A 115,343-nucleotide genomic window follows, 5' to 3' on the forward strand; every position below is an offset into this window, starting at 1 on the left:
TCAGAGCGAAATCAACGATTATCCAGGCAACCGCCGCCAGCAACAAATCGGCACACAGCACGAGCACCGCAAGCGTCAGCCATGCGGGACGTTTGCCGAAGGCGGGGACATGCCGCGTGGCGTCACGAGACAGGACATCACTCAAGGAGAGGGCTTCCGAAGTGATCTGTCCCAATGTGATTGCCTCAGTTCAACAGTTGATCGATCGGTTGAGCATAGATCGATCTTCGCTGTATGCAACCCACCGGGGCTCGGCACGATAGTCCTTCTTCGTTTAGCTCGCATTGACCCTATCGCTGCGAAATGGTCGGCGCGCGCGCGGCGGAAACCGAAGCTTTAAGCACGAAAAATAAGCTGAGGCCGAGTAAAGGAGTGACTGAAACATGGCACAGATCTGGATGACTTATGACGAACTGGCCGGGCTGAGTGGCTGCACGCCTGCCGAGGCCAGAATGCGGGCCATCCATTTGTCACTTGACCGTCGCAAAAGCCGCGATGGCGCAACCCGCGTCAAGCTCGATCTCGCGCTGACGGCTAAATTTTTCGCATCTGTCCGGGACGCCGATTTTGATCTGGACGGCGCCATCGAGGCGCTCCAGGCCACCCATCGCCAGATGGCAGAACTCCTGACGCCGAACCAGTTCCCGGGCCAGCGCCGCTCGGCTTAGCCTCCGCACGCGATCGATCAGGCTCCGGGTATAAGGAGCCGAGATTCTCGCGATAGTTGTTCCGAATCAGGCATAAATCTCTATCCGGAATTTCGCCGCAGAGCCTGCAGGAGGATGCCATGAGGAACGACAGCGATCGAGGCTACGCGACACTGTTGGGAGCGGCGATGCTGGGTGGGCTGATCATCATGACAGCCGCAACGGCAAACGCAGAACTGGTGAAGTTGCAGGCCGATCTCAAAGGCAGCAATGAAGTGCCTCCGAACAACTCTCCTGGAACAGGCAAGGCCGAGGCGACCTACGATACCGAGGCGAAGACCCTCACCTATACGGTCAGCTTTGCCGGCTTGACCGGGCCGGCCATGGGGGCACATTTCCATGGCCCCGTGGAGCCCGGCAAGAACGCCGGCATCGTGCTGCCGTTCAAGACGGTCCAAAGCCCGATTCAGGGGAGTGCGACGCTCACTGAAGCTCAGGCTGCGGATCTGCTGGCCGGGAAGTGGTACGCCAACATTCATACGGCCGCGAACCCGGGCGGTGAACTACGCGGACAGATGACGAAATAGCGACGGCGACTTTCCCGATGCGGACGTGCAGGCCATGCATCTGCTCAGGAGGGCGGTCTCGGTAAGAAGGCCAGGATTGTTTGAGCGAGGAGGACCCCGACGGTCCCGCCTGCCGCTTTTTGCAGCACGTCCAGGAAACCCGGATCACGATCGGGCGTCATTGCTTGCAGGACTTCGAGCCCCATTGCGACCGCCACGACAAGCGAGCATGCGAGGGTGAGCCGACCGGGCAGCAGGAAGGACAAGAGAAATCCCAGCAGCCCGTAGGCGCTGAAGCGCTCGATCACCACGACCCAATAAGCCTCGTGATGACCGATAAGCACGGGTCGCCCCGCCAGTCTCGCAAGCGTGGCATAGACGATGAGCGCGAAGCAGATTCCTGCGGCTGCGATAAGGTGGTTTCGGCGCATTGGACGACCATAGCCGGACCGGAGCCAGGCCGCGTTGAAAGATGAGAGTATCGTTAAGGCTGATTGAGCAGGGCGCCCGGTGCGGAGCGTTTTGCGGTCTCGGGTTAACGGCTCAATCCAGTCAGGCCACCAACACCGCGTCGGTCGGCAATTTTGCGCTCTGCGCCAAGCAGCGTGTCTCGACCAGCTCGCTGAATCGCGGGAAGGGCAGTGGGGCGGAGACCAGATAGCCCTGCCCCTCCTCTACGCCGGATGAAATAAGCGCCCGGACCTGCTCTTCCGTCTCGATGCCTTCCGCAACCACCGTCATTTGGAGGTCCTTCGCAAGGGCTACCAGCATCTCCACGATGGTGGCAGTCGATGCGTCCACGGTGATCGTGTCCACGAAAAATTTGTCGATCTTGATTGTATTGGCGCCCAGGCCCTTGAGCCGAGATAGCCCGCTATGACCGACGCCGACATCATCGATGGCGACGCGAAACCCGTAGTCCCTGAGTTCGCTGACCACGGCTGCGGCGCGTGCGAGATCGTCGAGCTCGTCGCGCTCGGTCACCTCGATGACAATCTGGCGCGCGGAGACTTGCGCCGCCATGACTGTGCGGCGGAGCGTTTCAATGAAGCCCGCGCTCAAGAGATGCTTTGGCACGACGTTGAGGGAGAGCTTAAAATCCTTGTTCGCTTTCAACAACGGCTGCAGATCCGACAGCGCTGATCGCAGGATCTGCCAGGTCATGACCTGGATGCGGCCGCTGGATTCCGCGAGCGGGATGAAGTTCATCGGAGGCACGACCGATCCGTCTTTGAGGAGCCACCGAGCCAACACCTCGCAGCCCTTGATCCGACCAGTCTTGAGGTCGAAGATTGGCTGGTAGTACGGCTTGAATTCGTTCGCGGCCAGCCCGCGATCGAGATCTGCGACGGGCCCTTCCATGCGGCGGCTCCGCGCCAAAAGCCCGCCGAAAAGCGCGCCGATTGCAATCGCTACGGCCAGCGTCGGCCAGTAAGCCTCGCTGTTCCACGTCGAGAGGATGCCGCGTTCGAGGCGGATGGTCGCATGGAGCGGGAATCGAGCGGAATTTTTGTCGAGATCGATCGTCCCCTGCAAGGCTTTGTCGGGATCGAGCAGGAATTCGCCAAGTTTCTCGCCGTTACTCAAGGCGAGGATCACTTCACTGTGGGCGCGCAACTCGGCGGGCATGATGTCGAACAGGCTGGCGTTGACGCCAAGAATGGCGACCAGTGCGGCATTGCCATTGATGTCTTTGAGCACGCCCAGAGCATCGCCGCCGAATTGCTCAACACGGAAGAGCGAAAGGTTCTTGTCGTGCGAGGGAAGCATATCGCGGCGGTCGATCCATCCCTTGTCGAATTCCAGCGTTTCGGAATAGGCCGAACAGATCACCGAGCCATCAGGGTTGACGAGGCGCACATCCTTGATTGCGGAACGTTGGTAGACGTGGAGCCGGATCGCCTGCAGCGTCGCGGGCCCGCAATCAGCAAGGTCGCGCCGCGCAAGTTCGCCCAGGCTCCCGCCGGCAAAGTCGACCGCAAATTCGGCGCGACGCAGAACCACCTCGGTCAATTCGTCGAGCTGATGGGCCTGCTGGTACCGAATGAACGAAGTTGCCGCAAAGTGGCCGGCTACGCCGAACGCAGCCGTGCTCGCGAGCACAAGCGCCGCAAATGCGAAAATCGGTCGCTGCAATCTCATTCGGCCCGGCGGAACAGAGGGAAGCGTCGGCCGATCCTAGTTGAGAGGGGCTAAGATAGGGTTTAATGGCCGGACGAGGCATGTGGAACCGGCCTTTCGGGGGCGGGCGAGAGACCCGTCTGCCCCCGCACCGGGGAGCCTATCGAAAAATGCCTCTTAACCTTCCGCTCCCAAGTTCTGGCGGCCCATTCGATGGCGGAGGGAAGCGGGTGCGGGATTGTAGGACGCGATGGAAGCCTGCCGGGTGCTGCCACCATGCTGTGGCCGGGCGGCTCGCAAGCGCAAGACCACGAAGGCGATATTGATAGCCAACCAGACCAGGATGACGGAAATGGCAAGATGTGCCACGGCCAGACCTCGCGATGAAGTTGAGGTGAACGCGGGCGCGCTGGTTTGGTTCCCTGGCGAGAGAGGGTGAGGACGTTTTATTTGACGCGGTTGGATTCGAGCCTTCCGCCTGCGACCCGATCGAGCGCCCGCGGTCGTCCCATGGCGTCGTTGGCGGAACAGTACCGCACGCTCCCTAGGCCTTTTTGCTCGCCTTCGTTTTCAATGCAAGACCAAGGCGCAAGGCCATGCGCTTGATTGCATCGGGCGAGCGTCCGAGCTGTTTCGCCGCCTCCTCCAATGTAGCTGAAGACTTGGCCAACTCCATCAGCCGGCGGTCTTCCTTGAACGACCAGGGCTTGCGCGCCATAACCGAAATCATCCTCTCGTCGCGACAAAGACAAAGCCGCCAAGCGGACCCATGTCGCTCGACGGCTTTGCTTGGGTGGGGCCGAGCTTGGGGGAGCCCGGTGAGACGATGGATAAGCGATCGGTGAGAGTTCGCAACAAACAACGCGGATTAAGCTAACCGCTCAACCTTACCGCGCGTAATCCGGACTTCGTGCTCCGTATTACCACGGAGGCGTCAATGCTGATCAGCAGCCGTTGCCGCGCTTTGAATGGGTGGAAGCCGAATTGTCGGCGCCGGTTCTGAAGGTTGCATGGACTGCGTGAACCCGGATTAACATCCGGCCGGATCTAACTTCAATCAGTGAGACGTTTTGTCATTTCCAGCCTCCCAGCTATCGGGCAACGACCAAACTTCAATCAGTTCTTGCACAAACTTCATCATCGCCTGACAAAACTTTCAGCGGTGCCGATCTTGATGTCGTCACAACGACAAGATGAAATGCAATGGGAGGAACGCGCCGCAAAAACGGGACGATCAAATGTTGGCAATTGTGGTCTTGGGGTCGATTTTCGCCGGCGGTTTTGCTTGCGGCTATGGCGCGAGGGCGTGGCGCTCGCGCAAGCGATCGGCAAGATATCGTCTCTACGCGCCCTATACTCCCGCGGCAACAGGGGCGGGACGAAGTCGGTCGCAGTCGTGATGGCGGCATTTCGCGCCTGGCCTATTTGCCGAGCGATCTCTGTGGAATGATCGAAATAACCATGTGCGGTTAGGTTAACTTGTCGCAGCTCTTGAGAGCCTAGCCAATGCCACCTAGAACATCTCGATTCACAGCGAAAGTTTAGCCGCTCCGATTTTTCCGGGGCCCCGCGTTAGGGTAGGCGTAAATGACGTATCTGATTGTATTGCTGGGCGCGATAATTTGCATCGTTGTTTTGATGGTTTTCGTTCGCGCCTATGATCGACACCTGAAAGATCTTCCAGGTCCTTGGATCATGGACGAGGCTCATTCGAATGACTGAACGGCATAACGCGCCCCGCAGGTATTTCGTTGATGCGCAAGGGAAGCGGGTGTTGATAGGGCTGTCGCTTCCGGAAACGGCGGAGTTCGAAGCGCTGGACATGACATCGGGAGAGACGGTTCAAATCGGCCCGGGCGATGGAGCCGCCGCGGTGGACGAAGCTCGATGGCTTGAGCTCTATTCCAAACACGAAGGAGCCTGGCGGGCCTGGATCGCACAAAGCCAGGCGGCGCAGCCACAAGATTCAGGCTTTGTTAACTATGTCTGATCGATGTTAGCGGTCCAAATCTCGAACGTGGGATGGCCCAAATGTTTCAGCTGTTCCTGAGAGCGCGCGCACACAACTTTCTCAGCTCCCGCCGTGAGGACAAGGGCTTCAAGGCCCGTACCATCGAGCGCGATGCGGAGACGGATCGTGTTCGAATCGATGCCGTCATGGTCGCGATCGATGCGGCATTGCGCGATGCGGAGAGGGAGCAGGTCGGCCTCGGACGACGCGTTGATGACGCACTTGCGCGTGCATCCGTCACCTTCGGCAACGGCACCGATGAATATCTCGAACGGGAGCCGATCGACAGCCATCATCAAGATCTCTTTGCGGCCGACATCTCCAACGGCCAGCGGCGGCTCAAGGAATTGGCAAGCACCATCGCTCATCTGAGGTTTGTCAGGACCGCGATGCTCACGCGCTTTCCGAACCTGAAGCCGCCGCAGCTCAATAGCTAGGATCGAGGGTTTGGCTCGGCAGCCTGCCGACTGGTAAAAAGCGGCAGGTTTGGGCACGATGGATATCTCGCCCCGAGAAGCATAATATCTCGCAGAGCAGCTTTGCCACGGGACAATTCGGCGCCGCTTTGCCGTTTGGCCCTGCTGCCGGTTTTGATATGGTCCCGTCCAGCATTCTCGGACGGATTGAAGGAGCGAGCCAGGTGATCTCCAGAAAATTGCAAACGTCGATGGGATTGGCATTTGTTTTGGCTATTGGCGCGCCAGTAACGGCTTCGGCCGTCACGGTAGAAGTAGCGCGTGCATGCGACGCAGCTTTGGCCAAGGCCTATCCCCCAAAGCAAGTCGGCAATCCCGCTGCCGGCAGCGCGGGGACAGTCAAGGAGCGGCGCGATTATTTGAGCAAGTGCGTCGCGAACAACGGCAAGGTCGATGATGCGCCGGCGGACGTGCCGAAGGACAACAAAGCCAAAAAATAACCGTAGACGCGAAGAAGATTCGTCCAATCCCGTCGCGCTTTAACGTCGTGGCGGGCAGGGTGAGTAGAATGCGCCGTTCGTTGCATTGATGCGTTCGACGCATTGGTTGGGATCAGTCGGCGTCCCAGCCACGGTGAAGTCATAGCCCATACCTTTGACGACCACGACGTAGCGACCCGGCGAAAGCGTAAAGCCGTCCTGCTCCGGCTGCAGCGATAGCATTCTCGGCTGATCCTCGACCGGACCTACTTTGTAAGGGAAGGACATGCTGCGGATGACCCAGGTGTCGCCGGCGGTGACCATGGCTGCTTTCCCGGTTGCATCGACGCCCATCGCTCGGGAGACTTTTGCAACCACCCGAACCTCGGTCCCGGTTGCATCGACACCACCGTCGGGCCTGAACACAATGAAGCTGACATCTCCGCTTGTAAGGGTCGTCGCGCTGGGCGTGGTGATTGCTGCTGAGATCGCGACACGGCGGTCCGGAATCTTCCCGGGGACCGGCTTGAGCTCCTGGAGCTGGCCCTCGCTCAGGGCGTAGACGCCAAACGCTGTCGGCAACGGCATCGAGGGTTGCGCAGCCGGCGTCGGCTCCTTCGGTTGATCCGGTGTCCGTTCGACGCTCTCACCGCTAGATGGAGTCACAGCCACGCTGGGTTGAGGCTCGGGGCTTGTCGAGCTGCTCTTGGACAGCGTCGCGGACTGCCACAATGCGAGGGATTGTGTTCTCAACCGCGGCCAATAAGTAACGGCGGCGCTGGCGCCGGCAATGACGGCCAGGATGGCGGCTAATCGGATGAGGGAGTTGAGGATGCCGCTTCGCTGAGACCGGTCGGGCGGTCTTGGCGGTGCGACAGAACCGCGTCCTGTTTCCGCAGGCGTCGGGACGGGCGGCGAAGGCGGAACGGGCGCCAGATGCGGAACGGGCTGAGGAGCCGGGGGACTGAGTGATGAGGGACGCGAAGCGACGTCTAGCGCCGACTCTGGCGCTGTGGACAGCGCTTCGCGCTCTTTGCGTTCAAACGAAAGCTCAACCTCCCGGATGGCGCGTTCGAGCAGTTGCTGGAGCTCGCGCGATTCCCGTGCGTCGCCATGGGTGAATTGTTCCAGAAGCTTGATGCGAGCCAGCTCGTAGACGATTTCGCGGATCTGCCGCGGGTCGCCGGAAATATCACGAATCCGCCCGGACAGGAGGCGCACAAACCCGGCCTTGATCGCGTGCGTCTTGGGCGCGCCGGCGGCGGTGTCGCTGGGGTCGGTCATCAAGGCCGATCAAGTAACCCGGAACAGGCTGTTTCGCTAGGCTTTTCCCGCGTCAAATCCCATCGCCGCGAAGCCGCTCTGACGCCAGCCTTTGCAAGAGCCCTCGTCGAACAGCTTCGGGGGCTTGCTTTTGGGCGGAAAGCTGTGACAGTTCGACGAGCTCCTCTTTCCGGTATTTTGATCATGCGCGACGGTTTCATAGCACTCACGTTCGTGGCTCTCCTGGTGCAACCTTGTTTTGCACAAGGGACCAAGGACAAGGCCAATTTGACCAGCACCAGCATCTTGACCACCCCTACGAAGAAAACCCAAACGGCCCAGAGCGCCTCACGGCCCACAGCCACCCGGAACCTGGCGCCGGGCAAGCTGCCGAGCGGGATGGCGGCTCAGGGGGTCTGGAGAGACGGCAAGTTGATCGCCGTGCCTCGGCAATGACGACCCAAGCAACCGTGAAGGAACGGTGATCGCCTCCCGATGTTCTCGATTGGGAGACATCTCATGAAACGATTAGTCCTGACCGCGTTTACGCTTCTTATGACGGCGAGCACGTGGGCCCCTAGCGCTTGGGCCCAGGGTGTCAATGATCCATCGACCCCCAATCGAAATGTAATTATCGTCAATCCCTCGCAGCCCGCGCCGAGCACGGCTACGCGGAATATTCCGAGCCAGATTCAGCCGCCTCTGGTCAGTGGAGGGCGCGCGCGCCCCTATTACGGCAACAGAACGCGGACTAGTGGTTCGAGCAGGCGCTAGTCTGGCTACTGTGCGTTGGGTGTCATTCCGCCACCGGTGGGGAAGTTGCTGGATTTGAGCGCCATTCCACTGACGCGGAAGCGGACATTTCCCGCCAGATACAAATAGTCCGAGGTCGTGCTGCTGACGGTCCGCACCTCGACATAGGTCAGTGTGATCGAACCCACGCTTGGGGTTACCTGGGTGATGTCGACAAACCGAGCTCCCGGGAAAAGCTTCTGGTCGAGGCCATAGAATATCTTTTCCCGCTCTGACCACAGGATGAAGTGACCGCCGGCCTTCTGATCAACGGCTTCGTATTGCGTATGGATCACTTGCGGGTATTCGATCTGGCCTGCCGTCGCAGAGTGAGTGCCTAAAAAGATCACCAGAATTAGGAAAGTAATGTTGCGGACCACTGGTCAATACCCTCGCGAGCTAAAGCACGAAGCTTGCCCGCGATTTGGCTTTCGTGCAATCGGCAAACGTATAGATTGAATGGACTGGACGAGAAGTTTCCGGCCCTTGCTCGTTCTTGTTGCTCTGCCTGGAGTTACAGCGTGCGAACCGCGAGACCCCACACCTCACGAGCTCATGCAAGGCGGCTTGGGCAGCTGTCTGGAGCGGTCCTGACCGTTGCCGGTGCAATCGGCTTCGGTCTCGCGAGTTCGCCCTCGTGTTTGGCCCAGACCGACCCGGAGCCCTCGGTCAGCGACTATCTTCCACCAAGCGAACCGGAAGTCAGCCGTGACGAATGGCGTCAGCGTATCGAAGATGCGCGGCGACGAGCCAAGGAGGTTTCGCGCGAGCGGCGGGACAATCCCGAGCTCTATAAACCGGTCCCGGAGGATCCGGACCTTGTCGCGACCGAACGTCTCCTCAACGATGACAGCCTGCAGCGCGGCGACATCGTGTCGACCAAAAAGGGTATGTTCGTCTACCAGGGGCGACCGGATCAACCGCGGCGCGAGCAGGATTTCGTGCCGATCGCGCCAAAAGCGACGCGTTGAAATTGACGGCGATCCAGCAGGCCAAGTCGCGCTCGAACGTCAGTACCGCCGCAAAATCTGATTGAACTTCGGATCGGTCCCCTGCGTCGCGTCCAGAAGCAGCGACTTGCCTTGCGGAGTGGCCTGCAGGTAGGCCGCGATCAGGAGCTGCTCGTAGCGAGAGCGGTTGACAAGCACCGCGCGAACGTCCGATTGCGCCAGCAGCTTGATCTCTTCGTCGGCTGCCGCCGCGCTCGAGGTGACGGTTTGGAGCCGCGCGAACGCGACGGCGATCGGCACTGCGCCGGCCAGATAAGACATCTTCACTGCGGGCGTCACCAGCTCACCCGATTGCGCCTTCAGCGTGCCGAGCGTGAGCCAAAGCGCGGGCCGGATGGGCGATACTTTCAGGGCCGCAACAACGGCATCCTGGGCCGCCTTGTTCTCGGTGGCCCTGCTGTTCGCATCGGCTGCAGGATGGTGAAGAAAGTCCGCGGCTTTGGCTGCCGCATAATTCGCCAGCAAGTCGCCGTCTAATGAAAGGGGCGCCAGAACGCCCGAAGCGGCTACGTTGACCTTCTCGGGCGGAAACTCGCCCAAGAACAAATCGCTCGCCCTAAAGTTCGACCGCGTGAGATCGCCGTAAAACCCCAATGCTGCGTAAAGCAGCAACATCACTGCGATGCAGGCGCCAATGATGCGAAGCAGGATCATGCGGCTCATGATGAATTTCGATGTCCGCGTGGAAGGGCGCGGGAGTTGGCCAGCAACTCTGCAAAAGTCCTAAATTGCGAGCAGACTATCGCCCTGGATTGTGAGCAAGGTCAAGTTGCCGGTCGCGTAAGCGCCGGTGTCGATATTGATCCGGTTCGAGCGGATATCCGGGACGCTGACCGGGGTATGGCCGTGGACGACATATTTGCCGAAGCGTCTTTCGGACTCGAGGAATTCCTCGCGGATCCAGAGCAGATCCTCCTCCTTCTGGCGTTCCAGAGCTACGCCTGGCTTGACGCCGGCGTGCACAAAGAAGAAGTCGCCACACGCGAAGGACGGGCGGAGTTGCTGAAGAAACGAAAGATGCTCCGGCGGAAGCGCCTGCCTCAACCCTTCGATCAGCTCAATCTGCTGCTCCGGCGTCGGATTCATCGTCGGGTTGATGCCGTAGGAAACAAGGGTCAGCAAACCTCCATAGCGGCGCCATTCCTCCAGGCGTGCCGGGTCCTTGAGGACCTCGAGCAGGAACACCTCGTGATTGCCCTTGAGGCACACTGTCTCATGCGACTTCGAGCGCTCGATGAGGAGATCAATCACAGCGCGCGAGTCCGGGCCCCGGTCGACATAGTCGCCAAGAAAGACCTGAATCGCTCGTTCGGGAGCGGAACGTGCAAGGTCGGCGTCGATGACGGTTAAGAGCGACTGAAGCAGGTCGGCGCGTCCATGCACATCGCCGATGGCGTAGATCCTCACGCCGTCGGGAAGCCGAGGCTTGACGTTCTTACGAAAGCGCTTGGAAAGGCCCATCAGCTGGTCGAATCGGGTCTGGCGTCATGAATGGAGGGCATGATCGCTCATAGCAGAACAAGTTACGCATCGGTATTCTTAATTGTTTCTGACGAAGGCGCGGCGGTTTTGATTAAAGGATTGCTCGGCTTTTGAGCCGGATTTCAAGACGTCTCGCGTAGCGTTTCCCCAACAAGAAATGGGGAGCGCGACATGCGCAAGACTTTAAAGTTCCTGGCGATTGCCGCCGCTCTATTGGCTGGGTCGGCTCAACACAAGGCCGAGGCCGCCTTTGTCGGTGCGCCGTCGGCGTTGCGCGGCGCCATCCAGTACATCAAGTTCGACCAGCCGACCCTGGCGCCGATGGCATTCACGATCTTTTGCCTGAAGTACGAGGGCGAGTGTAAGCCGCGACCGCAGCAAATCGTGTTCAGGGGCGGACGTCTGAAGCTCACGGCCGAGCGCATGGCCCAGCTTCAGGAGGTCAATCGGCGGGTCAACAGCGCGATCCGACCCGAGCCCAATTTGGAGGGGCTGCGCGGCGAGAAGTGGCTGCTGCATCCCACCAGCGGCGACTGCAACGACTATGCCGTGACAAAACGCCACGATCTGATCGCCAAGGGCTTCCCGGCGCGATCGGTGTTGCTCAGCGAGGTCGTGACGACCTGGGGTGAGCATCATCTCGTGGTGGTGGTGCGCACGTTCTCCGGCGATCTCGTGCTGGATAACCTCACCGGGCACATCCTGCCGTGGTCGAAAAAGTCCTATCGGTGGGTCCGCATCCAAATGCCCAAGAACCCGACCTACTGGGCGTCACTCGCTGATCGCGACGTCTAACGACGAACGACTAATGGCCCGTGCCGCGTGCGGACTGGGTGATGCTTTGGGACAATCCGAGTCCCACGATCGTCGACAGACAAAGGATTGCTGCCGGATGCAGCAGTCCTGAACCAGCGAAGCTCTCAACCAGCGCGAAGACAAGGCAGGCCGCGGCCGCCGCAGGGAAGAACGAGTCGCGGCCGCGCTGCAAAGCCCCAAAAAACAAGCGTCCCAAAGCCAACATGCCCGCCAGCAGCGCGGCGGAAAAACCGATCCATCCGGTATCCGCGAAGATGGCAAAAGCCGTCGAGGGCGCCATCAAAGTCGCGCCGGAATCGCTTTGGTAGATCCTGCCAACGGCCGAAAAGGTGCCTGCGCCCGCACCGAACCATCTCGTGTCGGCCAACATTCGTTCAAGCGCGGCTCTGGTTTCGGCCCCCACATCGGGGACAAGCCGCAAAAGAATCGGCCCCGCATTCTTTTCGAACAAGAAGCTCAGGACAATCATCGCTCCGACCAGCGCGGCTAAGGACAGCGCGCCTGCGGCCAACGGCGATAAGTCGATCCTTCGAATGACAAGGATCAGGAAGATCAAGACGAGGCCAAAGGCCGCGGCGATCGCGCTGTTCGTCCCCGACAAGCCAAAAACCGCAACCGCGCTGGCCAGAGCGCCCACAAGGCCGCAAAGGCCGATGGTGACCGAACGAACGAGCGAGTGGCGCGTTTCGGCCCGCTCGGCGGCCAGCTGCATGACGGCTAGATTAAGCATGACGCCAAGACCGGCCATCGTTGTCGCCAGGTCGGAAGGAACGGCGGTTGCAAGGGCGAGCGAGACCGGACGCAAATCCAAGGTCAGAGCCGACACCGCTGTTACTCCGCTCAGCACGAACAGCACCAGTTCGGCACGGCTGCGGTCACGGACCACGAGGATTGTCAGGCTGAGCAAGGAGATCGCTGTAAGGGCCTGAAACAGCGCATTCAGGGTGAGGCCGAGATCCGCCGTCACTGGCCCAAGCGACAGGCCACCCAGAGCATCGTGGCTGCTCGCCCAGATGGGATGCGCCCAACTCAGCCATAGCGGCGCCAGCTGGGCTGCGATGCAAAGGGGGATGCCGATCAGGACCCAACGGCCCCAGACCGTGGCACGCAAATAGTGCTCGTAGTCGGCCTTTCGTGCGCTAAAGACCGCTGCAAATAGCCCCAAGGCCGTAGCCGTCATCCCGAGCTGAACGCCGAATTTGGCGCCGGCAATTTCGAGAGCGGATGCAGAAACAAGGCAAACGATGAGGGCAAAATAAGCGAAGGACAAACGTGCGCCTGGAAGGAATCCTGAAAGGGTCAGGCCACCATACAAGCCGGAGGCGAGTTTTCAAACAGAGCTCTGCAGCCAACGCAGCTCCGAGCCCAACCCCACATCAACGAAGCGTCGCCTGCGGGGATCAGGCGGACTCTTGATGCGCCACAGAGGTCATCGGGCGGTCTTGAGCGGACGGGCAAACACGCGGGCGGCACGACCGGCGGCGAGAGCAAAGCGGGCGGCCGAGCCGAAGAGATAACCGGCCTGGAGCGCGATGGACGCGAGCAAGACGCCCTTCAGGCCGTCAAGGAAGCCCAGATTGGCTATCCAGCCGACCGGGATCGCGGCGAGCAGCATGACGAAGGTCAGCGGCAAGAGCACCAGGACGCGAAAGCGTTGGCCCAGAACTGCGCCTACCAGAAAGCTGAAGATCAAAAACTCGGTCATCCGAAACACTCCGTGCTCCGGACCTTAGGTTCCCCACCCTAAAAAGACCCTTAAGTCGTATGGCTAAATTTTGTCTATTGGCCGCAACTGGCCGCCAGAGAATTATAGGCTTCGCGCAGCCCGTTCAGCGCCACCACGCCTTTGATTTCGCTGTCGCTTTCCTTCACCACCACAGAAAGCGAGGGCGTTGTCTGCCACTTACCGGCGGCAAAGGCGGAGACCTCGTCCGGCAGAAGGACGGCAGCGCCGCCCGCCGCCATGCTGGCCTCCACCGTCACGGCGCCTCCTGTGGCGGAGGCGAGCGTGACCTTGGGGTGGCTTTTGGGCGGGAAGGGGCGGATCAGGGCCACCAGCACGTCGATCTTGCCCTTGGGCGCGCATCGGACGATCAGGCCGGCGAACTCCGGGTCGGACTGCATCGTCTCGGCTGTCTTGGAGATGGAAGCGAAGCTCTCACCCTCTTTGGGGCCTTGGGTGCGGGCGAACTTCCAGACTGAGGACGCACCCGCCACCTGAAGCGGGCAGGCCGTCCGGGGCGGCGTGAGCAACCCGCCCGCGCAATGGCCAGGATGGGAGCCGGGATCCCGCGCCAGAGGGGATGAGAGCAGCGCTAGCAAAGCAACGACCGAAATCGACACGTCGGTATCCATGAAATGGCTCGAGACAATCCTACTAGCAGAGAGGGACCGCGCCAGCTTGGCTTTTGAGCCGCCGCCCTCGCGGGCAGATTGCCTCCTCACCGGGCACACGGATTACAACAAACAGTCACAATGGGTTAACAGGGGCGCTGAATCGTGGCCCCCACGCAACAGTGGCCGACTCATTGGGCCGGTTCCGGCCGGTTGCACCTGGGAACTCTTGTCGCACTGCCCACTAAGCCGTACCAATCGGAGGTAATTGGGGACTCAGGGGCCATTCATGTATTCCTTTGCCAAGACCTATGTATTCAAGCCGGCGCTTCTGGCGGTCGCTTTGGCTCTCGGAGCCTGTGCAACCAATCCCGGTTCGGGACCTTTAACGGATGACGTTAACAACAAGATCCAGACGGACAATGCGCCCGCCTATGAGCTGGTGCCGCTCAATCCGGCTACGGTGAAGATCCTGCACACCCATGAGCCCAAGGGGCTTGCGGGCGTGTTCACCGATCGACGTCCGCCGGCCAGCATCGTGTTCGGCATCGGCGACGTCGTCAGCGTGACGATCTTCGAAGCCGCGGCAGGCGGTCTGTTTATCCCGGCGGAAGCCGGCGTGCGTCCGGGCAACTTCGTCACCATGCCCGACCAGTCCGTCGACAATGACGGGTTCATCACGGTTCCTTATGCTGGCCAGATCAAGGCAGCGGGTCGTACGGCGGTGGAAATCCAGCGCTCGATCATCGAGAAGATCGGTAACCGCGCTATTGAGCCGCAGGCGATCGTTGCAATGTCCTCGCAGCGGACCCAGCTCATCAGCGTTCTTGGCGAGGTCAATGCGCCGGCCCGTTATCCGGCGAGTGCCGCGGGTGCCAAGGACAAGGTGCTTGACGCGATCACCCGCGCTGGCGGCATCAAGGGCCAGGGCTTCGAGACCTGGGTCATGCTGGAGCGTGGCGGACGGCGCGCAACCGTTCCGTTCGAGAATCTGGTGATGTCGCCTGAGAACAATATCTATGTTCGTCCGGACGACAGCGTCTATGTCTATCGCGAGCAGCAGAAGTTCCTGGCGTTCGGTGCCAGCGGCCAGAGCGGCGAGTTCAACTTCGACGCATGGCGCATCAACCTCGGCGAGGCCGTCGGCAAGGCCGGTGGTCTTTTGGATGGCCAAGCGGATCCGGCTGCAGTGTATCTGTATCGCCGCGAGCCGCGTGAGGTTGCTGCCCAGCTTGGCATCGACGTCAGCAAGTACACCTCTGAGACTGTCCCGGTCATCTTCAACGTGAACTTCCGCGATCCGGGTGGCTTCTTCCTGGCCACCAAGGTCATGATGAAGAATGGCGACGTGCTCTATGTCTCGAATTCTCGCAACGTCGAAACTGCCAAGTTCCTGCAGTTCCTGCGAGTGATCATGGCGACCGGCAGCGATGCGGTGAACCTGTCGAACGACGCCCTGATCTTCCGCAACAACATCAAGCTGGCGCCGTAAGGCGGGGCCAACCTGATCCACGAAACGATGGCACCGGGGCTTTGTCCCGGTGCCATTTTCGTTTAGCAATCAAGGCGACGCAGTTCGGGTTATGGATCAAGGCACCACTGAGCAAGGCGTGCCGATCATCGGTCACCCCGCAGTGTTGCGAGGGGCGTCATGCGCTTTCGACGACGAGCATTCTGGTGTTTTCTGACCCTCATCATCGGGGGTCCTGTTTTGCTCGAGCAGGCTGCCGCTGCGGCGGGGGAGTTCGGAGTACGCCACCGGATCGATGTCGTGGTCTCTGCCGAGCCCGACGCGCCGATCTTTCAGCGCCTTCGGGGTGCCAAGGGGGAAGTTTCATTCACAGTGCGCCTGTCGGCGAATTCCAAGGAGAGCCGCTTCTTCGGAATGCTGCACCCCACATTCTCAGACATTGTTGTTCCCGACGGCGCGGGCAAACCTCTCGTCCCACAAACAAAGCTATGGGAGGAGGAGGTCTGCCATCAGCGGCGGGGCTTGCCCAAGGTGACGGTCACTCGACTCGCCGGGCATTTCGGCGAGGAGGGGGGGCGTATCGAGATATCCGGCATTAATCGCCACATAGGCAATCTGGTGCCACCCGACGAATTAACCCCTGGAATAAAGCTCGATCAGGGGAGTGATAACCTTGGGCTGTTCTATGGCTTCCGGGCGCAGACCCGGATCAGCCGCTTGAATGTGGATCTGAAGATCTATCCGATCGATTGCTTCCTCTAGAGCTAGAGCCAAAGGCCGGCTAACCGACGATGCGCTTTCCGCTTCCCCGTATAAGTTGGTCGTGGAGCTGGCCTGCGACCTTCATCCTGTTCTTCGTCGCTGCCGGCGCGCCGTTCCCGTTCGGCTCGACCAACGACCTCTCGATCGCGTTCTGGTGCCTGTGTCTGGGCCTCGCCCTGATAGTGGCGCCGACGCGCGACTTGCGCCGACCCCATTTCTGGATGATCGCGGGCATCGGGCTGATCGTGGCCGGATACGCCTTCGTGCTGCATGAACAGCTGTCCGATCATCCCTGGATCGCGCCGTTCAATCCGATCTGGAAGCAGGCGTCCGACCTCCTGGGTGTGCCGATTGCGCCGTCGGCGTCCATCGTCAAGAACGAGGCGTTCTTCGCATTGGGCGCGCCGCTCGCCAACATTCTGGCGATCCTCCTCGGCATCACCGTCGGTGCCGAGCGTGAGCGCGCCCGACGTCTGCTTTGGGTCATCGCCGTTTCCGGCAGCCTTTACGCGCTTTATGGCGTCGCTTCGTTCCTGATCGAGCCCACCATGATCCTGTGGCGGGACAAGACCGCCTATATGGGCAGCGTCACCGGCACCTTCATCAACCGCAACACGGCCGCGGCCTATTTCGGTTCCTGCGCGGTGATCTGGATGCTCTTGATCCTGGAGGATGTCCGGCGGCGCTTGCCGGAGCGGCACATCGAGTGGAAGCGCGTGTCGCGCGACGTGGCCGAGATCGCGCCGCGCCAGATCCTGCCGCATCTCGGAGCGCTTCTGATTTGCCTGATGGCGATGTTCATGACCGGCTCGCGCGCCGGCGTCAGCCTGTCGCTGCTCGCGATGATCGCCTCGTTCACCGTGTTCCTGCGCAAGGACCTGCCGCCGCGGACCGGAATCTGGATCTCGCTCGGCTCCGGCGTGGTGGTGGCGCTCGGCCTGATGCAGCTACTCGGCGGCCGCGTTTCCAGCCGGTTCGACAGCCAGGGCTTGGTCGACGAAGGCCGCATCGAGGCCTGGAAGTCCACGCTGAAGATCATCGCCGACAATCCCTGGTTCGGGACCGGCATGGGCACCTTCCAATGGGCCTTCCCGCCCTACCGCAGCCCCAACATCTCGATTCGCGGAATCTGGGATATCGCCCATTCCACGCCGCTGGAGCTTGCCTCCGACGTCGGCATCCCCATGGCGCTTTTGGTGGCGGCCGCATGGGCGGTCATGTTCGTCATTCTGGGCCGCGGCGTGTTCGCCCGGCGGCGGGACGCCATCATCCCGCTGGCGGCGGCGGCGACCGCGAGCCTGTCGCTGCTGCATTCCTGCCTGGACTTCACGCTCCAGATCCCCGGCTATTCCATTCCGTTCTTTGCGCTTTTCGGCGCCGGCCTGGCGCAATCGTTCCGCTCGAGCGAGCCGGCGCGGGCGCAAGGCGAGGCGATCGCCGCACCGGACGAGCAGGGCCGCCGGACGGAGCCTGCGCGAGGCCTGCGCCGCGCCCGCGAGCTTCACAAAAGTGTCTAGTTTTGAAGCAGTTGCGCCGTTTACGAAGTCTTTAGAATAAGTGGACAGCAGTTTGCTCTTCCGCTAGGTTCCGGCACTACACAGCCATTTGCCCGGGCCGAGACGTAAAGTGGGCAGCCGTTTTTTGGAGGTTTATTATGAGCGTTATCAAGATTGCGCTTCGCATGGCTGCGGCCGCGGCCCTTGCCGCGACGATTTCGAGCGCCGCAAGCGCCGCCGTCTATCCGCCGGCCCGCCAGCTGCCGGCCACGGTCATTTCCGAGTTCAAGGCCGCCCCCAACAGCCTGTTGCAGCAATATCCGACCGGCGGCCCGCAGCTGATCTCGCGCGTGCGCGATCTCGGCGCTTCCGATCCGACCACGCTCCCGGGCTTGACCGCGCTTCTGAAGGATCCCGCGACCACCAAGGACCAGATGCGCGCGATCGTCGGCGGCCTCGCCCAAGTGGCCCGCATGGCCGCGCAGGCCGACCAAGCCTATGCGAATGAGATCCAGGCCGCGATCGCCAACACCGGTAATGCCGACGTGATCGCCGCCTACCAAGCCGCGACCGGCGACGTCGCGATCGCCGCGACCGGCGGCGGCGCGGGCGGCGGTGGCTCCGGCGCAGGCGGGCCGACCGGTAATCCCGGCAACACCGGTGGAGCGAATAACGGTGCTCCCAGTTTCGGCGGTTTGCACTATGCGACGACTGTCAGCCCGAACGCTACCGCCGGCGTGGGCGGAACCACCAACGCCGCCAATCGCATCAGCACGCGCTGACCGTAATTGCCCGGAGGCTGTAAGCCTCCTGGCTGCCTTATTCGCGATCTAGTTAAAGCGGCGCTTCATCGCGCCGTTTTGCGTTTCACCCGTTAAGCCTTCGTGCAAAATGTCGGGCGAGACCCGCTTGGCGCTGCATCGCGCGCGTTCATTTGCAGGCGGGTTGTGTTAGTGTTGCGAGCAACGCGGGCTTTGGCATCCGGTTTGCTCCGGATGCAACCAGGCTTTGGCCAACATTGATTCCAAGAACACAGATCGATCCATTTTCAGGAATTGCTAGATGTTGCAGGTGAACAAGCCGACCTCGGAAATCAACCGACAGGCCCTCGAGATCGATAGCTCTCCCTTGCAAGGCTTGCCTGCCTACCTCGACATCGTTCGACGGCAGTTTCCAACGATGCTAGCGATTACGTCCGCATGCGTGATCCTTGCGTTGTTGTATCTTTTCACGGCTACTCCGAGATTTACGTCGATGACCTCGATGGTTATCGACACGCGCAAAGTGCAGTTGTTTCAACAACAGTCTGTACTTGGAGACATCGCGATTGACTCTGCGACGGTCCAAACCCAGCTCGAAATACTTAAATCGGAAAACATTGGTCTGGCGGTAATACGTGATCTCCGCTTGGTTGATGATCCTGAGTTCACCGGCGCCGGCTTCTTCGGTCGACTGTTCAATTCGATACCAGGGCTCTCCTCGACAGCGACGCCCGAATCCGAATTTACTCGGACGAGAAAGGCGCTGCTGTACTTCGAGACCAACCTCGACATTAAGCGGCTTGGGCAAACGTACGTGATGCAAATTGCGTTCACTTCCCGTGATCCGGTCAAGGCTGGCCGCATCGCAAACGCTGTTGCAGACGCTTATATCGTTGACCAGCTTGAGGCGAAATATCAGGCGACACGGCGCGCCAGCATCTGGTTGCAAGATCGGATCAAGGAATTGCGCACTCAGGCCTCCACGGCTCAGAAGGCTGTAGTGGATTTCAAGACCGCCAACAACATTGTTGATACCGGAGGTCGGCTGATAAATGAACAGCAGCTCATGGAGGTCAACAGTCAGCTAGTGATGGCTCACGCGGCAACTGCTGAGGCTAGAGCCCGGCTCGATCGCCTCAACGATATTCTCAAACAAGAGATCCCCGACGCTAACGTTGCCGACGCGCTGAAGAACGAAACCATAGTCAAACTGCGTGCGCAGTACGTCGATCTAGCCTCGAAGGAATCGATCTGGTCGACGAAGTATGGTTCGGATCACCTCGCTGCCGTGAACGTCCGCAGGCAGATGGCTGAAATTAAGAAGAACATCACGGACGAGCTGAAGCGCATTCAGGAATCCTACAAGAGCGATCACGATATTGCTGTCACTCGTGAAGAGAGCATCAAAACCAGTCTAAACAATGCCATCTCGGAGTCGCAACTTACGAGCAGGGCGCAGATCGAGCTCCGTGAGCTGGAAAGCAACGCTCAGTCCTATCAGGCGATGTACGATAGTTTCCTGCAGCGCTACATGGAATCGGTGCAGCAACAGTCGTTCCCGATCACCGAGGCGCGGGTGATCAGCGCGGCGACGACCCCTCTCGGCAAAAGCTACCCTAAGAGCCCGATTGTGCTTCTTTTGGCCCTGTTGGGAGGGATGTTCATTAGTGTTGGTGCGGCTGTAGCAAGGGAATTCGCTGACCGAGTGTTCAGGACTACCGCGCAGGTCGAGAACGTGCTTGGAGCAAATTGCATCGCAATACTCCCTATACTGGGTAGCCATGCAGGGGCCGCTAGCTTCCGCAATCCTTTCAGAAATATCATCAGCGCCGAGACTCCGCAGCCTGACATGCTGCGGTATGTTGTTGATCACCCGCTATCAAGGTTTTCCGAGGCGATACGCTCGGTCAAGGTTGCAGTCGACCTGAACTCGATCGTGCGCGAAAATCGCGTGTTAGCAGTAACCTCCACCCTTCCCAACGAAGGTAAGAGCACGGTATCGACGAATCTTGCCAAGCTTATGGCGCACAGCGGAATGCGCGTCATATTGGTCGATGCGGACCTCCGGAATCCGTCGCTTTCGCGAGCCCTTCTACCGGAAAGTAAGATAGGGCTGGTCGATCTCATTGGGCAGAAGGCCCGGCTTGAAGATGCCGTGAGTATCGATTCCGCGACTCAATTGTCGATCCTCCCGGCCGGATCGACATCCAAACTGCTTCACACCAACGAAGTTCTTGCTTCGAAGGCAATGTATGAGCTCATGAGCCTTCTGCGCTCCAAGTTCGACTATGTTGTCGTAGACTTGCCGCCGATGGCGCCCGTCGTTGATGTGCGAGTCACTTCTCCTTTCATTGACTCCTACGTCTTTGTTGTCGAATGGGGTAAAACAAAGATCGACGTGGTCCAGCACAATTTGCGCAATGCCCCAGAGATCCAGGAGAAGCTTCTGGGTGTGGTGTTGAACAAGGCTGACACAAAGTTGCTGGCTCGCTATGAGTCTTACCATGGGCGCTACTACTATCAGAAGTATTACGCTCGCTACGGATACGTAGAGTAGGGGAGGCGTTGCCTTCGCATTGTCATGGGCACGTTTGGACGTCTGTTGCTGGTTTGTTTTGGCGCGTCTGCCGCACTCTGGTCTTGGCTAACCATCCCGACGTTTAGCTCGATTGCGCCGGTCAAGGATATAGCCCCCCTCTTTGCCTCAAATTACCGATTCCGAATCGATACCTTGGCTCGATTGGCATCGCAGCTCGAGGACGCGGCTCATTCAATCGTTCTGCATCCGGACGTCCCTCGTGCAGAGGCCGTTATCGGTCTTCGACTCGCCGAAGAGACGTTGAGGCGCGGCAGCATGGACGACGTTGACGGCACGTTCGCCGCAGTCGAAAATAACGTGAGATCATCGCTGAGTTCCACCCCTGCTGACTCATTTCTCTGGACGGCCCTCTACTCGGTTCGGACGGCACGCTATGGCTTTGATGAACGGGATATCATCTTTCTTCGCCGCTCCTATATTGCTGGGCCGCATGAGGGGTGGATCTCGCTAGGACGAAACCGCTTGGCACTTGCCATCTTTCAAACACTGGATTCTGACATGCAGCGAAACGTCGTGGCGGAGTTCTCTGAGATGGCCGACAGTGGCTTTGTCGAGGAAGCTTTGGACAATCTCAAGGGGATGGGCTGGGCGCATCGCGACCTGCTGTTGGCAAGTCTTGCATCCGTCGATGTTGGGGCGAAGGAGGAGTTTGCGCGACGCCTAGTCAGCGAGGGGCTGGACGCTCAAGTACCTGGCGTTCAGATCGACGAAAGGTCGTGGCGGCGATGAACTGGCTCCTCAGACACCTGGCTACGGCCTATATTCGTATTGGCATTGCTCTCGCCTGTACGCTGCTTCCAGCCGAAATCGCAGCACAAACCACAGGACCTCGTATAACAATGCAAGGTCCGGCGGAGAATTCCGGTTCCGCCGTCATTCGCAATGCAGCGGGTAAGCCGTGTTTGGACATCGAAGCCGCGGCCCGTGCGCACACAATCGACCGCGACGTGCTCGATCACGTGGTCAGTGTGAAGAACAACTGTCCGCGGAGCATCAAGGTGAAGATCTGCTATTTAAATTCAGATTCGTGCAATGCACTGGACGTCCAGGCATACAAGAGAGTCGATACGATCCTGGGGACCATGCGAAAGGTTTCGAATTTTAGGTACACCATCACCCAAAAATAGACACGTTCTCTGGCGGCTTTGTGGTCTGCTGGACCACCGTTGCAGTTACTGGATGAGTACGTGCACCACGATCACGGACTTGCCTCGAACGCGCAGGTTCTCGCCTACGACCTCTAATTTGAATGTATCAGTGCCCGCGCGCACCGGCGCACGATAGCGGAAAGACGGGCCCGATATGGTCAAGCTGCCAGCTCGCGGGGGCTCCGCAACGCTCACCTCGTGTAGTAGCATCGTCCGCGCGCGAAGACCCTGCACACATTCGGCATCTGAGTTCACGACAAAGCTCCAATACACCGTGTCAGAGGCTAGCTGAAAGACATTCTCGGGGTGGTAGACGCAAGTCGCTGCGCAAAGCTGCGCGGTGCCGACGATGGTCGCGAAGGCGATAGCAACAGACCGAATGCTTCGGCAGGTCATTAAGCTTCTCCACTCACACATACTACCGAGCAACAGCGGTAGGCGACCTTCCGCAAGCTTACGCACGAAAAGTCGCTCGCCACCAATGACGTGACAAGTGATTGGAATTACTCAGTTTGGCATCTTGAGATTGTGTCCGGATAGATCAATGATTCCGGCGCTGCCTCGAGGCGTCCACCGCTGGGAAAGCGATTGCCCGCCACCACGCTGTCGACCACCGCGCGATCCAGGACGATAAGAGGGACGTTAGCATTCGTCGGCACATCAACAAGGTTGTCGACCAATACGGCGCACCGCACTGTGCGCCACCGGGAAAAGGATTCGAGCAGGATCACGCGTCCACTTGTGGGGAGAGGCCCCCGGAATCGGTTGCCAACCACCTTATTGCCATCTCCTGCATGGATGCGCACGACAAATGGCTGATGCGCCGCGTCGCTCCAAGTGAAGTCGTTGTCCTTGATGGTGGTCTGCCTCGCACCTTCGGCATGGACGACAATGCCACCACCCAAATTGTCGTCAAAAGTGTTGTGGACGATGCGGTTACCGGAAATATCCGCTGTACCCTTGACGATCTGTATTGCGAAACGGGGACCGGCGCGGAAGGTGTTGCCTTCGATAAGAGTATTCGTGACCCGCTCCCATGATACCGTTTCACCATTGAGCACCTTGATACGATTGGGCTCGAGGTCTAACTCGGCCGATTCATAGACGGCCGGAGCGAATTTTGGATGCTCGTCAGGGCGGGTGCAGCGTCGGTCAGGTCCGGCAGGTGGAGTGCAGACGATGCCCGCCTGATTTCTCTCGAACAGGTTGTGGCGGAGCACGTTTCGGTCACCGTGGGATATCATCATTCCGTTGCGCAGATTTCCGCGCACCACGCTTTTCTCAATGATATTTCCGGCAGCCAGCGGCCGTGACTCCGGCGCGGCGCCGTTCGGCCAACCGAGCTTGCCGTTCCCTATATCCCGAGCGCCGGGATAGACCAGATTGGCCCCAAGGTAGATCCCGTCGCCATCGAAGTCCTCGACTCGCACCTCGCTGACGATCCAGTTTTTGCCTCCGAGGATGGCTATGCCGTGCATCGCACCCGAGAGCGGCATGGGGCCGCCGGCGTTCTGCTCGCGACTATTGCCACGCAGAAACAGATGCGCAATCCGCACGCCTTCAACGGATGCAACTGTGGCCATGTCCTTCGGCACAAACATATGGCCCGGCCGGATCGGCGAGCGCGACTCGGCCCCGGTCTTCGCGAGGGGTTGCGCTCGTAGCAATAGCTGTGAAGTCTCGCCGTCGCCCTCAATATCAACATGAGAGGGGAGCTCGATTGAGCCCACGAGGTAGCGTCCCGCTGGAATCCGGACTGTTCCCGAGACTTCGCTCGCTCTATCCACGGCGGTTTGAATGGCTGCTGTGTCGTCAGTTGTGCCGTCAGCGCGGGCACCGAATGTGCGTACGTTGAAGACTGGTCGATCGGTAGGCGCGTTTGCTTCGGAACGCGCCGGGCCAATCAAACCCAAGTTGACGAATGCAAGGACAACAACGAGTTGTCGTGGTCCAATGTTGAGCAAACAGCTCATGTGCTCCTACTCCGGACACCTGCACTCGCCGGCTGGACGGGAGACCTGACGCGTTGCGGCAAGAACTTGAGAAGCGGTTTTTCGATCCCAAGATGGAAGACTAAGCCTGCTGCGGTCGCCAGAATTGCAACGGCGACGAAGGCAGCTGCATCTTCAAACGTTGAATTCGGGTGCATCCGACAAATGACCTTAGAGGTTAAAACCACGATAGGGTAATGAACCAGATAGATTGAATACGAGGCGTCGCCAAGAATCAGCGCTATCGATGGCGCGCGCAACTCCCGCTGGCGCTCGATCGTCGCCGCTGCTCCGATGATCAATGCCGCGCCTGCGCCATATGTCCAAATTGACACGATGTTTTTGCTGTATTGCCCCAGTGCGAGGGCGATCCATGTCGCGAAGAAGATGAGGAAGCCGATGAGTAGCAGCCAAACGGGGGACACGAAAGCGCCTCGCCGATAGAGGATAGCTGCAACGATGCCGAAACCAAAGAGCAAGTTGTAACCGGAGAAGAGCCGGTCAATCGGCTCCGGAATCGTAAAGATCAACCCTGTCGCAATGGCTGAGAGAAGAGCCACAGCGATAAGCCATGTCGCTTGAGGCGCGGCGAGAGCGCAAGCAAACACGAGATAGAACAAGACCTCATGGCGCAGGGTCCATTCGACGGGAAGAAGCGATGGGCCGTGCCACGGCAAAATAAGAAAATCCTTTAGCGTGGTCCAGGGAAGCTCGGCCATTGGAATACGCTCCTGCGGCAAAATGGCAAACAACAGAAGCTGCGTGATCAGTACGACCCAGAGGGTCGGATAGAGACGCCGAAATCGCTTCCATAGGAACGGAAGTACTACGTCCTGCCGGCCGAAATCATCACCATGAGCCGTGACCATGACGAATCCGCTGAGAGCAAAGAAATAGAAAACGCCTGAGTCGCCCGAACGAAAGATCGGGAAAATCTCGCGGCCAATATACTTATCGAGCCCGAGCGTTACCTCTGTGTGATACAGGACGACCGCGATGGCGGCGAATGCTCGGCCAATCTGTAGTGTCTCGATTGAGGCTCTTGATTTCGAGGTCAGGATCATTTCCTTCCGAGCTTGCAGCTCTCGCTCTGGCACCGCGGCATCGGTCAAAAAGTGCTAGACGGTGCTGTCTCGGATTGACCGAGCCGGCCAGTTTTGGCGATTGTCCGCTTATACAATGCCTCGAGCTCGCTGAGATGGCGATCAGAAGTCGCAGGAGCCGCCCAGTAACGTTGATAAGCGGCCAAGCCGAGCGCTCTCACCAGTGAATCATCCGTCGCGAGGCGCTTAAGTGCATCGGCCAATGCTCCGGCGTTTCCGTTTTCGAACAACAAACCGTCCACGCCGGGCAGGATAGCTGCTGCAGGAGCGGTAACGGTTGCGGCAATGACGGGTACGCCCGCACTGAGGGCCTCGGGTACCACCATGCCTTGGGTTTCGCGCCATAATGATGGGACGATGACGGCCCGACTCGCGCGAATTGCGGCAGCAACCTGCTCTGCCGGAAGCCAGCCCGTGACGATTGCGGTTGGCGCAATACTTACTACGTGGCTACGCAGCTCACCGTCACCAACTAGGGTTAACGGTACGCCTGCAAGTTGGGCAGCCTCTGCTGCGATCAATACGCCCTTCTCACGGGAGAAACGACCGATATAGGTGAAATTTCTCGAGGTCTCTGGCGTTGCCGGCCCGAGATCGAGCACATCGATCGGATTAGGGACCACCACCATCTCAATCCGCGCTGGAAGGAGCGGGCGCATTATGCTTCGGGAGTAATCCGTGACGCAAATAGCGGCAGAAATAGCATCTTCTGCTTTAGCAAAATTCTTCAGCGCAATCTGTCGAGAGACCCGCCAAAGCTTATGTCCATAGGCTCGCGCGTCGCAGTTGCGCGTAATGCAGGAGGCCGACATCGGCACCCGGCGGCAGGCGGAGCCTTCAGGAAAATCATGTAGAGCTGCGTTCGGACAAACAAAGCCATAATCGTGCAGTGTTGCCACGACGGGATGCCCCGAGTGGGCAGAGGCAGCAAAAATGCTGGCCGAAAGCGCCTTTGACCAACTGTGGACGTGAACGACCGTGCGCCCCTTTCGCTTCCCGGCAAGAAGGTGAGCGAGTTCCTTGGCGGCGTGCACGTTCCAAAGGCCTTGCGCCGCCATCTGCAAGCGGCCGCCGCCAGCGAGGTCTTCTTGCCCCAGGATGCGGACATCGACACCTGCCTCAGTGAGCTCCGGCGCCACCGGGCCCATAGCGGCGAAGACGCTAACCCTGTGTCCAAGTTTGGCCAATCCAACGGCCGATTTCAGAGCGACCTTCGATGCGCCACCCCCGGGAAACCCGCGATCGTTAACGACCACAATTTCAAGAGCGTCAGCCCTAACCATCGACTTGTCCCTGCATTACGTCAGCGTACAGTCTGGCGGTGCGTTGCACGCAAGAATCCCAGCTAAACTGGCCAGCTTGACTGCGGCCAGTGAGCCGACGGAGTTGCCACTCTCGCTCGTTGTCCGCAAGCAGTAACATTGCGTCCGCTATATCGCTGGCGCGACAGGGATCGACATAGATTGCCGCGCCGCCACCGACTTCGGTCATCGGCGGGATGTTGGATGTTATGACGGGACATCCAGCCGCCATGGCTTCGAGAATGGGAAGGCCGAATCCCTCATAGAGAGAGGGGTAGAGAAAACCGGCCGCCCTTGCGTAGAGCGATTTCAGCACGTCCTCCGAAACATACCCCAGCTCGACGATACGATCCGCGACCCCGCTTGTCGTGATCACCTTCAGTTCGTCTGCCGAATCCCAGCCGCGAGCGCCGGTTAGGACAAGCTGATGAGGAATGCGCCCAATAATGCTCGCGAACGCAGTGACCACGCGTGCTAGATTCTTGCGCGGGCTAATCGAACCAGTGAATAAAAAAAAGGGACGTTCACTTAATTCTTGCGGTAGGGCAGCGATCGCCTTCGTACTTGGTGCAGCAAAAAACTCCTCTCCAACTCCTTCCTCGATCACATGAACCCGGTTGGCGGCCGGCCGGCCTCCGAGAGAAAGAAACTCATCCGCCGTCGCCTGAGAAACGCAAATAATGGCCGCGGCTCGTCGCACAGCTGCTGCAATCTGCGCTTTAAGGAGCCAAGCGCGGGCTTTACCGAAGTATTCGGGATGAGTGAGTACGCCGAGATCATGGTAAGTTACCACCCACGGCCGTTTTGTCCTTACGGGATAGTCGACGTCCAACGAGTGAACTATGTCGACCTTGCCGAGCCATCGTTCAAGTTGAGGTGCCGGAGAGCCTGACGCCCAAAGTGTGGCAAGGACGCGCCGACTCAATGGCAGGCGGCGAAAGCCGCTTGCGATCAGCCAGTCCGGAGGATCTCCGCCGAAATCGGACACGGAGGAAACCGGGATCGTGCTAACACCTTGGCGCGTGAGACCACCATAAATCTCGTGAGAGTAACGACTGAGCCCGAACCTCGTTCGCCGGGCGAAAGTGTCAGTGAGAAGAGCGACGCGCATTGAGAGGTACTCGCACTATAGGAGATCCAGTCTTCAAGCCCGATGCAGCGTGTGCTGTCAGTGCGGTTGTGAAGCCGGCAAATATCATGATCTGGTTCAGCAGCTCTTCGGCGAGAACGGCGTGGTTGTCCGCAAAGATAATGAAGATAAGGGCGATGCCGCCGCCGGTGGTGATATGTCGAACAGATCGCGGTGCGACAAGTCCTCGGTAAGCGACCCAAATCCAGAAGGCCGTCATGACAAGGAAACCAAAGAGGCCAAAGAAGTAGATGTACAGCAGATACCCGTTTGAGACGAACCCATCGAGAATCTCAGACGAGATTGCAATATTGTAGCGAGCAAGCTTCTGAATCTCGAGGCCAACACCGGTAAACAATAAGGAAGGATCCCATGCGAGCATCTCCCAGAAGCGCTGGGGACCCTCGGCTACGCGGGCGCTAACATTGGCTTCGTCGGTTCCTTGCGAGAGGCGCCCAAGCCGTTCGAGGAGTGCGCTTGCGTCGACGAACAGGAGAACGGTGCCGATCAGGCCGCCTCCCAAAACAAGACTGGGGAGCATCTTTGTTGGCGAGGTCGTCATGGCGTAGCCAAGCCCTATCAAGCCCGCCGCCAAGATAGCCTGGCGAGATCCACTAGCGATGATAATGGCGACTAACGATCCGAACACCATAATATTCAGCAGACTTTTCCGCCGGTCCACGGTCGTAATCAACCAATAGTTCAGCGCTGCCATCAGGGCAACGATGCCGAACGTATTTGGGGAGCCGAACGGACCCGAAACTCGACCTAGAGCGCTCAGGGCTTCGGCGGCGATTACACTGTAGCTGTCGTCACCTCCGACTTCGTCGCCATAGAAAAGGCGAACAAGAACAGCGTTCGACCCAGCGCTCGATTTCTGTAGGATCGCGATGATGGCCAACAGAAATAGGCCGGCCACGATTCCAAGGCGAAGACCGTTGCGTTCGGCGTCAGTCGCACCTCGCATCATGAAGGCGCCAAGTACAATTGTTGTCATGGCAAGACCAGTGTGGCCCAGATTCCAGATCATCTCGGGATACACACCGTACGTGAACATAGGCAGGAGAGTGCCAAAGATGGTCAAGATTGCGAGGAACAGAGGCATCCACGGAGGAGAATTCTGCGGCCAAGCAGGCTCGCCGGGGCGAAGAAGAACAACTGACCATACAAGGCATACGGCAACATCGAACAGATAGATCGGGATCGGTCCGATGAGACCGCGCAAGAGCGGAAGCCCGGTGACGAGGAAACCCCAGCCAAAGAACAACCAAGAAGTCCGGGTCGCCCGCGCCCAAAGAAGGAAGGCCACAACCGCGAGAAATACAGGGAGCGACTTCACTATCGTTCTCCGGGACGGACGGGGGAAACGCTGAGGCTCGTTGAGCTTGTCCGCGCTGGGGCCGACCATCGACGTAAGAGCTGAAGCATTGGTACTTCAAAGCCCCGGTGAACCACCAGCGACACGGCTATGGAAGCTGTGACAGCAAGTGCGAAGTAGGCGCTTGTGATGCCGATGTTAAGCTTTGCCCAAAGGATGCCCACTGCTCGCAAGGTAAATAGATGCGAAAGGTAGAGTGCGTAAGACCCGTCACCGCATACGACGAGGAAACGGCTCCAGGGTCTGTCGGGGAGGTCGTCGCCTAAGACCGTCGCGGCCACGATCATTGCGGCCGGAACACCCCAGTAGAACCAGCGATCTTGAAATGCGTTGAGTGCGGCCTGGTTTCCAACAGCGAGCGCGACGAAGGCCGCCACCATGACGAAGAGTCGAGCAGGGTTCGAAAGTCGAATCTCCGCCAAGAAGAGATGAGCGACGAATATTCCATAAAGAAATTCAAGGGTGATACGGAAGCCCCAAAAGTCTAGTTGGACACCAATCTGCCCAGGCGCAACGGTACGTACGAACATCAATCCCAAGAGTATCAGCACAACGACTGTGAGTCCGATCATGCGACGGAAAAGGAGACCAATTGTAAAGACGGCGTAGAAGAGCATCTCAAAGTTTAAGGTCCAGCCCACGGAAAGCGGCGGGACGAGCTCTCCGCCGGGCGATCGCCAAGGTACAAAGAATAATGAAGCGAGGACATGCGTGACGGAGACCTCATCGTGCCGAACATGTCCCGTAAGCAAAAGGGCCGCGACGACGGCCAAAAGCGTGAAGGTCCAATATAGGGGGACAACCCGGATAATTCGGCGTCGCAAGAATTCGAGCGATGCACCCTGACGGCCGAAGTCGTCGGCAGCAACTAGGAACATGACGAAGCCAGAAATGACGAAGAAGATGTCGACGCCTGCGTGCCAAGGAAGTCCGGTTGGGTCGGGGAGAGGAGTCAGGTCAGCTATCCGCCCCCGGCGCAGGGCATCCTGAAGATGGCCGATCAGAACCATGGCTGCCGCGAGAAACCGGAGCGTCTGGATCCCGCGAAGTGACGGCCGGCTGCTGCCAGTCTTATTTTTTGGGGTCACTGCGAGCCCGCGTTTTGCCATAAGTTTTGGATCCGACCGGCTACCGTAGTGTAGAGGGTATCCCAATTGCGAGTAGCTGCCACGTCACGTCGCATTTCGACCAGGTCGTGACGCGGGTCGAGAATGCGCTGCCGTACCAAATCCAGGAATTCATCCGCGTTCGATGCAAGATCTATCACCGCTCGCATTGTCTCCAGCGATCGCAGAGCAACCGACACCACCGGGCGGCCGGCCGCCAGATACTCGATCACCTTAAGAGGATCAGAACGGTGACGCAGTTCGTTGATCATGTGCGGTTGAATACAGACATCAAAGGCTTTGAGATAGACTGGCACCTGGCTGTGCGGCACTCCACCGATACGCACCAGGCCGGGAATTGCCGCGAAGCGCGCTTGCACCTCTGGCTTGACGGGGCCGACGATCACGATTTGGCCAGGCCAGGTTGCGCCAAGCCGAGTGAGCAGATCGAAGTCCATCCAGGTGGCAATTAGGCCCACGAAACCAATGCGCGGATGGGGGACGGTCGCAAGCGGATCTACCTGTGAGGCTTGATCAAAAAACATGGCGTCCGCGCCGTTCGGAACGCGCGAGATAGGGGCACTCGTGAACGTACCGAGCTTGCTCTTCAATTCGTCAGTGGTGGTAAAGATCTGGCTCGCCCCAGCGGCAAGACGGCGCTCGCGATGGCGCGTGAGCTCGCGCTCTCTTTCAGACGTCGCATAGAAATCGTAGTCATCCGTGACGTCGTAAATGATCGCTCGCGCTCGCAGATGGTCCAATGTGTGGACTGAAACCGGAAGCCGGCACCATGCCAAGGGATCGAGGAATCCAAGTTTTCTTGCCTGCGCTCGTATAGCTGCCGCAAAACGATATCCGTTCACGGCACCAATCAGATGCGAAGTCCGCGATCCCGGCAATTGTAACGGCAGGCTCATCACTGTGATGCCAGGCTCAACTTCGTGGGCTGAAGAACGGCGTTGACCCGCGCTCATTCGCGCGCGGATGGCGATCGGGTTCTCTACGTACAATATGCGTGCCCCGTCGGCAGCAAACCTGCGACAGAAATGATTCTGCCGAGTCCACACCCCCTGCCAAGGTGGAGATTGCAGCCAGATGATCTCAAGTCCAGCGAAACGCGGCGTTGGCTTCGAATTCATGGCGCCCTAACTGAACATTCGAAGAAATAGTGATAGCTGTAATCGGGACAGAACCACTGCCGCTCGATTTGCATGTGGCGTGAGATGATTTCTGCAACCTTGTTCACCGAGTGGCCGCGGGTCCCCAGTTCCCAGTAGTGCTGTCCGTCAAATGTCCAGCTCTTTGGCCGAGTCAGTTTCCGAGCGAAAGCGAACTTCAGCCGGTCCTTGAAAAGGCGGCCGCGGATTTCTACGGGATAACCCCAATGGGGCACTGAAATTACGACGTGATCACGCGCCGCGTTAGCCAGTTCCGCTATCGTCGGTTCGAAGTCTTCGAACGGCAGGTGCTCTAGCACCTGAAAAGCGCAAACGAGATCATGCGTCTTTTGTGGAACCGCTTGCGTCAATCGACGGATATCTCCCACATAGTCGGGCTCGAGGCGCGGATCGAAGTCGAAAGTCTTCACCTCAATCCCTGCCTTACGCAGGGCTGATGTGGTTGTGCCATTTCCTGGCCCGATCTCGAGAACACTGCGTGGCTTATGTCTGAGGACGGCATCAATTTGATACCAGTAAGAGATCCAGCGCCGCAGATGGACGTATTCAGAAAAGCCGTAGAACTCCGCGTCGACTTGGATGGCCGATGTCGAATCGTTTGTTGCGGTCATGGCCTATCGACGTCCTCAGCTGCAATTTTCTTTTCGAGTTCCTCGCGGGGTATGCGATTTTGCTCATCCCAAGCCACGGCCCAGCCATTAAACGTGCCTGAGAAGACGTAGAGAGCAAATATCAACCCAAGTTCTCCGTGTCGCCACGCGCCCCCCCACACCCAAGCCTTCAGCGCTCGCCAAGCCGGAACAAATAGGAGGTGCCACCAGCGAACCCGAACCTTCATCATGACATCGCGTGCTGTCGGATGCGCATAGCCGGCATTTTTCGAGATTCGCTCGACGAAGCTCTCATCATTGAGGTGCCACATCTCGGCGGCCAACTGACCGATATTTGCTTCGCCCCCATCAACGTCGACTCGTTCATGTATCGAGCCCACAAAGCGATGCCGGCCGCGGCGAGCCAACTGGACGTTGTTCCAGGATTCCCAGCCGCCCGCTCGGAACGGCCGGTGCAGAAAGAAATTGAGGCGGCGGTAACGAAAAGCGAGCGCCTTGGTTCTTGGCAAGATCGAGCGGATCTCAGTTGCGAGACCACGTGAAATTCGCTCATCGATGTCCATATGCAGAAGCCAGTCGGCCGTTGCTAGCTCCGATCCAGCATTCCGCTGGGCCGCAAACCCTCCCTCGGGTTCGAGCCGCCGTTCTAGCACCCGAACCTTCGGTTCAGCGCTTCGCAGGACGTCAAGCGTCCCGTCGGTCGAGCCGTCGTCGACAACAACAACTTCATCTGCGACGGTGGATACGTTCGACAGGAAAGAGCGGATATCGCGAATTTCGTTTCGCGAAATAGCGATCACGGCCAGCGTCGGTGATGAAGATTGATTGGTCATTTCGTCTTCTCGAACAAAGACGCGAGGGTGCGAATATGGCAACGCGCATCGTACTTCTCTTCGACCGTTACGCGAGCAGCCGCTGCCATGTTTGTTGCCATGCCCGGGCCCGACAATTTCTTGAGGGCTTCGATGAAGCCGTCTTCGTCGTCAACTGCGGATAGAATGAAGCCGCTCGTCCCATTCGCGATGATTTCGCTCGCGGCGGGTAGAGGTGAGACGATCACCGGTCTGCCTGAGGCCATCGCCTCGACGACAACGTTAGGGAGGCCATCGTTGAAGTCGTCTGATGCGAGTAGGGCAAAGACATGACATGCCCGCATATGGCCAGTGACTTCCTCATGAGAGACCCAGCCTGGAAGGTTCAGGCGTTCTGAAAAATTCAGCTCCAATGCGATTCTACGGATCGCCGCTTCCTCTGGTCCGCGACCAAGAATTGTAAGTTGCACGTCGATACCCCGATGGACCGCAGCGGCGCAGGCGCGCACAAGCCGGTCGAAACCTTTGGTGCCGGTTAGTCGCCCAGCGGACAAGATGCGCAGCGGCGGGTTAGGGGCGGCTGGAGGCTGGACAGCGAAGGCCGCGGTATCGACGCCGTGATAGACAAGATGTGACTTTGCCCGTGCGGTGGGATCTAGCCGCGACAAGAGGTATTCCATCGCCGCGCGGTTGCAGAACGTGGCGAATCGAACGCGCTCGAAACAGGCGGGAAAATGGCCACTGTCGTGCGCTACTTCGTGCGCGTGGATGCTGACCGAATAGGGGAGGCCCGTGACTGAACTTGCAAGATGCGCGCATTGCGTCGCATACGGCCAGTGAGCGTGAAGTTGGGTGACCCCATCTTGGCGCGCACGTTGAGCAACAGCAGCAGCGCGGCCGGCGCGCAATAGGCGGGTGGTTTGAGAGGTGGTGGTTGGCGCAATCCGGCGCTCTTCTCGGAGCATGTTCGGCGCACTGCGCGCAACGATGCCTTGCGCAGCCTCAAATTTTGAGATGTATTGAGTTCGCGACATCAAATGCTGTGCCTGTTTGCCGAGCAGTTTCGCGTCAGCACCTTCAGGCTTGTCGAACGAGTAAATCTCCACGTCGTAGCCAAGCTTTATCACGTCGGCAACTTCGCGGCTGATGAAGGTTTCGGACGGCCAAGGGAAACGGTGAATTACATATCCGATTTTCATTCAGCGGTCTCGCAATAGCTTGAGCAAAGCTGGGTTCGAAAGAAGGGCAGCGGGGCTTTCGGGGGCGAGCGCAAGCTTTAAAGCAAGGCCTTGATATTTAACAATGATTCGCGAATCTCGCACTTGACCGTCCTTGCCTACCGCTTGAACCAGACCGAGTGGAGATGAGTGGTATCTTATCACCGCATTTGCAGTCTTACGGGCCTGCTCCACGTAATCCGACCTGCCACTCACCCCCCCCAGCTTGAGAAGGGCGATTGCCATATCGACGTTGGCATCGAGGTGATCTCGCTCGCCATCGGGCGTCTCTGGGAAAAGTCCATTCGCCCATTGATGGGTTACCCAACGTCGAGCAATAGCGAAAGCCAATTCCAGCGCTCCCTCTTGGACGCCGCCGAGGTAAAGATCACAAAGCAGGTCTATGCTTGAGAATGCCGCCTTCAGAGACACGTCGTGACCGTCTCTTTGCCGACCAAGCCACAGGAATACATCGCCCTCGTTAAGGAATAGAGAGCGAAATCCCCGAAGCCAGTCTGTAATCGCGTGTCGCCAACGCTCCTCGGCCGTAGCCTGCCAGAGCGAAAGTAGCCCCCAAACGAAATTGGTGTTGTCCTTAAACAGCCTCGCTCGTGAGGTGGTGGCGTAGCCTGCGAGACGTGACGCAGCCGATGAATAAGAACAGGGCACTCGATGAAAGATGCCTGTCTCGCGAAAGTCTTCGGTCTCGATCCAGCGCGCAGCAAGCCGGCGTGAAGCTTGCACGAAGCCGGGATCTCCCGTCGCAGCGTAAAGCTCCAGCCAAAGTTCGATATATCCGCCATTGAAGGGACTGGCGGGTCTCAACCAGGTTCGTGCGTCTCGCCATTCGATCGTGCCATCGACGAGGAAGTCGTCGATGAACATTGTCTTAATCAGAGTGAAAGCTCCATCCCGCGCTAACGCAAGCAGCGAGGCATCTCCCGTAAGTTCGTGTAGCTCCAGCAACCCGAGCAGCCAGTCATGATTGTCGAAGAGGCGGATTCGCCCTCGATTGCGAAACAGAGAGTTGGACAGATGCGGACGGGCCGCCTTGATCTGCCGCTCGACGAAATCGCGCCTGCCGAAATGAGCCAGGAATGGGAGTACGTCACCGAAATCGGCGATGAGCGGAGTCGGATCGACTATCGCTCCGTCGCTGCTGAGGGCAGTTATCAGCAGGCCATCAGCCCCAACGTATCGATTGACGCATAACTCAAGAGTGCGCTCGATCCAGTCGTGGTTCTGGCCGCAGAGAGAGGAGATTGGATGGGTCAATAGTGGTACCTGAAGATCTGCAGGCCAAAACGTCTAAGAATGTATTTGTCGACTTTCAGCATAGCGTGACGGACCACATCTTGGACAACAAGGCGCCAGAAAATCGTGATCGCCATGGCGCGAGGAGGCTGCCGTGGCGCAACGCCGATCACGGGGGGAGGCGCAATCGTCGATCCAAGGTGATCGGCGCGCCCTTTGAACATCGTCGTTTCGTGCCCCACGTGTCGCGTACGGATAATCGCAAGCCCGTCGCCAGCGGCCACGACAAGTTCCCCAAAGCCGTCATCATCAAGGTCCGCAATGATTGGTGAGCCGCGCACCATCGCTCCCATCGAGATGCGAGAAAGTTGATGCCCGGTCTCGGCATCCAGCGCAACGAGCTCGCCGTTGTTTGATCCTGCCACGACCTCAACGCGCCCATCACCGTTGATGTCTGCCAAGAGGGGCGTCGTGTAACTGCGACAAACCGCGTGCTCTGTGAAATAGACCCCGCTGTGGGGCCGGCATCGATGATCCGTCCCGTGGACGCAGTTGGAGGTCGGACCAAATTCATGTCGCCAGAGAAGTCGGCCATCAGAAATATCAACCGCCACGACGGCCGGACGAGCTAGGGAGCACGCTATGGCTACTGACGACCGTCCAGGTCGATCCAACAGCATCGGGCTGGAGTCGACGCCGCCGCCAACTTCAGCAGTCCATACACGTTGTCCATTGCGGCCATCGAGCGCGATGATAGCGTTGTCCCCCTCGCCGCCGGTGTGCTCGCCTCCGCCAAGGATCACTAATGGACGCCCGTTCTCGTCGATCGTAAAGGATGGAGTCGAATCCGGGTCATAGGCCAGCTTGGCAAACCACTTGATGCGGCCGTCTCGTGTGTCCACGCAGAAGATTCTGGATGACCGGATGCCAACAACGACTTCCAGTATCCCGTCGCGGTCGACGTCCGCGAGGAGAGGAGATGAGACGACACCTCGTTTCATCGGGCCGGCAAACAAATGGTTGGGTAATCGCCGGCGCCAGCATTCTTGCCCGTTCGGCTTGAGTGCGATCAAGAGCGGGCCGTAGATGGCGACGAAGAGCATTGGCGATCCCGTTTGGCCGACGTCGGCCACGGCGACAGTCGCGCGTATCACGTCGCGAAAGTCGCGACGCCATAGCACGGAGCCGTCCGTCCGAAAGACGAGCAGTTCACCGCCGTGAGTTCCAATAATGATTTCCGGGCGGCCGTCCGCATCGAGGTCGAATATCGTCGGCGAAGCCGTGATCTCCGCCCCAAGGTAATGCCTCCAGATAAGCGAACGATCTCTCCCGTCAATTGCCGTAATCCAACCGGCTCGATCGACCGCAACAATGAGGGTTCTGCCGTCGCAGCGAACTACCGCTGGTGTTGACCACGTCTCACCTCCAAGAGGCACTTCGGCATCCGCCTTGAGCCCCCCCCAACTTTGGCTGATCTCCAGTGCTGTCAAGGTTGCGCTCCTGACATGAGGCACTTCCCCTCAACCCAAGTGGCCAGTGCACGAATCTGTCCTTGTGCTCGAAACGGAGCAGTAGAGCTCGCGAAGCGAAGTAACGCAGCCAAATGCCGGCCGCTAAAAGCGACAACGACAATCAAGTAAACCAAACCGCCGGCGAGGCAGGCCGCGCCAATCAACGGGAATGATGTCATTGTCGCGATCGCCGTCCACCAAATTGCTCCCGTCAAGGCGAGCCCACCGATGATTGGAAATACAGATCTGATGGGCCTCATGCCAACACGGCGACCGACTGCAAGAAATACGAATGCGAAATTTGCAGCCACGCCTATTGTAGCGGCGATTGGATAGGAGGTGAGGCCGAGCGGCTGAGCCAAGAGCGAGACCAGAGCGACTTGAATCGCAAACCCCGCAAGGCCGCCGACTAGCAATGCTCGCGTTTGGCCTAGTGCCTTTGCCGCCTGGGCAGTTGGTACTGCCAGAACTTGAATCGCGGAGACCGCGGTTAAAGAGCGGATGAGCTCACCCACATTAGCCCACTGAGAAGAGAGAACATGTGGCATAAGCACGGGAGCGATTATACCGAGAAACAGAACTGGCGGCAGGAAGACCATGGCACCAGCGGCGATACTCCTCTCCAATAGAGCTCCGACCGCTTGCGGGTCATCTTGAATACGGGAAAAGAGCCGAAATTGTACGCCGGCGAGCATCACGAGCGGCTGAAGCAATAGTGCTTCGAGCATCGTATTGGCCATCGACGCGATGCCAACGGCGGCCGCGCCAAAGAACAGACCGATCACGACCGGGATTACAGAGCGTTGTGCTAGATCTATCAACATCTGCCCTTGGAGCGGAAGGGCGAATCTCATTAATTCCAACGCTCGAGGCAATTCAAAATCGAAACGTGGTCGACTATGCACGAGCAAGTAAGCAACGGTGGCACCGGTAGTGTGGCGGAGCAGCGTTGCGGCGACCAATGCCCATACACCGAGACCGTACGCCGCGCCGCCAATCGCTATGACCAGATAGACGATATACTCGATAATTTCGCAGATCGTTGTCCGATCATGCCGAAGCGCGCGCTGGAGCATAGCGAAGGGAATCGATCGCAAGGATATCGGAAACAACGCCAGGGCCATCGCCTGAATGATCGGCGTAAGGCCAGCAGAATCTTCCCAATGCGTGGCGATTTTTGGCGCCGACGTCAATATCGTGATGATAATGATTGCAGTCGCCGTCTGTTGGAGCGTGAGGGCCACGCGATAGTCGGCAGCCAGGAGCATTTCGCGACGGCGGATCAGTGCCGCCGTAATACCGCCAACCGCTATTGCCTGCAGTACCGTCAATACGAATTGCGAAGCCGCAAATAGACCGAACTCCGCTGGCGCAATCAATCGAGCCAACGCCAGGGTACCGACAAAAGCGAGGAGGCGCACCAGTGCGTGGCGCCCAAGCACGCTCATGGCACCGCGGGCTGCGCGGTGTCTTGCTTCACTGGCAGAAAGTTCCAGTTCTGTTGGTGTCGCCATCAACTGCTAGCCAGGCGCTGCATTAGCGTTTCAATCTCGTTCCAGACTCGTATTCGATCGAATTGCTCCACCACTCGCTTGCGCGCGCGAAGTTCGAAGTCGCGCCGCTCTGCCGGGTTCGTGAGGAGACGAAGTACTGCTTCGGAAGCGCCTACGACATCCCCTTTTTCAACCAATAGGCCGCTCACGCCATCGGCAACCGCCTCTTCGACACCAGGTACACGGAAGCCAACAGAGGCGCGTTCCATGCCCGCGGCCTCGAGCAGTACGTTGCCAAAGCCTTCAAAGAACGATGGAAACAGAAAGACCGTGCATAACGAGTAGAAGTCTTCGGTCTTCTCGACATACCCGACGCGATGCACGAATGGGCTTTCCGCAAAGTATCGTACGGTGTGGGCGGAGGCGGGGTCGCGCTCATCGTCCGGGCCGACCACGACCAAATGAGCATTCGGCTGAGCTGAGCGCACGCGCTCAAAGATCGGCGGGAGGAGATCTACGCCTTTCTCGCCACAGACGCGTCCAATAAACAGAACGACGGGCGCGCCGTCGGGAATGCCCAGATTTTGCCGGAGAGCATCCCCTGCTGCGAGAGCGCCTGGTGTGATCTTGAATCTCTGAGTATCGAGGCCGTTGCTTGAACCAGAACCTAGGAGCACGAGTTTCTCGGGTGCGCAGACTTTTGCTTCGCGCAAGAAGACGTCAAGCTGGCGGGAAATCGGCACGACAGCTATCGAGAACCGTGAGATGAGGCGATCGACGTTAACGTAAATTGTCCGCTTTAGGCCACTCATAAGCTCGTAAACACAGCGACGATAGACGAACATGACGCGACCGTTGAAAGTTGCCGCTGCGGCGATGGAGGCCAGCAGAGAGGCTTTCGGTGTCGAAATGTGGATCACGTCATATCGATTGCGTGTGAAGAAACTAATGAACCTTATCAGGCCCATAGCGTCGGCTGCAGGGGATGGCAGGCGACGCATCGGGATGACGTAGGGCTTCAATACTCCGAAGTGTTCCTCGGGAAAGTCGCTGTATTCGTGGTCACCGACGATCACATCGATCTCCCAGCCCTGACTACGGAGGTATGGAAACAGTCCCTTGTAGAGCGTGGCAAGGGTCAAACTGTGCGTGCAAACGAAGCAGGCGCGACGCGATTTCATAGTTTTATCCTGGGGATCTGCGTGTTTACAATGCATGTTCTGAGCTCGACGGATCTGGCCGAGAGAGCGCGTGTGACCGGGGCATCCCATCAAGCCTCGGGGTTTGGGAGCTAGACCGAGCTGGGAGCTGCCCCCGGCGTGAGGTTCGCGATAAGGTTTATCGCCGCTTTCAAATTAAAGAAGCCCAAGAATTCTCCTTTTTGCCAACTGCGATGTCAGTTACAGCGGCTGCGCCGTACTCGACGGTCCGTCACTGACTCAGTTCCCGGCTGACGCAAATTTCGAGCCAGTGTCGCGCGAATGGAATTGTTCGTCCCTCACTTCGCATCTCAACTCGCTGCCAAGCAAATGTACACGGCTGGCGAACCTCTCCGTCGGCGTGCTTCGCTTAAAGGCGAGGTACAGCTCAGCAGTGCTATGACGGAATGCGACGGTTCAGCGAAATAACCCCTTGCTTTCGGTAGCCCAGCGGTCGAGCGCGGACTCCAGCCCGTTAGGAAAACTTAGTCCCCGCTTGGTGAGCCATGCTGGCGATACATCTGTTGAGTTCACTAACTTGGTGACGCGGTCTGGATGAATGCCGAGATGAAACGCATCAAGCATCCGAAACAGCTCGGCAAGTCCCAATACGATGGATCTTGGAAGCATGAACGTCTTAGCGGACGGGAAGTGCCTCGCCGTGAACGCATTCACGATGTCTTCGAGCGTATAACGTTGCGGGTAGCTCGCGTTGAACAGGACAAATTGCTCGGGTTGCTGGCGCGCAAAATCAATGGCATCGAGAAGGTGCTCAACGTAGATACATGCTTTGATGGTATTCCTTCGGCCCGGATAGACAAAGATTCCTCTTTGTAGAAGCTTCGCAAGTCGAGTGAAATTGCCACCCTCTCCCTTCCCGAACACTACAGCGGGCCTGACTATCGTCAGTTTCCGATCGGACTGAGCTTCGAACCATGCGCGATGCGCGCGTTCAGCGAGCGCCTTCGAGTATCCGTATGCGGAAGTAGGGGCGATTGGCGTGTCTTCGGTCTTGACCGACTCGCTAGGTCCATAGACTGAAATGGAACTGGTGAAGATGATCTCGCGTGCCGCATGTCTTGCCGCGAAGGATGTAACCTCCAGGGCGCCGGCTACGTTCGTCTCATAGTATTCATGGTCGGGATGTCCAGGCGTCGTATGCACGGCGGCAAGATTGTAGATCCGGTCGACGCCCGACTGAACTTCAAAGGTCCGCAGGTCTCGAACGTCAGCAATACGATATTCGACTCCATGAAGCCGTTCTTCCGGCTCCCGAAGGTCGGCCGAGATGATCGTATCGCCCGCTTGTGACGTCAGACGGCGCAGCAGATGAGTGCCGATAAAGCCTGATCCGCCGAATACGACGGTTGACGTGGACATTTTGTGACCCGTTCAGCTAGTACGCGGCAATATGGGTGAAACTAGTCAGAGCGGTTTTGAAGATGATCCGAAGGTCGAGCCAAATACTCCAGTTGTTGATGTACCAGATATCCAGCTCAACGCGCTTCTCCATCAGCTCCAGCGTTCGTGTTTCTCCGCGATATCCATTAACTTGGGCCCAGCCCGTAATACCTGGTTTGACATGGTGACGAAAAGCGTAGTTGCCGATTATCAGCTCGTATTCCGAATTATGGGCGGCGGCGTGGGGACGAGGCCCGACCAACGACATCTCGCCCTTCAGGACATTAAATAGCTGCGGCAACTCATCGATCGAGGTCTTGCGGAGCCATTTACCAATTCTGGTCACGCGAGGATCGTTCTTTCGGGCCTGCACGATGGTAGGTCCATCCTCGAGCACGCACATGGTCCGAAATTTGAAGATCTTGAAGGCGCGCCCGTTGAAGCCATTGCGGGTCTGTCGAAAGAACACCGGTCCCCTCGACGTCGCCTTGATAAGAATCGCGGTGACTAGCATGACGGGGGCGAACACGAGCAGGGCTAAGGTTGCGCCAGAAAGGTCCAGTATACGCTTGAACGCGCGTTCCTTCCAGGAAAGGGGAGCGCGCCGCAGCTCCGCGGTCCAGGTGTTTCCCGTATTTACGAGCGGATAGCGAAGAAACCGCGCCGCATGATTGTCCGGCACTAAGTGAACAGGAACCGGCAAAATCTTGAGTGCGTCCAAGATGCTGTCGATTGCATGCTGCCGGCTCCAACTCATCAACAAGAAAACGTGTTCAACGCGGTTCTCACGCGAATAAGCGATCAACTCGTCAAGGCGCGTCGCGATAGAGGACAACAGCAGAGGCGATGCAAGATCTTTGGAGTGGATTTCCAAAATCCGCGTGAGCCGATAACCATGTTGCGCTAAATTAATCATCGCGTTTGATGACGCGGGAAGTCCAAATTCGGCAATCATCACTGCGCGACTATTAGCGAATGTCCCTTCGCGCAGCGCGTTTGCAATCCAGTACGCAGCGATTCCCTTCCAGACGAGTAGTACGCCGAGGCCAACAAGATAAAACGAAATTGTAGTGGCTCGCGAAAATTGACCGCTGACTTTAATGGCGAAAGCCATCGCGATAAGACCGGCGAAGACGCCAGTCCAGGTTGTCAATGTGACGCGCCATTGCCACCGAACGTTGGCAATATTCTTAAGTTCGTAGCCGTGTTGTACGGTGAATAGCAAACCGAAGTTCAACGCAATGAGGACCCCGGCTGCAGCGTATTCGTCGCCCTTATCGAGAATTGATTGTGACTGCGAATAGAGGTGGTAGCTTACGGTGCAGCCAACGCCTGCAAGCATGACAATCGTTGCATCGATGATGGCGACAAGCCGGGGGGCAACTTCGGGGCGAATCCACCGGAGTGATGCAACTTTTGATGAGCGCTGCTGCGGTGCAAAAGTACGTGTTTCTGCGCCTGAAAGGGAGACGGGAACCGGTCGTGGAGAAGGAACTGTCATCGTACCCGAGCCCGCTGACGAATAACTAGTGTCCGAATGCACCGTGCTATCGGCCAAAATGGCTGTTAGAACAAGGAGAAGGAATAAGTAACCTTACTTAAACAAGCCTATTCTATCGCATCTCGCGCGTTGGCCGATATCCCAAATTTAACAATTCGTTAGGAAATCTAGTGGCTCAAGGCTGGTCTCGACAGCCATCCAAGCGCTGGTTGGGCTCGCTACTCGCGGCTGCCCTCGCAATCATCGCACTCTTGGGTGTAGGGGGACTATTCCTTGGCTCAGAGTCGACGCCGCCAGGGCAGATGTCCACGCTTTCGCAGCTCAATGTCACCCTCTTCTTGGACGGGGGCAATGGCGCGCGCTACGCAGGTGAATTGGCAGCGCTCAGGCAAGGGTATCTTCCTGCTGGTGTCGCAGTGCTCGCCCACCCCCATGACCCCGATTTCGTTGCGACTGTCGCAAGCCAGCGGGCTATTGGCGTGACCAGTGGTCAGAAATTTCTCCTCGCTGCTTGGCGCGGCGTGCCAGTAACGGCATTCGCAGCCAGCTTTCTAGATACGTCTGTAGCAGTTTTTGCTCTCGAAAGTTCCAAATTGAAGCGCCCGTCCGATCTTATCGGCAAACGTCTTGGATACAGCAAGGGAAGCGAAGGAGAGGTCGTCTTTGACGCTATGATGGCTCAACTTGGGTTGCCGAGAAGTCAGATCATCAGGGTAGCTGATCGCAATAGCTTCGAGGCTCTCCGCGCAAGGGACGTTGACGCCATCGTCGCCCCGATTGACGCGCAACCCGATCCCTCGAGTCCCGCCTACGACAAGCTCACCATGATCCAGCCGCAGGATTACGGCATTCATGTCCCTGGATTGGTCTATTTCGCGAGCACCGAACTTGTTCACGATCACCCGTCTCGGATTGCTGACGTGCTACAGGGGGTTATTCGGGGATGGTGGTTCGTTTACGCGGATACCGCGCGGAGCGTGCCGGTCCTGGCGGAGGTCGACCAGCAGAGGTTTAGGCCTGAGCGATTAAAGTTTGAGCTGCAGCGGCAGCGAAGTCTGGTGCTCCCGACGGGCGGGCGCATTGGGGAATATGATGAGAGCCGATGGAGAACGCTTAGGGATATCCTGCTTTTTGCGAAGCTCGGGGAGGAGGGGGTGCCGCTTTCTCAAGCGGTCAGCTATCAGTTCCTTCGCGAAGTCTACCATCGCTCGCCCGGTCTCGCAAATACGGATGGGAACTAGGACATAGATGTCACACCCGTACGCCATATCGCCCCCACGCTTGTGTTAGGGACCTCTGATGGGTTGTGTACATCCCACCGAGACTGGTAATCATATGGCATTATGGGTGTTTGGGGTGATTTGACGGGGCCTCTGTGACCCATGGCAGGGTGAGATGCTGGGACAGAAGCGGCACCTCACGTCGGTTGGATCACGCTCGTTGGGCAAGGGAGCACATAGATGTTCAGGACTTTTTTAGGAGCAGTCATCTTTTCGTTGAGCGTTCTGGTCTCTGCGACAGGCGCTGCAAACGCAGGCATGCCGGTTCCAACAGCGGCGCTGCTGGCCGATCGGGACGAGGCCACGCCAGTTACGTTCTGGGCCCAACCATATCCCTATCGCTACGTACCCCGCCGCGGTTGCCCGCTCGTGCGGGTTGAGACGCCATATGGCTGGTATATGGATAGGGTTTGTTTTGCGCCCGGACCAGTACTGCGCCGCGCGTATTGATGGATAGCGGGAGGGGGCTACCTGCTGAATAGTTTGCGCCAGTGCGCTTGATCTGTCGTCGGTAGCGTAAGCGCTGGATCGACATTCGGCGCGGGTTCGGTTTATTGCCCCCCTTGCCGTGGGCTGCCATGCTGGACTAGTTTAAGCAGGCTCTTACCCGAGCGGGCAGCTTCCAAGACTGGTCAAAGGCTAGATTGGCCGATCGGCTTTCTTCTGTCGGACGGTACTTGCTCGGTGGGCGGCCGATTTGGCTGGCCCGGTGGGCAGCTGAACTGCTTCCAGAGTGATTGCTGGTATTGCACCGTTCGAGATGCGCTTGCGATCCGTGATGGCTTAGGTGGTTGGAGTGACGCTGGTCCTTCGTGCCTTTCAAGAAATGTGAAAACGTCGTTCCGAAGAGGGGCTCTATTTTGACGTTGCCTGCCCGAGTGGTCCCATTTTGGTCCCGGGTGCCGCCGACTTCATCAGCATTCAGCCTCTTGCGGAAGGCCGGGTAGTCATTGGTCGTCCGCTGCTCGATCGACGGTCCACACTCTTACGTCCATTCCGATCTGCAGGGTCTGTTAATGTGCTTGACGCCCGCCGGCACAACGGCCGTCTGCGCGACGTCAACACCAAATACCATTGGCTGTGCGGGATCGCACCGATCATCCCCTTGCCTTCTACGTGCTGCAAAAAAGGTCAACAAAGTGATGGCGCAGTCCTACAGCTATCTGTAGCGGCTGTTCCTCAGAGGCCCGCGCTTCCTTACCACCTACGGCGATGGGAGCGGTCGGGGGCGTGTTCCTGTTTACCAAATGCCATGGCAGAAGGCAGGGCCCAGCTTCAATCATCCATGGTAAAATGCGCCGCGATTTCAGCTATGTCGAGCATGTCACCGGTGTACCATTTAAGCCGTCGACCAGATATCGGCGGCTGACCCGGCCGCCGGAATGCGCTGTCTCGGATTTACAACGTAGGTCGCCATCGGTCAGAAGAGCTGATGCACGTCGTCGAGCTCGTCGAAAAAGAACTGGGCCGGCTGATCAAGAGACGCTGCCGATGCAGCCGGGAGATGTCTCGATACTTTGCCGATGTCGCCGACCCGATGAGCGACACTGGCTGCGCAACCCTCTACCCTGATCTAGGTTGGACTCCGCAGCTATGTCGCCTAGCAAGAGGGATATTTGGGGCTTAAGACCTGCTAGTGTTGGCCTTCAACACACAAAGAAGTGCTGGTTCGTAGGATTTTCTGATGCTAGCCAAGCTTCACCATCGCACTTTGCGGCGGCGTCTCGACTTGAGAGAAATCGGTCTTCGGATATGAACGAGAAAATTGCTCTAATTACCGGTGTCACTGGTCAGGACGGCGCCTACCTGGCGGAGCATCTCCTCTCGCTCGGCTACATCGTGCACGGCATCAAGCGGCGTTCGTCCTCGTTCAACACCGCGCGGGTCGATCATCTCTACCAGGATCCTCATGTCGGCAACGTGCCGTTCCTGATGCACTACGGCGACATGACGGACTCGAGCAATCTGATCCGCCTGGTGCAGCAGATCCGGCCGACCGAGATCTACAATCTCGCCGCCCAGAGCCACGTCGCCGTCAGCTTCGAGAGCCCGGAATACACGGCCAATGCCGACGGCATCGGCGTACTCCGCCTGCTGGAAGCGATCCGCATCCTCGGCATGGAGAAGGAGACGCGGTTCTACCAGGCGTCGACTTCGGAGCTCTACGGCCTCGTCCAGGAGATCCCGCAAAAGGAGACGACGCCGTTCTATCCGCGCTCGCCCTACGGCGTGGCAAAACTCTACGGCTACTGGATCACGGTGAACTACCGCGAAGCCTATGGCATGTTCGCGAGCAACGGCATCCTGTTCAATCACGAGAGCCCGATCCGCGGCGAGACGTTTGTGACCCGCAAGATCACGCGCGCCGTCGCCCGTATCGAGGTCGGGCTGGAGGAGACGCTCTATCTCGGCAATCTCGAAGCCAAGCGCGACTGGGGCCACGCGCGCGACTACGTCGAGGGCATGCACAAGATCCTGCAAGCCGACAAGCCCGACGATTTCGTGCTCGCCACCGGCGAGATGCACTCGGTGCGCGAGATGGTCGAGCTATCGTTCGCCCAGCTCGGCCGCCGCATCGCATGGCGCGGGGCAGGCGTCGAGGAGACCGGCGTCGATATCAAGACGGGCAAGACGGTGGTGAAGATCGATCCGACCTATTTCCGCCCCACCGAGGTCGATCTCCTCGTCGGCGACGCCAGCAAGGCGCGCGAGGTGCTCGGCTGGACGCCAAAGCGGAGCTTTGCAGAGCTCGTCGCGGAGATGATGGCGAGCGATCTGGCGGTAGCAAAACGGGACGCGACGAGTGGCAAACGCTCCGTTTGAGCTGACAGGCAAAAGTGTCTACGTAGCAGGCCATCGCGGCATGGTCGGCAGCGCGCTTGCGCGCCGGCTCGAACGGGAGGACGTCAGGCTCGTCACCGTGGACCGGGGCGAGGTTGATCTGTGCAACCAGGCCGCAGTGTTCGACTGGTTCGCGAGGACGCGACCGCAGGTGATCTTCCTCGCCGCGGCAAAGGTCGGCGGCATCGTCGCCAACAATACGCTGCGCGCCGAGTTCATCTACGACAACATCGCGATCGCGGCCAACGTGATCCAGGCCGCGCATCAGAACGGCGCCGAGAAGCTGATGTTTCTGGGCTCATCCTGCATCTACCCGAAATTGGCGGCGCAGCCGTTGCGAGAAGATTCCGTACTGACTGGCCCGCTGGAGCCGACTAACGAGCCCTATGCAATTGCAAAAATCGCCGGGATCAAGATGGCGGAGGCCTATCGCAGTCAGTACGGATGCGACTTCATCAGCGTGATGCCGACCAATCTCTACGGCCCCGGCGACAATTATCATCCCGAAATGAGCCACGTCGTCGCGGCTCTGATCCGCCGCTTCCACGAAGCCAAGCTTTCGGGCGCGAAGAGTGTCGTCGTGTGGGGCACCGGTACGCCGCGGCGCGAGTTCCTTTACGTCGAGGACATGGCGGATGCCTGCGTGCACCTGATGAAGACCTATTCGAGTGCCGAGTCGGTCAACATCGGCACCGGCGAGGACATCACCATCGCCGAATTCGCGCGTATGGTCGCCGAAATCGTCGGTTACAGAGGCGAGATCAGTTTCGACATCTCTCGCCCGGACGGGACGCCCCGCAAGCTGCTCGACGTCAGTCGTTTGAAAAAACTTGGTTGGAGCGCTCGAACGCCGCTTACGACTGGTCTGAAGCTCGCCTACGAGACCTTTCTGCACAGCCACTAGAAAGGGCGGTCGCATTTTCCTGGTCGTAGCAAGCGTTATGCTCCTCCGGACATCCCGGGGTTAAGGTTTATTCCGAGTTCAATGCTCTGCTCTCAAGTTGGGCGTGCGACCGGATGATGAAATGTTCTAGAGTGCGTTTGTGAACACCTATCGTTTATTGAAAGAGCTAGGTTCTTTATGCGTATCGCGATGATTGGCACGGGCTATGTGGGGCTGGTGTCCGGGGCCTGCTTTGCGGATTTCGGTCACGACGTCATCTGCGTCGACAAGGACGAGAAGAAGATCGCGGCCCTTCATCGCGGCGAGATCCCGATCTACGAGCCCGGGCTCGACGAGCTGGTGGCGACCAACGTCAAGGCCAAGCGGCTGGAGTTCACCACCGATTTGTCCAAGCCGGTTGCGGATGCCGATGCTGTCTTCATCGCGGTCGGCACGCCGTCGCGCCGCGGCGACGGCCATGCTGATCTGTCCTACGTCTATGCCGCTGCGAAAGAGATCGCGCAGTCGCTGTCCGGCTTCACCGTCGTCGTGACCAAGTCGACCGTTCCGGTCGGCACCGGCGACGAGGTCGAGCGCATCATCCGCGAGACCAATCCCCAGGCCGACGTCGTCGTCGCCTCGAACCCCGAATTCCTGCGCGAGGGCGCGGCGATCCGCGACTTCAAATTCCCCGACCGCATCGTCGTCGGCACCTCCGACGAGCGCGGCCGCAAGGTCATGAGCGACATCTATCGGCCGCTGTCGCTGAACCAGGCGCCGCTGATGTTCACGGAACGCCGCACCGCCGAGATGATCAAATACGCCGCCAACGCCTTCCTCGCGACCAAGATCACCTTCATCAACGAGATCGCGGACCTCTCCGAAAAGGTCGGCGCCAACGTGCAGGAGGTCGCGCGCGGCATTGGCCTGGACAACCGCATCGGCACCAAGTTCCTGCATGCCGGACCCGGCTTCGGCGGCTCGTGCTTCCCAAAAGACACCAAGGCGCTGATCAAGATCGCGCAGGACTACGACGTGAGCTTGCGCATCGTCGAATCCGTGCTGGCGGTCAACGAGAACCGCAAGCGGGCGATGGCGCGAAAAGTGAGCCAGGCGCTCGGCGGCTCGCTGCGCGGCAAGACCATCGCCGTGCTCGGCCTCACCTTCAAGCCCGACACCGACGACATGCGCGATGCGCCGTCGATCCCGCTGGTGACGGGCCTGATCGACATGGGCGCGAAGGTGAAGGCCTTCGATCCCGTCGGCATGGAGCAGGCGAAGACTGAGCTGCCCAGCATCACTTATTGTGAGGACGCTTATTCCTGCGCGGAAGGCGCCGATGCGATCGTGATCGTCACCGAATGGGTGCAGTTCCGTGCGCTCGACCTCGACCGGCTGAAGGCGACCATGGCGCAGCCCGTCATTGTCGACCTGCGCAACATCTACCGCCCCGAGGAGATGGCTGCGGCCGGCTTCGTCTACGAGAGCGTTGGGAGGCTTATCGCTCGCCCGAGCCAGTAAGCCAACCAATTCAGCCCGTATTCCAAGGACCTTTCGGACGCAACGCGGCGCCTCTCCCTTGACCTTTGCGCGCCGCACCATCACCGAAGTCGAAAGTGTTTGAACGTCGAAAGTTGTTGATTTCCTTCAGCAGCATTAGGCGTCGAAGCTGTGCTCCATTCAAAAGTGATTCAAACAAAACGAGGATCTCGCGCGCCTGGACGTAGACCTCCATGCTAATGGCATGTTGATCAAAACCGTACGATCGAAGACGGGCTTCGATATCGCTCGCAGCAGAAGCATCTAGTTGCCAATCCAGCGCGTTGTGGATGGTGTGAATTTCCGCTGCATTTTGGAAGTCCGGGGCAATGCCCACCACATCGATGCGGCGAAGCGTCATCTCTATCGCCTTTTGGCGATAGGCACTCAGCAGCCTATGCCGAAGCAAGCGGTAGCGTTGCATCTCCCAGGAGAGTTCTGCGATGTCGATGGCGAGCAGCCATTCCATGGCAGACCGAGGATCAAGATCATGGAAGATGGCAGCCTGAACAGCGTAATACTCGTGGATATTCTCTCCGGGCAGAAGCTGAGGCGGTGGACACAGGGCCTCGAACTCAGAGGGCAAGACGCTCGTCGAGTGAGCCGGAGGGAGGCTGACAGGACCATTCATTGACCTCGCACCTCCGACTCCGTTGCTGCAGGGACGTTTGCTCCGTTCATTAGGTGTACGGGACTGGCATCCCAAAGTTCTTTCGCAATGGGCAATGGTGATATTTGCAGATTGGTCCACCAGGCTCTTTCGTCTCCGTGCCGATGCAGGGATAGGTGATGAGATCGGCACAGCGGCACGGTAAACTCATCACTGACCTTGCGTCCCAGAGTCCGCGGTTGAGCGAATTTCAAGTGATGCGCATCAGCGGGAGTCTTCTGGCAAACCAGACAACCCTGGCCGCGAATGAAGCCGAGGTGATCCTTACTTCGTCTCCGGGGCGGCTCCTTCGGGAAAGCGAGGCCGAACCCTGCTTCGGACGAGACGTTGGCGGGCCCCTCTACGTCGCGTTCTCCGACCGCTACCACAAGCTGTTGGTCTGCTATATCGAGATCGAGAAGGGCGGCTTCCTCGAGCCTCTTCTGGTAGGCGGCCTCAAGAACACGGGCGTCCGCCTCCAGAAGAGTGTTCTTGAGCGGGAGGCTGATCTTGACCCAGGCGAGCAGGTCTTCGCCGTCGCCCCGCACGGCAAGCTCGCCCAGGAGCCGATCCAATAGCTCAGCGGAGCGGTCAGGCGGCAAGACGGGAGCGCGGTTCAGGACGTCTTTGTGCGGCTTGCCTTTCGGTCTTAGCGGAATCTGTGGTTCGAGGGCGGCGGGAGACCCGGTCATGAGGTCCGGGGCGTCCAGATCGTCCTCCCCGGCAATTCCGACCAAGGCAAACAGCGCATAGCGGCGGGCGTAGGTCAGCGCCGCTCCCATTCGGTGCGGCGCCTCGACTTCCTTGGAGGCGCAGACCGGAAGGTCTGAGGAGATCCACTCTCCTGAAGCGTGGGCAAGCAGGGTTGTGAGGTGAATCTGTCCGGTTAGCTGTTCGATCCGGGTGGTCTGGATTGTGGCGATCTCCTGCTGGCTTAGGGTCTTGCGGACGATGTCCAGACCAGAGGCCAACGAGGCGTAGCGGAAAGTCCGGTCATCCTCCCGCGGGAAAGGCGACCTGATGACGGCGGTCAGGGTCTTCTCGGGGTTCATTAGTTCGGCCTGGGCCCGGGCGAGGGCGGCCGCGATGGTCCCGATCCGCTCACTGGATTGGTGCATGGGAGCCCTCCGCCGCCTGAGCCTCGAAGCTGATCGCGCCCGACTTGGAACGCTTGGCTTTGATGCCGTGCCCGGTCGCCTCCTTGGCATCCTCCGGCATCAACTTTTTCAGATCAGTTTTGGCCGTCTCGTGCTCGCCGTGGGCCTCTCGTGTCCGGAGGTAGGTTGCCGCCAGCTCAGCCCATTGGTTGGAGGTCGACATATCGACGACCTTGACCGCCTCAAGTCTAGGGCGGGGTGTTTCGATATTGAAGAGCAGGGGCGGTTCGCCGCTTTGGACGCACCGCCAAAATTTCTTTTCGGCCGTGAGCAGGAGATGCTGATAGAGCGGATCAGCGTGGATCTTGATCTCGACCCATTTGCCGCCACCGGTGATGATCGAGAGAACGGCGCTACGGGAGGCGGTGACCCACATGTTGTGTTGTAACTGGGCCATGTGCTTCTCGGCCGCGGCTTCCTCCGTGAAGGCCCACGGCAGCATGAACTTAGCTTCGAAGACGGCACCGGTCTGCTCGACCGTCCCGTCCAACGTTGCGGCCATCCATTTGTGGATGGGATGACGAACCCGCTTCTGGATGTCCTTCACCGTGTGACCGCTCGTGCGCTGGTACCAGGCCCGGTTCAAAACCTCGGTCACGGTTCCAAGCTGGACGATCAGATTGTCCGAGAGATCCTGCGAGTCGATTTCGCCGCGTTTTTCCCGCCAAAGGCGGATGAGCTTCTCCTGGTCATCCCCCATGATGATGCGGGCATCCGAGCCGCCGATAAAATGCCGCCGGTCGTTCGGGTTGAATCTGATGATCTGATGCTGTGGCCCGTCCGGGCCTTCACTTTGTACGCTACGCACGGGTATCTCCTACTCCAGGAACAGCGGCGCTCTTCGCCGCACTGCCTGAAGCCCCGCATTCGCGAGGTGAGATACCGGTGCTGCCATCTCGCCCGGCCGACTCAGTAACGCTCCAATTGCAGCGGAATGCCAGTCGTTTCTGCAGCAATCATATTGCTCATATTGTCTCCAGATTTGCGTCGCGATCGGTTATCAAGGCCCCTCCAAGCAAAGCGACAAATCGAAGCCAAATGATGGGGCGAAAGTGCAGCGGCGTCGCCTCAGGGTGCGGCGCCCACGTAGGCTTCGAGCCTCCGTCCTGCGCCGCGATGGGCCTCTTCCGCCAGCCCATAACGTTGACCGGTGAGGTTAATTGCAGCGAGGCGCGCCGTACCATCCAATTTTGTGCGAGGCATAATCCACGTCGCTCCCGTAACCAGCCGACGACTTGAACGGGCCCGCTTGAGCTTCAATCAGACCGTTCAACGCTTCATTTCACTTTCGATTGCTCCTTTTTCCCGGATTTTGGATGCGGGTCTTTTTGATTGTGTTAGGCGGCTGGCTGCTGCTGAATTTGGCTTTTGTATTCCGCCGCGCAAATCGTGGGGGACCGAGCCGGTAGTCAGGCTGATCAGCGGCATCAAGAGCCATTTTAGGAAGACAAAGGAATAGCCAATCCTTAGCGTCCGCTTCTCATCTGGTAGCCATGAAGTTCGTCCAGTCGAATAGTGATTATCCTACGCTCGCGCGTGAAGGGATCTCGCCACAGCGCGTTGTGGCGAAAGCTGGCTTGCCTGGTTATCTTCAGCAATGCTTCGCTCAAAAACATGGTTGAACTCCTCGCCGGATGGAGGGAAGACCGGCGTAGAGCGGATATCAGAGAACTCGGCTTCATGACGTCAGAACGAAAGATCGAAACAAACAGGCTGAACGCCAAACGAAGCACCGGGCCGAAGACCAACGCGGGAAAAGCGAAGTCAAGACGCAATGCCCGTCGACACGGGCTCTCGCGCCTGAAGGCGGAGGGCGACGCTAGCTCCAGTCCGCTAGTGCGGGCGATCGCGGCAGGCTTCGGACAGCAACACAACTCGTCAAGCATGGATGATCTCGTCCGCACCAATCTGTGGCTTGGTCGCATCCGGCAGACCCGCCATGACATGCTTGTTACGTTTTTGGAATGCCCGAGCCCGAAGCTAGCGAAGCGTCTTGCTGGACTGGAGCGCTATGAGAGGCCGGTCCGGGCCGCGCAACGGCGTGTCCTGAAACGCTGGCTGGAGCAGGGATGACAAGAGGGAAGGGCGCTGGCCGGAAGCCGGAGGCACTGCACCTAGAGAGCTTGCCTGTTCGGTGCCCCGTCGATCACACGAAGGATCTGACTCTAGCTCGATCGTGCGTCATCCGAGCAAGGAGCGTGGCGGCATCGTGAAGCCGCCCGGCTCCGTGAGCTGCTCGATATCCATTGAGACCTGATTGCCACGGCTACCGCACCCGCCTCTGCGCACGCTTGTGCCGCGCTGGCAATCTTCTTGGCCGCCTTCAGCTTGGCATGGATTCCCCGCAAGACACACCTTGATGGCTGCATCGATGATTTCCGCTTTCATGGGAGGCGGACTCCGTTACAGATTTGAACCATCACATGCACGCTCCGACCGGTTGCAGAAACCCAGCTATTTCGGAGCAATCCTGTGGCTGTCCGACACTTCATTAAAGCACATCGTGAGCTTAGGAGAATTCAGGTGCTAGCCGCGCTTCTCAGCAATTCAAATCAAGGAATCAGCCCATCGATCAGAATGCGGACAAGCCTGTTCCGCCAAGCGAACAGAGGCTACTTGGGGCGCGCCTAGTCGTCGGGCGCGTCCCTAACGCACTGCGCGACTCCGAGAGCGTTAAGCGGCAGATATCACATCGGGAGGACGTTTATGAAACGCCATCGGTTCAAACAGGATAGGACATTAGGCGAGCGACTCCTCGAGGAAGCTAGGGGCAAGGGAAAGGCAGGGCACTTGCCTCCGGGCGCGGAACGTGAAGACCTCTTGACGAAGGCCCACGTCCGATATCGCTGCCCATATTGATGAATGGCTTTCCTTCCTGGATTGCAGGCGCGGAAGTAAGGCGTATGCTTCTAACTGATTTGCAAACTGAGGGAGGTGCACTTGGCAGCCGACCTAGTTTTTAAAGTTGCCATCATAGGGCTAGGTGTATTTTCGACGGTTCTAGTCTCTATGTTGTACTCCAATCTGTAAAGGCAGAGGCTGCGCATCGGTGCGCGACCTCGTTGATTCAGCCCGCAAACGACGTCTGCTGGTAGTCCATGGCGTCTGTTAATGCGGTGCAGCTCTATGTCTGTTCATAGGGCAGCCCGGCAGTTCGCAACCGAGCGCCCGACCGACACCTTTGGCCGCAGCGGACTCCAGTCCATCGAACTGCCCTGAGGCAGTGGACGGGCAACAAAAAATTAAATAATTTAATTGTTTTAAAATTTAATCTGCTTATAATATAGTCCATGATAGGCGGCTTGATCATAGGGACGCTACTGGCCGGATCGCTGGCCCTCGTCAGCTTGCTGGTCATTTATCCGTCGCTTACCTGGTGGGTCGACGAATAGAACTGCGAGATCGGGCCTAGGTTGACGGGAGTGGCGGTCACGGAATGGTTGGTAAACAGCACGCTAAGTTCACCTTGGAGCCACGATCCCGCCGCAACGCACCTGCATCCCCGAGGGCGTCTCAGGAGACTTCATGGAAGAGATCGCAATCACGTGCGTCGCCGTCACCTTTCTCGCCGTTGCCGGCCTCGTGGTCGTCGTCAAACCATCGCTGAGCTTTTGGCAGAACGACGAAAGCTGACGATTTTCTCTCCCGCGACGGAAGCCCGCGTATCGTTGGGGTTTTTTTGCTGCCCTGAAGGCAATGAACTTCACCGGTCCTTGCGCGGTGCGACTTGAGCAGAAGGCTGCTCTTTGGCATTCCCGCTTCTGGCCCGTGGCTGCCCCCCATGCTCTGAACGGCGCGAAGTCTGCTTCCTGATGGTGACGCGAACAGGGACATGCGAGCCGGAAGGAATTTGGTCGGCGCGGGTTGAGAGGCTAAGCCCAACGCCGGAACAACGCGAAGTGTGACGCTAGCCAACTCGCCGTCGGCTTAGACGGCATTGCTAAGAGTACTATTTCGAGTGCTGGTCTGGCCACCCGAACCCGTGGTCTGCTCACTTCCCAGTCGGCCCGGAGGATGCGCAGAAGCGCCCGGCTTGTCTTGATCGGCCACGTATCCCGACTCTCCGGAGTTGCGGGTCTTGATCCCTTTGTCCGCATCTCGCTGCATCTGCTCGTTAGGTTCGCCAGCCTTGGGTCCTTGGTCTACATCACGCTGCATCTCCTCCTTAGTTTGCTCACTGGGGGCGGCCTTGCGGTCGAACTGACTCGGGAAAATCCAGATGTCCTCGTTGCAGTTGGGGTCGTAGCAGCCCGCGCAGCACAGAAGGCGACACAACGCATTCCTATCGTGGCGATGGCGGATGACCTGATTGGCAGCAAGCTTGTGGCCTCGATGCCTCGCCCCGAAGGCAACACTACCGGCGGGGCTATTTTTGCCTTCGCCTTCCAGCTCGACGTCAAGCGATTAAAATTGTTGCATGAGGCACTACCCGGTGCTCGACGAATAGCCGTTCTCGCCGACCACTCCGGTTGGAGGGAAGACTAAGGTAGAGCAGACCAAGTTAGAGCAGACATCAGGGAATGATCGAAACAAACAGGCTGAACGCCGAACGAAGCACAGGGTCGAAGGCGAACACGGGAAAAGCGAAGTCGAGCCGCAATGCCCGTCAGCATGAGCTCTCGCGCCTGGAGGCGGAGGCGATGCCAGCTCCAGCCCGTAGTGCAGGCGATCGCGGCATGCTTCGGACAGCAACACAGCTCGTCAAACGTGGATGATCTCGTCCGCACCAATCTGTGGCTTGGTCGCATCCGGCAGACCCGCCATGAGATGCTTATTGCGTTCCTGGAATGCCCAAGCCCGAAGCTAGCGAAGCGTCTTGCTGGACTGGAGCGCTATGAAAGGCCGGTCCGGGCCGCGCAACGGCGCGTGCTGAAGCGATGGCTGGAGCAAGGATGACAAGAGGAAAGGGGGGGCGGCTGGGGGCATTGCGCTTGGAGAGATTGCCGATTCCGTGCCCTGTCGATCGCGCAAAATGTGAGAATCTTGATGTTGTTCAATCGTGCGCCACACGGCGCAAGGAGCCCGGCAGTACCGTGAAGCCGTCCGGCCTGGCAGTTCAATTGCTCGATATCTATAGAAACCTGAATCGCCTCAGCTGCCCACCTGCTTCTGCGCAGGCCAGCGCCGCCCTGGCGATCTGCTTGGCTGCCTTCAGCCTGAGATGGATTTCCGCAAGACACGATTTGACGGCTGCATCGATAATCTCCGCGTTCATAGGAGATCCGATTTCGCTGAGAGGTTTGAACCCTCGCATGCACGCTTTTCTTGGTGCGGAAGTCCAGCGATATGGCTTGATCCTGTAACTCAATGGGCGCTCAGTGAGACACCGTCGTGAGCTCCTGGAACCGGTGATCGCGCGTTGCTGCTCAACTCATCTCAGTTGTAGTGCAGTTTGGAGGATCTCTGGTGGGCGTCCGGTGCCGCAACGGGCGGAGCTCTGGCGCGGTTTGCGAGGCATTGTTCCAAGCAGACGCGAGCCGCCTTCTGCGTGATGAAGAAACGGCCCCAGCGGGAGACGCTGAGGCCGCAAGCAGTTTAGAAAAGCAAACAGCGGCTATGTCAGGAAGTGGAAGTCCGTGGCATACACAGCGCCATTGATCGTGATGGTCTCGTCGTGTGCGTCCAGACCTGAGTGCACGAGCCACTGATTGCTCAACCCAATCTGCGTCAGGGTCGCGCCGTCGGCGGACAGCCCGAAACCGTGAAATTCCAGCGTATCTCCTTGGGAAGGTCCATTGCCGGTAAAGTCAGTGATGGTGGCGCCAGCAGTTGCTCCCGAGACAAAGACGAAGTTGTCATTGCCTCCGCCGCCGTTCAGATTGTCATTGCCACCACCACCATTGATGGTGTCGTTGCCGCCGTTGCCGTTGAGGAAGTCGGCGCCTGAGGATCCGGTGATGGTGTCGGCAAAGTTGGAGCCGAGCACGTTATTGACGCCGCCGGTGATGGTATCGGTGCCGACCGAACCGTCGCCGGTGGCGATGCCGGTGGACAGATTGACGGTCACCGCGCCGGTTGCGTTGTTGTACTGGACCTGGGTGGCGCCGTTGCCGGTGATGGTGTCGTTGCCGCCATTGCCCTGGAACGAGTTGAAGCCGCTGAAGCCGGAGGCATTGTAGCTGTCGTTGAGATTGCCGCCGACCGCGCTGTTGACCCCGGTGAAGGTGTCGGTGCCGACCGAGCCGTCGCCCGAGGCCGAACCTGCGCCGCCGGCTCCGATCGTGATCGCTACGCCGGAGGTGGCATTGCTGTACTGCACCTGGGTGGCACCGTTGCCGGTGATGGTGTCGTTGCCGCCATTGCCCTGGAACGAGTTGAAGCCGTTGTTGAAGGCCGAGGCATCGTAGCTGTCGGCAAAATTGCTGCCGATCGCCGCATTGACCCCGCCGGTGAAGCTGTCATGGCCGGTCGAGGCGTCGCCCGTGGCCGTGCCGGCACCGTTCACCCCGATCGTGACGCTCACCCCGCCCGTCGCATTGCTGTAGAGCACGCGGGTAGCGCCGTTGCCGGTGATGACGTCATCGCCGCCAAGGCCCTCGAACTGGTTGAAGTTGCCGTTGCTGGTGGAGACGTTCAGCGCACCGCCCAAGCCATAGCCGGCTGCGTCAAACGTGTCGGCATAACCGGTGCCCTGAACACCCTCGATGTTGCGCAGCGTATCGTGGCCGATCGAGGCATCGCCGGTCACGGTGCCGGCGGCCATGGCTACCGCGATGCCGCCCGTCGTCGTGTTCAGGTTGTTGTAGCTCGCCGTGTCGAACCCGCCGCGGCCGTCCATGTAATCATCGCCGCCAAGCGGCGTGAACGTGTTGTTGTAGCTGGAGCCGAGCAGCGTGTCGTTGAAGACCGAAGCCTGAACGGCATTGACGCCGGTGAAGGTGTCGGTCCCCTCGGTCGTGCCGGTCGCACTGCCTGCAACGGTGATGGCCGTGCCGGCCGTGGTCTCCAGATCGACTGTGACGGCCGCCTGCGCGATCGAGTAATTGAGGCGGGTGTTGCCGTTGCCGATGATGCTGTCGTTGCCGCCGGCTCCAGCAATATCGTTGAAGTTGCCGTTGGTGGTAGAGACATTGAGGGCGCCTGGGGCGCCGTAGCCGGTTGTATCAAACACGTCGTCGAAGATCGTGCCGCGCACGGCTTCCACATTGCGGAGGGTGTCGGTGCCGACGGTGGCATCGCCGGTCACCGTGCCTGCGGCAAGGTTGACGGTAATGCCCAAGCCCGTCGCCGGGTCATTATTGTAGGCGACGATGTCGTACCCACCGCGGCCATCGATATAGTCGTTGCCAGCGCGACCTTCGAAGGCCTCATAGGTGAAGTTGGCATTGTCGCTGCCGTAGATCGTGTCGTTGAAGGCCGATCCAAACACGCCCTGCAGCGCGTTGGTGAAGGTGTCGTGGCCGACATTGGCGAGGTCGCCGGCCGCCGTGCCCTGACCGGTGCCGGCCGCAAGATCGACCGTCACCGCAGCCGACGCACCAAGATACTCCACCCGGGTTACGGACTGGCCCAAATCGTTGATCCGGCCAGTGATGACATCGTCGCCGCCGCGACCCTCGAACCCGCTCTGGCCAGCGGCAACACCCGGTTGCGCGCTCGATCCGGTAAATCCGGCGGCATTGAACGTGTCGTTGAATGCCCCGCCGACGGCGCCTTCAATGCTCACGAGCGTATCGCTGCCAACCCCGGCTCCGCTAGCCGTGCCGGCCGCAAGATTGACCGTGATCGATCCGGTCGCCTCGGTATAGACCGCCCGGTCGAAGCCGTTGCCGCCATCCAGCAGGTCATTGCTGCCAAGGCCCTGCAGGCGGTCGTTGCCGTCCAGCCCATAGATGCCGTCGATCTGGCTGGTGCCGACCAGCGTATCGTTGCCAGACGTGCCGATGACGGTATTGTTGAACACGAAGTCGGTGGCAACGAGGCTGCCGACCGCGATGTTGGCCAGCGTGATCATGTTGCCGCCGCCGAAGTCCATGACCGTGTTCGGTCCCTGCTGCGACGCATGAGCCTGGATATCGGCAAGGGTGAAGACCCCCGTCACGCCCGTGACGTCGATGCGGTCGCCCTGGCCGCGGTTGAAGTCGCTGATAAAGTCTGCGCCGCCGCCGTTGGCGTAGACAAAGGTGTCGGCACCGAACCCGCCGTTCAGATTGTCATTGCCACCACCACCATTGATGGTGTCGTTGCCGCCGTTGCCGTTGAGGAAGTCGGCGCCTGAGGATCCGGTGATGGTGTCGGCAAAGTTGGAGCCGAGCACGTTGTTGACGCCGCCGGTGATGGTATCGGTGCCGACCGAACCGTCGCCGGTGGCGATGCCGGTGGACAGATTGACGGTCACCGCGCCGGTTGCGTTGTTGTACTGGACCTGGGTGGCGCCGTTGCCGGTGATGGTGTCGTTGCCGCCATTGCCCTGGAACGAGTTGAAGCCGCTGAAGCCGGAGGCATTGTAGCTGTCGTTGAGATTGCCGCCGACCGCGCTGTTGACCCCGGTGAAGGTGTCGGTGCCGACCGAGCCGTCGCCCGAGGCCGAACCTGCGCCGCCGGCTCCGATCGTGATCGCTACGCCGGAGGTGGCATTGCTGTACTGCACCTGGGTGGCACCGTTGCCGGTGATGGTGTCGTTGCCGCCATTGCCCTGGAACGAGTTGAAGCCGTTGTTGAAGGCCGAGGCATCGTAGCTGTCGGCAAAATTGCTGCCGATCGCCGCATTGACCCCGCCGGTGAAGCTGTCATGGCCGGTCGAGGCGTCGCCCGTGGCCGTGCCGGCACCGTTCACCCCGATCGTGACGCTCACCCCGCCCGTCGCATTGCTGTAGAGCACGCGGGTAGCGCCGTTGCCGGTGATGACGTCATCGCCGCCAAGGCCCTCGAACTGGTTGAAGTTGCCGTTGCTGGTGGAGACGTTCAGCGCACCGCCCAAGCCATAGCCGGCTGCGTCAAACGTGTCGGCATAACCGGTGCCCTGAACACCCTCGATGTTGCGCAGCGTGTCGTGGCCGATCACGTTGTTGACGTTATCGGTCACCGTGCCGGCAGCCATGGCGACAACGATGCCGCTGGTCGCAAGCGTCATGCTGTTGTAGCTGGCCGTGTCGAACCCGCCGCGGCCGTCGATGAAGTCGTCGCCGCCCAGACCCGTGAACGTGTTGTTGAAATTGGAGCCGAGCAGAGTATCGTCAAAAGAAGAACCTTGCGCGGCATTCACGCCAGTTAGCGAATCGGTTCCCTCGGTCGTGCCGGCTGCACTACCTACGACGTTTGTGGCGGTCACCCCTGCTTGATTGAGGTCCGTTTGCAAATTGACCGTGACCCCGGCAAGCGCGCTGGAGTAGTTGACACGAGTATTGCCATTGCCAAGGACGACGTCGTCGCCGCCACCGCCCTGGAAATCGTTGAACGTCCCAAGCGAGCCGATATTGGCGGTGCCCGCCGCGCCAAAGTTCGAAGCGTTGTAATAATCCGCGAAATTGGTGCCGCGCACGGCTTCGACATTGCGCAGGGTATCGGTGCCGACCGTCACATCGCCAGTGACAGTGCCTGCGGCCATGTTGACCGTGATGCCCGTCGTCGTGGTCAGGTCCGTCGCATAAACGACGACGTCATAGCCGCCGCGACCGTCGACGAAGTCATTGCCACGACGTCCTTCGAATGCCTCAAAGGAGCCGGATCCGTTGTCGCTTCCGAGCAGAGTATCGTCGTAGTTCGAGCCCCAGACATTCAGAACGTTGCTGATCGTATCATGGCCGACATTGGCAACGTCGCCCGGAGCCGTTCCGTAAGCTTGTCCTGATTGGATGTCGACAGTCACCCCGGCGGATGCGCCGAGATAGCTCACGCGCGTCAGAGCATGACCCTGAACATTGCTCCCGCCAATGATCGTATCGTCACCTGCGCCGCCTTCAAATTCGACGAAGCCAATTATGGCGCCCGGCAAACCGGTGCTCCCGGTGTAGCCAGTGCCGTCAAGATAGTCGTTGAAATTGCTGCCGATGACGCCATCGATCGAGATCAGAGTATCGGTGCCGACGCTCGCACCGGTCGCAGTCCCCGCTCCAAGGTGAACGGTGATGCCACCGGTCGCTTCGGTGTATATGGCCCGGTCGAAGTCCGCACCGCCATCGAGGGTGTCGTTGCCCGCCCCGCCGGTTAGAGCATCCTTGCCCGCGCCACCCGAAATCATGTCATCGCCGGCTCCGCCTTTGAGTGTGTCGTTGCCGCCGAGACCGGAAATCAAATCATTGCCGTCGCCGCCTGTCAGCGTGTCGGCAACTTCTGTGCCCGTCAGCGTAAGCGGAGCCGCTGCTATCTTCTGCTCGAGCGCAGCGCCCGTATAGTCGTTGTGCACGCTGCTGAAGGTGGTGGTGCCGGCGCCGTTCGCCGCGTCCGAGAGCGCCTGCGTTGTGTCGCCAAAGGCTACTTGTGCTGCCTGCGCAACCTGGCTGAGGTCGGTGGTGTTCGCAAGGCTGCTCGAAATCTGGGCGTTGGATTCCTGGACGACCTGAGCAATCGCATTGAGGTCAGTCGCCGAGAGCTGCTGATTGAGCGGAAGCGTATTGTTGACCGCGGTCGCCAAGGCAGAAACCGTCGAGGGCGCGCCGAGGTCAACATTGCCTGCGGTGACGGTCTGGGCGAGCGCGCCGATGACCGACTCAGCTGAGGCACCCGTCGCCGCCGAGAGCTGAGCCACGGTCGCCTGCACCTGGATTGACGCCGCGAGAACGTCAGCCGCTCCAGGCGCCGCCGAGACGGTCGCGGCGATCGGATCCAGCGTCGTCAGACTGACCGAGTCAGATAGCCCCAGCGCCGCCTTCACGGAAGCTTCAGCTGCCGCGGTGTCGCCGCCGGCACCCGCGACCGCTACGATCAGATTGGTGAGCGGCGTCACGACGGTCGAGCCGCTCGGAGCTTTCAACGTGCCGTTGAACGGCAGTCCGGTCAACACGTCGATGGTGTTATGGCCGCCGCCATGAACGCTCTGAAGGACCAGTTGGCCGCCCGACGTGTCGAGGCTGAACGTGCCATCGCTCGCGGTGTAAGTGAACGATTCCCCTAGGTCGAGAATACCATTGTAAACGCCGTTCCCATCCGCTTTGTCAACAAAGACCAGTGCATCGGCGATGTAGCCATCGGCTGCAACTTTTACCCCCGGATCATTGATCTGGATGTTCAGCACCTCAGTCTTTTGCGCAACGTTCGCGTGGTCGAAAGAGCTCGCCGTGATGCTCAGTGCTATCGTCTGCTTTTCGGCCGTGGCATCAGGCCTGAGCTGGATAGCCAGACCGGCCACGTCGCTCAGGTTGACGATCCAGACTCCGGGGTCGTCTGTGGACTGGGCCCCAGCGGTCAACATATATTTGGGCGGAACGCCGGTAACCTGAACCGTCGACGCCAGCGTGTCGCTGGTATCGGGGTCGCTGATCTGAATGTTCAATGCGATTGGCGCTGTTGTGACGTTTGCCTCGATTCGTTCATGAGCGATCGTCGGTGCCGTCGCGACCGGCGCTATGTTTACGGTCGCCGTTGCGGGGGTACTTGTCAGATGGCCATCAGTGATGGTGTAGGTGAACGTCGCGGCACCGTTGACATCATGGGTTGGTGTAAACGTAACGCTGCCGTCACTGTTAAGGACGGCGCTACCGCCTGTTCCGCTCGTTACCGAGCTGATCGAGAGCTGGGCATTGGAATTGTCGATATCGGTGTCGTTACCGAGCAATTGCGCCCGCGTAAAAGTAATAGCGGAGTCTTCAGTCGCAGCCAGTGCGTCAGCGATCGCGACGGGGGCATCATTCACAGCCACGCCTGTGAATGCCTTTGCACCGGTAACCGACGCCGTTCCATCGCTGACAGTGGCGGCAATCGAGAAATTGCCGTTGAAGTTGGCTGCCGGAATGAATTTAAGACCCGCCAGCAGGGCATTGACGTCAGCCGTCGCACCTGACGCCGTCCAGACTCCCCCTGCGTAGGTCGAGGTCACCGCGCCCGAGGTTGTGGTGCTCAGCGCGCCGGCCGCCGGGTTTGACAGCGTAAGGGTTGCCGTGATCGTGCTGCTGTCAATGTCAGTGATGACGATATCGCTGAGGTTGAGTGCTGTGTCTTCAGTGTAAGTCTCAGGAGCAGACAGGTTCGTTGCGATCGGGGCGTCGTTGACGGCAATTCCGCTGAAGGTCTTGGCGCCTATCACTGGCGGAGCAACTCCATCGCTGACACTGGTCGCGATTGAGAAGCTTCCGTTGAAGTTCGCCGCCGGGTTGAAAGTGACCCCTGCCAGCAAGGCGTTGACGTCGGCGGTTGCGCCGGAAGCCGACCAGACGCCCGTTAGCGCATTGTAGGTTGAAGTTACCCCGCCGGACGCGCCGGTGCTCAGAGTTCCGGCAGCCGGATTCGAAAGCGCCAACTTCACCGTGACAGTGGCGCTGTCGAGGTCAGTGACAATGATGTCAGTGAGATTGAGCGGCGTATCCTCTTTATAGGTCTCACTAGCAGAGAGGTTCGTAGCAGTCGGGGCGTCGTTGACGGCGGCAACATTTACCGTGACGGTCGCCGTCGACGTTGCGCCGGCACTGTCTTTCATCGTGTAAGTAAAGCTAGCAACGCCGGAATAATTGGCGTCGGCGGTGAACACGACATTGCCGCTGCTGTTCAGCGAGACGGTGCCATGCTGCGCTCCCTGCACGGATACGATTGCTTTCGTATCGTTGGCGTCGGGATCGGTGTCGTTGGCAAGCAACGCAGAAGCAATAATCGTAAGGGTCGTGTCTTCGTTAGTGCTCGCCACATCTGCAACCGCGACGGGCGGGTGATTTGCGCTGGGCTCGATGACAATTTGGAGCTTTTCAATATCCGTAACGAGGAGATTGAAGCTGTTGAATAGGTAGGTGGCGCTGCCGTGCGCAAGTTTGGCCTGCAGTGCCGCGATATCTGCAAGAAATCCCGCTGAGCTCGCCATGGACTGGCTGACGATCAGGCGAAGAGTGTCTTGCCCGTTGCCGCCATCGTAGATGTCAATTGCGTTGACGTTTTCGGATGCACCGTAGATGAGGATATCGTTGCCATTGCCGCCGCTAACGACGTCGCTACCAGATCCACCATCGAGCGTATCGTTTCCATTGCCCCCAAAGATCAGGTCGACGCCTGCGCCGCCGTTGACCTTATCGTCGCCATTTCCTGCATCGATGATGTCGTTTCCGGCGGACCCATTGATGGTGTCGTTACCATTGCCGGAGCTGATGAGATCTCCACCGGTGGTGCCGGTGATGGTGTCGGTGCCGTTTGTGCCGGTGATAATCATGGATTCTCATCCTCCTCAAATAAGCGCACGCGTATCCACGCGCAACGCACGGCTGTATCCGCGTGGCGATGTCTAGGCAGATTGCGGTTGTGCTTGAGGAGCCCCCTTGCCCCTTGGAAAGCGTTCCTGCCTCTGAAAAAAGTTTACTGTCCTGGTGACAGCGTAAATTAATTTGTAACCATCTTACCCGCGACCCGCAGCGTTGCTTTACCCATTTGGGTAAAGGCGCGCAAAAACTCACAGGCTACTACAGCTTAACCTAAACAACCCCCGTGCTTACGCTTCGGGCAGAGAGCCGCAGCTACCTGGAAGGTGCCAAGTGCAGCAAGCTCACAAGCTCGGCCTGGCGGCTCGTTCCGGTCTTTGCAAAGATTGCCTTGAGCTGCATGCGAATCGTATTTGGCTTGACTAATAGCGCTTGCGCCGTTGCCTCTACCGAGCTGCCCCTGGCAATCATCGCGGCAACGCGGGCTTCGGCAGGCGAGAGGTCGAACAACGCCTGAAGGATTTCCGGGGGCGGGCCCGGTTGCTGAATGACTGGTGTCACGTAAAGCAGGAATTCGGCGCCCGAAAAGACATCACGTCCCGATCCGCGCATCGGCAGGACATGGACCACAAAGGCCTCGCGCGTGCGCGGCCTCCGAACCGGAATAGACGCCCCATGAGTAGAGGCGGATCTTCCTTCCGACGCGGTGGCAAAAAGAGCATGAACGGCTGAGTTCGCAAATTCGAGTTGGGAGCCAGCACCAATCCGAAGATCGGGCTCATAAGCAAGCAGAGCTTCGTTGGCCGCCAGCACCTTGCCACCATGGCCGAGCACAGCTGCTGCCAAGCCAATCATTTTCAGACTTTCAACTGTTGCTCGTGCTCGCTCGAGGCCAACGCGGCCCGACAGCAAGGCGGCGCGAGCGATATGGGGTCGAAGACGATCGAGCTGTTCGGCGACCTCCCGAGGTACGGGCCCTTTTTCATGAGCCTTTTCGATCGAAACAACAAGGATATCACCCGCCGGGGAGTATATCGAGGTGCCGATGCACCAGCCTAAACCACGGGGCCGCAGAAAATCAGTGTAATAGGGTTCTTGCTCTAGCTCCTCGATAGTGAATGCATCAAGGTCGGTAAGGAAGCGCGGTTCTTTGATCGGGACCAACCGCTCGCCTCGAGGATTTTTCAGGTAGAAGGGACTATCAATCCAAGCTTCTACTCGGGAGCGAATACTGTCTGTTGACAGCCATCGAGCCAGCCCGGGGGCCGCAGCAAATAATAGTGCACCTTCAGCGTCAGCTAAACCTGCCAATCTATCAAGTACAATCTTCCACCGCTCGGGGACTATAGCGGCTTCGTAAATCTCATCGACCAAACGGTCAAAATGCATTTGTAATACCCAGCCTTTCCGCGCTCTACAAAAGAAGGGAGCGCGTCGCAATACTACTTGAGGCCAAGTAAATCAGCTCAACCAGCCCCTGCCGTGCTCCCAACACCGGTTCCCCTTAGGAGCCTCCGTCAAGCTGAACGCCAGTCATCGCTGTTGGCTCACTCAATTATTGGCGAGCCCGAGAGGCTGCCAAGATCGCCTTTGAAGATGATTTGGCCTTCTCCATCATAAACCGCCGAAGCAGCTTCCGTGGATCGGCCCCAAGCGCCTCCGCAATGGCAATGAACTCAACGACATCCAACCGACGTTCGCCGCCCTCGTATTTGGCCACGAAGGATTGCGGCTTGCGTAGCTTCTTGGCGAGGGCGTGCTGACGGATCCCGGCCTTATGTCGCGTTGCGACAAGAAGGGCGATGAGACGGGCATATTCGGCGGATTTGAGGGATTTTTCCATGGCCGCCGGCGCTTGCGATTCGGCGGCGATCAATCTGATCCTAGATCGGGATTATCCCAAAACAGGATAGCATTAACTCTGCTGTGCGAAGCTGGCGGGCAGGGCGCGCGGTTGCGCTGGACTTATGCGGTGAGCGGAGCGCAATGGCGGCGGGGCATCCCAAATCAAGGAGTTTCACAGTGCTGGCCGAACTACATCAGGATCCGCTTACGTCTCACTCCCGCGCCTCGAGCATTCGCGAGCAGGCGCTATTTCATCTGCTTCTCGGAGAGCTCATGGCCGCGCGCTGGCAGCAGGGCCACCACGACATCGAGGTGCTCAAGAGCGAGGTCGATCGGGGCGGCTACGACATCGTATTGGAAGCCAACGGGATCCTTCGGCATATCCAGTTGAAGTCGACCTTTTCGGGCTCCGCGGTCCGGCACGTGACCGTCAGCACCCGGCTGCTCGAAAAGCCCAGCGGCTGCGTGATTTGGCTTGAGGTCAACCAGCAGACATTGACGCTGGAGCGGTACTTCTGGTTCGGGGGCCGGCCGGGAGAAAGGTTGCCGGATTTGGGCTCGAAGGTCAGCCGGCATTCGCGCGGTGACAGCACCGGACAGAAGCTCGAACGACCCATGCATCGCGACCTCGGCAAGGCCTGCTTTGAGCGCATCGATAGCGCAGATGATTTGCTCGCCAGGTTGTTCGGATGAAAGACGACCGGGGCTAGGAAGCGGCAGCTTGCATGATCGGCTATCGGCGATCGTTCTCTCGACCGGTCGCCTCAATCGGGGGTTCAGGGCGGTGGCGGCCTAATCGGCGGGAGGCGCGCGGAGACGAAAAAAAGTCGATAGCCTCGCCAAGGCTCAGGGAAGGCCGTGTAGGAGATTTGGTCCAAGCCGCACCCGGACAGGGCCAGAATCCCATAAATCGTGCCTTGCGCGGGTTTCCGCGTCGCCGCCGTTGGTCAAAAATATCAGCAGAAACATTGTTCTACGCGGAACTCAGCTGGCTCTGATGGCGGGTTGGTGCGCGTGCCGGACGGCACAGTGCGCGGCGGCTCTTCGGCGCCGGCGGCTCGCCGAGTAAGATTGGCATGAGTTGTGCTATAATTGACTGATACATGGTTGGAGGAGCCAATTCGATGCGCAAGCTTCCCGAAACGGAACAGCCGGCCAGTTTCGGCTTCGACAAACCCGCCAAGGAGCGCTTGATCGAGGCCGCCCAGAAGATGTTTCGTCTTCTCGGAATCAGGGTCGCGAACGGCTTGATCGCCCACGAGGCGCATTCGAATATGGAGACGTTGGTCAAATATTTCGGCCATGGCGAGGCGCTGATCAGCTATTTTATCAAGTCCTTGATTGCGGAGTCGGAGACGGTTTGGGAGGTGATAACGGAGGACCATCCAGGCGATCCGGAGGCGCAACTGCGGGAATGGCTTGCGACCGAGCAAGAGAGTGCGGGTCGTCCGATGCAGCCGCAGACGCTGCTCGCGCGCACGGCAGCGGAATTGTACGAGCATCGCAAGAACCCCCAGCTCCGCGAGATCGAAGAGTACTGGCAGGCCGAGCGGCGCCGGGTGGTTGGGCTTTGTCGATCCTCCGGATTGCGCGATCATGTGGAGCTGGCCGACAAGCTCTTGCTGATGGTCCACGGCGCGCGTAACGAGCGCAATGCCTATGGGGCGTTTGCGCCAAGCCGGCTGCTGCAGCAGGCTGGGAATGAATTGCTGGTCGCGCATCGGAGTGCATTAAAGTGAAGGTCGAGCATACAATTGAGACCAAAGCAGATTGAGCATGACCAAATCCAATGATGCCGCCGTGGTCGTCTTCACCTCCGAGACGGGGCAGAATATCCTGGACCAGGCGGGCTCCCGCGGTTGGGTGCTCAGTCCGAAAAGCGTCGAGCGATGCACCTATCTGGTTTGCTGCCGACGGCAGGATTGGAACAACAAGGCCGAAGGCATAGCGTCGCGAACAGCGTTTCTGGTGGGACGTCTTTCATCGCTGACGCCACTTGACGAGAGCGCGAATGCGAGGGGACAGGCACGCTTCCGAATTGGAATCTCGGAGTTCGCCGAGATTGCCGTTGCGGATGTCTGGCGCAAGGAGCTGCGCAACCCGGTTGCCTATGCCAGTCTGAAGGAGCTCGGGATCGAGCAGCGGCGGCTCAAGTTTCAACCGATCCCCGACTCTTCATCCGTGGGACCGGGCAAGGCCGGTGGTTTGACCATTGCCGATGCCAAAAAAGCTTTGGCGGCGACGTTTGGGGTGCGGCCCGAAGATATCGAGATCATCATCAAGGGGTGACGTGGATTAACCACCGCGGGCGTTGGACGCGGCTATTCGCAAAGTATTGTTGAAGTATGCGGTAGATTGAGTATACATAAGGCCTGTCCCCCAGGAGAGGTCCCATGAGTGATTTCCGCGTCGAGCACCTAGGCATTGCCGAGCTGAAGCCGAACCCGGCGAATGCCAGGCGGCATTCGCGCAAGCAGCTGCACCAGATCGCCGCCTCGATTCGCGAGTTCGGGTTCAACAGCATCGTTGTGGCCGATGAGGAGGGGGTGATCCTGGTCGGCCATGGCCGGATCGAGGGCGCCCGCCTTGCGGGATTGGAGCGGGTGCCGGTGCTGCGGGTCGGCCATTTGACACCCGCGCAGAAGACCGCGTTCTCGCTCGCCGACAACAAGGTTGCGCTGAACTCGGATTGGGATACGGACCAGCTGCGCGTGCTCTGGCGCGAGCTGACGGGCGCCGAGGTCAATTTCGATCTGGAAGTGACCGGCTTCGAGACTGCCGAGATTGATCTCTTGGTCGATGGCGAAGCGATGCGCGAGAAGCCGGATCGCAGTGATCTGGTTTCACCGGTCCGGTCAGATGCGGTGTCGCGGATCGGAGATCTCTGGACTCTCGGAGAGCATCGTCTGCTGTGCGGCGATGCATGCGATGCGGCTTCGTTTGCCGATCTGATGGACGGCGACCAGGCCCGTTTGGTCTTCACCGATCCCCCCTACAATGTGCGGATCGATGGTCATGTCAGCGGGCTTGGGGCGGTGAAGCATCGCGAATTCAAGATGGCCTCAGGCGAGATGAGCTCAGCCGAGTTTGCCGGGTTCCTGGCCATGGTGTTCGGCAATATGGCGCAGGTGAGCCTGGACGGCGCGATCCATTTCATCTGCATGGATTGGCGTCATTTGGGCGAGGTGTTGAAGGCGGCCGGAGGGGTCTATTCCGAGCTGAAGAATGTTTGCGTCTGGAATAAGAGCAATGGCGGCATGGGGTCATTCTACCGTTCCAAGCACGAGCTGGTGTTCGTCTACAAGGTGGGCCAGGCGGCGCATTTGAATACGATCGAGCTCGGCAAGCACGGCCGCTATCGCACCAATGTATGGGACTACGCCGGCGCGAACAGCTTTCGGTCGGGCAGAGACGCCGAGCTCGAGATGCACCCGACTGTCAAGCCCACCGCACTCGTGATCGATGCCATCAAGGATTGCTCGCGCCGCGGCGACATCGTGCTCGACCCGTTTTGTGGGTCCGGCACCACGATCATGGCGGCACAGAAGTGCCGGCGGCGGGCCCGCGCGATCGAGCTCGATCCGCTCTATGTCGATGTCGCCATCCGCCGCTGGCAGGCCTATACGGGCCAGCCGGCGACCATGGCATTGACGGGGGAGAGCTTTACGGAGGTCGAGCAGCGTCGTGCCGACCCTCTGCAGTAGCGCTCGTCCCCAGCGCTTGGTTAAAAGAACCTCCCACGGGTGCGAGGCATTTTCTGCGGCAGGCAAACGCTGCGTTCAATGCGCGTCACTAATGTGTACGCAGGACATCGAATTCCTGACCGGGGCGACGCTCGGTCTGCCTCGTGGGACATTGCATGCGTCTTCTCAGCCTTACCGCCTCGACCGCGGGCCTGCTTATCTTGTCTTTGGCTCCTTCAATCGCCGCCGAATCCGTTTTGATGCCGGCGAAAGGCGAAACTTGCAAAAACTTGCCTGCGCAATCGGAGGCCGTGGGATGGCGGTGCCCGGGACCTGCGGGCTTCTCACTTGTCTATTCGGGAGGTGAGGGCGAGAGCGGCATAGGGTTCGGGCGGACCAATCAGGAAAAAGAGCTGACCACCGATTCCTCCTGGAGCGGGACAACGATCGACGCCATCGGCGTGCGAGCTGAATGGAGGATGTCAAACGGTATCCCGTTCGCGGCCATCGTCGCGCGATGGCGGGCAGCCGGGGAGGGCGCCAATAACTCTGGCCACCTCGAATATTTGGTCGTGAAAGTCACAGATCGGGGTAGTTGCGCCATTGCAACGTTCGGTGCGTTGGAAGTGAGTGCCCTTAACAAGGCTCGCAAGCTGGCGGATGATCGGGGTCCGTTATTCCGATGTGGTATCGACAAGCCTTCGTTGGCGGCCGACGACAATGGAAGCAACGTCGGCAGACTGGATGGCCACTTCGCTTCCTCCGAGCTGCTAGACCATAACGGCTCGATTGTGGAGCTGACCCGATCCGAGCGCGGGCTTATTGAGATCCGCTATAAGGAGCCCCGAAGGGGCCTTCCAATACAGCCGAACACTGTTCTCTTTTCGGGGCAGGAGATCGGTGGAGCGCTAAGCGGAACCGCCTACGTCTTCAAGGCAAATTGCGAAGGGGCTGGTTACCCGGTCACGGGTAAGCGACAGAATGGCGTTCTAATTTTGGAAGGCGCCGCTCCTCGTCGGGACAAGTCCTCCTGCCGCGTATCCTCAGCCTCTACAGACTCGAAGCATGCCAGGCTCGAGTTCAACTTTGATCCCCTTTTGAACGGAGGATTTGAGAATGAGATGGCCTCCCCAGCCGTGAGCCGCGCTGAAGCTGCCTCTGTGACGAACACGCGGGCTGATCTCGCCATGAGCGGGGCGCCATCAGCTCGGCCAAGTGATCGAGATGGCCCATTTGTCGACTGGAAGAATGGCAAGCTTGGCCGCTTAAGCTCGTTTGCTGGCACCTACACTTATGATGCTGTTCTGGACGATGCCGAGGTCAAGCGCGCGCTAAAAGAGCTTGCTGGCGAGGAACAAGTGAAGAAGCTCCGGGCCTACATGTCGGGCATGAGCCCTATTGGGCTCATTGGCGCAGACCTCGTCTTGACGGGCGATGCCGAGCATCAAGGCGGTGTGAAAGAAGCAACCGTCTGGATTTCCATTCACGATGGATCTGTTCGTGCAGCGTTGCTCGATGCTGGCACCGTCACTGTATTTGCGCGTGACGCGAAGTATGAGTACCTGCCGGAGGAATTTCGCAACATCGTTCGGCGATTTAGCGCGTCCGCCCACGGGATCGTGGCCATGGAGGACAGGCCTCCCCAAGGAGCCACCTGGGTTCGATGACGAGAAAAGTTCGGTGCAGCATCGCTGCTCTTTGAGGCCCGCTGAGGCCAAGGTCGCGCAGTCACTGCACAGCGCTAATGAAGCGCCTAACTGCCCTGTTTACTTGATTGAGATCGCAGATTTTGGTACAAGTAATTGCCTCGCACGAGAGCTGCGGTTGAGCCCAATGGGCTTTGCGTGATGCACAAACCCGGCATGTAGTGCGTAAATGATGGCGTGACGCCTGATGGGTCCGAATTCCTGCGTGCAGGGATTTGGTCACCCGGAGGGCCACGCCATTTCTCTTTTGTGGGTCCTCCCTGAATCCATTGTTCAAGGAGTACAACATGCCTCGCAACAGCAAGGGACAGTTCGACAAGGGCACGACTGGCAATCCGAAGGGCCGTCCACGGAAGCGGTCGCATCCCATCTCGGATGGTCAGATGCGGCGCGATTTCTTTGATGCGACGGAAATGCTGGTGCCGATCATCGAAGGCAATGAGCGTAAGATGATCCCTGCACACCATGCCATTGACAAGCAGTTGGTCATCAAGGCGGTGTCAGGCGACATGCGGGCCATCTGCGAATACAACAAGAGGCGCGAGCGCTACACGCTGGAGCATGTCCGGGCGCAGCTTAAGAGTCTCGAACTCATCTTCGAGGGCGAAGACCGCATCCGCATGTTTCCCGAGGACGTCACGGATGAGTATAAGCGGGTCTTGACGCTGTTGCGCATGAAGATCGATCCGGACTACTTGCTTTAAACAAACTCGACGTTTCACACTCGCAAATTGGGAGCGCTTCTCGCGCTCCCTTTTTTTGTCTTGCTGCTGGCCATGCACAGGCCCGTCGGGACGCGACTGGTCCGCGACAGATCCGAGCATGTTTGGCACCTGTTAAGTACCTGTTAGCTGCCTGTTTCGGGCCTGTTCGGCCATTCCTTCGCAAGCCCATTGCGCCGCGCAAGTCCTTGTTAATCGCTAGCTTTTCTCGCCAGCCGCCACGGTGGCGATCGAGCGCGATTTTTTGCAGGCGACAGCAGGGAGATTCATCCCGCCCCGTTTGGAGCGCTCCGAATAGATCGGACAGCCTGCGGCCGGTGTGTTAAAGCCGGGGATGAAAAAAATCATTTTGGCGATGCTGCTCATCACGACGCCGGCATTGGCGCAGCCCGAACCGCCAGCTGCGAAGGCCCCATTGACCGATCGCGAACGTGTTCAGGCCGACCGTGCGCAGGCCGCCACGCAGGAGAAGGACGCCCCAACCGCGCGCCCGTGGGACCGGGGCGCGGATGGCAAGCGGCCTTGGGACCGGGGCGCCCAGGCGAAGTAGCAGCGTTCTCGACGGGAACTCGCAGGCTTTGCCGGCAATCGGCAGCCTTCCGTAAGGAGCCTTCCGTGACGGAACTGAGTTTACGCGGCACGGGCTGAGCTGAGCTGCCTCAATTTCTCTATCGAGCCGCCCGGGGCAGCGGGCTCTGGCTCCGCTTCCTCGCCAGTCGGCACGGCCTATCTGACGGTCACTTCCACAGCGATGACCGAGGATCCGCGCTGCCTGCGGTTTTCGCCCGACACGGCAATTCGGAACCGGTCAGTTCCTGGACGTGAGGGGGCTTGGTGGCGAAATGACGGGCCGGCGATCGTCACGCTACCGGCACTGGGCGCCTCTGCCAGTTTAACTTCGTCCAAAAGCTGAGTTCTGCCGCGCAGGCCTTGCAGGCATTCCGTCCCGGCTGGGATTGAAATAACCCAATATACGGTGTCGGAAAGCAGTACAAAGCGTTCGGGCCGCAAGGCACATTCACCCGCGGTCGCAGCATGCGCTTGCAGCCAGTATCCCGCGAAAAAACATAGACTTGCCGCCGCTGTTTTGAGCCTCATGCTGCCGCCCGTGCGGTGATCATGATTGGATGGGCCAGGCATGCTCAAACAAAATCGCCGCCACCGGCTGCCCGGTGTTGCGGCGATTCATGGTTGACACGGCTGGTCGCTAAACGCTTTGCGTTCACCGAGCGTACCAATACCCCCACCAGCGTTGCGACACAGGCCGCGCCTCCGCCTTGAGCGCCGCGACTTCCTCGACAGAGCGAAGGTTGGGGCCATAGATCGCAGGCGGGTAAACATCATCCCAAAACACGTAGCCGGTTCGGACGTAGGCCGACCGATGATGCGCAGGAGCCAGCGCAAGCTCCGCGGCTGAAGCTGTGGTCGTTATCAAAGCAAGGCCAAGAACAGAAAGAGCAATGGATGGAGCAAGGGTGCGGAAGTTCATTGGATCAATCCCTCTCGAAATGGGCGAGAAATAGAAAATGCGACGGCCTGTGAAAGGTTGCAAGCGCATCGTTCCATAGAACGGCTGCGAAATCCAGCTTTTCAGGTGCGCGAATCCAGCCGGAAGGTTCGGGCAGAGCAGACTTGAGGGTGACACCTGTCGTTGGGGCTGGTGAAGACAGCGCTACCGATGAGCCGACAACTCAGATGCTGCTGCTCACGACATGATCAGGCCTGAACAATCTTTTGGCGCCAGGAGAGTCATCGGGAATCATCATGTGGACACACTGCTCACTCTTGATGAGCACCGCACTCTTCAGGACGATTCCTATGGCTTCTGCTTTTGTCTTCGCCTTGATCTTCTGCGCCGGCGTCATGTTGGGCTATGCGCTGCGGACCTTGCGCCCGCAACGCTCGACGACGAACGAGCCCTCCGATACGCCGCGCAGAACGGCCCGATCGACTCCCAGTTCGGCATTCGGACACACCCGACGTGCCTTTTAGGCCTCATCCAGGGTGCGGGCGACACCTCGGTTCTCACGACCATAGGCGACACAGGACATGACCCAGCCGATGAGGGACGCACCGCGACGCTACATCGTGGACGGTACAGGACAGCGTGTGCTTTTCGGTTTGACGATTGCGGAAACCATCGAGTTCGAGACGTTGGACAAGCCCGACGCGCCACTCGGCCCTGGCCTTCGCCTCGATCAGAGCAAGCCGGGACAACGATGGCTGGAGCTATACGCCAAGCATGAGCGGGCCTGGCGCAACTGGATGGCCGACACGCGAGCAGGACGGGAAGTGCCCCTCGTGCTCAACTAGGTGACGCCGTTAGCCCGTGACTGCGAGGCCATCCGTTCGCTTCAGGAACAATCTCCCCGACGGAACGGCAGTCATCCCGGGCTGGTCATACCGCGAGCATCCGGCTGCCTTGTATGCTCATGAGAGTCAGATTGCCCGTCGCGTAGGCGCCCGTATCGATGTTGACCCGGTTTGCCAGGATTTCGGCGGTGCGCACCGGCGTGTGACCATGAACGATATATTTGCTGAACTGCTCCTCGCTCCGAAGGAATTCTTCGCGAATCCAAAGCAGGTCGCTTTCGCTTTGCTCGGCCAAGGGGACACCCGGGCGAACGCCGGCGTGGACAAAGAAGAAGTCTCCACAGGTAAAACTAAGGCGTAGTTCGTCCAGGAACTCCAGATGCTCCCCCGGCATTGCGCGGATCAAGTCGCGCATGATCGACGCCGGGTCGTCGCGCTTCAGGTCTGGCGGCGCGAGTCCATAGGACATGAGCGTCTGGGCGCCTCCGATGCGAATCCAATCTTCAAACAACGATGGGTCTTCGAAAACCCTCACCAGAAATGCCTCGTGGTTTCCCTTGAGAAAAATCGAGTTTCCCCGCCGGCTTCGTTCAACCAGGAGGTCAAGGGTGGCGCGCGTGTCCGGTCCGCGATCGACGTAATCGCCCATGAACACCTCGATCGCATAGCGTGGCCGACTGTGGGCCAAGTCGGCGTCGATGACCCGCAGCATGGGCTGCAGCAAATGCGAGCAGCCATGAATATCCGAGATCGCGTAAATGCGAACGCCGTCGGGCAGTTGCGGCCTGTGAATTGGCGGGTGTGACCGGGCAAGAGATGTCATGGCGCGCACACTCGGTGAGGTGGTGGGGATCATTTCGCCAAGTCAGTCCACGGCCGGACCCCTATTGAAGGGAGCCGCCTCTCAGACGGCCCGATTGCGCCGAAAGAAAGGAGGATATTCGCTTGCTTAGCTTGTCAGCGCGCGCTGAGCAAATCAGGCAATCCCGCCCTGGGGTGCATCGCGACCGGCAGCGGGATGATGCATGCCTCGCTGAAGACGTTTGGGGGGATACAGCTTTAGATCGCACTTCCTCGAATTTCTAGTAATCGAATCATATCGCTTGCGGAGTGACTCAATGCGGGCAACAGGCGCATCAAAGATGAGCTGCTAGCGCTTCATGCAAGCGCCCGACCGAATTCGAAGTGGAACTTGATTCAAAATAGGGCAGCGAGTTTCGATCGTGTGTCAGCACTGTGACGCAAATCTTCCGCGCGCGATGACATCTCAACAAAACGCGATGCATTCATGCATCGCAAAAGTTTCGCGTGCAGCGCCACAATATCGCTGTGTTCACTTCACAGTTTGCGTTCGGGGAAGTGACGGATCTTCAGCATCACGGATCAGCGTCAAGCATTCTCGATAGCAGAGGTTCGAATGGCTGTTGCAACTTATGGTTCTGAAAGCGCTGGTGCACTGTCGTCGGCGCGCGGCACGGCTCTTCAGCGGCCTTTTCAGATCGTCATAATCGCTGCTGATCTGCTGCTCATCCTGCTCAGTTACGCTGCAGGGGCGGCGCTCTACAATGTCGCGCTTGCCTCCATTGGCGACGGCGCATCGATGGGGGCTGGATTGATTGTCGGCGTTGTGTTCGTCGCAGTCGCATATTCCCAGGATGTCTACGCCACGCACCGCTTGCTGAATCTGGTCTGGCAGCTGCGCAAGGCCGTCTTCATCTGGTTGGCGTCGCTGACGATCCTCGCTGTCGCGGCCTTTTTGCTGAAATCGACGGACAATCTGTCTCGCGGCACGGTGATCATTTTTGCTGCAATCGGCGGCGCCGGATTGATCAGCCTGCGCTTTGTCTGGCAGTTCGTACTCGCGACAAACTATGCCAGAAGCCGGCTGGTCGATCGCAAGGTGATCCTGTTGAGCCTGAAGCCGCTCGATTTCACCTCAAGCCGCTTCAAGGATTTGCGCAGGAACGGTTTCGACGTCATGCGTCATTTCGTGCTTGGGATCGACAGCGGCGATGGCCATTGGGAGCGGCAGATTCGCGATGTCATTCGGCAGTCTCGCCAGGCGGACGTCGACGAATATCTTCTAGCGATCGATTGGAACGAATTGCCGATGCTTCGAAAGATCGGGCCCTTCCTGCGCGCGGTGCCCCAACCGGTACGCCTTCTGCCGGACGATTCAATCGCCGACCTCGTGTCGCGCCCATTCCTGCCGGTCAGTGGGACCGTGGCGGTCGAGATTCAGCGGCCGCCGCTCAGCGTTTTCGAGCGTCTCCAAAAGCGCTGTCTAGATGTGGGAGTAGCCCTGTTGGCGCTCGTCATACTTGCACCGCTGTTGCTGACTGTCGCCGTTCTGATCAAGGTCGGATCGCCGGGAGCTGCCATCTTCCGCCAGTCGCGTAGAGGGTTCAACGGCAAGCCGTTCGAGATATGGAAATTTCGGACCATGACGGTCTGCGAGGACGGGCAGACGATTACCCAGGCCACCAAGCGGGATGCTCGGGTCACCAAGATCGGGCGTTTCCTTCGCATGACAAGCATCGACGAGTTGCCGCAGCTTTGGAATGTCTTGCGCGGCGACATGTCCCTGGTCGGGCCGCGCCCGCATGCGCTGGCCCATGACAATTATTACGACGAGCTCATCAGCAAATACGTCTACCGCCACCACATGAAACCGGGCCTGACAGGCTGGGCTCAGGTCAACGGCTTCCGGGGGGAAACCCCGACCATCGACCTGATGGAAAAAAGGGTGGAATATGACGTCTGGTACGTCAGCAATTGGAGTATCTGGCTGGATCTGAAGATCATGGCGCGTACGGCCTCGACGGTGCTGTTCCAGGAGGCCTATTAGTAGGACCCGCCTAGGGGGGGACCAGCGGCACCTATGAGCCGTTAGCTTCCGTTGCCGGGGGTCTTCTTGAAGAGGCGAAGGACGGCGTCCCGCAGCGCAAGCATTGGCGGGACAAGGACGAAGAACGCTCCCATGGCGACTGAGACGACGACGTGGCGCAGCGAAAAAGGCTCGTCATGCTCGAGCTCCCGGCGATTCGGATCGAGCGGGGCAGGCGCGAGAGTGGTCGCCATCGGCCGGGATTCCCGGCGGGCTTTACGCGGGGGAACCACGATCAACACGAAAAGAATATTGAGCAACACCCAGATGCTCAAGACAATAAGAGCAATTACCATCCGAACCTGCCGAAAAAGTACAAAGAGTATGAGCGCAGTTTAGCCTTCCGAACCTCGGAAGGAAAGGTGCTCAAGAATTCGGCAGTCCAGGCTGCGGTCACGATCAATAGCCCTTCGTGCCGGGGGCAAGTTTGTGCAGGCAACACCTCACTATCTACTATCTTTCGTCCGGATCGCCGTCGTCAATCCATGCCTTGGGCTATGGCAGAGACCGCCATTTGTGGATTCCGGATGAATACGGAGATGGGACGCGTATCGGAGCCGACGATAATGTCACTTGGCGGGTTGGTTCCGACGTCTTCGTGATCCCGGAACTCAATAGAGCCCGCTGACGCATCTTCGCCACGCCGGGCGTCCCGCCACGGCTGCGAATTTCGGACGGCCACTTCCGTCCGTTCCTGCAGACGGCGGGACCGAAAAGTGCCCTCTGCAGCCTATCTTGGGAAAACCCCGCGACGGTCGTCAGCAGGTCGGGGCATGCGCGAGGGGCGCGGCCGCAGACTGTGCGGCTTGTGCGCCTCCTTCGCCCTAGGAATGTTCGACGTAGTAGCTGTTGCGGTGCTTACCCTTATACGCCTCGATGCGCCCAAGCATCTTCGGGTTGGCGCGATTGAGGACGGCACCCAGCAGCTTCTTCTGAAGGATCTCCGATCCCGAGATTGATTCCTGAAGCGCAGCTCGCGTGGTTGCTCCCCATTCGATCACATAGACCATTGCATCGATGAGGGGGCTGAACGCCTTGGAGTCCGCCACCGGCATCACCGGGGCAAGGTCGATAATGATATATTCGTAGTGTTCCCGTAGCATCGCGAGCAGGTCGGCCATTGGCCTCGACGCGATGACGTCGGCCGAATTGACCATGCGCGAAGCAACGATGGAGGGCAGGAAATCGAGACCGGTCTCCTTGCTTCGTTGCACGTGATAGCTGAAGCCCGTGGGATCACTGAGGGCCTCGACCAGTCCGCTGTTGGCGTTAGGTGCGAGGTCCCGCGTGAGTGAGCGCGTATGCAAGTCGCCGTCGATGAGGATGGTGCGGTGACCTGTCATGGCGATCAATTGAGCGAAATTGGCCGCGACCGTCGTTTTTCCTTCCTTTGGCAGCGACGATACAATGCCAATGACCTTGATCTCTCGGGTCATACGCGCAACGTCGATCGAAACCTTGATGTTGCGCAACGTCTCCGCAAACCGCGAGAATGGATGATCAACAACGTAGCGGGATAGCCCCGCTTCGTCGGCTTTCGCGGATGCCGAAAGCAACCCACGTGTTGTCGGCGGGCGAATATCTGGCAGGACACCAAGGCACTTCACGCCGAGTTCGTCCTCGACCTCTCCGGGAGTCCGCAAGACGTCGTTGAGTAGCTCGCGCGCAAAGGCGGCGCCGAAGCCGAGACAGAGGCCGCCTACCAGGCCCCCCACCAGGGCCAAAACCGTCCGCGGCGAACTTTTGCGATCAGGCTTGGTCGCGGTGCTGATCAGGCGGGCCTCGCTGATCGGGAAGCTCTGGTTCTGCGTGGCGCTTTGCAGCTTCTCCAGGAAGTTGTTGTAGAGATTGCGATAGGTGTCGGCGGCGCTTTCGAGATCGCGGAGCTTGACTTCCGCCTGGCCGGTGTGACCCGCTTGGGCGACCAGCTCTTTCACGTTCTTGTCGAGAGATGCCTCTCGACTTTTTGCGATCTCGTAGTCACTGCGATAAGCGTCGCCAATCCGATGAAGCTCATCGGCGATATTCTTGCGCAGCTCCTCCATCTTGTTGGCCAAATTGACCGCCGCAAGATGAGTCTTGCCGTAACGCCTTGACCAATCGGCATATTGGGCCTGCAAATCGAGGTACTGGGCGCGCAGGCGCGTAATAACCGAGTTGTTAAGGGCGTCCGTCACGGTCGGCTGGGCGAGATCCTGGTCGGAAATCGCTTCGATCCGATCGAGGCGCGCCTTGGCTTCGGCCGTGGCCGCCCGCGCCTGAACCAGCTGTGTATTCAAGTCCGACAGTTGCTGCTCGGACATGAGGCCGCGGCTGGTTCCGACGATATTGTGCTCCGCCTTGAAGGTTTGCACCGCGCGGTCGCTCGCCGTCGCCTGCTCGCTGAGCTCGACACTCCGCTGCTGGAGCCATTCGGTCGCCCGTTTCGTGGACTGGTATTTTGCTTCCAGTGCACCCACGATGTAGGCATCGGCGATCGCATTTACGATCTTGACTGCCTTGTCCGGGCTGTGTGCGCGATAACTGAGCGACAAGACATATGTGGTCAGGACGCGCTCGACTCTGAGACTCTTTTGAATCGATTCGACCACGGCATGTTCAATCCGCTCCTGGGTGGGCGGTTCGCCGGATCCGAACACCGACATGATCTTGCCGGTGACGACGGCGAGAAGTCCTGGATTGGATCCGTTGAATTCGGGATCCTCGGTGAGCCGCAGGCGGCGAACGATTGAAAGGATAAGGTCGTCAGAATTGATGACTTCGACCTGGCTGTCGACATAGCCGGTGTCGATCAGAGCGCTGTTGGTCCCGCTGTCCTTGTCCAGAACCTGGGTTTGCCGGGTGTCCATCATGATACGGGCGTTTGCCGTATACATCGGCTTTGCCAGAACCAGATAGACGATCACCAGAGCCAGCGAGGCGCCGACTGCCGCAGCGATCAGCGGCCATTGCCGACGAAGGACGTCGGTCACACGGTCAAAACTGAGGACCGCGCCGCCAAACTCGATGCCGAATCGGTGTCCCGATTGGAAGTGTTCTCTAGGCTGATACATCTGAAAATCGCTGCCTTAATGGTCAAGGAATCAATTCGGAAGGGGGACCGGTTTGAACGGGTTGGCCAGTTTGGTCTTCCATTCGCCTTCCAAGAGCGCTCCGCCCCGAGACTGCGTTGGCTTGTTGTCTCTCGGCTGCAACTGGGCGCTGGAGCCATCTTCTCCCTCCGCGGAATAGCCTGCTTGCACGGCGAGGTCGCCGACCCGTTGCGTGAAATCCCTGATCTTACGCGCAGCGTCCGGTTTCGTCGACGTACACAGCGCTTCTGCGAGCCGCAGCGCTGCGCCGATGGTCGAGCGGTCGGGGGAAGCCGATTCGGAGATGAGCGTCTGCACCGACGGCAACACCGATGGATTGGTCGCGATATATGAGGAGAGGCGAGACCTCAGCTTCTCTTTGTCGTTGCGTAGCCGTTCCAGAAGCGAAGACGGCGCCTTCACGAAGGCGTCGAGTTCGGTTTGTGAGGCGCGGTCTGAGAATCCGACGCATTGAGCGCGGGTCGGACCAACGCCCGATGCGATCAGAGCAGATACCATCAAGATGATGGATAGCCATGTCGGCTTCGCACGACGCGTCACTTCGCAGCTCATCCGTGTCCCTTCGTCGTTGCTGCAAAACCAGTACACACGAAGAATGGCAGTCAACTGTGTCAATTTTTGTGCGACGCAAAAGCGGGTTTCATTCGGTCGCGCGTGCCATCGATTGCCAAACAGTGCCTTACCTCTCGTCGGTTGTGCAACTACGATTTGCAATGCTCGCGAGATCGGCACAATGCCGCCTGCGAATTTTGCAGTTTGAAGATTTATGAGGCGATCAAAATAATCTCGTCGCGAAATTGACACACGGAAATTGTTCCAGCGACAGCAGCGCGCGGATGAAGAAACATCTTCCATAAAGGCCAAATCGCAACACCGCCGGATTTCGCGCATACTTTGCTCGCAAAGGCTCGCGACCATTCGCCGTGGGACTCAGTTCGTTCGTCGCGATGCTTCTCGATCAGCAAAAATGGCGCAAAGTTGTCGCGCGCATGTTCGAATGACAGAGAGCGATGAATTTATCGCCGGTCGTCATGCGTGACGCGAATCCTCAATCGTGACGATTGAAAGCACGCAAAGACCTGATACAGACTGCTGCGGTGCAACAGCTACGGAATGTCGATGTGACGGAGTTGGTTCATCGTGAGAAAGCGCATGTCCTGCCGCTCGACAGCATCCGGGGTATCGCCGCGACATCTGTGGTGATCCACCATCTCCTGCTGATGCCGACCTTTCTCGCGGCATTCCCACACAATGCATGGATCAACTGCTCGTTCTTCAGAAGCGCGTGGCTATTGGTCGACTTGTTCTTCGTCCTCAGTGGCATCGTGATGTCGTTGAGCTATGTCGAGGGCGACTTCGGGCGCTTCTCGTTGCGCGAATTCATGGTGCGGCGTCTGGCGCGGGTCTATCCGCTTCACATCGTCATGCTGATCGCAAACCTGCTGTTCCGCCTCCTGCGTATCGGCTTGGTCGCCGCAGGCGTCGTGGTTGCCGCGCCAGCCGCTTTCGAGGTGAACAATGCCTATTCCTTCCTGCTCAACGTCTTTCTCCTGCATTCGATGGGGCTGATTGACTATCTCAGCTGGAACGCTCCGAGCTGGAGCATAAGTGTCGAATTCTACACCTATCTGGTGTTCGGCTTGATCGTCCTGCTGGCCCAGCGCATGCGTTCGCTGTCGTGGTTCTACGCCGTCTCCGGGCTGGTCGCGGTCGCAAGTCTGGTCATCATCATCTTCGTGCTCGACAAGAGGAGCCTGGGACTCCAGACCGATTTCGGCATTCTTCGCTGTTTTGTGAGCTTCTTCCTCGGTGTCTTGACCGTCAGGATCGTTCGTCGCCTGCCAGGCAAGCCGAGCCCTGCCGTGCAGGGAGGGCTGCAGCTGATCGCCATGATTGCCAGTATCGTCCTGGTCAGCGTCGCCGAGACCAATCCGGCGGCCACCTTCCTGGCGCCACTTGTTTTCGCAGCCTTCCTCGGCAGCCTGCTGGCGTTTCCGGATGCATTGCTGGTGCCGAAGATTTTGGTGGCGCGGCCGCTGGTATGGCTGGGGCGCAGATCCTACTCCATCTATATGGTGCATGCGCTCGTGGTGCTTTTCGCGGAGTACTTCGTGCGCGCACTCGGGCCACGGCCGATCGCGGCGCTCGATTCGATCTGGGCCGGGCTGCCGGCAACGCTGAATCTCGTGATCTCCCTGGCAGCTGTGCTGGCGGTTTCGCACTTCAGCTATCTCTACGTTGAGATTCTCGGCGGCAAGCTGCTTCGGAATGTTCTTGGAAGCCGGCCCGATTTTTCGCCATCTCCCGCGCCATCGGCGCGGCTGACGAACTGAGGCGAGCATGACGGCCCTAGCGCTGCAGCGCCCGCAGATCACGCTGGTCAGCCTCAACATCGAGGCGATCGCGCTCGGGGTTTATCTGGTCCGGGATGCCTTCGGCGGCGTGATCCGCTACTACACCAGCATCTTTCATCTGGACACGCTCTGGTACCTGCCCGACGGCGTTGCGCTTCTGTGCCTGGTCCAGTTCTTCGTGCATTGTATTTTGCGTAACCGCAGCACCCTGGCGCTCCTGGTGTTCGCGCAGATCATGCTGTCGCTGGTGCTCGGCTACTTCATGATGGGCACTGCGACCGCCGCGATCTCGGCTTTCAAGATGATGCTGCCGGTGTTCGTCGGATTCTGCTTCTGCGATTCGAGCCTGGGTTCCTACCGAAAGCTGCTGTCGGTCATCGCCGTGACCTTCTATCTCTCCGTCATCGGCGTGTTGTTGACGAAGTTCTACCTCATGCCCTGGGTCGGCTACAAATATGAATCCTTTGGCGCCGTACGTGAGGCGGGCCGGCTGTGGTGGGCCTATGGCGGTGACGATCAGCGCCTGATGGGCTTTGCCGCCGACAATACCATGGCCGCATTCTTCATCCTCGTGTCGTTTGCGATCACGTCGATCCGCAAGAGCACGCTCTGGTGCCTTCTGTACGGCTCCCTGGCGGTTTACGTCATTCGTCTGACCACCAGCAAGACGACCATGATCGTTCTTGTGCTCTACCTGGTGCTGCTGGTGATCGTGCGGATGCTGCCGGAGAAGTCGCGCTTCCCCGCGATCCGCGCGATCGCGTTGTGGTCGTTCGCTGCGATCCTCGTTCCGTTCTTCATGATCGTGGTCGCATCGGGCACCGCAGCAGTGCCGCACTCGACCCTGTTCAGCATTCTCGACCGTATCAATAACAGCTGGCAGCTGCCGTTCGTCTACATGAGCCAGCTGATGCCGATCGGCCTGATAACCGGCTGCGGCGCAGGCTGCTTCAACTATCCCCAGAAGCTGTTCTCGCCGCTGGCGGCGTACTGGGTGCCGGTCGACAACTTCTACATCGGAACATACCTGATGTTCGGGCTCCCGTTCGTCGCATTCATGGTGATGGTGTTCCGGGCAAATTTCGGAGCGACCGACGTCTACAAGTTGACACTGCTCTTTGTGGTCAACCTGTTTACGATCACGGTCCTGAACTACGGCCCCGCATCAGGACTCCTGATCATCGCCTTGAGCTTCAGCGAAGTATTCTCCCGGCGGGCGACGTCCGCGCGGGCAGCCGATACCGTTCCGATAGAATTGCCGCGGCCGATCCGCTCATTGGAGGGTTTCGGCGTCGATATGCCAGGGACGGCAGCGCGTGGGAGCAGGTGAGATAAACGATGCATAGACGGCTTGCATTCATCGATACGCTGCGCGGCCTTGCCGTGTTGTCGGTGCTGTTCCAGCACGTGTTCGAGGTGATCGTCCAGAAGCACCCCACCGGCGCGTATTATTGGGTCTTCCACGATGCGATCGGCTACTACATGAACTTCGGCCGGTTCGGAGTCGTGCTGTTCTTCTTCGTCAGCGGATTCGTCATCCCCTTCAGTTTTCCGGACAGTGCTACGCCCGTGCGCGATTTCACGATCAGCCGCTTCTTTCGGCTCTACCCGGCGTACTGGACGTCGATGCTGATCGGGCTCGTCACGATGCAGGTGCTGGAGTCCAACGCCTATCCCTTGTCGCAGGTCATCGCGAACGTGACGATGCTGCAGACGTTCGTGAACATCCCGAACCTCTGGGTGTTCTACTGGACGTTGGCGATCGAGCTCCTGTTCTATGTCGGATGCACCATTCTTTTCGCGATGGGACTGCTGAACCGCCGGTTTACTGCAGTTGCGATTGTCATTGCTGCGGCGCTGGTCGGGACAGTCGCAGCACTCCTGGTCGAAAGCAGGACGGTGTCGTCGCTCATGGAGGTCGGGCTGAACCTTTCGGCGATGTTCCTGGGCAAGATCATCCGCGACACCGTCATCGGCGGGAAGCTGCGATGGTCGCACGTCGCCGTGTGTACGGTGTTCTATGCGATCTTCGCCATGACGCTGGCGGAGAGGAGGTTCGGCGGCGTCTATCAGGAGAACTTCTTCTACAGCTATTCGATCGGAGCGGCTTACGTCTGCGCTGCGCTCGTCTTCATCGCGTTTGCGGCGTTCGGTGAGAGGTTGGCCTGGCGCCCGATGGCGTTCGTGGGAACCATCAGCTATTCCGTCTATTTGATGTCGCCATTCGTGATCGTCTGGATCCATCGCCTCGTCTGGCTGGGTGATGGGCCACTGGGATGGGCCGCTTTCGCCGCGCTGGTCGCGGCGCTGTCGATCCTGGTCAGCTGGTCGACTTATGCGTTCGTCGAGAAGCCCAGCATCTCGTTCGGCCAAAGGTTCCGGTCGAAGCGCAGGAGGGCGGTCGTTCTCGAGCCGGCGCTCAGCGCGCAAGGGGCAGCTGAGTGATCGAAACAACGCGCCAGCCGAATGCCGGATACGACGGATCTTTCGTTCCCTCCGTCCAGGGACTTCGTGGCATTGCGGCTCTGAGCGTGCTGATGGATCATTTCTACGACATGCCAAAGGGAGGCGTGTACGACATTCCGGATCCCGGTTTCCTGCCGCCGCTCTGGCTCTGGCTGCAATCGGTAATCAATGTCGGCGGCCACGGTGTCGAGCTGTTTTTCATGATCAGCGGCTTCCTGATCCCGGCCAGTCTGGTGCGGCACGGCTCGCTGCCACGGTTCTTCTTCGACCGTATCCTGCGCATCATGCCGGTGTTCGTCGTGCTGCATCTCGCGCTGTTCGTGATTGGCCCGATCGTGGGCTACAAATTCTTCCGCGGGATCGATCTGACCAGCTATCTGGCGATCTTCACGGCCAATCTGTTCTTCGTGCAGGATGCTCTCGGCTTGCCCATCGCTCAGCAGAATGCCTGGACCTTGACTTACGAGTGGGCGTTCTACATCTGGTTCGCGCTGACATTCTCGATGGTGCGCATCGGAGGTAGAATGCTGGCGGCGCCCATGATCTTGCTGGGTGTGGCCTGCCTTCTGCATTGGCCGATCACTGCGTTCTTCTGCATCGGCATGCTTCTCAGCGCCACGGGCTGGCGCATCTCCATTCCGGGACCTCTTGGTTTGATGGCGGGCCTGACTTGCGGGATCGCCATGTACGCGAGTCTCGTGCTGTTTCACCCGTTCGTGGGTCTTATTCCGGGCCTTTTGCTGTTTGCCATGGTGCTGGCTCCGGACTCCGGCTTCGCCAGGGTCCTCAGCACGCCGGCCCTGCAGTATGTCGGCAAGATAAGTTACAGCCTGTATCTCGTGCACCCGTTTGTCCTGTTTCCGTTGCAGGTGATCGGGCTCAAGCTCGTGGCTATCGGTGTCGACCGCTGGCTGCTGTGGGCAGCATTCATCCTGCTGGGCTCGTTGATGTCGCTGATTGCAAGCGCGATCAGCTATGAGCTGATCGAGGTAAGGTTGAGACGCCTGTTGGATGGCGCGGTCCGCGGCTTGTTCTTTCGGTCGTTGAGCAAGATGGAACAATCCGCCTAGAAGATTGCAATATCCGTCACGATCAACTCACGGTACGGCCGGCAAGCTTGCGGTAGGATGGCAACAGGCCATCGGCGATGCGATCCCAGTTCAACGGACCGGCTGCTGTCTGCCGTGCACCATCGGTCAATGCCGCGGCAAGCGACTTCGAGGTCAGGACGCGTTCGAGCGCATCGGCCAAGGCGGCAGCATTGCCGGGCGGAACCAGAAGCCCGTTCACTCCGTCTGTCACGACGTCAGGAATGCCACCGGTGGCGCTGGCGACGACGGGACGGGAATTCCCGTAAGCAGACGCCAGCACGCCGCTCTGCGTCGCATCCTTATAGGGCAGGGCGACCACGGCCGCCGACTGAAACAATTGGCCGGTATCCTCGGGCGAGATATAGGCGTTGATCGTTTTGACCGTCGGCATCGCCTCCATGCGCGCGCCAAGCCGCGTCATCTCGGGACCGCGGCCCGCGACGATCGCTTCGTGGGCCACGCCGCGCCGGTCGAGCAGGTCGATTGCGTCGATGAAGACGTCCAACCCCTTGTAAGCCCACATCCGCCCAAAAAACAGGATTCGTGCAGATTCGGATTCGATGGCGGCGGCGCGCGTCGGGGGCACCATGAGCACGCCATGCATGCTGGAGACGATTTCTCCAGTAAAGTCCGGCGAGGCCTGGCGAAAATCTGCAATGCAGCTCTCGCCGTGCGTCGTGACGACTGATGCTGCCGCGCGCATGCGCGCGCGCCAGCCATCCTCGCGTGGAGAAGTGCCAGAACCGCCTTCCGAATGGGGAATCGCGTCATGAACGGTCAGCACCAGCGGGATTCCAAGCGGACGCAGCAACTGGATCAGCTTGGACGTATAGACTTCCGGAACTTCGTGACAATGAACCACGTCTGGACGAAACGAAATTATGTCCATGAACGAAGCCGGAATGCCGATGGCGCCGGCGCGGCGCAGGCTCAGATCGCGAATCCTCGTGTTGAAGGGTGTCGTCGCCGCGATATCGGCCAGTTCCCATTGCTGGTTCGCATCCTTGCGGTTGAGGACGAGGCGAACATCGCAATGGCGCGCCAACCCCGATGCGAGCCGGTAGGAATATTCTGCAAAATGCGGCGCATAGATCGCCACGCGCAAGCGCCTGGAATCACGTTTGAAGGCAGTGGCGGGCGAATTCATCAAGGCATCCATTTTGCATCACATCGCTGAGCCGGTTGGAGTGTAGTCCACGATTTGAACTCACTTCCACGCTAAATCGGATGATTGATGGCGCTCATCTGATTGCCATAACGTCGTCGCACTGCTGCGCGATTGCTGCCGCCATCGGGACGCAGTGGAAAATGGCGAGGTCACGCGCGGTCATCGATTGCCTACTTGTCTAGCGGGCGATTGTGATTGGATCTGTCGGAATTAGGTCGATTTTTTGATGAACGTCACTCCGGGCAAACAACATCAGGTCGTGGTCGCGTTGTTGTGGTCGCTGGCGCAGAACTGGGGCGGCCGTGCGCTGTCATTTGTCCTGTTCTTGATCTTGGCGCGGCTGCTCAATCCTGCGGATTTCGGTCTTGCCGCGCTGGTTGGCTTCATCCTGCTGCTCCTGAGCTCCATTTCTGAATTCGGGTTCGGTGACGCGTTGATCCAGCGACGCGCGCTCGAGCCTACGGACGTGACGCTGCCATTTTTCTGCTCACTGGCGGCGTCGGCCCTCCTTGCGGTTCTCATCGCCCTGCTGGCGACCGATATCGAACGTTGGCTCGGCGTGAAGGGACTTGCCCCGCTCTTGACGGCCGCGAGCCTCTCGCTTCCGATCGGTACCGCCACGCTGTTCCAGGAGGCGCTCTACAAGCGCCAGATGGATTTTCGCGTGCTTGCGCTCAGGACCATGGTGGCGACCGCGATCTCCGGAGTGGTCGGGATCGCCTGTGCCTATGCCGGGTTCGGCGCCCTCAGCCTCGTGATCCAGGTGGTCGTTCAGAGCGCGGTCAGCGGCCTGTGGCTCTGGAGCCAGCCCAGATGGCTCCCGATGCGCGGCTACGATCTGAAGAGCTTGCGCGAACTCTCCGGCTACAGCATCCACGTCGTGTCGAACAGGCTGCTGGACTTCGCCATCGTGCGTACGATCGACATGATCATCCTGTCGCTCTATGGCGTCGCGGCCTTGGGCATCTACACGGTGGGCGCGCGAGTCTACATCATCCTGATGCAATTGCTGACACAGGCGGTTATGGATGTCGCGCTGAGCGCACTGTCCAGGATCGCGCATGAGCGTCACCGTATTGCAGACGCGTATTTGCGCAGCGTCAGCCTCGGAGCATTGATTGGCTCTCCGGTCTTTGTGCTACTGGCAGCAATCGCGCCGGAGTTCTCCCTGCTGCTGTTCGGCTCGAAATGGGCCGGCAGCGAAGCCGTGATGAGGCCGCTGATGCTCATCGGCGCGATTCAGACGGTGCAGTTCGTGAACAGCGCCTATTTCGGCGCCATGGGCAAGCCCAACTACGTCTTCCTGCTGAACATTCTCAAATTCGCCACGGTGGTGCCGGCAATGTTCCTGCTGCCGTCGCGCGACATTGGTCAGCTGGCCACCATCTTCGCTGTCGCACAGCTCGTGGTTACGCCCGTGACATTCGCGCTGGCGCTCAGGCTGCTGGGCCTGAGCTGGAACCAGTTTCTGCGGCCCGTCGCGGGCTGTCTTTGCGCCATCCTTCTGGCCTATGGCGCAGTTGCGCTATGCCGCGAAGCCACCCCGGACATGAATCCCTATTTGCGGATAGGGCTGCTCTCGTCATGCTTCGGGGCGACCTATCTGATGAGCATCTTGCTGTTCTGGCGGAAGCAGCTGTTCTCCCTGATCGCTTTCGTCGTGAAGCGTGGTGCGACCGCCTGATGAAGACAAGGAAGACGTCGTGAAGCAATTGATTCCGGTACCTGTTCGCAAGCATCTCCGAGGCTGGCTCAACAGCGCGAAGAACACGCCCTTTGCGGTCGATCTGCTCGAACTGCGCAGGTGGCAGATTGCCAGGAAGGCTATCGGTGTCAATGCCGCGCCGCGTAACAACCCGCGCCGGCTCGTCCTGCTCCCGTCCGATCCGTGGAGCATTCATCAGTCGCGCGGCGATGAGGCCATGATCGAGGCGGCCGTCGGCGAGATGAAGCAGGCCCATCCGAACATCGAGGTCTACATTGTCACCGCCACCAAAGCGGCAAGCGCGGAAGTGCGCGCAATGGGCTTCAGGCCGCTCGAACTTTGGAGGCAGCCGTTTTCCTATATGACGATGGCGCAGGAGCTTTCTCTCACCCGGCCGGATTTCGGAATGGTTCTGGGGGCAGATGTGCTGGACGGCTACTATTCCCCCGTGGACGCCGCTCGCATGTTGCTCGTCGCTGATCTCATGGCAGCGTGCGGCGCCAAGGTCAGCGTGCTCGGATTCAGCTTCAATTCCCGTCCGGCCAAGGCATTGCGCGAGGTGTTTCGGCTGCTCGATCCCGGCGTGGTCTTGAATCTGCGCGATGCACTATCGCTTCAGCGCTTCAAGGATTTCGCCCCAAATCGTGCGCATCTCGTCTCCGATTCCGCATTCATGCTGGTGCCGCAGCCGGAGACTGCGGCTGTGACGCAGATTGAGGCCGCGATTGCGGAGCAGCGCAGACAGGGACGCAACGTCTTTGTCTTCAATATCCACCCGATGTTGTTCAGGAAATCCGAGCCGGCCAAATTGCAGCGAATGATCGAACTCGCGGCGAGCGCAATGGGGCGCATGTCTCGAGAGCATAACGCGAGCTGGGTGTTGCTCGCGCACGACTATCGTCCGGGGATCGCTGACGATATTTGCCTTCGACCGCTGGCTGGTCGCCTGCGCGCGGCGCTGGGCGACCATATTCATCATGTCGAGCACATTCTGTCGGCAAGCGAGATCAAGGCGGTCGTCGGTCTGGTGGACGGCGTCGTCACCGGCCGCATGCATCTGGCGATTGCGGCTCTCGGACAGGGAACGCCGGTTGCGGCCATCACATACCAGGATAAGTTCCAGGGTCTGTTCGCTCATTTCGGTGTGAGCGAATCGCTTCTTCTCTCACCGGAGCAACTTCTCGCGGGAGACAATCTCGAGAAGTTTCTGCTGAGGTTCCTTGGCGCCTACGAGACGGCTGGCGCGCAGGTCCGCAATATGTTGCCGACAGTCATGGAGCTGTCGCGCGCCAACATCGCTCCGCTGCGGGGCGATGGTTTGATGTCGGTTGACGCGGCGTCCAACGGTAAGGTCGCCTGAGAGAAGCGGGCGGACGTCAGTTGGCGGCCTGCTCCGTCTCGTCGAAACGCACGGACGTCTTGGTGGCAGGCGCCTTGTTGGTGACAGACGTCTTGGCGGACGATTGCGCTTTGCGAGGCGATCCAAATCCGATGTCGGCCGCACGATTGATCAGGCGCCGCGCCGGGTTCTCGAAATAGGCATAGGTGCGATCGGCGATGATGGTCAGGATCGCGCAGCAGGCCAGGGCGAAGAGGCCAAATTGATCCGGACGCAGCCCAAGCGCGGTCCATAACGGCTTGAACACGGCGATGAGCACGGCGTCGTGCAGCATGTAGATCGAATATGAGGTGTTGCCGAGCCGCCCGAGGAGGCGGCTGCCGGGAATTTGCACGAAGGCGCTCTCCCCGACGGCGGTGAGCAGGATCGCGCAGGAGAACAGAATGATGGCCAGATCCGGCTTGGCGAAGACGTTCAGAACAAGCACGGAGATCCCGAACAGGGCGATGCCGGCGAAGACGACCGGCTTGTGCCGATACGGTTGCGACAACCTGAACAATATGGCGAGCAGGATTCCATTCAGGAAGCTCGGCAGCGCACGGAGCATCCCGTAGTCGTAATTGGCTCCATACATCTGCGATCGTTCTTGCCAGATCGGCAGATGGCCGTGGGCCAGGACCAGATAGAGCGCGGCAACGCTGGCGGCCAGCACCAGCGGATGGACCTTGCGTGCAAGCAGCATAAGCAGGGGAAAGATCAGATAGCAGAAAAATTCCGCGCTGATCGACCAGGACGGAGAGTTGAAGCTCAAATGATCGGTAACGCCCCAGGCTTGAAGCAGCACGAGGTTGTACAGGAAGTCCAGCGGCGTGGACCTCGCCGATCGGTCCAGACCGAACCCGATCAGCAATGCGAACACGAGTAGAGTCAGAAGATGCAGCGGATAGATCCGCGCGATGCGGCGGATCATGAATCGGGAATATGCCTTGAGACCACGGGCGTCAGAGGGATAGGAATAGGAGATCACGAATCCGGACAAGATGAAGAACATGTCCACGAAAAGGCCATAAGATCCGTTCCAGACCGGTGCAACGCCGCTGTCGATGGTCTTCAGATGGAAAATGAAAACGCCGAGAGCGGCAACGAAACGATAGAAGTCGAGAACGACGAACCGTCTGGCTTCATTGGCTTCCATCGTGTGTCGAATTCCTTGCGTGACGCTACCTTCTGCTTAGCGGTGAATTGTGACGCAAGTTCGCTGGGCCGCGTTCGACGGCAGGCGAATAGCCATTATGCGGCTTATGCCTCGCGACAAGGCAGCCGCCTAATTATTGAACGGCGCCGGAACTTGCCTGAGCTGGCCCCGACGCCTGAGATGTTGATGCGATCCTGCAGACAATTCACCGTGGTCAGACGAACAGGAAATCGTGGCTCGTCAGGCTGGCGACGTTGACATTCTTCAGGAGGATCGAGTCGCTGGCCGAAAGCGTGACCAGGGCGTTCGCGCCGGACTGCGTGATTTGCAGATGGCTATAGTCCGCGGCGAGGAGCTTCGAGATCTGGAGCACGTCGTGAGTGGCGGCGTTGCCGGCCTGGAAGTTGACGATCTGGTCTTGGCCGTGATCGTAGGCGATCGTGGTCGAGCTCGGCGCCGCCGAGAACAGGTCATTGCCGGCCCCGCCCTGGATCGTCACGCCGGTGGCAACCGCCGTGACGTTGTGCGTGCCATCGGTTTTGGTGGCGTCGAAGAACTGGAGTGCGTTGGCCGAATTGTAGTTCTCGTGTTGCGTCGTGCCGGCCTGTCCGTTGAAGTTGAACAGGAAGACGTCCTTCGAACCGTCGGCATTGTTGGCGATCTCCTGGGTCTTGGAACCGGAGCCGTCGTAGATGTCGGTCAGCTTGCTGCCGTCGTTGTTGGTGACCTGGGTATAGTCCAGGGTGCCATCGGCGTGGGTCCGGGTAAGCTCGACGATATGCCCGGAGGCATCGAGGTGCTGATGCTGTGTGGTGTAGGACTGCCCCTTGATGTTGTAGCTCCAATTGTCCGACGTGCCATCGGCGTTGGTAATGTACGCGGCGGTTTTGACGCCGTTGGTGTAGGCGGTCGTGGAGCTATAGCCGTCGATCTTCGTCGTCACCTCGCTGGTCAGAACGCCCTTGGCGTCGTACCAGTCCGAGGTTTTGGTCCCATCTGAGCTCTGGACAAGCGTGAAGGCGAGGCTGCTATCGGCGTGGGTGCGCACGATGTTGGTGAGGAAGCCGGTCGAATCGTAGCTGTCGTGCTCGTTCGTGTAGGTCTGCCCCACGATGTTGAACTGGAAGACGTCCTTCGAACCGTTGGCGTGGTAATCGGTCTCCGTCATCTTGACGCCGGAGGCATTGTAGTTGCTCACCACGCTGCCGTCGCTATTGACGACCTGGCTGTAGTCGAGCGACCCGTCGGCGTGCGTGCGGACGACTTCGGTTGTGACACCGGAGGGGTCGAGGTGCTGGTACTGCGTGGTATAGCTCTGACCTGTAATGTTGTAGCTGTAATTGTCGTGGCTCTGGTCCGCATTGGTGATGTAGGCGGCGGTCTTCACGCCGTTGGTGTAGATCGTCGTTGCGCTGTAGCCGCTCGTCTTTTCCAGGACCTCACTGGTGAGAATGCCGCTGGCGTCGTACCAGTCCGAGACTTTGGTGCCGTCGCTGCTCTGCTGCAGCTTGAAGGCCAGGCTGCCATCGGCGTGCGTGCGAACCAGCGAGGTGAGGAAGCCTGCCGCATCGTAGATATCGTGCTCGGTCGTGTAGGTCTGGCCGGTTATGTTGAGAAGCCAGATATCCTTGCTGCCATCGGCGTTGTAGTCGGTTTCCTTCGTCCTCGTTCCCGCTGCGTTGTAGTTGGTGACGACGCTGCTGCCGTCGTTGTTGATGACTTGCGTATAGTCGAGCGTGCCGTCCGCATGCTTGCGGGTCACGGCCGTTACCTTGCCGGATGGATCGACGTGTTGGATCAGTGTGCTGTAGCTCTGGCCGGTGATGCCATAGGCGTAATTGTCCTGGCTGCCGTCGGCATTCTTGACATAGGCGTTGGTCTTGACGCCGTTGCTGTAGAGCGTCGTCGAGCTGAAACCGTCGGCCTTTTGGACGACTTCGCTGGTGAGGCCGCCGGCGGCATTGTACCAATCGGTCGTCTTGGTACCGTCCGTCGTTTGCGTCAGCTTGAACGCCAGGCTGCCATCGGTGTGGAGGCGCGTCAGGGTCGTGAGAAAGCCGGTCGTATCGTAAACGTCGTGCTCGGTCGCATAGTTCTGCCCCTTGATGTTGTAGGTCCAGACGTCCTTGCTGCGATCGGCATGGTAGTCGGTCTCGATCAGCTTGACCCCCGTGGCGCTATAGGTGGTGATCACGCGACTGCTGTCGCTGTTGTAGACCTGTGTCGAATCGAGCGAGCCGTCGGCATGGCTGCGGACCACCGAAGTGACCTTGCCAGTCGAATCGAGGTGCTGGACCTGGCTCGTGTAGCTCTGCCCCTTGATGTTGTAGGTATAGTTGTCCTGGGTGTGGTCGGCGTTCTTGACATAGACCGTGGTCTTCACGCCGTTGGTGTAGATGGTCGTCGAATAATAGCCGTCCGACTTTTGCAAGACTTCGCTGAGAAGCGTGCCGGTCGTGTTGTAGGTGTCGGTGGTCTTGGTTCCGTCGGTAGCGAAATGGACGGAGGTGGTCTTTACGCCACCGGTGTAGCCGATCGCGTCTTTGGACCCGTCGGTGTAGACGATCGTGGTCGAAATAGGCAGTCCGCTTGCGTTCAGGCCGGTGTCCGCTTTCGACAGGAGGTTGCCGCTGGCGTCATACGTTTTTGTGCTGCTCCAGGTCGCGGCCGAGTTCGTGACCGAGAAGGAATGGCCGCCCTGGATCTTGGACAGTGCGCTGCCGTAATGCGCGATCATATAGTCCATCGTCGCTTTCGAAGCGACGGGCAGGACATGCGAGTCGGTTAGCGTGATGGTTTTAAGCGCCGTCGACGTGCTCAGGTCGGACAGTTGCGGCACGATCTCGGCAGCCGTACCGCTGACACTGGTTCGGGTGTCCGGCGGAATCGGGGTGGTCGCAGGCGCGTCGATCTCGATGATCAGCGGGTGATCGCTGACCGGAATCGTAATGGTGCTGACGTCCGTGTAGCTCGCGATCGCGGTGGTTCCGGTCAGCGTGTCGTACACCTTGACCGAGTGATGCATGCCACCCAGATTCACCGTGACCGTCTGGGTTGGATTGGAGATCTCGGCATCGGCCGCATCATTCCAGAGCTTCGGCTCCGCCCAAACGACCAGCTCGTAGGCGCCATTGCTCTTGCCGAGCACCATGCTGTTGCCCGAGGCCGGCATGTTGCTCAGCGTGTAGTTCAATGGATTAGTCGGCTGCAGGCCGCCCTTGCCGTCATCGGCCAGAATGCTCGTCAGGTTGTGAATTGCCGTCGCGGCGAGCTTCGGCGTTCCGTCGGAGTTGAATAAGCCGAAGTTGGCTTCGGGATTGGTGTTGCTGGCGGACGAGTCGCGGTCGAACATCTCGTAGAGATAGGTCGCGCTCACGCCAGCCTTGTAGGCATCGACCAGGGTGTTCAAGATCGACTTGGCCTGCACCGTCTCGTCGACGCCGAGATATTGAGTGTTGGCCTGGGTGGTGTAGCCGGTCTCCGTAATCACGACGGGCTTTCCCGGCGCCGCGGTCGAGACGGCGCTCAACGTGGCGGCAAGTGAGCTGCTGGTCGTCAAGCTGGTGCTGACATAGGCATGCGCATTGGCGAAATCGGCCGAGCCCGACATGTTGCCGAGCTGGCTGTAGCCTTGGGGATCGTTGTAGGCGAGCGACAGATTGAACACGGGAATGCTGGAAAGCGTGCCGTCTGCCTTGACCGCCTGATAGAGCGCGCTTTGGAACTGGGACGCGGCGCCAAGGCTCGAGCTGCCATTGTAGCTGAAGGGCTGGTGATTGGCCTCGTTGAGGCCCTCGATGGCGCTGATGCTGCCCGGATGGCTCGCCACGAACTTCTCGAGCGAAACGATATACTTCTGAAGGCCGGCCGCACCCAGCTGGGGTAGGGCGGATGACACCAGGAAGTCGAACTTGTAGCCGGCAGCCGCCAGCCCTTCAACGACCGGTTGTGCCGCGGGGCTGGTTCCCATCGCGTCGCGCAGGTGGGTGACGCCGAGATACTTCAGGTCATCGACCATCAATGCGAGGTTATTGTAGTCGGTCCACCCGAAGCCGGCATGCGTGTTGACGCCGATGGAGTTGATGAAGCCGCTTGCGGAGAGGATGGTTTGATCTGACGACATTTCACACTCGAATTTCTACGCGAACGAAATTGCTCGCAGGGATTTGCGTTCAACCTTCTCGATCGAGTGTGAATTTCAGATAAAAATCGGAGCTACAAATCGAGAGCGATCAGCAGTTCCTCGCAGGAACAGGTCGACTCTGATTCAAGACAATAACGATGTCGTGCCGACGCAGCATGACCTGAACATGGCGCTTCCAAGAATTCGCAGAGTTTCACTGCTGAATAAATTCGCATGTCGCGCTTCAATGATGCATGTGAGTTCGGGCGTGGATGCGGTGAAACGTCAGGTCGACCCGATGCGCTGGTAGAATTTTGCCGGTACGAGCAAACCATTCAGTATTCTCGTACTGGTTGACAGTCACTTTGCCGCATTTTGGGGCGAAGTAGAGAGTTCCACGGTAGGAACTTCGCGAACACGAGCGGAGTGTCAGTCGCCTCAGCTCCAAAGAGGATTTGTGACGGGAACCGGTCGACAGATCAGCTTGGGCGGGCCATGAGGAGAAAGTTTCCGCGCCAGCCGACCGCAGCCGTGACGATTGCGGCGATGACGATTTTTCCGGCAAGCCACGTCACCGGTTCGCTCGGCGCATGACTTAACGACGCGATCAGGATGGCGGCTGCGAGCGCCTGAAGCACTAGGGGCCAGCGCGGGAACGCCTCGAATCTGAGGGTAGGGCCAAGCCCGGCCGAGATCGCTGCGAGCGTGGCGATCGAGGCGCAGGTGACTGCTGCTTGCGGCGACAGGCCGGCCCAGACCGCAACCAGGGAGAACGCCGCAACCATTGCAAGCTGCCCGGCAGCGACGAGGACGAGCCTTGTCGCGAGCTTTTCCAGGTGGGGAACGACCGCGATCGTCGCCTGCAGGTGGGTATGGAGGAAATAGAAGGCCGCCACTGCCGGCCCTGTCGCCAGGAAGCCCTCGACGCTCTCCCGCGGGACCAGGATGCGGGCCGCGTCCGGAATGAAGGCGACAAGCCCGCCCAGCAGGACCAGGGTCGTGCAGATCATGAACTCGAACATGTGCCGCGCCGATTGTCTCGATGTCGTGGCGCTCCCGTGCTCGAAATCATTGACCACTTCAGGATAGCTCACGGTGTGGATCGCCGCATTGAGGACCCAGAAGGGACGTTGCAGCAGGTCGAGCGCAATGGAAAATCCTGCACCGGCTCCTGTGGCGCCGAGTCGCCCGACGACGATGATACGAAGCAGAACCGGCACGGACAAATGGATCACGGACGCGCCGGCTGCAAGCATGCCGTAACGCGAGAAGTCCTTCCAGTCAGCCAGCATTGTTCGCAGCGACACGCGATCCAGCGGCGTGCGATATGCGATGAGACCGGCAAGGAGCCCAAGCATGTGACCCAATGCGATGCCGAGCAGCGTCGCTTCGGCCGTGCCTGAGATCATTCCGCCCGAGACGGCCCCGCCCAAAAGAGCCGTCGCACGCAAGGCAAGAAGGCAGGCGGCGGTCCCCAGCCGGTTCGACAGACGTACCGATAAGAAATACAAATCGGTCGAGCCCTGAAGTACGGCCACGCTCAGGCCGAGGACGACCAGCCGTGGCGTGAGGCCGCTGATCAAGGAGGCGCAGCTCCCGACGGCAACGAGCGCGCCGGCGCTCATGAGCGCGGCTGCAAAGAGCGACGATCTCAGTCGAGCAGCCTCGCTCTCCTTGGCGGCCGCAAGAAAGCGCAGCCCCGCGAGCTGCAGCCACTCGAACATGAGGACGCAGAGCAATTGGCTCGAGGCCATTGCGAGGGAATAATTGGTGTAGTCGGCGGCAGGCAACAGGTGACTGATCACAAAGATCAGGATGATCGCTGCTGCGCTTTGGTAAACGTAGCCGGCGATCGCGAAGAGACGTGTCATCTCGGAATGAAGCTACTCTTTGGCACTGCATGCGCATGCGGCGCCCCGGCTATTGCCGGGCGCACCGACGACATCCGTTGCTGACGCAGTTGTTCATACAGGTTCTTGTACGACGACAATACGTCGGAAAAGATCCACTTGTTCGTGTCCGCGATAAGCCGCCGGCTGATCTCGTCGATCTTGTGTGGATCCGCCGCGATTTCGCGCATGCTCCTGGCCAGAGATTGTGGATCCGCTTCGGTCAACCACCCCGTCATGCCATGCTCGATCGCCTCCGGCATGCCGCCAAAGTGCGTACCGAGCAGCGGCCTGCCCGCCGCCTTGGCATCCGCGACGACGAGCGGGCCGGGATCGTGCCAGATGGACGGCGCGACCACGACGTCGACTTGCCTGTAGAATTCATCGGGAGATACGAATCCCATGAACTCGACCCGCGCATGCGGCGCCAGTGCTCTCAGGCGCTGTTGCTCCTGATCGCTCAAGCGGCCGGCAATCATCATCCGGATCCGATCAGGCGGCAGCATGGCAAGCGCTCGCATGAGATTGTCGATGCCCTTCTCCTCGGTGATCCGTCCGATGAAGCCGAACGTCACTTCCGTCGTGCAGACAGGCCGCGGGTAGGGTGAGCGCGGCGGCTCGGTCGAGGCATTGCGGATGACGGTGCGGATCGGCGTTTCGGCAAACATGCCCATATCGGTGTGAATGGACAGGACGCGCTCGCTGACGCCGACCACGGCATCGAGCCAATGCGTCGCCCGCTTGCGGTGGTACGTCAGGATTCCACAGCTCGTACAGGTGCGTTCGCAGGAGTGGCCTTTGTCGAAGCGGGAGCAGCGTGGACACGTCAGATAGTAGTCATGAAGCGTGTGCAGGACCGGAACTCCGAGCTTGGCGGCTACCCGCCAGATCGCCGTGGTCAGGCCCGATAAATTATTGGAATGCAGCACGTCCGGCTTGAAGGCGCGGATGCGCTCCGCGATCATCGGGGCCTGGATCTGCCAATCGTCGATCGCATGCCAGATGCTGCGTTTCACGACGTTCTTTTGCTCCGTGAACGGCGCATAGACGTTTTGCACCGGTGCGGAATAGACGTTGATACCGTTGCATAATTCACGCCCCTGCTCGGGTGCGGATGCGGCGCGCACCACCTCGACCTCGTCGCCGCGCTGAGCCAGGCCCTCGGCGAATCTCCGCGCGAAGATCTCTGCTCCGCCGACGATCTTCGGTGCCTGCGGGGTCGGATAAAGTGTGGATGTCAAAAGGATCTTCATCGCGTCAACCTCTTTGTGCCGATCCGATTACCGTGCCGGCCGTATATCCAGTGCGGGAATGGCGTCATTATTGGCGGCGATCAGGACCGGCGTGCTCGAAACCGGCAGCCAGATCCCGGAGGCGGGCCTTGCGGTTGCATCGCAGGGCGCCGCGAAAGTCGCACCCGGCAGATCGCCTCTGATCCGGACCTCGTAGCGTCGATCCGGATCTTCGGACCAGACCGCGACTTTGCCGCCGGTGGTCGAGGATGCTCCGATGGACATCACCCCGGTGGCAAGGCTCCTACGTTCCGCGGTTAGGGTGGAGCGAATGAATGCCCAGGCGCCACGCGCCGCGCAGGCTACGGGTTTGGGCGAATTGTCGAAACCGTAGACGCCAAAATTGTCCTCCAGCTCGGCTGGATTCTGGCCACTGTTCTTGAGCTCATAAATCCACATCCCCTTGAGCCAGCGCGCCGCTGTCGAGGCCCACAGGATGAGCTGTGCCGTGTTGTCGGCCTGGGCCTGCTCGCTGACACCGCATTTGTTCGCAGCCGTGGTCCAGCCAGTTTCGGTCACGTAAATGGGGAAGTCGGGATTGCCGCTCGCTTGGCCGACCAGCCGATGGAACGCAGTGAGCCGGTCGATGATCTCGGTCGAATTGCGCTTCGACGGCGCCATGCAGAAATTGTAAAGATGAATCGAGGCGCCGTCGGCGTATTGAAGAATCCCGGTTTGCAGCATCTTCTCCGTCCACGTCCATCCGGGATCGTCGCCGATCGCGCCGACGACGAAAGGCGCATTCGGCACCGCCTGCTTGACCGCCGGCCGTGCTGCCTTGGCGAGGGCCAGGTAATTCTCGGCTGAGAATGCAGCGTCTTTCTTCGCTGCCAGATTCCACTCGTTCCAGAGTTCGAAGATCGGGCGCTGTGGCGCGATCGATCGCGCTGCCGCTGCCGCATAGTCCGCGAACCGCTGCCGGGCTTCGTCCGTCGTCGGGGGCGACGAGTTCGGCACGAGGTGATGACCGAATGCAAGAATGAGGAGCGGCCGGGCGATGCCGGACTGAACCTGCGCGTCGAGCCTGCCCAATCGCGGCGTGAAGCCCATCCGGCGGCCAGGCAATTCGAAATCAGACCAGGGAAAATCATCGCGGAAGGCGTTGAAGCCCAATTGCTTGATCTGACCGACGTTCACGGAGGGCACGTAGCCTCGCGAACTGACCGGCCCTCCCAGTCCCTGATGGGTGCCGATACCCAGCAGGAATCTGCTCTCAAGCGTTTGAGCCTGTTGAGCGCATACCGGGACCGACAGAGAAGCAGACGCGATGACGCTCGCGATCCAGAGCAGCCCGTTGCGACCCAAGGTGCGGTGGCCTGCCATCGCCTGGATCATACTCGTCATCATGTCTCGCCTGCCGCAACTCACCTCAAAAAGGCTTCGAGAGGTCCGATTGCAGCGCCACGTTCTGCTCGGCTCCGCTCTTGCTGTCGTCGAGGAGTTCGACATAGACCTGATGCAACTGGCGGTGTGTCTTCTGGACGTCATAAAACTGCTTGAAGCGGTCGTAGCCGCGTTGACCCAGGACCTTGAGATCCAGATCGAGCATCCGTCGGAAGCCGTCGATGAGAGGTTGAACGGCAACAGGTTCGCAAAGCACGCCGGTGACGCCGTCAACGACGATTTCAGGGAGCGCTCCGCTGTGGAAGGCCAGGATGGGCTTGGCCGCGCGCATCGCTTCCAGAGCGACGAGGCCGAAGGCCTCCCATCGTGACGGGATGACGACGAGATCGGCCGCCTCCAGCTGAGTCTCGATTTGCTGACGATCCAGCCAGCCTAGCAGCGAGACGTTGGCGGGAACCGCAGCTCCGTCGAACTTGTTGACGACGGAGGCGCCGACAATGCGAACATCCAGGACGTCTTCGAGGGATCGTGCGGCCTCGATCAGGAGATCGAAGCCCTTTTGTCGATCAAGCCGGCCGATGAAAAGGACCTTGGCCTTCTTTGAAGTCCAATCCGTTGCAACGCCGTGCGGCAGCGGGCGGCTCTTGGAGATGCCATTGTGCACCAGGGTCAGACGGTCAGTCGGAATTCCCGCCCGGACCGCTTCATTGAATTCATCGCCGGAAATGCAGATGATACGATCCGACGTGCGGGCCAGAAGAGTCTCTGCAGCTTTTGCCGCCAGATGGCTCAGGCGGCCGGTTTCTCGCGAGAATGCCCAGCCATGCGGGCAATAGACGACGCGAGGACCTTCAGAACGAGCGGCCAACGCGGGCCTGAGAACGAGTCCGGCAAACGACGAATGGAGATGCATCACGTCAGGCTTGAAGGCGTCGAGCGCCTGCATGCTCGCCCGCAGCATCTGAAACAGTCCGGCGATGCTGCGGCCCGATCTGTCGAAGGTTGTGATCTGGCTGTCATCGATTCCAACGAGGTCGTGGCGATGATCCGATGGCACAACATAGTGCACGTTCTCCGCGCCGAAGCTCGCTTGCTGCTGCGGATGCAATTCGTTCAGGTAGCTCGCTATCCCACCCCGGATGGTTTCTGCGACATGCAGCACCTTCACCGCCTGCCTTGCGGAGGATTGAGTTGGGAAGATCGACATGGCGCATCCTTAATTGAGCATCAACGGATGCGATCACATTCCATCCAATCCATAGCGAGATTTAGGCAGCGGTGTGGTGTTGTTGCGCCGCGATGTTGAAGCTCGCTTCCTTCGAAGTCGAACGTGCGCATGGAACTCGCTGGATGCCGAACCGCCGTCGGCGTCGTGCTCGAGCAACTGCGCGCAAAATTTGAGCGCTTCCGCCAAACCGGCGGCGCCTCGCTATGCTCGCGATGCGAGAAAACCCAGCAATGCTCGCGCCGAGTCTTGCCACGAGTATAATGCAAGACGATCCTGTTGCTTTCTGCGCTCCTGATCAGAGATTGCGCCAACTGCCAACCTTTCGAGCATAAGCTGTTGCAGCGCTCGAGCATCGTTGGCGGAAAAATAAGCAGCTGCTTCGCCGCACGTTTCCATCACCGCGTCAGCCGTGGAGGATATGACCGGACAGCCGAAGATCATGGCTTCCAGTGGCGGGACACCAAAGCCCTCGTATAGAGAGGGAAAGACAAACGCCAGGGCGTGTGCATACAGAGCTGCAATCTCCCCGTCCGCCAGGCGTCCTGCCAGAAGCAGGCCCGATTCGCTCTCGCCCAGATTGTCTTGAAATACCTTGCTGTTATCTCCGCCGACAATGACGAGCGGAACGTCTTTTCGTTCGAGTAGCCGCGCGGCCTCAATCGCAACGGCAAGATTCTTGTTCTTGGTTCTGGAGCCGACAAAGAGAAAATATTTTCCCGGCTGAAGCCCTAGTCGGTCGAGAATACCGGGATCAGGCGTTGTGGACGCGAAATGCTCCGCGCTGTTGGGGAATATCGGAATGTCCGTTTTCGACAGGCCAAGCATTGCAGCCAGTTCATTGCGAGAAAAGGCCGATACGGTCGCGATCGTGGCCCGGCGTGCAAGCAGCCGACCCATCGTTCGGTGGACGGCCAGATAGCGCCAATTGAAGAAATCGGGCCGGCGGAAGACCTGTGCGTCGTGGATGACGACGATATGATCGCGATGAAACACAGGTCCGGCATTGGCCAGACTGATCAGGCGACCTCCAGCGGCGGCGCGCGCAAGTTCAATCTGATCCCAGGCATGTCCGCTCAACCGTCCTATCTTGCGAATCTTGATGCGAGTGAGATTGATCGTTTCGCTCGTCTCGCTCGGCACGAGCAATTGCCACTCTGCTCCTCTGAGGGCAGCGGGCAATTGGTCGGACGCAAGCAAGACATCGATCGCTTTGACCAGTTCGGCGGCATAACGCTGAACGCCGGTCAGTTTTTGCGAGAGAAAGCGGCCGTTGATGAAAAGTTTCAATTGTGTGCCGTTCGGGTTGCCGATGCCACAAAGCGTGATCGCGATGTGTGCTTTCGGACCAAATGTGAGCACGGAAAGAAGCAGCCTGAAGGCACGGAATTATGACGACATCGATCGCATGATTGCGCTGTTCGTTGGGCGCTCCTGGGGAACGCTTGTTGAAAGAACTGCCGGGCAGGTGGAGCCCTTTATGGACACGCGCCTGATGCTGCGTCGGCAGGCAAAGGACGCCTCGTCTGGTTAACTTGGGAAGGCTGACATCCGACGCGCCCGGCATTAAGCTTGCCGATGCGAGGGGGCTGTTCTCCAATGCTGAACCCTTGCCTCTACCGGTCCAGTCTGGCAATGCGGTATCTGAGGACGAACAACGGAGTTTATTTTGGCCCCCGTGGTGGTTACCGGCGCTGCCGGCTTCATCGGCATGCATGTCTGTGAGCGCTTGCTCGCGCGCGGGGAACGAGTTGTCGGCATCGACGCAGTGACCCCTTACTATGATCCGGCGCTCAAGCGCGCTCGCCTCGAGACGCTCAAGCATGATGCCTTCACATTCCACGAGATCGATCTTGCCGACTTCGCTGCGGTGACGCGTGTGTTCGACGAGGTCTCGCCCGATCGCGTGGTGCACCTCGCGGCGCAGCCCGGCGTGCGCGCGTCGATCGACGATCCCATCACCAGCATCCGCGCCAATTGTGATGGCTTCGTCACCGTGCTCGAAGCCGGCCGGCGCCACGGTCTGGCGCATCTCGTCTACGCCTCCTCGAGCTCAGTGTACGGCGCCAATCGCACCTTGCCGTACTCGACCGAGCATTCGGTCAATCATCCGGTCAGCCTCTACGCCGCGAGCAAGAAGGCCAACGAGCTGATGGCGCACACGTTCGCACATGTTCACAAGCTGCCGGTGACCGGTCTTCGCTTCTTCACTGTCTATGGTCCATGGGGCCGGCCCGACATGGCCGCCTGGCTCTTCACGCGCGCGATCTTTGCGGGTGAGCCGATCAAGCTTTTCAATCATGGAAATATGTGGCGCGATTTCACCTATGTCGACGACATCGTCGAGGGCGTGATCCGCACCCTCGATCGCCCCGCGACGCCGAATCCCGCGTGGAACGCCGAGCAGCCGGAAAACTCGTCGAGCTATGCGCCGTATCGCGTCTACAACATCGGCAACAATTGCTCGGTCAACTTGATCGAGTTCGTCGAGACACTGGAGAAGATCATCGGCAAGCCTGCGATCCGCACGCTTTTGCCGATGCAGGCTGGCGACGTCCTCGAGACGCGTGCCGACATTTCGGCCCTGCAACGCGACGTCGGCTTCACGCCCTCGACGCCGCTGGCGGATGGCTTGGGCCGCTTTGTCGACTGGTATCGAAATTATCACCGCATATAAACCCCTCTCTTGAGTAGCTCACACGTGTCCCAAAAAATCATCCCCCTGATCATGTGCGGCGGTGCCGGAACGCGGCTGTGGCCGGCTTCGCGCGAGGTGCGCCCCAAGCAATTCCTGCCGCTGTTCGGCACCCGCTCGACCTTCCAGGACACGCTGTTGCGCGTCTCGGAGGCCTCGCTGTTCGATCGCCCGATCGTCATCACCAACGCCTCCTACCGCTTCATGGTGCTGGAGCAACTCGCCGAGATCGGCATCGAGGCCGACGTGATCCTCGAGCCGATGCGGCGCGATTCCGGCCCTGCGATCGCCGCCGGCGCGGTGTTCGCGCAGAACCGCTCGAGTGAAGCGATCGTGCTCGCGCTCGCCGCCGACCACGTGGTGCAGGACAATGCGGCCTTCGTCGCGGCGTGCCGCCAGGGCCTCACCGCCGCGAGCGCCGGGCGCATCGTCACCTTCGGCGTCAAGCCGGAACGGCCGGCGACCGAATACGGCTATATAAGCCCGGGCGAGGTCATCTCCGGCGAGGTGCACGCGGTCGCGCGCTTCGTCGAGAAGCCGGATGCGGTGAAGGCCGCCGACTACGTCAATTCCGGCTATCTCTGGAACAGCGGCAACTTCATGTTCCCGGCCAGCGTCCTGCTCGACGAATACCGCAAGGTCGATGCGGCGAGCGTGGAGGCGATCTCCAATGCGGTCACCAATGCCGGCCGCGATCTTGGATTCGTGACGCTGGAGCCCGAGGCGTTCGGCGCGGCCAAGGCGATCTCGATCGACTATGCGGTGATGGAGAAGACCGCGCGCGCCGCTGTGGTGCCGGTGTCGTGCGGATGGTCCGACGTCGGCTCCTGGCACGCGGTGTGGGAATTGTCGGACAAGGACGCGCAAGGCAATGCTTCGCATGGCGCCGCCGTGTTCGAGGATAGCCGCAATTGCAACGTCACTACCGATGCCGCGCTGGTCGCACTCGAAGGCGTCGACGATCTCATCGTGGTGGCGACCGCGGACGCGGTGCTGGTCTCGCGCCAGAAGGATGCCAACGGGCTCAAGCGGCTGGTTACAAAACTCAAGGCGGTCGCGCCGAAAGTCACCGAGGAGCATCTCAAGGTGCATCGGCCCTGGGGCAGCTACCAGTCGGTCGACAATGGCGAGCGCCACCAGGTCAAGCGCATCGTGGTCAAGCCCGGCGGGCGTCTGTCGCTGCAGAAGCACCATCATCGTGCCGAGCACTGGATCGTGGTCCGCGGCACCGCCCGCGTCACCGTCAACGAGACCGTCAAAAGCGTGCACGAGAACGAGTCGATCTACATTCCGATGGGCGCGGTGCACCGGATGGAGAACCCCGGTAAAATCATGCTGGAGCTGATCGAGGTCCAGACGGGAAGCTATCTCGGTGAAGACGACATCATCCGGATTGAAGACGATTATCAGCGCTCTTGAGCAGAGTGTCGCTCCAACATTCCTTGAACATTTGGAAACTGTCCTGTGAACTGCGATGACCGGAACAGGCTGTCATGACCGACGACACGCACACGATCCGCAGCGGCGGACTCACCGCGACCATCAAGGCGCAAGGCGCGGAGATGTGTTCGCTGGCGAGCGATGCCGGCATCGAGTTCGTCTGGCAGGCGGAGCCGGCCTGGCCGCGACATGCGCCGCTGCTGTTTCCGATCGTCGGGCGCCTCGCCAATGACGAATTGCGGCACCGGGGCAGGACCTACCGGATGACCCAGCACGGCTTCGCGCGTGACAGCCGCTTTGCGTGGGTGGAACGAGGCGAAAGACGCTGTGTCCTGGTGCTCGAAGACAGCGAGACGACGCGCGCGCTCTACCCCTTCGCGTTCCGCCTGACGGCAACCTATGCGCTCGACGAATCCGGTCTCGATCTTTCACTCGTGATCGCGAACACCGGCAAGGAGATATTGCCGGCCTCGCTCGGCGGCCATCCCGCTTTCAACTGGCCGCTCCAACCGGGGCTGGCGAAGGAGAGCTACGCGCTGAGCTTCGCAAACGCAGAGCCATCGCCCGTCCGCCGTCTCGATGGCGGCTTGCTGCGCCCGGCAACCGAGCCGAGCCCGGTCGAAGGCTCCGTGTTGCCTCTGTCCGAATCCCTGTTCGTCGACGACGCAATCATCTTCGATCGGATCGCGAGCAATTCGGTCCGCTATGCCGTGGAGCAGGGCGCCTCCACCGGGCCGTGGTTGAAAATGTCATGGGGCGGCTTTCGCGAGCTTGGCGTCTGGTCGAAACCATCGGGCGCGCCGTTCCTCTGCATCGAGCCCTGGCGCGGCTATGCCAGTCCGGCCGGCTTCGACGGCGAATTCACTGACAAGCCGGGCCTGATGCACATCGCGCCCGGGACGGAAGAGCAATTGTCATTTCGGGTTGAGGTTGGATCGTCCTGAGGTGGGACGGTCTGCGCGCATCTGAAGTTCTCAGACCTCGATCCGCGTGAGGTCCTCGCCGAGCACGACAGGACCCGAATAGTCCCGCCTGACATCCGCAAGCAGCGCATTGAGCATGGAATCGTCGGTGCGAGGCCGGTGATGGGTCAGCGCGAGCTTCTTGACGCCGGCCTTGGCCGCGACCTTGCCGACTGTATCGCCGCAGGCGATCGTGAATTTCGCAAGCCGGCGCAGGTGCTCGTTGTCGATCTCCGGCGTGGCGAGGAAGCAGCACTGGACCAGCAGGTCGGCCCCCTCGGCCAGTCGCTCGAGACCGGGGCAGGGCACCGTGTCGCCCGAAATTGCGATGACCTTGCCTTCGGCCTCGAAGCGGTACCCGAGACACATCCAGCGTGCGAGGAAGGCCGGCGACATGTCGAGGCCGTCGCCATGCGAGACGAGTTCGGCGCTGATCTTCCAGCGGCCGGTGTCGAGAACGGGGCCGGGTATAATGTCGGTCGCGACGACTGGTTTCCAGCCGCCGAAGCTTGGCTCACCCTGATCGCGCCAGGCGATGTCCTTGTCGTAGACCTGCGTGACCAGCGTATTGACGAGCCGTTCGGTATCCGGCGGTCCATAGATGCGCAGATCGTCCTTGCGCCCATGCAGCCATGAATTGAGCATCACGTCGTAGAGGTCGCCGATGTGGTCGAAATGGTGATGGGTGAGAAAGACCGTGTTGATGGAGCCGAGCGGCACGCCAGCCTTGCTGAGCTGCACCATGACGCCGCGGCCTGCGTCGATCAGGATGTTTTCCTCGCCGAGCCTGATCAGCGTGGTCGTCGCCATGCGGCGCGGGTCCGGGCGCGGGCCGCCGGTGCCGAGCAGGATGACTTCCATGGCGCCACCTCCTGGGGCAGACTTTTCGGGGCGCACAGTAGATTTGAAGCTCTTGGCGTGGCAAGCGGCCGCGGGATGGGCTTCAGCCCGCACAACAGCCGCTCGTACGGGCTCCCGAACATGCTGCGCGAGATGAGAAGTGTGGGCCAATTCATACTTAATCCAGCTGGATCGTGACCAATGTTGTTTGGGCGCGCTAACGCGCCTAGTATTGCAGCAGGCAATTCGAGGGGGCTCGAACAAGTCGTGAATGTACGTTCACAGGGCGGCGCGCTCGGCGACCTGAGCTTCCAGGTCGGCCCACAAGCACACAGGACATCCAACATCGTGGCTGATTCCTCAGGTCAGGAATTGCGTGTCGCTGGCCGGGAGCGACTGATCGTCGTCGAGGACGATCCGGTGACGCGGACGATGCTGGTCGGTTATTTCAGCGAGAACAATTTCGACGTGGTCGGTGCCGGCTCCTGCGCGGAATGCCGCCAGGCGCTGCGGACGCGGACCGATCTCGTCTTCCTCGACCTGCAGCTGCCCGACGGCGATGGCTTCGATCTCGCCAAGGAGATCCAGGCGACCAGCAATGCGGGTATCATCTTCGTGACCCGCCGCGACACCGACGTCGATCGCATCCTCGGCCTCGAGATCGCGGGCGACCACTACGTTACCAAGCCGATCAATTTGCGCGATCTGCTCGCGCGCGCGCGAAGCGTGCTGCGGCGGCGCTCGATCGACCGCAAGGCGGCGCGCACCCACAATTCGATCGCCTTCGGCGACTGGATCATCGACCTGACGCGGCGCGAGCTGCTCGGCAGCGACGGCAAGCCGGTGGCGCTGACGCGCGCCGAGTTCGACCTGCTCGCGGCGCTCGTCGGAGCTGATGGCAGGCCGCTCAGCCGCGACTATCTGATCGAGGTCGTCAGCAACCGCCAGGCCGAGGTCGATATCCGCACTGTCGATGCCCTGGTGGCGAGGCTGCGGCGCAAGCTGGTCGGCAGCGGTACGCCCGTCATCACCACCGTCACCGGCGTCGGCTATAAGCTCGCGTTGAGCGAGCGGCTCTAGACCCGGGCGCAGCACGACATGGTGCCGGCGGCGCCTTCGGGTTCAGCCACTGAAACCGACAAGGAACCGAATCGCGAGAAAGGCCGACAAGGCCACGGCGCCGGTCGCGACGATTGCAAACAAAACTCTCAAACTATTGTGCATGATCTCTATTCAGGTTCGGTTTCAAAGTTCGGTTTCAAAAATGCGTTCGTCCAACCGCTGCTCGTCTCAAGGCAGCAACTCTAGTTCTATTGGCGTGATGCCACCCGTTTCCACTTGGCTTCGACGCGAGCCTTGATGAGGCGGACCCGGGCTTCCTGTGCTGCCCAATATGCCCTGCTCGCGACCGCCGTGCCTTGACGGTAACGCGCGTAAACGTCCTTCGGCTGTGCCGGTGTCTTTTGACTGTGTGCCGACTTCTGATTGTGCGCTGACTTCGAGACGGTGGGTGCCGGAGTTGGCGCCGGTGCTACATCTGGGACGGCCGCGGCTTGGCTTCCCACATTCGTCGAGTTCATGGAGACAAGACGATTGCGGGCGCGATGACAATAGACCTGGGAGCGCGGAGTCATGGACTCCTCGTCATGACCTGCTCGATATTTCATCAGGGCGCGGCAAAGGTCCCCGCCTGCGAGGCGCCATGCGCGGCTCAGATAGAGAACGCCGTAGTGGATGTTGATGTCGGGCTCTGCGAGCTCTGCGTTATTTCCCCGAAATCCGAGCATCGCTGCCGTTTCGGGCCGAAGCTGCATGAGGCCGATCTCGCCGACGGTGCCAATGGTGCCCGGATTGTAACCGCTTTCAACGAAGACGACGGCCTCCGCAATGTCCGCGGGCAGATTGGTCTTGGCCGTTTCTCTTTCGATAATTTTTCGAATCGCTGCCCGCGATGCCGGCGTCTCTCCGGCGCCGAGATCTGCATTGTGACCGCCGGCCGCCAACGCCGGTCCCACGTCGTTTAGAGCGCCGTCCTGAGCGCGCACGGAGGTGGATGCCAACCAAAGCACGGCTATCGCAACGTGTGTCCACGTCGCGCGGGCATTGATGTGTGTTCGATCCCGCAGCATCGACCACGTATTATATCTTTCGAGTTAACAACCGATTTTCTGGCGGCCCCGGGGCGCGGTCCGGCTCGGGCGGCCAGCGGCGCATCGAGGCTATCGCGACCGCGAGCTCTGGTCCGTTGATGCGCTTGGCGCAGCCCCGGCCAATTTGTCGTCGACCGCATAGAGCGTGCAGGTGGGTGACCATTTTGTGCAGGCGCCAAGTGAATCGCGCTGGGCGTCGTCGGCGGTCGCGCGCCCCGAACGCCAGCCGTAACCGCCGTTCGGCGACACCGCAAAAGCCTTGTGCGGCATCGTGCTGGCGAGATACCGCGCGAACTCGGCGCGCGCGGCCTCGCTGAGCTGGCCCGGCGGCGGCAGCGGATCGGGCAGACTCAGGACGTCGTGGCCGAGACCTCGCTCGCGCAGGAAGGCGTCGAGATATGGCGTCCATTGCGGACGGCTCACCACCGAATAGAGATAGTGGCCATCGTCGCCGTAAGGCGGCGCTGCGACGAATTTCGCGTTGCCGCCGCTGGCGCGAAATCCGTCATGGAGGCGCCGCGCGAGCTCGGGACCGAAGTAGGAATCGTTGCTGGCATAGACCCACAGCATCGGCGCGCGGGAGGTTTTGCCGAACGTGGCGAAGGCCTGCACCAGCCCGTTGGGATTGCAGACGTCGTCGTCGTCGCGCGAGCCGCGCCCGCCGGCAAAGTTGATCGCGGCGACGAGACCCGCTGGCGCCTGCGCGGTCAACGCGACAGTGGCGAACCCGCCGGCGGAATGGCCGGCCGCGATCATGCCCGAGGTGGTGACGTCGGCCCTGCGCACCATCGCCTCGATCGCCGCGCGCAAATCCGCCACCGCGACCGCCGCGGCCGGCAGATAAGCGGCAGTCGCGCAGCCGCCGACGCTGTCGACGCGCCCGCCGGGGGAGGTGCCGTAGCCGCGCCGCATCACGATCAGCGCGGCGAAGCCGCGCCGGGCATATTCGAGAGCGATGCCGTAATATTTGTGCGCGGACATCGTCGCGCGATCGTCGAAACTGCGCGGTGAGCCGTGGCTGAGCAGCGCCAGCGGATAGCGCCTGGCCCCGGCCGGCCGGACCAGGAACGCCTCCAGCCCCTGCGGTCCGGCCTCGGCCATCGGGATACGCAAATCCTCGGTGTAGAACTCCGCGGCCGTCGCATCGGGAACGATGCCGGCCATCGCAAGCCAGGCCATCAGAACAACCAGAAGCCTCTGAAACAGCGTCATGCCCGACTCGAAAAGCCCCGATCGAAAGACCATAGCATGATCTCAGGAACGGCCGCCCCATTGCGGGTGTTGTGCTCTTGGCGGGGGCTTGGCCGATGCTATGGTATCGCGCAATTCTACGACAGGACGAGGTATATTCAGTGGCTGATGTTCATCCCGCGGCGGGCAAGCAGGCCTCGCCGGACGCGCTCACCAATGTTCCGCGGCTGGTGACGGCCTATTTCGCCGGCAAGCCCGATGTCGCCGATCCCGCGCAGCGGGTGGCGTTCGGCACCTCCGGCCATCGCGGCACCTCGTTCAAGACCAGCTTCAACGAGGGCCACATCCTCGCGACGACGCAGGCAATCTGTGATTACCGACGTGAAAAGGGGCTGACCGGTCCGCTCTTTATCGGCATCGACACCCATGCGCTGGCCGAGCCCGCGCTGGTCAGCGCCGTCGAGGTGTTCGCGGCCAACGGCGTCGACATCATGATCGACAAGGACGGCGGCTACACGCCGACGCCGGTGATCTCGCATGCGATCCTGACCTACAACAAGGGCCGCACCTCGGGCCTTGCCGACGGCGTCGTCGTCACGCCCTCGCACAATCCGCCCGAGGACGGCGGCTACAAATACAATCCGCCGCATGGCGGACCGGCCGACACCGATGCTACCTCCGTGATCGAGAGGCGCGCCAATGCCTATCTCGCCGACGGCCTCAAGGGTGTGAAGCGCATCGACTACGCCAGGGCACGCAAAGCCGCGAACGTCCACGCCTATGACTACGTCACACCCTATGTCGCCGATCTCGGCAACGTCGTCGATCTCGACCTGGTCAAATCCGTCGGCGTCAATATCGGCATCGATCCGCTCGGCGGCGCCGCCGTGCATTACTGGCATCCGATCATCGAGCGCTACGGCCTGAAGGCGACCGTGGTGAACGAGGCGATCGACCCGACCTTCCGCTTCATGACGGTGGACTGGGACGGCAAGATCCGCATGGACTGTTCCTCGCCTTATGCGATGGCGAGCCTGATCGCGATTCGCGACCGCTTCGACGTCGCTTTTGCCAACGACACCGACGCGGACCGCCACGGCATCGTGACGCGCACCGGCGGCCTCATGAATCCGAACCATTATCTCGCGACCGCGATCTTCTATCTGTTCGCGCACCGCCCGAACTGGGGCAAGGACGCCGCGATCGGCAAGACCGTGGTGTCGAGCTCGATCATCGACCGCGTCGCGAAAAAACTCGGCCGCAAGCTGGTCGAGACCCCGGTCGGCTTCAAATGGTTTGTCGACGGTCTCCTCACGGGCGGCTTCGGCTTCGGCGGCGAGGAGAGTGCAGGCGCCTCGTTCCTGCGCCGCGACGGCACGGTGTGGACGACCGACAAGGACGGCATCATCCTCGGCCTGCTCGCGGCCGAGATCATGGCGAAGACCGGCCGCGATCCGAGCCAGCTCTTCAACGACCTCACTGCCGAGTTCGGCGTGCCCCATTACGCGCGCATCGACGTCGCCGCCACCACGCCGCAGAAGAACATCCTGAAGTCCGTCACGCCGGAGCAGCTCGGCCTGAAGGATCTCGCCGGCGATCCCGTCCGCGCCACGCTGAGCAAGGCGCCCGGCAACGGCCAGCCGTTCGGCGGCATCAAGGTCGAAACCGATTTCGGTTGGTTCGCCGCGAGGCCGTCAGGCACCGAGGACGTCTACAAGATCTATGCGGAAAGCTTCCGCAGCCCCGAGCACCTGAAGGCGATTCAGCAGGAGGCTCAGGCAGGGTTGGCGAAGGTGTTCGGGGCGTAGTCGTCGAGCCAAAGCGCCGCTGCCACTGCTCCTCCTGGAGGGAGACTCGCCGCATCAACAGGTGTCATCACTCGCGAAAGCGGGTGATCCAGTACGCCGTGGCCAGTTGAGTGAACCAACGACTGCCGCGGAGTACTGGATTCCCCGCTTTCGCGGGGAATGACAACGGTTTGTATACATGATACGAGAGAACGGTATTATAATACACCATAACCGCCCTTGAACGATTCCACCCCTCCGCTATTGTATACATAACGTATCCACAAGCCTTGGGAGTGAGACCGGTGACAAAACCCTTCCCGATGAACGCCTGGTATGCCGCCGCCTGGGACGCCGATGTGAAGCCGGCACTGCTGCCGCGGACAATCTGCGGCAAGCACGTGGTGATGTACCGCAAGGCCGATGGCTCGGTGGCTGCGCTGGAGGACGCCTGCTGGCACCGCCTGGTGCCGCTGTCCAAGGGCCGGCTCGAAGGCGACACCGTCGTCTGCGGCTATCACGGCCTGAAGTACAATGCGCAAGGGCGCTGCACCTTCATGCCCTCGCAGGAGACCATCAACCCGTCGGCCTGCGTGCGCGCCTATCCCGTGGTCGAGCGTCACCGCTACATCTGGCTCTGGATGGGCGATCCCGCGCTGGCCGATCCCGCGCTGGTGCCCGACCTGCACTGGAATCACGACCCGGCCTGGGCCGGCGACGGCAAGACCATCCACGTCAATTGCGACTATCGCCTCGTGCTCGACAATCTCATGGACCTCACACACGAGACGTTCGTGCACGGCTCGTCCATCGGCAACGAGGCGGTCGCAGAGGCGCCGTTCGACGTCACCCATGGCGAGAAGACTGTCACGGTGACGCGCTGGATGCGCGGCATCGAGGCGCCGCCCTTCTGGGCCAAGCAGCTCGGCAAATCCGGTCTCGTCGACCGCTGGCAGATCATCCGCTTCGAGGCGCCGTGCAGCATTGCCATCGACGTCGGCGTGGCGCCGACCGGCACCGGCGCGCCCGAAGGCGACCGCTCGCAGGGCGTCAACGGCTTCGTGCTCAACACCATCACGCCGGAGACCGAGAAGACCTGCCACTATTTCTGGGCCTTCGTGCGCAATTATCAGCTCGGCGAGCAGCGCATCACCTCCGAGATCCGCGAGGGCGTCTCCGGCATTTTCCACGAGGACGAGCTGATCCTCGAGGCGCAGCAGCGCGCGATGGACGAGAACCCCGATCGCATCTTCTACAATCTCAACATCGACGCCGGCGCGATGTGGACGCGCAAGCTGATCGACAAGATGATGACGAAGGAAAACCCGCCGCAGCATCTTCAGGCCGCGGAGTAAGCCGACATGGCCGAGCGTGAGGTCGACCGCTCCGTCTCGCAGACCGTGAAGGCGCAGCTCGCGCTGCGCGACCAGCTCCTGTCGGGCTCGTTGCGCCCCGGCGAGCGCATCTCCGAGCTCCAGGCGGTCGAGACCACCGGCGCCTCGCGCACCCCGGTGCGCATGGCGCTGGTGCGGCTGGAGGAGGAGGGGCTGCTGGAAGCGATCCCGTCCGGCGGCTTCATGGTGAAGGCGTTTTCGGAGCGCGACATCTCCGATTCCATCGAGCTGCGCGGCACGCTGGAAGGCCTCGCCGCGCGTTTTGCCGCCGAGCGCGGTGTCTCCGCGCGCGAGCTCGAGCCGCTGAAGGAATGCCTTGCCGCGATCGACGAGCTGCTGCGCCAGGTCCCGATCTCGGTCGACGCGTTCTCATCCTATGTCACCCTGAACGCGCGCTTCCACGCCCTGCTCACGGAATTGTCGCGCAGCCCGCCGCTCATCCGGCAGATCGACCGCGCCTCGTCGCTGCCGTTTGCATCCCCGAGCGGTTTCGTGATGGCCCAATCGGCGCTGCCCGAGGCGCAGCAGATCCTGATCATCGGGCAGGAGCACCACCGCGTCGTGATCGACGCCATCGAGAACCGCGAAGGCGCTCGCGCCGAAGCGGTCATGCGCGAGCATGCGCGGCTCGCGGTGCGCAATCTGCGGCTTGCACTGCGCAACCGGACCCATCTCGACCTGCTGCCGGCGCTCGCGCTGATCAAGTCCGCAACCGATTGAGAGGGGAGTGCCATGCGCTTCATCGAAACCTGGAGTCCGGCGACGCTCGTCTCGACGCGCGATCTCGCGCCGGGCATCCGCGAATTCCTGATCCGGCCGGACCAGTTCGACGGTGCCGCCTATCCGGTCGGCAGCCACATCAATATCAGCGTCACCATCGACGGGCAGCCGGAGACGCGGTCCTATTCGCTGGTCGGGGAAGCTTCGTCGCGGGGCTTAAGGATCGCGGTGCGCCGTGCCGAGGATTCGCGTGGCGGCTCGCGTTATATGTGGTCGTTGCAGCCGGGCGCGCGGCTCGACATCACGACGCCGGCGTCGCTGCTCGCGGTTGACTGGGCACGCCAGAACTACTGCCTGATCGCCGGCGGCATCGGCATCACCCCGATCCTCGGTGCCGCACAGGCGCTGTCGCGGCGCGGCGCCGATGTCACGCTGCATTACGCGGTGCGCTCGCGCACCGAGGCCGCCTATCTCGACGATCTCGCCGCAACGCTCGGTGATCGCCTGGTCGTTCACGCCAGCGATGAGGGCAAGCGGCTCGATCTCGACGCCCTGTTCGCCTCGGTGCCCAAGGATGCGCTGGCGCTGTTCTGCGGCCCGATGCGGATGCTGGATGCCGCGCGCCATGCCTGGATCGGCGCCGGCCATCCGCTTCCCGATCTCCGCTACGAGACGTTCGGCTCCAGCGGCACGCTGCCGACCGAGACATTTCGCGTGCGCCTGAAAGGCTCCGATGTCGAGCT

The 115,343-nt window shown here is 59.8% G+C and carries 95 protein-coding genes (2 of these 95 only partly in view); 44 read left to right on the top strand and 51 right to left on the bottom strand.

Annotated elements, in window-relative coordinates; genetic code table 11:
• On the bottom strand, positions 1–175 hold the 5' portion of the coding sequence (locus tag IVB45_RS07840) for a hypothetical protein (protein WP_247357167.1). 5 nt of this gene lie to the left of the window's left edge; only the first 175 of its 180 coding nucleotides appear in the window; it begins with the start codon at positions 173–175; its stop codon lies off the left edge, out of view.
• A 208-nt stretch (positions 176–383) separates the two neighbouring features.
• Between IVB45_RS07840 and IVB45_RS07845 the strand changes: the two genes are divergently transcribed.
• Together IVB45_RS07845 and IVB45_RS07850 are read left to right on the top strand one after the other, a co-directional pair.
• Entirely contained in the window at positions 384–668 is a 285-nt protein-coding gene (locus tag IVB45_RS07845) for a hypothetical protein (protein ID WP_247357166.1), read from the top strand.
• A 167-nt stretch (positions 669–835) separates the two neighbouring features.
• Positions 836–1,234, top strand: coding sequence for a CHRD domain-containing protein (locus tag IVB45_RS07850; protein WP_247357262.1), 399 nt, complete (start codon positions 836–838; stop codon positions 1,232–1,234).
• 44 nt (positions 1,235–1,278) lie between these two features.
• Here the strand turns inward: IVB45_RS07850 and IVB45_RS07855 are convergent, their stop codons facing one another.
• The 3 genes from IVB45_RS07855 to IVB45_RS07865 form a co-directional block, all read right to left on the bottom strand.
• Positions 1,279–1,644 carry a VanZ family protein gene (locus tag IVB45_RS07855; RefSeq protein WP_247357165.1) on the bottom strand — a complete coding sequence of 122 codons (366 nt, stop codon included), beginning with the start codon at positions 1,642–1,644 and terminating at the stop codon, positions 1,279–1,281.
• Between the two features lie 121 nt (positions 1,645–1,765).
• Positions 1,766–3,355 (bottom strand): EAL domain-containing protein, encoded by a 1,590-nt coding sequence (locus IVB45_RS07860; protein WP_247357164.1) that lies wholly within the window; start codon positions 3,353–3,355, stop codon positions 1,766–1,768.
• A 523-nt stretch (positions 3,356–3,878) separates the two neighbouring features.
• Positions 3,879–4,052, bottom strand: a complete 174-nt coding sequence (locus tag IVB45_RS07865; protein WP_247282662.1) for a hypothetical protein — start codon at positions 4,050–4,052, stop codon at positions 3,879–3,881.
• Between the two features lie 996 nt (positions 4,053–5,048).
• Here IVB45_RS07865 and IVB45_RS07870 point away from each other — a divergent pair.
• The 3 genes from IVB45_RS07870 to IVB45_RS07880 all read left to right on the top strand — a co-directional run bounded on the left by IVB45_RS07870 (position 5,049) and on the right by IVB45_RS07880 (position 6,261).
• On the top strand, positions 5,049–5,324 hold the full coding sequence (locus IVB45_RS07870) for a hypothetical protein (protein WP_247357163.1): 276 nt from the start codon (positions 5,049–5,051) through the stop codon (positions 5,322–5,324).
• Between the two features lie 41 nt (positions 5,325–5,365).
• A complete protein-coding gene (locus tag IVB45_RS07875; RefSeq protein ID WP_247357162.1) occupies positions 5,366–5,782 on the top strand; it encodes a hypothetical protein in 417 nt (138 codons plus the stop codon).
• Between the two features lie 203 nt (positions 5,783–5,985).
• A complete protein-coding gene (locus IVB45_RS07880; protein ID WP_247357161.1) occupies positions 5,986–6,261 on the top strand; it encodes a hypothetical protein in 276 nt (91 codons plus the stop codon).
• Between the two features lie 39 nt (positions 6,262–6,300).
• On the opposite strand, the gene IVB45_RS07885 is transcribed toward IVB45_RS07880, so the two are convergent.
• Positions 6,301–7,524, bottom strand: coding sequence for a hypothetical protein (locus IVB45_RS07885; protein WP_247357160.1), 1,224 nt, complete (start codon positions 7,522–7,524; stop codon positions 6,301–6,303).
• 758 nt (positions 7,525–8,282) lie between these two features.
• Positions 8,283–8,675: a hypothetical protein gene (locus IVB45_RS07890; protein ID WP_247282667.1), complete on the bottom strand. Its 393-nt coding sequence runs from the start codon at positions 8,673–8,675 to the stop codon at positions 8,283–8,285.
• A 261-nt stretch (positions 8,676–8,936) separates the two neighbouring features.
• Here IVB45_RS07890 and IVB45_RS07895 point away from each other — a divergent pair, with 261 nt between their 5' ends.
• Positions 8,937–9,266: a hypothetical protein gene (locus tag IVB45_RS07895; protein ID WP_247282668.1), complete on the top strand. Its 330-nt coding sequence runs from the start codon at positions 8,937–8,939 to the stop codon at positions 9,264–9,266.
• Between the two features lie 39 nt (positions 9,267–9,305).
• Here the strand turns inward: IVB45_RS07895 and IVB45_RS07900 are convergent, their stop codons facing one another.
• Together IVB45_RS07900 and IVB45_RS07905 are read right to left on the bottom strand one after the other, a co-directional pair.
• Entirely contained in the window at positions 9,306–9,968 is a 663-nt protein-coding gene (locus IVB45_RS07900; RefSeq protein ID WP_247282669.1) for a hypothetical protein, read from the bottom strand.
• Positions 9,969–10,028: 60 nt separating this feature from the next.
• Positions 10,029–10,766, bottom strand: coding sequence for a metallophosphoesterase family protein (locus IVB45_RS07905; protein ID WP_018456113.1), 738 nt, complete (start codon positions 10,764–10,766; stop codon positions 10,029–10,031).
• A gap of 192 nt (positions 10,767–10,958) precedes the next feature.
• Here IVB45_RS07905 and IVB45_RS07910 point away from each other — a divergent pair, with 192 nt between their 5' ends.
• Positions 10,959–11,582 carry a transglutaminase-like cysteine peptidase gene (locus tag IVB45_RS07910; RefSeq protein ID WP_085350024.1) on the top strand — a complete coding sequence of 208 codons (624 nt, stop codon included), beginning with the start codon at positions 10,959–10,961 and terminating at the stop codon, positions 11,580–11,582.
• Positions 11,583–11,592: 10 nt separating this feature from the next.
• Here IVB45_RS07910 and IVB45_RS07915 read toward each other — a convergent pair whose 3' ends face one another.
• From IVB45_RS07915 to IVB45_RS07925, 3 genes are all read right to left on the bottom strand, one after another.
• Entirely contained in the window at positions 11,593–12,873 is a 1,281-nt protein-coding gene (locus tag IVB45_RS07915) for a hypothetical protein (protein WP_247357159.1), read from the bottom strand.
• A gap of 159 nt (positions 12,874–13,032) precedes the next feature.
• Positions 13,033–13,308 carry a hypothetical protein gene (locus tag IVB45_RS07920; protein WP_247357158.1) on the bottom strand — a complete coding sequence of 92 codons (276 nt, stop codon included), beginning with the start codon at positions 13,306–13,308 and terminating at the stop codon, positions 13,033–13,035.
• Between the two features lie 74 nt (positions 13,309–13,382).
• On the bottom strand, positions 13,383–13,958 hold the full coding sequence (locus tag IVB45_RS07925) for a hypothetical protein (RefSeq protein ID WP_247357157.1): 576 nt from the start codon (positions 13,956–13,958) through the stop codon (positions 13,383–13,385).
• Positions 13,959–14,226: 268 nt separating this feature from the next.
• Between IVB45_RS07925 and IVB45_RS07930 the strand changes: the two genes are divergently transcribed.
• From IVB45_RS07930 to IVB45_RS07960, 7 genes are all read left to right on the top strand, one after another.
• Complete coding sequence (locus tag IVB45_RS07930) at positions 14,227–15,429, top strand: polysaccharide biosynthesis/export family protein (protein WP_247357156.1); 1,203 nt, start codon at positions 14,227–14,229, stop codon at positions 15,427–15,429.
• A 159-nt stretch (positions 15,430–15,588) separates the two neighbouring features.
• A complete protein-coding gene (locus IVB45_RS07935) occupies positions 15,589–16,170 on the top strand; it encodes a hypothetical protein (protein WP_247282675.1) in 582 nt (193 codons plus the stop codon).
• Positions 16,171–16,199: 29 nt separating this feature from the next.
• Positions 16,200–17,687, top strand: a complete 1,488-nt coding sequence (locus IVB45_RS07940; RefSeq protein ID WP_247357155.1) for an O-antigen ligase family protein — start codon at positions 16,200–16,202, stop codon at positions 17,685–17,687.
• A 137-nt stretch (positions 17,688–17,824) separates the two neighbouring features.
• A complete protein-coding gene (locus IVB45_RS07945) occupies positions 17,825–18,448 on the top strand; it encodes a hypothetical protein (protein ID WP_247357154.1) in 624 nt (207 codons plus the stop codon).
• A gap of 280 nt (positions 18,449–18,728) precedes the next feature.
• Positions 18,729–20,984, top strand: coding sequence for a polysaccharide biosynthesis tyrosine autokinase (locus tag IVB45_RS07950; protein ID WP_247357153.1), 2,256 nt, complete (start codon positions 18,729–18,731; stop codon positions 20,982–20,984).
• A 297-nt stretch (positions 20,985–21,281) separates the two neighbouring features.
• Positions 21,282–21,755, top strand: coding sequence for a hypothetical protein (locus IVB45_RS07955; protein ID WP_247357152.1), 474 nt, complete (start codon positions 21,282–21,284; stop codon positions 21,753–21,755).
• Positions 21,743–22,153 carry a hypothetical protein gene (locus IVB45_RS07960; RefSeq protein WP_247357151.1) on the top strand — a complete coding sequence of 137 codons (411 nt, stop codon included), beginning with the start codon at positions 21,743–21,745 and terminating at the stop codon, positions 22,151–22,153. The genes IVB45_RS07955 and IVB45_RS07960 overlap by 13 nt, the downstream gene beginning before the upstream one ends.
• A 524-nt stretch (positions 22,154–22,677) precedes the next feature.
• Here the strand turns inward: IVB45_RS07960 and IVB45_RS07965 are convergent.
• The 16 genes from IVB45_RS07965 to IVB45_RS08040 form a co-directional block, all read right to left on the bottom strand.
• Complete coding sequence (locus IVB45_RS07965) at positions 22,678–24,147, bottom strand: right-handed parallel beta-helix repeat-containing protein (protein ID WP_247357150.1); 1,470 nt, start codon at positions 24,145–24,147, stop codon at positions 22,678–22,680.
• Positions 24,144–25,229, bottom strand: a complete 1,086-nt coding sequence (locus IVB45_RS07970) for an acyltransferase (RefSeq protein ID WP_247357149.1) — start codon at positions 25,227–25,229, stop codon at positions 24,144–24,146. Before IVB45_RS07970 ends, IVB45_RS07965 begins: the two co-directional genes overlap by 4 nt.
• A gap of 44 nt (positions 25,230–25,273) precedes the next feature.
• Positions 25,274–26,551, bottom strand: coding sequence for a glycosyltransferase family 4 protein (locus IVB45_RS07975; RefSeq protein WP_247357148.1), 1,278 nt, complete (start codon positions 26,549–26,551; stop codon positions 25,274–25,276).
• On the bottom strand, positions 26,544–27,680 hold the full coding sequence (locus IVB45_RS07980; protein WP_247357147.1) for a glycosyltransferase family 1 protein: 1,137 nt from the start codon (positions 27,678–27,680) through the stop codon (positions 26,544–26,546). The genes IVB45_RS07975 and IVB45_RS07980 overlap by 8 nt, the downstream gene beginning before the upstream one ends.
• Positions 27,658–29,037: a hypothetical protein gene (locus IVB45_RS07985; protein WP_247357146.1), complete on the bottom strand. Its 1,380-nt coding sequence runs from the start codon at positions 29,035–29,037 to the stop codon at positions 27,658–27,660. Before IVB45_RS07985 ends, IVB45_RS07980 begins: the two co-directional genes overlap by 23 nt.
• The gene (locus IVB45_RS07990; RefSeq protein WP_256469476.1) at positions 29,037–30,185 is read right to left on the bottom strand and encodes an acyltransferase; all 1,149 of its coding nucleotides are present in this window, start codon (positions 30,183–30,185) and stop codon (positions 29,037–29,039) included. Before IVB45_RS07990 ends, IVB45_RS07985 begins: the two co-directional genes overlap by 1 nt.
• Entirely contained in the window at positions 30,161–31,192 is a 1,032-nt protein-coding gene (locus tag IVB45_RS07995; RefSeq protein WP_247357144.1) for a glycosyltransferase, read from the bottom strand. Before IVB45_RS07995 ends, IVB45_RS07990 begins: the two co-directional genes overlap by 25 nt.
• A 125-nt stretch (positions 31,193–31,317) precedes the next feature.
• Positions 31,318–31,971 (bottom strand): methyltransferase domain-containing protein, encoded by a 654-nt coding sequence (locus tag IVB45_RS08000; RefSeq protein ID WP_247357143.1) that lies wholly within the window; start codon positions 31,969–31,971, stop codon positions 31,318–31,320.
• The gene (locus tag IVB45_RS08005; protein WP_247357142.1) at positions 31,968–32,804 is read right to left on the bottom strand and encodes a glycosyltransferase family 2 protein; all 837 of its coding nucleotides are present in this window, start codon (positions 32,802–32,804) and stop codon (positions 31,968–31,970) included. The genes IVB45_RS08000 and IVB45_RS08005 overlap by 4 nt, the downstream gene beginning before the upstream one ends.
• Complete coding sequence (locus IVB45_RS08010; protein ID WP_247357141.1) at positions 32,801–33,982, bottom strand: glycosyltransferase family 4 protein; 1,182 nt, start codon at positions 33,980–33,982, stop codon at positions 32,801–32,803. The genes IVB45_RS08005 and IVB45_RS08010 overlap by 4 nt, the downstream gene beginning before the upstream one ends.
• On the bottom strand, positions 33,983–35,275 hold the full coding sequence (locus IVB45_RS08015) for a hypothetical protein (RefSeq protein WP_247357140.1): 1,293 nt from the start codon (positions 35,273–35,275) through the stop codon (positions 33,983–33,985). It abuts the gene before it with no gap.
• On the bottom strand, positions 35,272–36,744 hold the full coding sequence (locus tag IVB45_RS08020; RefSeq protein ID WP_247357139.1) for a PQQ-binding-like beta-propeller repeat protein: 1,473 nt from the start codon (positions 36,742–36,744) through the stop codon (positions 35,272–35,274). Before IVB45_RS08020 ends, IVB45_RS08015 begins: the two co-directional genes overlap by 4 nt.
• A complete protein-coding gene (locus IVB45_RS08025; RefSeq protein ID WP_247357138.1) occupies positions 36,741–38,279 on the bottom strand; it encodes an oligosaccharide flippase family protein in 1,539 nt (512 codons plus the stop codon). Before IVB45_RS08025 ends, IVB45_RS08020 begins: the two co-directional genes overlap by 4 nt.
• Positions 38,279–39,439, bottom strand: a complete 1,161-nt coding sequence (locus IVB45_RS08030; RefSeq protein WP_247357137.1) for a glycosyltransferase — start codon at positions 39,437–39,439, stop codon at positions 38,279–38,281. Before IVB45_RS08030 ends, IVB45_RS08025 begins: the two co-directional genes overlap by 1 nt.
• Before the next feature lie 435 nt (positions 39,440–39,874).
• Positions 39,875–40,837, bottom strand: coding sequence for an NAD-dependent epimerase/dehydratase family protein (locus IVB45_RS08035; protein ID WP_247357136.1), 963 nt, complete (start codon positions 40,835–40,837; stop codon positions 39,875–39,877).
• A 16-nt stretch (positions 40,838–40,853) separates the two neighbouring features.
• Positions 40,854–42,359, bottom strand: coding sequence for an undecaprenyl-phosphate glucose phosphotransferase (locus IVB45_RS08040; RefSeq protein ID WP_247357135.1), 1,506 nt, complete (start codon positions 42,357–42,359; stop codon positions 40,854–40,856).
• Positions 42,360–42,661: 302 nt separating this feature from the next.
• On the opposite strand from IVB45_RS08040, the gene IVB45_RS08045 reads away from it, so the two are divergent.
• The 4 genes from IVB45_RS08045 to IVB45_RS08060 all read left to right on the top strand — a co-directional run bounded on the left by IVB45_RS08045 (position 42,662) and on the right by IVB45_RS08060 (position 48,884).
• Positions 42,662–43,600: an ABC transporter substrate-binding protein gene (locus IVB45_RS08045; protein WP_247357134.1), complete on the top strand. Its 939-nt coding sequence runs from the start codon at positions 42,662–42,664 to the stop codon at positions 43,598–43,600.
• A 1,791-nt stretch (positions 43,601–45,391) separates the two neighbouring features.
• Positions 45,392–46,462 carry a GDP-mannose 4,6-dehydratase gene (gene gmd, locus IVB45_RS08050; RefSeq protein ID WP_247357133.1) on the top strand — a complete coding sequence of 357 codons (1,071 nt, stop codon included), beginning with the start codon at positions 45,392–45,394 and terminating at the stop codon, positions 46,460–46,462.
• Positions 46,443–47,384: a GDP-L-fucose synthase gene (locus IVB45_RS08055; RefSeq protein ID WP_276011504.1), complete on the top strand. Its 942-nt coding sequence runs from the start codon at positions 46,443–46,445 to the stop codon at positions 47,382–47,384. The genes gmd and IVB45_RS08055 overlap by 20 nt, the downstream gene beginning before the upstream one ends.
• 177 nt (positions 47,385–47,561) lie before the next feature.
• Positions 47,562–48,884: a UDP-glucose/GDP-mannose dehydrogenase family protein gene (locus IVB45_RS08060; protein WP_247357132.1), complete on the top strand. Its 1,323-nt coding sequence runs from the start codon at positions 47,562–47,564 to the stop codon at positions 48,882–48,884.
• A gap of 10 nt (positions 48,885–48,894) precedes the next feature.
• Here IVB45_RS08060 and IVB45_RS08065 read toward each other — a convergent pair whose 3' ends face one another.
• From IVB45_RS08065 to IVB45_RS08075, 3 genes are read right to left on the bottom strand one after another with little or no spacing between them, the layout of a single operon-like run.
• Entirely contained in the window at positions 48,895–49,533 is a 639-nt protein-coding gene (locus IVB45_RS08065) for a hypothetical protein (protein WP_247357131.1), read from the bottom strand.
• Positions 49,530–50,669, bottom strand: coding sequence for an ERF family protein (locus IVB45_RS08070; protein WP_247357130.1), 1,140 nt, complete (start codon positions 50,667–50,669; stop codon positions 49,530–49,532). The genes IVB45_RS08065 and IVB45_RS08070 overlap by 4 nt, the downstream gene beginning before the upstream one ends.
• Positions 50,653–51,516 carry a YqaJ viral recombinase family protein gene (locus tag IVB45_RS08075; protein ID WP_247357129.1) on the bottom strand — a complete coding sequence of 288 codons (864 nt, stop codon included), beginning with the start codon at positions 51,514–51,516 and terminating at the stop codon, positions 50,653–50,655. Before IVB45_RS08075 ends, IVB45_RS08070 begins: the two co-directional genes overlap by 17 nt.
• A 441-nt stretch (positions 51,517–51,957) precedes the next feature.
• On the opposite strand from IVB45_RS08075, the gene IVB45_RS08080 reads away from it, so the two are divergent.
• Positions 51,958–52,167 (top strand): hypothetical protein, encoded by a 210-nt coding sequence (locus IVB45_RS08080; RefSeq protein WP_247357128.1) that lies wholly within the window; start codon positions 51,958–51,960, stop codon positions 52,165–52,167.
• A gap of 77 nt (positions 52,168–52,244) precedes the next feature.
• Entirely contained in the window at positions 52,245–52,781 is a 537-nt protein-coding gene (locus tag IVB45_RS08085) for a hypothetical protein (RefSeq protein WP_247357127.1), read from the top strand.
• A gap of 108 nt (positions 52,782–52,889) precedes the next feature.
• Here the strand turns inward: IVB45_RS08085 and IVB45_RS08090 are convergent, their stop codons facing one another.
• A complete protein-coding gene (locus IVB45_RS08090) occupies positions 52,890–53,096 on the bottom strand; it encodes a hypothetical protein (protein ID WP_247357126.1) in 207 nt (68 codons plus the stop codon).
• A 1,650-nt stretch (positions 53,097–54,746) separates the two neighbouring features.
• Between IVB45_RS08090 and IVB45_RS08095 the strand changes: the two genes are divergently transcribed.
• Positions 54,747–55,193 carry an ABC transporter substrate binding protein gene (locus IVB45_RS08095; RefSeq protein ID WP_247357125.1) on the top strand — a complete coding sequence of 149 codons (447 nt, stop codon included), beginning with the start codon at positions 54,747–54,749 and terminating at the stop codon, positions 55,191–55,193.
• Positions 55,194–56,262: 1,069 nt separating this feature from the next.
• Here the strand turns inward: IVB45_RS08095 and IVB45_RS38990 are convergent.
• From IVB45_RS38990 to IVB45_RS08120, 3 genes are all read right to left on the bottom strand, one after another.
• The gene (locus IVB45_RS38990) at positions 56,263–63,996 is read right to left on the bottom strand and encodes a tandem-95 repeat protein (RefSeq protein ID WP_275992025.1); all 7,734 of its coding nucleotides are present in this window, start codon (positions 63,994–63,996) and stop codon (positions 56,263–56,265) included.
• A 301-nt stretch (positions 63,997–64,297) separates the two neighbouring features.
• Entirely contained in the window at positions 64,298–65,371 is a 1,074-nt protein-coding gene (locus IVB45_RS08115) for a helix-turn-helix transcriptional regulator (protein ID WP_247357124.1), read from the bottom strand.
• A 166-nt stretch (positions 65,372–65,537) separates the two neighbouring features.
• Positions 65,538–65,825 carry a helix-turn-helix transcriptional regulator gene (locus IVB45_RS08120; protein WP_247282731.1) on the bottom strand — a complete coding sequence of 96 codons (288 nt, stop codon included), beginning with the start codon at positions 65,823–65,825 and terminating at the stop codon, positions 65,538–65,540.
• 179 nt (positions 65,826–66,004) lie between these two features.
• Between IVB45_RS08120 and IVB45_RS08125 the strand changes: the two genes are divergently transcribed.
• From IVB45_RS08125 to IVB45_RS08155, 7 genes are all read left to right on the top strand, one after another.
• Positions 66,005–66,520 carry a hypothetical protein gene (locus IVB45_RS08125; protein ID WP_247282700.1) on the top strand — a complete coding sequence of 172 codons (516 nt, stop codon included), beginning with the start codon at positions 66,005–66,007 and terminating at the stop codon, positions 66,518–66,520.
• Between the two features lie 431 nt (positions 66,521–66,951).
• Entirely contained in the window at positions 66,952–67,566 is a 615-nt protein-coding gene (locus IVB45_RS08130) for a hypothetical protein (protein WP_247357123.1), read from the top strand.
• Positions 67,567–67,627: 61 nt separating this feature from the next.
• On the top strand, positions 67,628–68,116 hold the full coding sequence (locus IVB45_RS08135; RefSeq protein ID WP_247357122.1) for a hypothetical protein: 489 nt from the start codon (positions 67,628–67,630) through the stop codon (positions 68,114–68,116).
• Between the two features lie 104 nt (positions 68,117–68,220).
• Positions 68,221–69,531, top strand: coding sequence for a DNA methyltransferase (locus tag IVB45_RS08140; RefSeq protein WP_247357121.1), 1,311 nt, complete (start codon positions 68,221–68,223; stop codon positions 69,529–69,531).
• A 155-nt stretch (positions 69,532–69,686) separates the two neighbouring features.
• The gene (locus IVB45_RS08145; RefSeq protein ID WP_247357120.1) at positions 69,687–71,177 is read left to right on the top strand and encodes a hypothetical protein; all 1,491 of its coding nucleotides are present in this window, start codon (positions 69,687–69,689) and stop codon (positions 71,175–71,177) included.
• Between the two features lie 326 nt (positions 71,178–71,503).
• Positions 71,504–71,920, top strand: a complete 417-nt coding sequence (locus IVB45_RS08150; protein ID WP_247357119.1) for a DUF5681 domain-containing protein — start codon at positions 71,504–71,506, stop codon at positions 71,918–71,920.
• A 352-nt stretch (positions 71,921–72,272) separates the two neighbouring features.
• Positions 72,273–72,488: a hypothetical protein gene (locus IVB45_RS08155; protein ID WP_247357118.1), complete on the top strand. Its 216-nt coding sequence runs from the start codon at positions 72,273–72,275 to the stop codon at positions 72,486–72,488.
• A gap of 672 nt (positions 72,489–73,160) precedes the next feature.
• Here the strand turns inward: IVB45_RS08155 and IVB45_RS08160 are convergent.
• Both IVB45_RS08160 and IVB45_RS08165 read right to left on the bottom strand, forming a co-directional pair.
• Complete coding sequence (locus tag IVB45_RS08160; RefSeq protein WP_247282706.1) at positions 73,161–73,427, bottom strand: hypothetical protein; 267 nt, start codon at positions 73,425–73,427, stop codon at positions 73,161–73,163.
• 202 nt (positions 73,428–73,629) lie between these two features.
• Complete coding sequence (locus tag IVB45_RS08165; protein ID WP_247357117.1) at positions 73,630–73,803, bottom strand: hypothetical protein; 174 nt, start codon at positions 73,801–73,803, stop codon at positions 73,630–73,632.
• 184 nt (positions 73,804–73,987) lie between these two features.
• On the opposite strand from IVB45_RS08165, the gene IVB45_RS08170 reads away from it, so the two are divergent.
• The gene (locus tag IVB45_RS08170) at positions 73,988–74,251 is read left to right on the top strand and encodes a hypothetical protein (protein WP_247282708.1); all 264 of its coding nucleotides are present in this window, start codon (positions 73,988–73,990) and stop codon (positions 74,249–74,251) included.
• A gap of 85 nt (positions 74,252–74,336) precedes the next feature.
• Here the strand turns inward: IVB45_RS08170 and IVB45_RS08175 are convergent, their stop codons facing one another.
• On the bottom strand, positions 74,337–75,074 hold the full coding sequence (locus IVB45_RS08175) for a metallophosphoesterase family protein (RefSeq protein ID WP_247357259.1): 738 nt from the start codon (positions 75,072–75,074) through the stop codon (positions 74,337–74,339).
• Positions 75,075–75,668: 594 nt separating this feature from the next.
• Here IVB45_RS08175 and IVB45_RS08180 point away from each other — a divergent pair.
• Positions 75,669–77,099 carry an undecaprenyl-phosphate glucose phosphotransferase gene (locus IVB45_RS08180; protein ID WP_247357116.1) on the top strand — a complete coding sequence of 477 codons (1,431 nt, stop codon included), beginning with the start codon at positions 75,669–75,671 and terminating at the stop codon, positions 77,097–77,099.
• Between the two features lie 41 nt (positions 77,100–77,140).
• Here IVB45_RS08180 and IVB45_RS08185 read toward each other — a convergent pair whose 3' ends face one another.
• From IVB45_RS08185 to IVB45_RS08195, 3 genes are all read right to left on the bottom strand, one after another.
• On the bottom strand, positions 77,141–77,434 hold the full coding sequence (locus tag IVB45_RS08185) for a hypothetical protein (protein WP_247357115.1): 294 nt from the start codon (positions 77,432–77,434) through the stop codon (positions 77,141–77,143).
• Positions 77,435–77,962: 528 nt separating this feature from the next.
• Positions 77,963–80,191, bottom strand: a complete 2,229-nt coding sequence (locus tag IVB45_RS08190) for a GNVR domain-containing protein (RefSeq protein ID WP_247357114.1) — start codon at positions 80,189–80,191, stop codon at positions 77,963–77,965.
• A gap of 30 nt (positions 80,192–80,221) precedes the next feature.
• Positions 80,222–81,121, bottom strand: a complete 900-nt coding sequence (locus IVB45_RS08195) for a hypothetical protein (RefSeq protein WP_247357113.1) — start codon at positions 81,119–81,121, stop codon at positions 80,222–80,224.
• 230 nt (positions 81,122–81,351) lie between these two features.
• Between IVB45_RS08195 and IVB45_RS08200 the strand changes: the two genes are divergently transcribed.
• Genes IVB45_RS08200 through IVB45_RS08215 form a run of 4 tightly spaced genes read left to right on the top strand, consistent with a single transcriptional unit; the run spans position 81,352 to position 86,120 of the window.
• Complete coding sequence (locus IVB45_RS08200; RefSeq protein ID WP_247357112.1) at positions 81,352–82,563, top strand: acyltransferase; 1,212 nt, start codon at positions 81,352–81,354, stop codon at positions 82,561–82,563.
• 7 nt (positions 82,564–82,570) lie between these two features.
• The gene (locus IVB45_RS08205) at positions 82,571–83,914 is read left to right on the top strand and encodes a hypothetical protein (RefSeq protein ID WP_247357111.1); all 1,344 of its coding nucleotides are present in this window, start codon (positions 82,571–82,573) and stop codon (positions 83,912–83,914) included.
• An 8-nt stretch (positions 83,915–83,922) separates the two neighbouring features.
• Positions 83,923–85,029, top strand: coding sequence for an acyltransferase (locus IVB45_RS08210; RefSeq protein ID WP_247357110.1), 1,107 nt, complete (start codon positions 83,923–83,925; stop codon positions 85,027–85,029).
• Positions 85,026–86,120, top strand: coding sequence for an acyltransferase (locus IVB45_RS08215; RefSeq protein WP_247357109.1), 1,095 nt, complete (start codon positions 85,026–85,028; stop codon positions 86,118–86,120). Before IVB45_RS08210 ends, IVB45_RS08215 begins: the two co-directional genes overlap by 4 nt.
• Positions 86,121–86,142: 22 nt before the next feature.
• Here IVB45_RS08215 and IVB45_RS08220 read toward each other — a convergent pair whose 3' ends face one another.
• The gene (locus IVB45_RS08220) at positions 86,143–87,288 is read right to left on the bottom strand and encodes a glycosyltransferase family 4 protein (RefSeq protein ID WP_247357108.1); all 1,146 of its coding nucleotides are present in this window, start codon (positions 87,286–87,288) and stop codon (positions 86,143–86,145) included.
• 247 nt (positions 87,289–87,535) lie between these two features.
• Between IVB45_RS08220 and IVB45_RS08225 the strand changes: the two genes are divergently transcribed.
• The gene (locus IVB45_RS08225) at positions 87,536–88,993 is read left to right on the top strand and encodes a lipopolysaccharide biosynthesis protein (RefSeq protein WP_247357107.1); all 1,458 of its coding nucleotides are present in this window, start codon (positions 87,536–87,538) and stop codon (positions 88,991–88,993) included.
• A 19-nt stretch (positions 88,994–89,012) separates the two neighbouring features.
• Positions 89,013–90,374: a polysaccharide pyruvyl transferase family protein gene (locus IVB45_RS08230; RefSeq protein WP_247357106.1), complete on the top strand. Its 1,362-nt coding sequence runs from the start codon at positions 89,013–89,015 to the stop codon at positions 90,372–90,374.
• 16 nt (positions 90,375–90,390) lie between these two features.
• Here IVB45_RS08230 and IVB45_RS08235 read toward each other — a convergent pair whose 3' ends face one another.
• The 7 genes from IVB45_RS08235 to IVB45_RS08265 form a co-directional block, all read right to left on the bottom strand.
• On the bottom strand, positions 90,391–91,548 hold the full coding sequence (locus IVB45_RS08235) for an acyltransferase (protein ID WP_247357105.1): 1,158 nt from the start codon (positions 91,546–91,548) through the stop codon (positions 90,391–90,393).
• A gap of 214 nt (positions 91,549–91,762) precedes the next feature.
• On the bottom strand, positions 91,763–95,671 hold the full coding sequence (locus IVB45_RS08240) for an RHS repeat protein (RefSeq protein ID WP_247357104.1): 3,909 nt from the start codon (positions 95,669–95,671) through the stop codon (positions 91,763–91,765).
• Positions 95,672–96,150: 479 nt separating this feature from the next.
• The gene (locus IVB45_RS08245; RefSeq protein WP_247357103.1) at positions 96,151–97,542 is read right to left on the bottom strand and encodes a hypothetical protein; all 1,392 of its coding nucleotides are present in this window, start codon (positions 97,540–97,542) and stop codon (positions 96,151–96,153) included.
• Positions 97,539–98,813, bottom strand: coding sequence for a glycosyltransferase family 4 protein (locus IVB45_RS08250; RefSeq protein WP_247357102.1), 1,275 nt, complete (start codon positions 98,811–98,813; stop codon positions 97,539–97,541). The genes IVB45_RS08245 and IVB45_RS08250 overlap by 4 nt, the downstream gene beginning before the upstream one ends.
• Positions 98,814–98,840: 27 nt before the next feature.
• A complete protein-coding gene (locus IVB45_RS08255) occupies positions 98,841–100,199 on the bottom strand; it encodes a glycoside hydrolase family 5 protein (protein ID WP_247357101.1) in 1,359 nt (452 codons plus the stop codon).
• A gap of 22 nt (positions 100,200–100,221) precedes the next feature.
• Positions 100,222–101,403 (bottom strand): glycosyltransferase, encoded by a 1,182-nt coding sequence (locus IVB45_RS08260; protein WP_247357100.1) that lies wholly within the window; start codon positions 101,401–101,403, stop codon positions 100,222–100,224.
• A gap of 222 nt (positions 101,404–101,625) precedes the next feature.
• Positions 101,626–102,711, bottom strand: a complete 1,086-nt coding sequence (locus IVB45_RS08265) for a glycosyltransferase family 1 protein (protein ID WP_247357258.1) — start codon at positions 102,709–102,711, stop codon at positions 101,626–101,628.
• Positions 102,712–103,090: 379 nt separating this feature from the next.
• Between IVB45_RS08265 and IVB45_RS08270 the strand changes: the two genes are divergently transcribed.
• The 3 genes from IVB45_RS08270 (at position 103,091) to IVB45_RS08280 (ending at position 106,500) form a co-directional block, all read left to right on the top strand.
• Positions 103,091–104,098, top strand: coding sequence for an NAD-dependent epimerase/dehydratase family protein (locus tag IVB45_RS08270; RefSeq protein ID WP_247357099.1), 1,008 nt, complete (start codon positions 103,091–103,093; stop codon positions 104,096–104,098).
• A gap of 24 nt (positions 104,099–104,122) precedes the next feature.
• Positions 104,123–105,535 carry a mannose-1-phosphate guanylyltransferase/mannose-6-phosphate isomerase gene (locus IVB45_RS08275; protein ID WP_247357098.1) on the top strand — a complete coding sequence of 471 codons (1,413 nt, stop codon included), beginning with the start codon at positions 104,123–104,125 and terminating at the stop codon, positions 105,533–105,535.
• Positions 105,536–105,609: 74 nt separating this feature from the next.
• Positions 105,610–106,500, top strand: coding sequence for an aldose 1-epimerase family protein (locus IVB45_RS08280; RefSeq protein ID WP_247357097.1), 891 nt, complete (start codon positions 105,610–105,612; stop codon positions 106,498–106,500).
• 30 nt (positions 106,501–106,530) lie between these two features.
• Here the strand turns inward: IVB45_RS08280 and IVB45_RS08285 are convergent, their stop codons facing one another.
• Complete coding sequence (locus IVB45_RS08285; protein ID WP_247357096.1) at positions 106,531–107,379, bottom strand: MBL fold metallo-hydrolase; 849 nt, start codon at positions 107,377–107,379, stop codon at positions 106,531–106,533.
• 246 nt (positions 107,380–107,625) lie between these two features.
• Here IVB45_RS08285 and IVB45_RS08290 point away from each other — a divergent pair, with 246 nt between their 5' ends.
• Entirely contained in the window at positions 107,626–108,438 is an 813-nt protein-coding gene (locus IVB45_RS08290) for a response regulator transcription factor (RefSeq protein ID WP_247291416.1), read from the top strand.
• Positions 108,439–108,668: 230 nt separating this feature from the next.
• On the opposite strand, the gene IVB45_RS08295 is transcribed toward IVB45_RS08290, so the two are convergent.
• A complete protein-coding gene (locus IVB45_RS08295) occupies positions 108,669–109,487 on the bottom strand; it encodes a transglycosylase SLT domain-containing protein (RefSeq protein WP_247357095.1) in 819 nt (272 codons plus the stop codon).
• A 90-nt stretch (positions 109,488–109,577) separates the two neighbouring features.
• Positions 109,578–110,720, bottom strand: coding sequence for an alpha/beta hydrolase (locus IVB45_RS08300; RefSeq protein WP_247357094.1), 1,143 nt, complete (start codon positions 110,718–110,720; stop codon positions 109,578–109,580).
• A 140-nt stretch (positions 110,721–110,860) separates the two neighbouring features.
• Between IVB45_RS08300 and pgm the strand changes: the two genes are divergently transcribed.
• The 4 genes from pgm to IVB45_RS08320 all read left to right on the top strand — a co-directional run.
• On the top strand, positions 110,861–112,507 hold the full coding sequence (pgm, locus tag IVB45_RS08305) for a phosphoglucomutase (alpha-D-glucose-1,6-bisphosphate-dependent) (protein ID WP_247357093.1): 1,647 nt from the start codon (positions 110,861–110,863) through the stop codon (positions 112,505–112,507).
• Between the two features lie 284 nt (positions 112,508–112,791).
• The gene (locus IVB45_RS08310; protein WP_247357092.1) at positions 112,792–113,841 is read left to right on the top strand and encodes an aromatic ring-hydroxylating dioxygenase subunit alpha; all 1,050 of its coding nucleotides are present in this window, start codon (positions 112,792–112,794) and stop codon (positions 113,839–113,841) included.
• 6 nt (positions 113,842–113,847) lie between these two features.
• Positions 113,848–114,600: a GntR family transcriptional regulator gene (locus IVB45_RS08315; protein ID WP_007595257.1), complete on the top strand. Its 753-nt coding sequence runs from the start codon at positions 113,848–113,850 to the stop codon at positions 114,598–114,600.
• 12 nt (positions 114,601–114,612) lie between these two features.
• Positions 114,613–115,343, top strand: the 5' portion of a protein-coding gene (locus IVB45_RS08320) for a PDR/VanB family oxidoreductase (protein ID WP_247357091.1). 250 nt of this gene lie beyond the right edge of the window; only the first 731 of its 981 coding nucleotides appear in the window; the start codon lies at positions 114,613–114,615; its stop codon lies beyond the right edge, outside the window.

The organism is Bradyrhizobium sp. 4 (genome assembly GCF_023100905.1).
Taxonomy (GTDB): Bacteria; Pseudomonadota; Alphaproteobacteria; order Rhizobiales; family Xanthobacteraceae; genus Bradyrhizobium.

Coding starts and splice junctions, on each gene's coding strand:
- IVB45_RS07845 (WP_247357166.1), top strand. CDS start 384: ATGGCACAGATCTGGATGACTTATGACGAACTGGCCGGGCTGAGTGGC.
- IVB45_RS07850 (WP_247357262.1), top strand. CDS start 836: ATGCTGGGTGGGCTGATCATCATGACAGCCGCAACGGCAAACGCAGAA.
- IVB45_RS07855 (WP_247357165.1), bottom strand. CDS start 1,644: ATGCGCCGAAACCACCTTATCGCAGCCGCAGGAATCTGCTTCGCGCTC.
- IVB45_RS07860 (WP_247357164.1), bottom strand. CDS start 3,355: ATGAGATTGCAGCGACCGATTTTCGCATTTGCGGCGCTTGTGCTCGCG.
- IVB45_RS07865 (WP_247282662.1), bottom strand. CDS start 4,052: ATGGCGCGCAAGCCCTGGTCGTTCAAGGAAGACCGCCGGCTGATGGAG.
- IVB45_RS07870 (WP_247357163.1), top strand. CDS start 5,049: ATGACTGAACGGCATAACGCGCCCCGCAGGTATTTCGTTGATGCGCAA.
- IVB45_RS07875 (WP_247357162.1), top strand. CDS start 5,366: ATGTTTCAGCTGTTCCTGAGAGCGCGCGCACACAACTTTCTCAGCTCC.
- IVB45_RS07885 (WP_247357160.1), bottom strand. CDS start 7,524: ATGACCGACCCCAGCGACACCGCCGCCGGCGCGCCCAAGACGCACGCG.
- IVB45_RS07900 (WP_247282669.1), bottom strand. CDS start 9,968: ATGAGCCGCATGATCCTGCTTCGCATCATTGGCGCCTGCATCGCAGTG.
- IVB45_RS07905 (WP_018456113.1), bottom strand. CDS start 10,766: ATGGGCCTTTCCAAGCGCTTTCGTAAGAACGTCAAGCCTCGGCTTCCC.
- IVB45_RS07910 (WP_085350024.1), top strand. CDS start 10,959: ATGCGCAAGACTTTAAAGTTCCTGGCGATTGCCGCCGCTCTATTGGCT.
- IVB45_RS07920 (WP_247357158.1), bottom strand. CDS start 13,308: ATGACCGAGTTTTTGATCTTCAGCTTTCTGGTAGGCGCAGTTCTGGGC.
- IVB45_RS07925 (WP_247357157.1), bottom strand. CDS start 13,958: ATGGATACCGACGTGTCGATTTCGGTCGTTGCTTTGCTAGCGCTGCTC.
- IVB45_RS07930 (WP_247357156.1), top strand. CDS start 14,227: ATGTATTCCTTTGCCAAGACCTATGTATTCAAGCCGGCGCTTCTGGCG.
- IVB45_RS07935 (WP_247282675.1), top strand. CDS start 15,589: ATGCGCTTTCGACGACGAGCATTCTGGTGTTTTCTGACCCTCATCATC.
- IVB45_RS07940 (WP_247357155.1), top strand. CDS start 16,200: ATGCGCTTTCCGCTTCCCCGTATAAGTTGGTCGTGGAGCTGGCCTGCG.
- IVB45_RS07945 (WP_247357154.1), top strand. CDS start 17,825: ATGAGCGTTATCAAGATTGCGCTTCGCATGGCTGCGGCCGCGGCCCTT.
- IVB45_RS07950 (WP_247357153.1), top strand. CDS start 18,729: ATGTTGCAGGTGAACAAGCCGACCTCGGAAATCAACCGACAGGCCCTC.
- IVB45_RS07955 (WP_247357152.1), top strand. CDS start 21,282: ATGGACGACGTTGACGGCACGTTCGCCGCAGTCGAAAATAACGTGAGA.
- IVB45_RS07965 (WP_247357150.1), bottom strand. CDS start 24,147: ATGAGCTGTTTGCTCAACATTGGACCACGACAACTCGTTGTTGTCCTT.
- IVB45_RS07970 (WP_247357149.1), bottom strand. CDS start 25,229: ATGATCCTGACCTCGAAATCAAGAGCCTCAATCGAGACACTACAGATT.
- IVB45_RS07975 (WP_247357148.1), bottom strand. CDS start 26,551: ATGGTTAGGGCTGACGCTCTTGAAATTGTGGTCGTTAACGATCGCGGG.
- IVB45_RS07980 (WP_247357147.1), bottom strand. CDS start 27,680: ATGCGCGTCGCTCTTCTCACTGACACTTTCGCCCGGCGAACGAGGTTC.
- IVB45_RS07990 (WP_256469476.1), bottom strand. CDS start 30,185: ATGGCAAAACGCGGGCTCGCAGTGACCCCAAAAAATAAGACTGGCAGC.
- IVB45_RS08000 (WP_247357143.1), bottom strand. CDS start 31,971: ATGACCGCAACAAACGATTCGACATCGGCCATCCAAGTCGACGCGGAG.
- IVB45_RS08005 (WP_247357142.1), bottom strand. CDS start 32,804: ATGACCAATCAATCTTCATCACCGACGCTGGCCGTGATCGCTATTTCG.
- IVB45_RS08010 (WP_247357141.1), bottom strand. CDS start 33,982: ATGAAAATCGGATATGTAATTCACCGTTTCCCTTGGCCGTCCGAAACC.
- IVB45_RS08025 (WP_247357138.1), bottom strand. CDS start 38,279: ATGGCGACACCAACAGAACTGGAACTTTCTGCCAGTGAAGCAAGACAC.
- IVB45_RS08030 (WP_247357137.1), bottom strand. CDS start 39,439: ATGAAATCGCGTCGCGCCTGCTTCGTTTGCACGCACAGTTTGACCCTT.
- IVB45_RS08035 (WP_247357136.1), bottom strand. CDS start 40,837: ATGTCCACGTCAACCGTCGTATTCGGCGGATCAGGCTTTATCGGCACT.
- IVB45_RS08040 (WP_247357135.1), bottom strand. CDS start 42,359: ATGACAGTTCCTTCTCCACGACCGGTTCCCGTCTCCCTTTCAGGCGCA.
- IVB45_RS08045 (WP_247357134.1), top strand. CDS start 42,662: ATGTCCACGCTTTCGCAGCTCAATGTCACCCTCTTCTTGGACGGGGGC.
- gmd (WP_247357133.1), top strand. CDS start 45,392: ATGAACGAGAAAATTGCTCTAATTACCGGTGTCACTGGTCAGGACGGC.
- IVB45_RS08060 (WP_247357132.1), top strand. CDS start 47,562: ATGCGTATCGCGATGATTGGCACGGGCTATGTGGGGCTGGTGTCCGGG.
- IVB45_RS08065 (WP_247357131.1), bottom strand. CDS start 49,533: ATGAATGGTCCTGTCAGCCTCCCTCCGGCTCACTCGACGAGCGTCTTG.
- IVB45_RS08070 (WP_247357130.1), bottom strand. CDS start 50,669: ATGCACCAATCCAGTGAGCGGATCGGGACCATCGCGGCCGCCCTCGCC.
- IVB45_RS08090 (WP_247357126.1), bottom strand. CDS start 53,096: ATGAAAGCGGAAATCATCGATGCAGCCATCAAGGTGTGTCTTGCGGGG.
- IVB45_RS38990 (WP_275992025.1), bottom strand. CDS start 63,996: ATGATTATCACCGGCACAAACGGCACCGACACCATCACCGGCACCACC.
- IVB45_RS08115 (WP_247357124.1), bottom strand. CDS start 65,371: ATGCATTTTGACCGTTTGGTCGATGAGATTTACGAAGCCGCTATAGTC.
- IVB45_RS08120 (WP_247282731.1), bottom strand. CDS start 65,825: ATGGAAAAATCCCTCAAATCCGCCGAATATGCCCGTCTCATCGCCCTT.
- IVB45_RS08130 (WP_247357123.1), top strand. CDS start 66,952: ATGCGCAAGCTTCCCGAAACGGAACAGCCGGCCAGTTTCGGCTTCGAC.
- IVB45_RS08140 (WP_247357121.1), top strand. CDS start 68,221: ATGAGTGATTTCCGCGTCGAGCACCTAGGCATTGCCGAGCTGAAGCCG.
- IVB45_RS08145 (WP_247357120.1), top strand. CDS start 69,687: ATGCGTCTTCTCAGCCTTACCGCCTCGACCGCGGGCCTGCTTATCTTG.
- IVB45_RS08150 (WP_247357119.1), top strand. CDS start 71,504: ATGCCTCGCAACAGCAAGGGACAGTTCGACAAGGGCACGACTGGCAAT.
- IVB45_RS08155 (WP_247357118.1), top strand. CDS start 72,273: ATGAAAAAAATCATTTTGGCGATGCTGCTCATCACGACGCCGGCATTG.
- IVB45_RS08160 (WP_247282706.1), bottom strand. CDS start 73,427: ATGAACTTCCGCACCCTTGCTCCATCCATTGCTCTTTCTGTTCTTGGC.
- IVB45_RS08165 (WP_247357117.1), bottom strand. CDS start 73,803: ATGACGCCGGCGCAGAAGATCAAGGCGAAGACAAAAGCAGAAGCCATA.
- IVB45_RS08170 (WP_247282708.1), top strand. CDS start 73,988: ATGACCCAGCCGATGAGGGACGCACCGCGACGCTACATCGTGGACGGT.
- IVB45_RS08175 (WP_247357259.1), bottom strand. CDS start 75,074: ATGACATCTCTTGCCCGGTCACACCCGCCAATTCACAGGCCGCAACTG.
- IVB45_RS08180 (WP_247357116.1), top strand. CDS start 75,669: ATGGCTGTTGCAACTTATGGTTCTGAAAGCGCTGGTGCACTGTCGTCG.
- IVB45_RS08185 (WP_247357115.1), bottom strand. CDS start 77,434: ATGGTAATTGCTCTTATTGTCTTGAGCATCTGGGTGTTGCTCAATATT.
- IVB45_RS08190 (WP_247357114.1), bottom strand. CDS start 80,191: ATGTATCAGCCTAGAGAACACTTCCAATCGGGACACCGATTCGGCATC.
- IVB45_RS08195 (WP_247357113.1), bottom strand. CDS start 81,121: ATGCGCGAAATCCGGCGGTGTTGCGATTTGGCCTTTATGGAAGATGTT.
- IVB45_RS08205 (WP_247357111.1), top strand. CDS start 82,571: ATGACGGCCCTAGCGCTGCAGCGCCCGCAGATCACGCTGGTCAGCCTC.
- IVB45_RS08210 (WP_247357110.1), top strand. CDS start 83,923: ATGCATAGACGGCTTGCATTCATCGATACGCTGCGCGGCCTTGCCGTG.
- IVB45_RS08220 (WP_247357108.1), bottom strand. CDS start 87,288: ATGAATTCGCCCGCCACTGCCTTCAAACGTGATTCCAGGCGCTTGCGC.
- IVB45_RS08225 (WP_247357107.1), top strand. CDS start 87,536: ATGAACGTCACTCCGGGCAAACAACATCAGGTCGTGGTCGCGTTGTTG.
- IVB45_RS08235 (WP_247357105.1), bottom strand. CDS start 91,548: ATGGAAGCCAATGAAGCCAGACGGTTCGTCGTTCTCGACTTCTATCGT.
- IVB45_RS08240 (WP_247357104.1), bottom strand. CDS start 95,671: ATGTCGTCAGATCAAACCATCCTCTCCGCAAGCGGCTTCATCAACTCC.
- IVB45_RS08245 (WP_247357103.1), bottom strand. CDS start 97,542: ATGACACGTCTCTTCGCGATCGCCGGCTACGTTTACCAAAGCGCAGCA.
- IVB45_RS08250 (WP_247357102.1), bottom strand. CDS start 98,813: ATGAAGATCCTTTTGACATCCACACTTTATCCGACCCCGCAGGCACCG.
- IVB45_RS08255 (WP_247357101.1), bottom strand. CDS start 100,199: ATGATGACGAGTATGATCCAGGCGATGGCAGGCCACCGCACCTTGGGT.
- IVB45_RS08260 (WP_247357100.1), bottom strand. CDS start 101,403: ATGTCGATCTTCCCAACTCAATCCTCCGCAAGGCAGGCGGTGAAGGTG.
- IVB45_RS08280 (WP_247357097.1), top strand. CDS start 105,610: ATGACCGACGACACGCACACGATCCGCAGCGGCGGACTCACCGCGACC.
- IVB45_RS08285 (WP_247357096.1), bottom strand. CDS start 107,379: ATGGAAGTCATCCTGCTCGGCACCGGCGGCCCGCGCCCGGACCCGCGC.
- IVB45_RS08295 (WP_247357095.1), bottom strand. CDS start 109,487: ATGCTGCGGGATCGAACACACATCAATGCCCGCGCGACGTGGACACAC.
- IVB45_RS08300 (WP_247357094.1), bottom strand. CDS start 110,720: ATGACGCTGTTTCAGAGGCTTCTGGTTGTTCTGATGGCCTGGCTTGCG.
- IVB45_RS08315 (WP_007595257.1), top strand. CDS start 113,848: ATGGCCGAGCGTGAGGTCGACCGCTCCGTCTCGCAGACCGTGAAGGCG.